The organism is Ancrocorticia sp., assembly GCF_052089425.1.
GTDB lineage: Bacteria > Actinomycetota > Actinomycetes > Actinomycetales > Actinomycetaceae > Ancrocorticia.
Window position 1 is genome coordinate 1 of the sequence record NZ_JBQCZW010000001.1, and the last position, 115,343, is coordinate 115,343.

The 115,343-nt window shown below is 59.5% G+C and carries 97 protein-coding genes, 2 tRNA genes and 1 pseudogene (1 of these 100 running past the window's edge); 34 read left to right on the forward strand and 66 right to left on the reverse strand.

Annotated features, from left to right (window positions below):
- Positions 1 to 207: 207 nt before the first annotated feature.
- From ACTHV6_RS00005 to gatC, 4 genes are all read right to left on the reverse strand, one after another.
- Entirely contained in the window at positions 208 to 1,596 is a 1,389-nt protein-coding gene (locus ACTHV6_RS00005) for an NAD(P)-dependent malic enzyme (protein WP_441385366.1), read from the reverse strand.
- A gap of 221 nt (positions 1,597 to 1,817) precedes the next feature.
- Positions 1,818 to 3,314, reverse strand: a complete 1,497-nt coding sequence (gatB, locus tag ACTHV6_RS00010; RefSeq protein WP_441385367.1) for an Asp-tRNA(Asn)/Glu-tRNA(Gln) amidotransferase subunit GatB — start codon at positions 3,312 to 3,314, stop codon at positions 1,818 to 1,820.
- Positions 3,315 to 3,322: 8 nt separating this feature from the next.
- Positions 3,323 to 4,840 carry an Asp-tRNA(Asn)/Glu-tRNA(Gln) amidotransferase subunit GatA gene (gene gatA, locus ACTHV6_RS00015; RefSeq protein WP_441385202.1) on the reverse strand — a complete coding sequence of 506 codons (1,518 nt, stop codon included), beginning with the start codon at positions 4,838 to 4,840 and terminating at the stop codon, positions 3,323 to 3,325.
- Positions 4,840 to 5,136, reverse strand: coding sequence for an Asp-tRNA(Asn)/Glu-tRNA(Gln) amidotransferase subunit GatC (gene gatC / locus ACTHV6_RS00020; RefSeq protein WP_441385203.1), 297 nt, complete (start codon positions 5,134 to 5,136; stop codon positions 4,840 to 4,842). The genes gatA and gatC overlap by 1 nt, the downstream gene beginning before the upstream one ends.
- A 99-nt stretch (positions 5,137 to 5,235) precedes the next feature.
- On the opposite strand from gatC, the gene ACTHV6_RS00025 reads away from it, so the two are divergent.
- Both ACTHV6_RS00025 and ACTHV6_RS00030 read left to right on the forward strand, forming a co-directional pair.
- On the forward strand, positions 5,236 to 6,495 hold the full coding sequence (locus ACTHV6_RS00025) for a phospholipase D-like domain-containing protein (RefSeq protein ID WP_441385204.1): 1,260 nt from the start codon (positions 5,236 to 5,238) through the stop codon (positions 6,493 to 6,495).
- Positions 6,496 to 6,651: 156 nt separating this feature from the next.
- Positions 6,652 to 7,797, forward strand: coding sequence for an acyl-CoA dehydrogenase family protein (locus ACTHV6_RS00030; RefSeq protein WP_441385205.1), 1,146 nt, complete (start codon positions 6,652 to 6,654; stop codon positions 7,795 to 7,797).
- 12 nt (positions 7,798 to 7,809) lie between these two features.
- Here the strand turns inward: ACTHV6_RS00030 and ligA are convergent, their stop codons facing one another.
- The gene (gene ligA / locus ACTHV6_RS00035; protein ID WP_441385206.1) at positions 7,810 to 10,218 is read right to left on the reverse strand and encodes an NAD-dependent DNA ligase LigA; all 2,409 of its coding nucleotides are present in this window, start codon (positions 10,216 to 10,218) and stop codon (positions 7,810 to 7,812) included.
- A gap of 124 nt (positions 10,219 to 10,342) precedes the next feature.
- On the opposite strand from ligA, the gene ACTHV6_RS00040 reads away from it, so the two are divergent.
- Both ACTHV6_RS00040 and ACTHV6_RS00045 read left to right on the forward strand, forming a co-directional pair.
- On the forward strand, positions 10,343 to 11,038 hold the full coding sequence (locus ACTHV6_RS00040; protein WP_441385207.1) for an SOS response-associated peptidase: 696 nt from the start codon (positions 10,343 to 10,345) through the stop codon (positions 11,036 to 11,038).
- Positions 11,039 to 11,219: 181 nt separating this feature from the next.
- Entirely contained in the window at positions 11,220 to 11,474 is a 255-nt protein-coding gene (locus tag ACTHV6_RS00045) for a WhiB family transcriptional regulator (protein WP_188043839.1), read from the forward strand.
- Positions 11,475 to 11,547: 73 nt separating this feature from the next.
- Here ACTHV6_RS00045 and ACTHV6_RS00050 read toward each other — a convergent pair whose 3' ends face one another.
- Complete coding sequence (locus ACTHV6_RS00050) at positions 11,548 to 12,981, reverse strand: sensor histidine kinase (RefSeq protein WP_441385208.1); 1,434 nt, start codon at positions 12,979 to 12,981, stop codon at positions 11,548 to 11,550.
- A gap of 33 nt (positions 12,982 to 13,014) precedes the next feature.
- On the opposite strand from ACTHV6_RS00050, the gene ACTHV6_RS00055 reads away from it, so the two are divergent.
- From ACTHV6_RS00055 to ACTHV6_RS00070, 4 genes are all read left to right on the forward strand, one after another.
- The gene (locus tag ACTHV6_RS00055) at positions 13,015 to 13,476 is read left to right on the forward strand and encodes a DUF2505 domain-containing protein (protein WP_441385209.1); all 462 of its coding nucleotides are present in this window, start codon (positions 13,015 to 13,017) and stop codon (positions 13,474 to 13,476) included.
- A 139-nt stretch (positions 13,477 to 13,615) separates the two neighbouring features.
- Complete coding sequence (locus tag ACTHV6_RS00060) at positions 13,616 to 14,053, forward strand: Hsp20/alpha crystallin family protein (RefSeq protein WP_441385210.1); 438 nt, start codon at positions 13,616 to 13,618, stop codon at positions 14,051 to 14,053.
- A gap of 134 nt (positions 14,054 to 14,187) precedes the next feature.
- On the forward strand, positions 14,188 to 14,991 hold the full coding sequence (locus ACTHV6_RS00065) for a thymidylate synthase (RefSeq protein WP_441385211.1): 804 nt from the start codon (positions 14,188 to 14,190) through the stop codon (positions 14,989 to 14,991).
- Positions 14,992 to 15,063: 72 nt separating this feature from the next.
- On the forward strand, positions 15,064 to 15,645 hold the full coding sequence (locus tag ACTHV6_RS00070) for a dihydrofolate reductase (protein WP_441385212.1): 582 nt from the start codon (positions 15,064 to 15,066) through the stop codon (positions 15,643 to 15,645).
- 6 nt (positions 15,646 to 15,651) lie between these two features.
- Here ACTHV6_RS00070 and erm read toward each other — a convergent pair whose 3' ends face one another.
- From erm to fumC, 8 genes are all read right to left on the reverse strand, one after another.
- Entirely contained in the window at positions 15,652 to 16,410 is a 759-nt protein-coding gene (erm, locus tag ACTHV6_RS00075; protein WP_441385213.1) for a 23S ribosomal RNA methyltransferase Erm, read from the reverse strand.
- Between the two features lie 233 nt (positions 16,411 to 16,643).
- Positions 16,644 to 16,952 (reverse strand): type II toxin-antitoxin system RelE/ParE family toxin, encoded by a 309-nt coding sequence (locus ACTHV6_RS00080; protein ID WP_441385214.1) that lies wholly within the window; start codon positions 16,950 to 16,952, stop codon positions 16,644 to 16,646.
- Positions 16,949 to 17,197, reverse strand: a complete 249-nt coding sequence (locus ACTHV6_RS00085; RefSeq protein ID WP_441385215.1) for an addiction module protein — start codon at positions 17,195 to 17,197, stop codon at positions 16,949 to 16,951. Before ACTHV6_RS00085 ends, ACTHV6_RS00080 begins: the two co-directional genes overlap by 4 nt.
- A 108-nt stretch (positions 17,198 to 17,305) precedes the next feature.
- Complete coding sequence (locus ACTHV6_RS00090; protein WP_441385216.1) at positions 17,306 to 18,013, reverse strand: CE1759 family FMN reductase; 708 nt, start codon at positions 18,011 to 18,013, stop codon at positions 17,306 to 17,308.
- Complete coding sequence (locus ACTHV6_RS00095; protein WP_441385217.1) at positions 18,010 to 19,284, reverse strand: LLM class flavin-dependent oxidoreductase; 1,275 nt, start codon at positions 19,282 to 19,284, stop codon at positions 18,010 to 18,012. The genes ACTHV6_RS00090 and ACTHV6_RS00095 overlap by 4 nt, the downstream gene beginning before the upstream one ends.
- A gap of 181 nt (positions 19,285 to 19,465) precedes the next feature.
- Positions 19,466 to 21,400 (reverse strand): ABC transporter ATP-binding protein, encoded by a 1,935-nt coding sequence (locus ACTHV6_RS00100; RefSeq protein WP_441385218.1) that lies wholly within the window; start codon positions 21,398 to 21,400, stop codon positions 19,466 to 19,468.
- Complete coding sequence (locus ACTHV6_RS00105; RefSeq protein ID WP_441385219.1) at positions 21,397 to 23,154, reverse strand: ABC transporter ATP-binding protein; 1,758 nt, start codon at positions 23,152 to 23,154, stop codon at positions 21,397 to 21,399. The genes ACTHV6_RS00100 and ACTHV6_RS00105 overlap by 4 nt, the downstream gene beginning before the upstream one ends.
- Positions 23,155 to 23,457: 303 nt before the next feature.
- Entirely contained in the window at positions 23,458 to 24,876 is a 1,419-nt protein-coding gene (gene fumC, locus ACTHV6_RS00110; RefSeq protein ID WP_441385220.1) for a class II fumarate hydratase, read from the reverse strand.
- Between the two features lie 313 nt (positions 24,877 to 25,189).
- Here fumC and ACTHV6_RS00115 point away from each other — a divergent pair, with 313 nt between their 5' ends.
- Together ACTHV6_RS00115 and ACTHV6_RS00120 are read left to right on the forward strand one after the other, a co-directional pair.
- The gene (locus tag ACTHV6_RS00115; RefSeq protein ID WP_441385221.1) at positions 25,190 to 25,369 is read left to right on the forward strand and encodes a hypothetical protein; all 180 of its coding nucleotides are present in this window, start codon (positions 25,190 to 25,192) and stop codon (positions 25,367 to 25,369) included.
- A gap of 53 nt (positions 25,370 to 25,422) precedes the next feature.
- Entirely contained in the window at positions 25,423 to 25,545 is a 123-nt protein-coding gene (locus tag ACTHV6_RS00120) for a hypothetical protein (protein ID WP_441385222.1), read from the forward strand.
- 667 nt (positions 25,546 to 26,212) lie between these two features.
- Here the strand turns inward: ACTHV6_RS00120 and ACTHV6_RS00125 are convergent.
- From ACTHV6_RS00125 to ACTHV6_RS00140, 4 genes are all read right to left on the reverse strand, one after another.
- Positions 26,213 to 29,116 (reverse strand): DUF3427 domain-containing protein, encoded by a 2,904-nt coding sequence (locus tag ACTHV6_RS00125; RefSeq protein ID WP_441385223.1) that lies wholly within the window; start codon positions 29,114 to 29,116, stop codon positions 26,213 to 26,215.
- The gene (locus ACTHV6_RS00130) at positions 29,113 to 29,526 is read right to left on the reverse strand and encodes a (deoxy)nucleoside triphosphate pyrophosphohydrolase (RefSeq protein WP_441385224.1); all 414 of its coding nucleotides are present in this window, start codon (positions 29,524 to 29,526) and stop codon (positions 29,113 to 29,115) included. The genes ACTHV6_RS00125 and ACTHV6_RS00130 overlap by 4 nt, the downstream gene beginning before the upstream one ends.
- A gap of 86 nt (positions 29,527 to 29,612) precedes the next feature.
- Positions 29,613 to 31,406: an amino acid ABC transporter ATP-binding/permease protein gene (locus tag ACTHV6_RS00135; RefSeq protein ID WP_441385226.1), complete on the reverse strand. Its 1,794-nt coding sequence runs from the start codon at positions 31,404 to 31,406 to the stop codon at positions 29,613 to 29,615.
- The gene (locus ACTHV6_RS00140) at positions 31,403 to 33,037 is read right to left on the reverse strand and encodes an ABC transporter ATP-binding protein/permease (RefSeq protein ID WP_441385227.1); all 1,635 of its coding nucleotides are present in this window, start codon (positions 33,035 to 33,037) and stop codon (positions 31,403 to 31,405) included. Before ACTHV6_RS00140 ends, ACTHV6_RS00135 begins: the two co-directional genes overlap by 4 nt.
- Positions 33,038 to 33,082: 45 nt before the next feature.
- On the opposite strand from ACTHV6_RS00140, the gene ACTHV6_RS00145 reads away from it, so the two are divergent.
- Entirely contained in the window at positions 33,083 to 33,502 is a 420-nt protein-coding gene (locus tag ACTHV6_RS00145; RefSeq protein WP_441385228.1) for a CBS domain-containing protein, read from the forward strand.
- A gap of 263 nt (positions 33,503 to 33,765) precedes the next feature.
- Positions 33,766 to 35,256: a DUF1846 domain-containing protein gene (locus ACTHV6_RS00150; RefSeq protein ID WP_441385229.1), complete on the forward strand. Its 1,491-nt coding sequence runs from the start codon at positions 33,766 to 33,768 to the stop codon at positions 35,254 to 35,256.
- 20 nt (positions 35,257 to 35,276) lie between these two features.
- Here ACTHV6_RS00150 and ACTHV6_RS00155 read toward each other — a convergent pair whose 3' ends face one another.
- From ACTHV6_RS00155 to ACTHV6_RS00175, 5 genes and pseudogenes are all read right to left on the reverse strand, one after another.
- Complete coding sequence (locus ACTHV6_RS00155) at positions 35,277 to 36,065, reverse strand: DeoR/GlpR family DNA-binding transcription regulator (protein ID WP_441385230.1); 789 nt, start codon at positions 36,063 to 36,065, stop codon at positions 35,277 to 35,279.
- A 107-nt stretch (positions 36,066 to 36,172) separates the two neighbouring features.
- A complete protein-coding gene (locus ACTHV6_RS00160; RefSeq protein ID WP_441385231.1) occupies positions 36,173 to 36,823 on the reverse strand; it encodes a class II aldolase/adducin family protein in 651 nt (216 codons plus the stop codon).
- A gap of 241 nt (positions 36,824 to 37,064) precedes the next feature.
- On the reverse strand, positions 37,065 to 38,126 hold the full coding sequence (locus ACTHV6_RS00165; RefSeq protein ID WP_441385232.1) for a 2-hydroxyacid dehydrogenase: 1,062 nt from the start codon (positions 38,124 to 38,126) through the stop codon (positions 37,065 to 37,067).
- A 2-nt stretch (positions 38,127 to 38,128) separates the two neighbouring features.
- Positions 38,129 to 38,926 (reverse strand): FGGY-family carbohydrate kinase, encoded by a 798-nt coding sequence (locus ACTHV6_RS00170; RefSeq protein ID WP_441385233.1) that lies wholly within the window; start codon positions 38,924 to 38,926, stop codon positions 38,129 to 38,131.
- Between the two features lie 139 nt (positions 38,927 to 39,065).
- A pseudogene (locus tag ACTHV6_RS00175) lies at positions 39,066 to 39,650 on the reverse strand (FGGY family carbohydrate kinase); the annotation flags it as partial.
- Positions 39,651 to 39,860: 210 nt separating this feature from the next.
- On the opposite strand from ACTHV6_RS00175, the gene ACTHV6_RS00180 reads away from it, so the two are divergent.
- The 3 genes from ACTHV6_RS00180 (at position 39,861) to ACTHV6_RS00190 (ending at position 41,421) form a co-directional block, all read left to right on the forward strand.
- Positions 39,861 to 40,325 (forward strand): DUF2975 domain-containing protein, encoded by a 465-nt coding sequence (locus ACTHV6_RS00180; protein WP_441385234.1) that lies wholly within the window; start codon positions 39,861 to 39,863, stop codon positions 40,323 to 40,325.
- Positions 40,325 to 40,534, forward strand: a complete 210-nt coding sequence (locus ACTHV6_RS00185; RefSeq protein WP_441385235.1) for a helix-turn-helix domain-containing protein — start codon at positions 40,325 to 40,327, stop codon at positions 40,532 to 40,534. The genes ACTHV6_RS00180 and ACTHV6_RS00185 overlap by 1 nt, the downstream gene beginning before the upstream one ends.
- Positions 40,535 to 40,998: 464 nt before the next feature.
- Positions 40,999 to 41,421: a PadR family transcriptional regulator gene (locus tag ACTHV6_RS00190; protein WP_441385236.1), complete on the forward strand. Its 423-nt coding sequence runs from the start codon at positions 40,999 to 41,001 to the stop codon at positions 41,419 to 41,421.
- A gap of 82 nt (positions 41,422 to 41,503) precedes the next feature.
- Here the strand turns inward: ACTHV6_RS00190 and ACTHV6_RS00195 are convergent, their stop codons facing one another.
- The 3 genes from ACTHV6_RS00195 to ACTHV6_RS00205 form a co-directional block, all read right to left on the reverse strand.
- A complete protein-coding gene (locus ACTHV6_RS00195; protein ID WP_441385237.1) occupies positions 41,504 to 42,358 on the reverse strand; it encodes an HAD family hydrolase in 855 nt (284 codons plus the stop codon).
- 827 nt (positions 42,359 to 43,185) lie between these two features.
- Positions 43,186 to 43,259, reverse strand: a tRNA-Met gene (locus tag ACTHV6_RS00200).
- Positions 43,260 to 43,488: 229 nt separating this feature from the next.
- Entirely contained in the window at positions 43,489 to 46,464 is a 2,976-nt protein-coding gene (locus tag ACTHV6_RS00205; RefSeq protein ID WP_441385238.1) for a UPF0182 family membrane protein, read from the reverse strand.
- Between the two features lie 301 nt (positions 46,465 to 46,765).
- Here ACTHV6_RS00205 and ACTHV6_RS00210 point away from each other — a divergent pair, with 301 nt between their 5' ends.
- Positions 46,766 to 47,302: a PPA1309 family protein gene (locus ACTHV6_RS00210; RefSeq protein WP_441385239.1), complete on the forward strand. Its 537-nt coding sequence runs from the start codon at positions 46,766 to 46,768 to the stop codon at positions 47,300 to 47,302.
- A 31-nt stretch (positions 47,303 to 47,333) separates the two neighbouring features.
- Here ACTHV6_RS00210 and ACTHV6_RS00215 read toward each other — a convergent pair whose 3' ends face one another.
- Complete coding sequence (locus ACTHV6_RS00215; RefSeq protein ID WP_441385240.1) at positions 47,334 to 48,440, reverse strand: YlbL family protein; 1,107 nt, start codon at positions 48,438 to 48,440, stop codon at positions 47,334 to 47,336.
- A gap of 185 nt (positions 48,441 to 48,625) precedes the next feature.
- Here ACTHV6_RS00215 and ACTHV6_RS00220 point away from each other — a divergent pair, with 185 nt between their 5' ends.
- Both ACTHV6_RS00220 and ACTHV6_RS00225 read left to right on the forward strand, forming a co-directional pair.
- Positions 48,626 to 50,092 carry a zinc-dependent metalloprotease gene (locus ACTHV6_RS00220; protein ID WP_441385241.1) on the forward strand — a complete coding sequence of 489 codons (1,467 nt, stop codon included), beginning with the start codon at positions 48,626 to 48,628 and terminating at the stop codon, positions 50,090 to 50,092.
- Positions 50,093 to 50,211: 119 nt separating this feature from the next.
- Positions 50,212 to 51,312 carry a hypothetical protein gene (locus tag ACTHV6_RS00225; RefSeq protein ID WP_441385242.1) on the forward strand — a complete coding sequence of 367 codons (1,101 nt, stop codon included), beginning with the start codon at positions 50,212 to 50,214 and terminating at the stop codon, positions 51,310 to 51,312.
- Here ACTHV6_RS00225 and ACTHV6_RS00230 read toward each other — a convergent pair.
- Complete coding sequence (locus ACTHV6_RS00230; protein ID WP_441385243.1) at positions 51,309 to 53,294, reverse strand: ATP-dependent helicase; 1,986 nt, start codon at positions 53,292 to 53,294, stop codon at positions 51,309 to 51,311. The two genes, ACTHV6_RS00225 and ACTHV6_RS00230, sit on opposite strands and share 4 nt — an antisense overlap.
- A 98-nt stretch (positions 53,295 to 53,392) precedes the next feature.
- Between ACTHV6_RS00230 and ACTHV6_RS00235 the strand changes: the two genes are divergently transcribed.
- Positions 53,393 to 53,641 carry a mycoredoxin gene (locus ACTHV6_RS00235; RefSeq protein WP_441385244.1) on the forward strand — a complete coding sequence of 83 codons (249 nt, stop codon included), beginning with the start codon at positions 53,393 to 53,395 and terminating at the stop codon, positions 53,639 to 53,641.
- A 7-nt stretch (positions 53,642 to 53,648) separates the two neighbouring features.
- Here the strand turns inward: ACTHV6_RS00235 and nudC are convergent, their stop codons facing one another.
- Positions 53,649 to 54,599, reverse strand: a complete 951-nt coding sequence (nudC, locus tag ACTHV6_RS00240) for an NAD(+) diphosphatase (RefSeq protein WP_441385245.1) — start codon at positions 54,597 to 54,599, stop codon at positions 53,649 to 53,651.
- Between the two features lie 123 nt (positions 54,600 to 54,722).
- On the opposite strand from nudC, the gene glgX reads away from it, so the two are divergent.
- The 7 genes from glgX to ACTHV6_RS00275 all read left to right on the forward strand — a co-directional run bounded on the left by glgX (position 54,723) and on the right by ACTHV6_RS00275 (position 67,147).
- The gene (glgX, locus tag ACTHV6_RS00245; RefSeq protein WP_441385246.1) at positions 54,723 to 56,960 is read left to right on the forward strand and encodes a glycogen debranching protein GlgX; all 2,238 of its coding nucleotides are present in this window, start codon (positions 54,723 to 54,725) and stop codon (positions 56,958 to 56,960) included.
- Between the two features lie 67 nt (positions 56,961 to 57,027).
- On the forward strand, positions 57,028 to 58,134 hold the full coding sequence (gene trpS / locus ACTHV6_RS00250; protein WP_441385247.1) for a tryptophan--tRNA ligase: 1,107 nt from the start codon (positions 57,028 to 57,030) through the stop codon (positions 58,132 to 58,134).
- A gap of 139 nt (positions 58,135 to 58,273) precedes the next feature.
- On the forward strand, positions 58,274 to 60,328 hold the full coding sequence (locus ACTHV6_RS00255; RefSeq protein ID WP_441385369.1) for an alpha-1,4-glucan--maltose-1-phosphate maltosyltransferase: 2,055 nt from the start codon (positions 58,274 to 58,276) through the stop codon (positions 60,326 to 60,328).
- Between the two features lie 36 nt (positions 60,329 to 60,364).
- Complete coding sequence (treS, locus tag ACTHV6_RS00260) at positions 60,365 to 62,164, forward strand: maltose alpha-D-glucosyltransferase (protein ID WP_441385248.1); 1,800 nt, start codon at positions 60,365 to 60,367, stop codon at positions 62,162 to 62,164.
- Between the two features lie 27 nt (positions 62,165 to 62,191).
- On the forward strand, positions 62,192 to 63,535 hold the full coding sequence (locus ACTHV6_RS00265) for a phosphotransferase (protein ID WP_441385249.1): 1,344 nt from the start codon (positions 62,192 to 62,194) through the stop codon (positions 63,533 to 63,535).
- A 100-nt stretch (positions 63,536 to 63,635) separates the two neighbouring features.
- Positions 63,636 to 65,891: a 1,4-alpha-glucan branching protein GlgB gene (glgB, locus tag ACTHV6_RS00270; RefSeq protein ID WP_441385250.1), complete on the forward strand. Its 2,256-nt coding sequence runs from the start codon at positions 63,636 to 63,638 to the stop codon at positions 65,889 to 65,891.
- A gap of 44 nt (positions 65,892 to 65,935) precedes the next feature.
- Positions 65,936 to 67,147, forward strand: coding sequence for an MFS transporter (locus tag ACTHV6_RS00275; RefSeq protein WP_441385251.1), 1,212 nt, complete (start codon positions 65,936 to 65,938; stop codon positions 67,145 to 67,147).
- A gap of 7 nt (positions 67,148 to 67,154) precedes the next feature.
- Here the strand turns inward: ACTHV6_RS00275 and ACTHV6_RS00280 are convergent, their stop codons facing one another.
- The 3 genes from ACTHV6_RS00280 to ACTHV6_RS00290 form a co-directional block, all read right to left on the reverse strand.
- Positions 67,155 to 68,081 (reverse strand): sugar ABC transporter permease, encoded by a 927-nt coding sequence (locus ACTHV6_RS00280; protein ID WP_441385252.1) that lies wholly within the window; start codon positions 68,079 to 68,081, stop codon positions 67,155 to 67,157.
- A complete protein-coding gene (locus ACTHV6_RS00285; protein ID WP_441385253.1) occupies positions 68,081 to 69,703 on the reverse strand; it encodes an ABC transporter permease subunit in 1,623 nt (540 codons plus the stop codon). The genes ACTHV6_RS00280 and ACTHV6_RS00285 overlap by 1 nt, the downstream gene beginning before the upstream one ends.
- Positions 69,704 to 69,772: 69 nt before the next feature.
- Positions 69,773 to 71,017 carry a sugar ABC transporter substrate-binding protein gene (locus tag ACTHV6_RS00290; RefSeq protein ID WP_441385254.1) on the reverse strand — a complete coding sequence of 415 codons (1,245 nt, stop codon included), beginning with the start codon at positions 71,015 to 71,017 and terminating at the stop codon, positions 69,773 to 69,775.
- Positions 71,018 to 71,370: 353 nt separating this feature from the next.
- Here ACTHV6_RS00290 and ACTHV6_RS00295 point away from each other — a divergent pair, with 353 nt between their 5' ends.
- Positions 71,371 to 72,381, forward strand: a complete 1,011-nt coding sequence (locus tag ACTHV6_RS00295) for a LacI family DNA-binding transcriptional regulator (RefSeq protein WP_441385255.1) — start codon at positions 71,371 to 71,373, stop codon at positions 72,379 to 72,381.
- Here the strand turns inward: ACTHV6_RS00295 and ACTHV6_RS00300 are convergent.
- From ACTHV6_RS00300 to ACTHV6_RS00310, 3 genes are read right to left on the reverse strand one after another with little or no spacing between them, the layout of a single operon-like run.
- Positions 72,378 to 73,298 (reverse strand): tetratricopeptide repeat protein, encoded by a 921-nt coding sequence (locus tag ACTHV6_RS00300; protein ID WP_441385256.1) that lies wholly within the window; start codon positions 73,296 to 73,298, stop codon positions 72,378 to 72,380. The genes ACTHV6_RS00295 and ACTHV6_RS00300 overlap by 4 nt on opposite strands.
- Positions 73,299 to 73,302: 4 nt before the next feature.
- A complete protein-coding gene (locus ACTHV6_RS00305; RefSeq protein ID WP_441385257.1) occupies positions 73,303 to 74,313 on the reverse strand; it encodes a hypothetical protein in 1,011 nt (336 codons plus the stop codon).
- The gene (locus ACTHV6_RS00310) at positions 74,306 to 75,610 is read right to left on the reverse strand and encodes a hypothetical protein (protein ID WP_441385258.1); all 1,305 of its coding nucleotides are present in this window, start codon (positions 75,608 to 75,610) and stop codon (positions 74,306 to 74,308) included. The genes ACTHV6_RS00305 and ACTHV6_RS00310 overlap by 8 nt, the downstream gene beginning before the upstream one ends.
- A gap of 218 nt (positions 75,611 to 75,828) precedes the next feature.
- Between ACTHV6_RS00310 and ACTHV6_RS00315 the strand changes: the two genes are divergently transcribed.
- Positions 75,829 to 77,046: a cell division protein DivIVA gene (locus ACTHV6_RS00315; RefSeq protein ID WP_441385259.1), complete on the forward strand. Its 1,218-nt coding sequence runs from the start codon at positions 75,829 to 75,831 to the stop codon at positions 77,044 to 77,046.
- Between the two features lie 65 nt (positions 77,047 to 77,111).
- Here ACTHV6_RS00315 and ACTHV6_RS00320 read toward each other — a convergent pair whose 3' ends face one another.
- The 22 genes from ACTHV6_RS00320 to ACTHV6_RS00425 all read right to left on the reverse strand — a co-directional run bounded on the left by ACTHV6_RS00320 (position 77,112) and on the right by ACTHV6_RS00425 (position 97,131).
- Entirely contained in the window at positions 77,112 to 77,396 is a 285-nt protein-coding gene (locus ACTHV6_RS00320; RefSeq protein WP_441385260.1) for an ATP/GTP-binding protein, read from the reverse strand.
- Between the two features lie 75 nt (positions 77,397 to 77,471).
- Positions 77,472 to 78,164 (reverse strand): endonuclease NucS, encoded by a 693-nt coding sequence (nucS, locus tag ACTHV6_RS00325; RefSeq protein WP_441385261.1) that lies wholly within the window; start codon positions 78,162 to 78,164, stop codon positions 77,472 to 77,474.
- An 18-nt stretch (positions 78,165 to 78,182) separates the two neighbouring features.
- A complete protein-coding gene (locus tag ACTHV6_RS00330; RefSeq protein ID WP_441385262.1) occupies positions 78,183 to 78,590 on the reverse strand; it encodes a DUF2550 family protein in 408 nt (135 codons plus the stop codon).
- Between the two features lie 15 nt (positions 78,591 to 78,605).
- On the reverse strand, positions 78,606 to 78,896 hold the full coding sequence (gene atpC / locus ACTHV6_RS00335; protein ID WP_441385263.1) for an ATP synthase F1 subunit epsilon: 291 nt from the start codon (positions 78,894 to 78,896) through the stop codon (positions 78,606 to 78,608).
- Entirely contained in the window at positions 78,866 to 80,323 is a 1,458-nt protein-coding gene (atpD, locus tag ACTHV6_RS00340; protein WP_441385264.1) for a F0F1 ATP synthase subunit beta, read from the reverse strand. The genes atpC and atpD overlap by 31 nt, the downstream gene beginning before the upstream one ends.
- 30 nt (positions 80,324 to 80,353) lie before the next feature.
- Complete coding sequence (locus ACTHV6_RS00345) at positions 80,354 to 81,289, reverse strand: F0F1 ATP synthase subunit gamma (RefSeq protein ID WP_441385265.1); 936 nt, start codon at positions 81,287 to 81,289, stop codon at positions 80,354 to 80,356.
- Positions 81,290 to 81,291: 2 nt separating this feature from the next.
- Positions 81,292 to 82,917 (reverse strand): F0F1 ATP synthase subunit alpha, encoded by a 1,626-nt coding sequence (atpA, locus tag ACTHV6_RS00350; RefSeq protein WP_441385266.1) that lies wholly within the window; start codon positions 82,915 to 82,917, stop codon positions 81,292 to 81,294.
- 72 nt (positions 82,918 to 82,989) lie between these two features.
- Complete coding sequence (locus tag ACTHV6_RS00355; RefSeq protein WP_441385267.1) at positions 82,990 to 83,799, reverse strand: F0F1 ATP synthase subunit delta; 810 nt, start codon at positions 83,797 to 83,799, stop codon at positions 82,990 to 82,992.
- Positions 83,799 to 84,365: a F0F1 ATP synthase subunit B gene (atpF, locus tag ACTHV6_RS00360; RefSeq protein ID WP_441385268.1), complete on the reverse strand. Its 567-nt coding sequence runs from the start codon at positions 84,363 to 84,365 to the stop codon at positions 83,799 to 83,801. Before atpF ends, ACTHV6_RS00355 begins: the two co-directional genes overlap by 1 nt.
- Positions 84,362 to 84,571, reverse strand: coding sequence for an ATP synthase F0 subunit C (atpE, locus tag ACTHV6_RS00365; RefSeq protein WP_441385370.1), 210 nt, complete (start codon positions 84,569 to 84,571; stop codon positions 84,362 to 84,364). The genes atpF and atpE overlap by 4 nt, the downstream gene beginning before the upstream one ends.
- Positions 84,572 to 84,612: 41 nt before the next feature.
- Entirely contained in the window at positions 84,613 to 85,491 is an 879-nt protein-coding gene (gene atpB, locus ACTHV6_RS00370; protein ID WP_441385269.1) for a F0F1 ATP synthase subunit A, read from the reverse strand.
- A gap of 156 nt (positions 85,492 to 85,647) precedes the next feature.
- Entirely contained in the window at positions 85,648 to 86,094 is a 447-nt protein-coding gene (locus ACTHV6_RS00375) for a hypothetical protein (protein ID WP_441385270.1), read from the reverse strand.
- Complete coding sequence (locus ACTHV6_RS00380; protein WP_441385271.1) at positions 86,087 to 87,238, reverse strand: MraY family glycosyltransferase; 1,152 nt, start codon at positions 87,236 to 87,238, stop codon at positions 86,087 to 86,089. Before ACTHV6_RS00380 ends, ACTHV6_RS00375 begins: the two co-directional genes overlap by 8 nt.
- A 12-nt stretch (positions 87,239 to 87,250) precedes the next feature.
- Positions 87,251 to 87,874, reverse strand: a complete 624-nt coding sequence (locus ACTHV6_RS00385; RefSeq protein ID WP_441385272.1) for an L-threonylcarbamoyladenylate synthase — start codon at positions 87,872 to 87,874, stop codon at positions 87,251 to 87,253.
- Entirely contained in the window at positions 87,871 to 88,740 is an 870-nt protein-coding gene (locus ACTHV6_RS00390) for a N5-glutamine methyltransferase family protein (protein WP_441385273.1), read from the reverse strand. The genes ACTHV6_RS00385 and ACTHV6_RS00390 overlap by 4 nt, the downstream gene beginning before the upstream one ends.
- Positions 88,740 to 89,840, reverse strand: a complete 1,101-nt coding sequence (gene prfA, locus ACTHV6_RS00395) for a peptide chain release factor 1 (protein WP_441385274.1) — start codon at positions 89,838 to 89,840, stop codon at positions 88,740 to 88,742. The genes ACTHV6_RS00390 and prfA overlap by 1 nt, the downstream gene beginning before the upstream one ends.
- An 83-nt stretch (positions 89,841 to 89,923) precedes the next feature.
- Positions 89,924 to 90,136 carry a 50S ribosomal protein L31 gene (rpmE, locus tag ACTHV6_RS00400; protein ID WP_441385275.1) on the reverse strand — a complete coding sequence of 71 codons (213 nt, stop codon included), beginning with the start codon at positions 90,134 to 90,136 and terminating at the stop codon, positions 89,924 to 89,926.
- Between the two features lie 158 nt (positions 90,137 to 90,294).
- Positions 90,295 to 92,229, reverse strand: a complete 1,935-nt coding sequence (gene rho / locus ACTHV6_RS00405; RefSeq protein WP_441385276.1) for a transcription termination factor Rho — start codon at positions 92,227 to 92,229, stop codon at positions 90,295 to 90,297.
- A gap of 293 nt (positions 92,230 to 92,522) precedes the next feature.
- Positions 92,523 to 93,668 carry a TIGR04053 family radical SAM/SPASM domain-containing protein gene (locus ACTHV6_RS00410; protein WP_441385277.1) on the reverse strand — a complete coding sequence of 382 codons (1,146 nt, stop codon included), beginning with the start codon at positions 93,666 to 93,668 and terminating at the stop codon, positions 92,523 to 92,525.
- A gap of 90 nt (positions 93,669 to 93,758) precedes the next feature.
- Positions 93,759 to 94,724, reverse strand: coding sequence for a homoserine kinase (gene thrB, locus ACTHV6_RS00415; RefSeq protein ID WP_441385278.1), 966 nt, complete (start codon positions 94,722 to 94,724; stop codon positions 93,759 to 93,761).
- Positions 94,724 to 95,824 carry a threonine synthase gene (gene thrC / locus ACTHV6_RS00420; protein ID WP_441385279.1) on the reverse strand — a complete coding sequence of 367 codons (1,101 nt, stop codon included), beginning with the start codon at positions 95,822 to 95,824 and terminating at the stop codon, positions 94,724 to 94,726. The genes thrB and thrC overlap by 1 nt, the downstream gene beginning before the upstream one ends.
- Complete coding sequence (locus ACTHV6_RS00425; protein ID WP_441385280.1) at positions 95,824 to 97,131, reverse strand: homoserine dehydrogenase; 1,308 nt, start codon at positions 97,129 to 97,131, stop codon at positions 95,824 to 95,826. The genes thrC and ACTHV6_RS00425 overlap by 1 nt, the downstream gene beginning before the upstream one ends.
- Positions 97,132 to 97,343: 212 nt before the next feature.
- Here ACTHV6_RS00425 and aroD point away from each other — a divergent pair, with 212 nt between their 5' ends.
- Positions 97,344 to 98,180, forward strand: coding sequence for a type I 3-dehydroquinate dehydratase (aroD, locus tag ACTHV6_RS00430; RefSeq protein WP_441385281.1), 837 nt, complete (start codon positions 97,344 to 97,346; stop codon positions 98,178 to 98,180).
- Positions 98,181 to 98,224: 44 nt separating this feature from the next.
- Here the strand turns inward: aroD and lysA are convergent, their stop codons facing one another.
- Together lysA and argS are read right to left on the reverse strand one after the other, a co-directional pair.
- The gene (gene lysA, locus ACTHV6_RS00435) at positions 98,225 to 99,601 is read right to left on the reverse strand and encodes a diaminopimelate decarboxylase (RefSeq protein WP_441385282.1); all 1,377 of its coding nucleotides are present in this window, start codon (positions 99,599 to 99,601) and stop codon (positions 98,225 to 98,227) included.
- A gap of 47 nt (positions 99,602 to 99,648) precedes the next feature.
- Positions 99,649 to 101,325, reverse strand: coding sequence for an arginine--tRNA ligase (argS, locus tag ACTHV6_RS00440; RefSeq protein ID WP_441385283.1), 1,677 nt, complete (start codon positions 101,323 to 101,325; stop codon positions 99,649 to 99,651).
- A 130-nt stretch (positions 101,326 to 101,455) separates the two neighbouring features.
- Between argS and ACTHV6_RS00445 the strand changes: the two genes are divergently transcribed.
- Positions 101,456 to 101,528, forward strand: a tRNA-Arg gene (locus ACTHV6_RS00445).
- Between the two features lie 11 nt (positions 101,529 to 101,539).
- Here the strand turns inward: ACTHV6_RS00445 and ACTHV6_RS00450 are convergent.
- From ACTHV6_RS00450 to ACTHV6_RS00470, 5 genes are all read right to left on the reverse strand, one after another.
- A complete protein-coding gene (locus tag ACTHV6_RS00450) occupies positions 101,540 to 101,971 on the reverse strand; it encodes a YchJ family protein (RefSeq protein ID WP_441385284.1) in 432 nt (143 codons plus the stop codon).
- A gap of 51 nt (positions 101,972 to 102,022) precedes the next feature.
- A complete protein-coding gene (locus ACTHV6_RS00455) occupies positions 102,023 to 102,796 on the reverse strand; it encodes a glycerophosphodiester phosphodiesterase (RefSeq protein WP_441385285.1) in 774 nt (257 codons plus the stop codon).
- Positions 102,797 to 102,822: 26 nt separating this feature from the next.
- A complete protein-coding gene (locus tag ACTHV6_RS00460) occupies positions 102,823 to 104,160 on the reverse strand; it encodes a peptidoglycan DD-metalloendopeptidase family protein (RefSeq protein WP_441385286.1) in 1,338 nt (445 codons plus the stop codon).
- A gap of 329 nt (positions 104,161 to 104,489) precedes the next feature.
- Positions 104,490 to 105,569, reverse strand: a complete 1,080-nt coding sequence (locus ACTHV6_RS00465; RefSeq protein WP_441385287.1) for a hemolysin family protein — start codon at positions 105,567 to 105,569, stop codon at positions 104,490 to 104,492.
- Complete coding sequence (locus ACTHV6_RS00470; RefSeq protein WP_441385288.1) at positions 105,566 to 106,870, reverse strand: hemolysin family protein; 1,305 nt, start codon at positions 106,868 to 106,870, stop codon at positions 105,566 to 105,568. The genes ACTHV6_RS00465 and ACTHV6_RS00470 overlap by 4 nt, the downstream gene beginning before the upstream one ends.
- A 187-nt stretch (positions 106,871 to 107,057) precedes the next feature.
- Between ACTHV6_RS00470 and ACTHV6_RS00475 the strand changes: the two genes are divergently transcribed.
- The 4 genes from ACTHV6_RS00475 to ACTHV6_RS00490 all read left to right on the forward strand — a co-directional run bounded on the left by ACTHV6_RS00475 (position 107,058) and on the right by ACTHV6_RS00490 (position 114,761).
- On the forward strand, positions 107,058 to 110,819 hold the full coding sequence (locus ACTHV6_RS00475; protein ID WP_441385371.1) for a multifunctional oxoglutarate decarboxylase/oxoglutarate dehydrogenase thiamine pyrophosphate-binding subunit/dihydrolipoyllysine-residue succinyltransferase subunit: 3,762 nt from the start codon (positions 107,058 to 107,060) through the stop codon (positions 110,817 to 110,819).
- 136 nt (positions 110,820 to 110,955) lie between these two features.
- Positions 110,956 to 112,521, forward strand: a complete 1,566-nt coding sequence (locus ACTHV6_RS00480; RefSeq protein ID WP_441385289.1) for an MFS transporter — start codon at positions 110,956 to 110,958, stop codon at positions 112,519 to 112,521.
- A 56-nt stretch (positions 112,522 to 112,577) separates the two neighbouring features.
- Entirely contained in the window at positions 112,578 to 113,174 is a 597-nt protein-coding gene (locus tag ACTHV6_RS00485) for a GDSL-type esterase/lipase family protein (RefSeq protein ID WP_441385290.1), read from the forward strand.
- 141 nt (positions 113,175 to 113,315) lie between these two features.
- Positions 113,316 to 114,761, forward strand: coding sequence for an amino acid permease (locus tag ACTHV6_RS00490; protein ID WP_441385291.1), 1,446 nt, complete (start codon positions 113,316 to 113,318; stop codon positions 114,759 to 114,761).
- An 83-nt stretch (positions 114,762 to 114,844) separates the two neighbouring features.
- Here the strand turns inward: ACTHV6_RS00490 and ACTHV6_RS00495 are convergent, their stop codons facing one another.
- Both ACTHV6_RS00495 and rsrA read right to left on the reverse strand, forming a co-directional pair.
- On the reverse strand, positions 114,845 to 114,919 hold the full coding sequence (locus ACTHV6_RS00495; RefSeq protein ID WP_441385372.1) for a 50S ribosomal protein bL37: 75 nt from the start codon (positions 114,917 to 114,919) through the stop codon (positions 114,845 to 114,847).
- Positions 114,920 to 115,061: 142 nt separating this feature from the next.
- Positions 115,062 to 115,343: the 3' portion of a mycothiol system anti-sigma-R factor gene (gene rsrA, locus ACTHV6_RS00500; RefSeq protein WP_441385292.1), read on the reverse strand. Its footprint extends 33 nt past the window's final position; only the last 282 of its 315 coding nucleotides appear in the window; its start codon lies beyond the right edge, outside the window; the stop codon is at positions 115,062 to 115,064.

A 115,343-nucleotide genomic window follows, 5' to 3' on the forward strand; every position in this document is an offset into this window, starting at 1 on the left:
TGCCGACGCTCTGGACCACTTACGGCGCCCGTTGACAAGGTATAACAGGTCAACAAGCGCCGTAAGTTGTCGAACGCGAAAACGAGGGCTAACGGCCTGGTCCAATGACAGGCCGCGGGGCTTGCGGCCGCGGGACGAGACCCGTAGGGCGCGCGCTGCTGGCCACCTGCCAGATCGAGAACTACCCGTCCAATGCCAGACCGGGAGCTACTGGTTCTCCTTGATGTAGGTGGCAACCGCGGCGGATACGTTATCTGCCACGCGGCTATCAAACACACCGGGGATGATGTAGTTGGGGTTGCGCTGATCATCGCCCACCACGTTGGCAACGGCGATGGCGGCGGCGCGGAGCATCTCATCATCGATCTGTGAGGCGCCCGCCTTGAGCATGCCCTTGAACAGCCCAGGGAACACCAGCACATTGTTGATCTGGTTCGGGTAGTCCGAACGCCCCGTGGCCACGATGGCGGCATGCTTGCCCGCATCGGCGGGATCCACTTCGGGAGTTGGGTTGGACATGGCGAACACGATCGCATCATCGGCCATCGTGGCGATGTCATCACCAGTCAGAATGTTGCCTGAGGAGACGCCAATGAACACGTCAGCTCCTGCCAGCACATCCTTGAGACTGCCTTCCACCCCACGAGGGTTCGTGTTCTGAGCGAGCCAGTTGCGATGCGGGTTAGCTTCCTCCCGGAAGGGCCCGAGTGCTCCGTTACGGCCGCACCCGATGATATCTGTAGCCCCATGGAGTTTAAGCAAACGGATGATGGCCGATCCGGCAGCGCCCACACCAGACAGGACGATCCGCACGTCCTCGATCTTCTTATCCACAACGCGCAGAGCGTTGATCAGTGCCGCCAATGTGACGATAGCTGTTCCGTGTTGATCATCGTGGAACACGGGGATATCTAGCTCATCGCGCAGGCGCTCTTCGATTTCGAAGCAGCGCGGCGCGGAGATGTCCTCAAGGTTGATTCCTCCGTATACCGGCGCAATGGCCTTGACGATGGAGATGATTTCCTCCGTGTCCTTCGTGTCCAAGCACACCGGCCAGGCATCGACGCCGCCGAACTCCTTGAACAGGGCAGCCTTGCCCTCCATCACCGGCAGGGCGGCCTCAGGTCCGATATCGCCCAAGCCCAGCACGGCCGTACCGTCCGTGACCACTGCCACCGTATTCTTCTTGATGGTGTACTGGCGTGCATAGTCCTTATCGCGAGCGATCTTCTTGCACACGCGAGCAACGCCCGGCGTATAGATCCGAGCCAAGTCCTGACGGGTCCGCAGAGGGTTCTTGAGCGAAACCGAAATCTTTCCGCCCTTGTGCGCTTCGAGCGTGGCGTCAGAAATCTCGATAACGCGCGTGCCCACCATCATCTCGATGCGGTCACGTACTTCGTTGACGTGAGGGGTGTTGACGCAATCGCATGTGAGGAGAACAGTGAGCGAGTCCGCTTCGGATTGCAACATGTCAATTCCGGTTACGAGAGCGCTCGCATCAGCAACCGCCTCGACAAGGTGCTGGGTCGCACGCGGGTTTGACGGCACCTGAACCCGCATGGTGACGGTGTAACTCGGGCTTGTCATGGGCATCGGATAACCTCCAAATAGCAAGGGCCAAAGCAGTTGTGGCATGCCGCCACCTTACGGACTGGTCTGACCACTTTCAGATCCGCACATCATGCTACCCCACCGGCTTGCAGGTCCCCGGATTATAGTTCTTTAGTCCCATATTTTGTCTCAAAACCACGTGTTGTTACATGACAAAGCGGGGCCCCGAATCATCGGAGCCCCGCCACGCGGGCGTGCAGCACCTACTGCTGCGCACGCTCCATAATGAGCTCGCGAACACGAGCGGCATCGGCCTTACCACGTGTTGCCTTCATGACTGCACCAACGATGGCGCCGGCAGCCTGCACCTTACCCCCCTTGATCTTCTCCAAGATGTCCGGGTTTGCGGCCAGAGCTTCGTCAACGGCAGATACCAACGCACCATCATCCGATACGATCTCCAGCCCGCGCGCTGCCACCACCTCGCCGGGCGTCCCCTCGCCTGCCAGAACCCCTTCGAGGGCCTGCCGCGCCAGCTTGTCATTGAGTTTGCCCCCGGCAACCAGCTTGTCCAGTTCGGCCACATCGGCCGGGCTGACGGGAGCATCCTCTAGTTCGATCTCAGCGTTCTTGGCGAACCGGGAGATGTCCCCCATCCACCACTTGCGCGCGCCAGCCGGCGTTGCACCCGCCGTGATGGAATCTTCCACCAGATCGATGGCGTTGGCGTTGACCAAATCACGCAGTTCTTCGCCAGAGAGCTTCCATTCCTCCTTGATCCGGCGCCGCCGTGCGATGGGCAGCTCCGGCAGTCCGGCACGAAGCTCCTCAACCCACTCACGATCGGGTGCCACAGGCACCAGATCCGGCTCGGGGAAGTAGCGGTAATCCTCGGAATCGGACTTCACACGGCCGGAGGATGTGCTTCCATCCTCCTCGTGGTAATGCCGCGTCTCCTGAATCACGGTGCCGCCTGAGGTCAAGATCGCGGCCTGGCGCTGGATCTCGTAACGCACAGCGTTTTCGATCCCGCGGAAGGAGTTGACGTTCTTCGTTTCGGTTCGTGTACCCAGCGGCGAATCGGGCGTATCGCGCAAGGACACGTTGACGTCCGCACGAACGTTCCCGCGTTCCATCCGCGCCTCGGACACACCCAGAGCCCGGAAGATGTCCCGCAACGATCGCACGTAGGCCGCAGCAACCTCTGGCGCATGGGCCCCAATACCCGTTGCCGGGTGGGACACGATCTCCACCAATGGCACGCCGGCACGGTTGTAATCCACCAGCGAATACTTCGCGTTTCGGATACGGCCACCATCGCCGCCCACGTGGGTGTTCTTCCCCGCGTCCTCCTCCATGTGAGCTCGCTCGATCGGGAAGCGGTACACGCGGCCATCTTCCAGATCCAGATCTAGATAGCCTTCGGCCGCGATCGGCTCATCGGACTGAGACGTTTGGAACGCCTTCGTCAGATCCGGATAGAAGTAGTTCTTCCTTGCGAACCGACAGCTCTCAGCAATGGAGCAGTTCAGCGCCAGCCCAATCTTGATCGCGTACTCCACGGCCTTCGAGTTGACCACAGGAAGGGACCCCGGAAGCCCGAGGGACACGGGCGTGACGAACGTATTGGGAGCTCCGCCAAACGCGTTGGGCGCACCGTCAAACATCTTGGTGTCCGTCCCCAGCTCCACGTGAACCTCAAGCCCGATCACCGGATCGAAACGCTTGACAGCCTCATCGAAATCCATGAGTTCCGCTATCTTCGCCATTACGCCTGCTCCTCCCACTCGCCAGCCGGGCAGCCCAAAGCAATCGGCTCCCCGATTCCCGCCTCTAGCACCCCAGCGATCTGGTACATGCGCGCGTCCTCGTGGGCCGGCGCCAGAATCTGGAAGCCAACCGGAAGCCCGTCTTCGCTGGCCACCCCGCTCGGCAGGGACAGCCCCGGCACACCAGCCAAGTTGGCGGGAATGGTGGCAATATCGTTGAGATACATAGCCATCGGGTCATCAATCTTATCGCCGAACTTGAAGGCCGTGGTGGGCGCCGTTGGCGATACCAGCACGTCGCACTTGTCAAAGGCCGCAGCGAAATCGCGCTGCACCAAAGTGCGCACCTTCTGAGCGCTGCCATAGTAGGCATCGTAATATCCGGCGCTGAGCACGTGAGTGCCCAGAATGATGCGCCGCTTAACCTCGTCACCGAAGCCCGCCTCACGGGTGGCCGCCATAACGGTTTCGGCCGTGGCCCGCTTATCGGTGGGCTCCACACGAATTCCGTAGCGCATCCCGTCAAATCGCGCCAGATTGGAGGAAGCCTCCGCCGGCATGATGAGGTAGTACGCCGCGAGCGCGTAATCAAAGGACGGGCAGGATACGTGAACGATCTCCGCCCCAAGCCCTTCCAAAATCGCAACAGATTCGTTGAAGGAATCGAGAACACCCTTCTGGTAGCCCTCTCCCTGCAACTCATCCACAACGCCAATGCGCGTGCCGGCCAGCGATTGACCCGCAGCCTGCGCCTGAACCGCAATCTTCTCCAGAGCGGCCACGGGTTCGTTCAGAGAGGTGGAATCGTGGGGATCGTATCCGCCCACAACCTCCTGAAGCGCGGCGGCATCGGCAACGGTGCGAGCCACCGGCCCGATCTGGTCCAGTGAGGATGCCATGGCCACGAGGCCATACCGGGACACGGCGCCATAGGTGGGCTTGACCCCAACGGTGCCCGTGACGGCACCCGGCTGGCGGATGGAACCGCCGGTATCCGATCCCAAAGCGAGCGGCACCATGAAGGAGCCAACCGCGGCGGCGCTTCCGCCACCAGATCCCCCTGGAATTCGCCCCAAATCCCACGGGTTACCCGTGGGGCCATAAGCGGAGTGTTCGGTAGAGGAACCCATGGCGAATTCGTCCATGTTCGTTTTACCCACCATGGGCATGCCTGCCTCGCGCACCTTGAGCGTCACAGTGGCGTCATACGGTGGCTTCCAGCCCTTGAGGATCTTGGAACCGCAGGTGGTTTCCATCCCGCGGGTGACCATGTTGTCCTTGAGAGCTACGGGCACCCCGGCAAGGCGGCCAAGCTTCTCACCGTTTGCCCTGCGCTCATCGATCTCGCGGGCGGTGGCCAGGGCTCCGTCGTCGTCGACAAAAAGGAACGCGTTAACTCGCGGGTTCAACGCGTGAATCCGGTCCAAACACGCCTGAGTCAGCTCCACGGACGTAATCGTTCCGGCGGCCAACAGGTCCGCCAGTTCAAGCGCGGACTTCTTGAGAAGTTCGTTCACTATTCCTCCCCAAGGATCTGTGGAACGAGGAATTTCCCGTCCTCGTCCGCGGGCGCTGATGCCAAGACTTCTTCGCGATCGAGAGTGGGCACCACCGTATCTTCGCGCATCACGTTGGTGAGCGGGATCGGGTGGCTCGTAGCGGGAACATCGGGCGTAGCAACTTCGGACACCTTCGCAACGGAATCCGCAATCACGCCAAGTTCATCCGCCAACCGCTCGACCTCGCTAGGAGTAAGAGCAATTCGTGCGAGGCCGGCCAATCGGGCAACCTCGTCTTCAGAGAATGACGACATGCTGACGATTCTACGTGCTTGTCCCACATATGCCCGAACCGATCCACCAATATCGCGTTGAAATGGCCCCGGATGGGCGCGCCCGCTAGTGTAATACCCATGGCGCGATTCACTCTTCCCACGCGGGACCAAGTAGAAAAAGGTGTGCGTTGGGCGGCCGCCGGCGCGGTTGGAGTACAGCTGGCGGCCATCACCACCGTTATGGCGATTGATGACATGCGCAAGCGCCGCGAACCACAAACCGGCGTGTTTCCTCACCTTCCCCCACAGGACGTCCCCGTGGGAAAGAACCAGTTCAGGATCTATACCTACGGGCAAGATCTTTACGATGACATGCTGAGGGATATCCGCAACGCTCAGGATTCGATCTTCTTCGAATCATTCATTGTGAAATCGGATGAGATGGGCTACACGTTCCGCGAGGCCCTCATCGATGCGGCCCGCCGCGGCGTGGACGTCCATATCATTTTGGACACGTGGGGCAACCTCAATCAGGATCCGCGCTACCGCCATTTCCCGAAGATGTCCAACCTGCACGTCATCAACTTCCCGCTGGTACGCACCGGGATCCTGACCGGCCGCGAACGCGATAAGGGCCGCGACCACCGGAAGATCCTCACCGTGGATTCGGACGTTGCCTACGGCGGCGGGTACAACGTGGGAACGCTGTATGCACGCAAGTGGCGGGATACGCATTTGCGTGTGGAGGGCCCTGCCTCCGGACTGCTCAAGAGTTCGTTCATCACCATGTGGAACTCGTATCACCAGCAGGACGATCCGCGGATGGACCCGATCAATCTGACGGATTGGGAGCCATCGATTCGTACGATCGAGAACGCGCCATCTCGGGCCATTTATCCCATCAGCGCCCTGTATTTGGAGGCCCTGAACCGTGCACATACACGCGCCTGGATCACCATGGGCTACTTCATCCCGGACGAACCGATGATGGAGGCGCTCACCCACGCCGCCCAGCGCGGGGTGGACGTGCGCGTGCTGATTCCCGAGTATTCGAACCACATCTATGCCGATTGGGTGGCCCGCTCCCATTACGAGGAACTCCTGCGTTTGGGAGTGAAGATCTTCCTGTACGAGGAGGCCATGATTCACGCGAAAACCATGACGATTGACGGGCAGTGGTCCACCGTTGGCACCGCGAACATTGACCGGCTATCCCTGCGTGGAAACTTCGAAATCAACATGGAGATTTTCGGAGCCGAGTTTGCCGATGCCATGGAGCGCATCTTCGCGGTGGACGAATCCAATTCGCGCGAGCTCACGATCGATACGTGGGCGCAGCGGTCCGCGGCCGTTCGGGTTCTTGAGCGGATTTTGAAGCCGCTTGCGCCGTTGATGTAGTTGGGTTTGCACGGATTTTTCGACGACGACGGCGCCCTCCCAGCGCTTTCACCTACAGCTGTAGGACTGTTCTGGGCCTTTCGGCACTGGATAGGGTGGTAGTGCCGCATTCGTGGCGGTTTCCCGAACATAGTGCACTATCAAGGAGTATTGGGCGTGGCATTCCTCAGCGAAGAGCTTCTATCCACCATTCATTCGCGCGCGGCGCGGCATGATGCAGAGAACGTGTTCCCCTTCGATGATCTCGAGGATCTCAAGGGCGCCGGCTACCTTGGGGCGTTTGTGCCCACGGAGTTTGGGGGCGGCGGCCTGAACCTTCAGGAGATCGCAGCCGAACAGACTCGGCTGGCCAAGGCCTCCCCCGGCACCGCACTGGGAATCAATATGCACCAGATCATTGTGGGCTTGGGTGCTCACCTTGTGCGGTCAGGGAACGCCCGCGGCGAGGCGATCCTGCGCGATGCCGTGGATGGCCAGCTGTTCGGGTTTGGTATATCGGAACCCGGCAACGATCTGGTGTTGTTCGGTTCCACCTCCAGCGCCGAACCTGACGGGGAGGGTGGCTACTCCTTCACCGGCACCAAGATTTTCAACTCGCTGGCGCCCGCATGGGACAAGCTTCTGACCTTCGGGCGTGACGATTCCGGGCAGGACGGGGTCAAGTCCGTATTTGCGATCCTGGGCCGGGACGGTGGCGGCATCGAGTTCAAGGACGATTGGGACACCCTCGGGATGCGCTCCACGCAGTCCCAAACCTTGCTCTTGGCTGGTGCACGGGCGCCAGAATCCCAGATTCTTACCCGGACCGATCCTGGCCCATCCGCCGATCCGGTGGTGTTTGGCATCTTTGCTCACTTCGAGATCCTTCTGGCCGCCACCTACGCCGGCATTGGCGAACGCGCCATCGAGGTGGCCGTTGAACATGTCAAGACCCGTAAGTCCGTCAAGAACCAGACCGTGTACGCCAACGATCCGGATATTCGCTGGCGCATCGCGAGCGCCGCCCTTGAGATGAACGCCGTGGGCCCTCAGATTCGTGAACTGGCGCACGATGTTGATGCGGGCGTGGATCGCGGGGCCATGTGGATGCCCCAGCTGTCCGCCGCGAAGAACGCGGCTGCTGAGGCCTCGCTACGCACCGTGGAGCAGTGCCTGCGTGCCTGCGGCGGCTCCTCCTACTACTCGAAGCACGAGCTCTCGCGCCTGTACCGCGATGTGGTGGCCGGACTGTTCCAGCCCTCCGATCAGGAATCACTTCACGGTGCCTGGGCCAGCGCCCTGCTGGGGCCCGTGACGGACTAGGGCTGCGGGCGGTTATTCGGGGAGATCGCCGGATTCTAGGAGGGCGTTGAACTGCTCCTCATCCAGAATCGGTACTCCAAGGGTTTCGGCCTTCGTTACCTTGGATCCGGCGTTCTCCCCGGCCACCACGGCCGTTGTTTTCTTGGAGACTGATCCGGCCGCCTTGCCTCCGTGGGAGAGGATGGCTTCCTTCACGGAATCCCGGGTGTAGCCCTCAAGGCTTCCGGTGGCCACGATCGTCATGCCGGCCAGCGTTTGAGGAGTTGTTCCGGGTGCGTCTAGGACCTCATCGGCGAACACCACGCCGGAGGCTTCCCACTGCTCCACGATCTCGCGGTGCCAATCCACATCGAACCACTCGTGGAAGGATTCGGCGATGATCTGGCCAACCCCTTCCACATTGGCGAGTTCCTCGAGGCTGGCCGCGCGCAACTCGTCCAGATTCGGGTGGGCTGCCGCGAGCGCCCTGGCGGCGGTGGGGCCCACGTGGCGAATGGACAGGGCCACCAGCTTGCGCCATAGCTCCTTGCCCCGTGCCTTTTTCAGCTCATCCACGATCTTTTCGATGGCCTTGCCCGGGGCTGACGCCGCCTGAAGCTCGGGCTGGCCCCCGCGCGGGCGCTTCCACTTTGGCTTGGTCCACGCTGCCCGCACGCGCCGGTAATCGCCGGTGAGCGAGCCCTTGGTGCGCACTTCCTTCCAGATCCACACGTCACGCACGTCCTCGGCGGTCAGTGCAAATAGCCCCGCTTCGGTATGGAGCAGTGGTTCTTGTGCCTCGGGTATGCCGAAGCTGCGCTGCAGATCTGCGGGGATGATCTCCTCGCTGTGTAACAGCGCGCCATCGGCGTCCACGACGCCCAGTTCCACCATTGTTTCGTGGCTCACCGAAATCTTGTGGTCCCGGCCTGTGAGTGGATCTTCGATGAGGAGGGTGTGGCCGGTTGCGAGGGCGGTGAGGGCATCGGCCCGTCCGGATTCAGGTTCGGTCAGCCACAAGGCCGTCTGATCGCCCAGCGCTTCGATATCGAGGGCTCCGCGCGAGCCGATATGGCTGACGCGTTCGGTCAGCTGGGCCGGGCAGCTTCGTGTGTTCGGGCAGCGCATGTCTACATCGCCGGCCTTCGCCGGTGCAACGGGCGTGCCGCACGATGGGCATTCTTCGGGCATGTGCCACTCGCGTTCGGTGCCATCACGCAGGGCCAACACCGGGCCAACAACCTCGGGGATCACATCCCCGGCCTTGCGTAGGATCACCGTGTCACCGATCAGCACGCCCTTGCGTGCTACCTCGGTGGGATTGTGCAAGGTGGCCTGAGAAACCGTTGAGCCGGCTACCGTGATGGGCTCCATCACCGCGAACGGGGTGACCCTGCCCGTGCGGCCCACCTGAGTGCGGATGTCCAGAAGCTTTGTTTCTACTTCCTCCGGCGGGTACTTGTAGGCCACGGCCCAGCGCGGCACACGCGATGTGAAGCCCAGCCTGTCTTGAAGGCCCCGATTGTTCACCTTGAACACGGCGCCATCGATCCCGTGAATCAACCCGTAGCGGTCCTCGCCGTACTTCGTGATGAAGGCCTCGACCCCCTGCCACGTCCTGACGATCTCCGTGTAAGGGGAGATCGGGATGCCCCATCGGGCGAAGGCCTCGTACACGCCTTCTTGAGTGCTGAGCTCCGTGCCCGTTTCTTCCGGCACCCCAGTAAGTGCACCGATCCCGTGGGCGATGAAGGCCAGTGGGCGGGCGGCCGTGTTGCGAGAATCCTTCTGCCGCAAGGAACCGGCGGCGGCGTTGCGGGGGTTCGCGTATTCCTTGTGTCCGGCTTCGCGCAGCTTGGCGTTGAATTCCGCGAATTCCTTGAGGGGAAAGAACACCTCTCCGCGCACCTCCATCACCTCGGGCCAGCCGCGCCCCGCAAGGCGAACGGGGATGGCGCCAATCGTTTTCGCGTTGGCTGTCACGTCCTCGCCCGTCACGCCGTCACCGCGGGTGCCCGCAACCGTCAGTTCGCCATTCTCGTAGCGCAGGTTGAGGGCCAACCCATCGATCTTCGCCTCGGCGGTCACCGCGAAATCGGAGGGAAGCTCCGCCTCCATCGTGTTGTACCACCCCTGCAGGTCCTCCATGGTGAACACGTCCTGCAGGGAGAACAGGCGCTCCAGATGCTCAACCGGCGGGAAGCCCGTGGCCGCAGGATCAGCACCCACCGTTTGTGTGGGCGAATCTTGGCTGGACAGCTCGGGGTAGGCGGATTCGATCCTCCGCATCTCGTGAATCAGGTGATCGTAGTGATCGTCCGTGATCTCAGGGGCGGCGCCCGAGTGGTAGGCCACCTGTGCACTTTCTACGAGTGGCGCAAGCTCTTCCCACCGGCTTTTGGCCGCGTCGAGCGTTGATGGAATCGAGTCTGTATTCGTCACGGTGCTATTGTCCCCTACCCCGGGTCAAAGGGCGAGAGGATCGGCAACTCTGAACGATGGCCCAGCGGAGCCGAACATGGAACGGGCGTGGGGATCCGCCGTCGTCGTCAATTAAACTTGCCCTATGTGCGGCCGATACGCCTCTTTCATGGCGTCAAACGATATTCAGCTGGCCTTCGATCTGGATTCTCTGGGCGAAGAGACGGAGGGCTTGGCGCCCTCGTGGAATGTGGCGCCCACCCACAACATCGCGATTATTGTGGAGCGGCTGCTCGATAGCGATGCGGGTGGCGGGATTTCGCGCGAGCTGCACGTGGCACGCTGGGGCTTGGTGCCCCCGTGGGCGAAGGAACCGGCGCGTGGGCCCCAGCTCATCAACGCTCGGATGGAAACCGTGGCAGAAAAGCGCGCCTTTGCCCCATCCCTCAAGAAGCGGCGGTGCATCATTCCGGCCAACGGCTATTTCGAGTGGCAGGCGGCGGCCGATGGGAAGATTCCGTACTACATCCATTTGCCGGATGGCAGGCCGCTCGGTTTCGCGGGGCTGTACGGGTGGTGGAAGAAGCCGGACGGCTCGTGGCTGCTCTCAGCAACGATCATCACCCGGGCCGCAGAGGGACCATTGTCCCAAATTCATGATCGGGCTCCCGTTGTGTTGTGGAGCGAAGATAACGATTCGTGGCTGGATCCCCACCTCACAGATCCGGCCACGGCCCGCGCAATCATCGAACGTCCCAACGAAGAACTCGTGGCGGAAATCGTAGGGAAAAGCGTGGGAAACCCGCGACATAACACCCCGGAGAACATCGTTGCATTGTGAGCTCTGGGCGGTTGTGTACCCATTTGGCGCTCAGATGTGAAGAGACATTCCGCGGGGAAAAGATCACGTTTTTATCTCTTTACGCGCCCAGCAAAAGCTGCAACGCTTAATAACAGTTCAAATGTACCTATCGGGCCGGGCACTTACACGTCCGGCTTCGGCGGTTTAAGGAGTTATTTGCATGGATTGGCGTCACCGGGCAGCGTGTCTTACTGAAGATCCCGAGCTGTTCTTCCCCATTGGGAACTCCGGTCCGGCCATAGCGCAAATCGAACAGGCCAAGCGCGTATGCAACCGCTGTGAAGTGTCCGATGTGTGCCTCAAGTGGGCGTTGGAAAGCGGGCAGGATGCCGGCGTGTGGGGTGGCCTCTCAGAAGATGAGCGCCGTTCCTTGAAGCGCCGCACCGCGCGTGCGCGCCGCTCGAACGTTGGCTGAGCAGAGAGACCCTACATAGTAGAGAAGGATGGGACCACGCCGGTCCCATCCTTCTTGTGTCTAGCCTTAATGGCTATCCATCAATTTCGGCATCAAGGTGCACAAGCGTTCCGCCACCTTCGCGGTCACGCCACCCGATGTTGCCGTGCAGTTCCCCGGCAACCATGGTTTTCACGATGCTGGTGCCCAGCCCAGATCCCGGCTGGTGGCCCTGCAGCCCTTCGCCGTCATCAGCGATCTCAACGGCAAGGTGCCGCCCGTTTCGTTCGGCAGTCACGTCAAGATGCCCGCCGGCAAATACGCCATGCTCCACAGCGTTGGTCACTAGCTCGTTGAGCACCACCGCGAGGGCAGTTGCCTGATTCGCCCCGATTTTCCCGAACTCGCCACTCAACTGTGTGGTCACGTGAGCACCCGTGGCGGCAATATCCGAGGACATGCGCAGAATCGGTGCGAATACCTCGTTGAAATCCACTGTTTCGTTCAGCGTTTGGGAGAGCGTTTGGTGCACCACCGCGATGGTGGAGATGCGGCGTTGAGCAGTTTCCAGCGATTGGCGCGTGACATCATCGTGCGCGCGGCGTGCCTGCATACGCAAAAGGGCTGACACCGTTTGGAGATTGTTTTTCACGCGGTGATTGATTTCCCGAATCGTCGCATCCTTGGTGATGAGCTCCTGCTCGCGCCGCCGCAACTCGGTGATATCGCGGGTCATGACGATCGCACCTAGCCGCTCACCGTGATCGAGCAGGGGAACGGCGCGCATGGACAACACGGCGCCGCTGGTTTCAAGCTCAGTCAGCCACGGGGCGCGCCCCATCACCACCACTGCGAGCGTTTCATCCACACTCGAGTGATCCTCAATCATGTTCGTGACCATCTCAGCCAACGTCTGCCCACGTAATGAGCCCGGGTAGCCCAGCCGATGGAAGCTGGAAACAGCGTTGGGGCTGGCATACAGAATGGTGCCGTCCACATCGATCTGCACGATGCCATCGGTCAGGCGCGGGGTGCCGTGGCGAATGCCGGTTGGTGTGTTCTCGAACGGGAACTCCCCGGTTGACACCATATGGATGAGAGCGTCAGCCACCTGTTCGTAATTGCCTTGAATCTGGGAGGGAACACGATCAGGTTCAAAGGCCTTGACCACGGCTAGTACGCCGATGATCTCTTTGTCCCGGCGCACCCCATGCAAGGTGATAACAAGGTTGCGGAGCTCCCGCTCCCTGCTGCGCCCGTCCTTCATCACATCCGTTGCCGGGTCCACAAGCTGCGGATCGCACCGCACGCCCACCATGTCCTCATCAAAGAGAGTGGCGGCGGTTGCTGGCCTACAGTGCCCTGCGTACATCACCCCACCGCTCGGAGCCGGAACGATGAGCAACAGATCAGCAAAAGCAACGTCTGAGATGACCTGCCAGTCACCCACCAGTTGATGGAGCCATTCGCGGTCCTGATGAGAGATGGTACTCACGCGATTAAGGATGTTCGTTAAGGTCGGCACCACTCAAGAGTAGAGCCAATCGTGCACAATAGTCATATGCATATCACTAGAAGTTTCATGCTCAATGTTCCAGCCGATGAGATTGTCTCCGCTCTACTCTCACCCGAAATGGCCGCCAAGCGGATGGCGCTTCTTGGCGTCACGGAGTTTGATCACAAGGCGGAAGGCAACACCGCCGTCACACGCGCCAAGGTTCCGGCCGATAAGCTCCCGTCCCAAGCACGGGCGTTCGTGAAGAACGGCGTGGACGCCACAGTGACCGCCGTGGCCGCCGGGACAACGGTGGATTACTCGCTGGATCTCAAGGGAGCTCCCGTTGACCTGTCCTGGACGATCACTCTGAACGGCGATACGCCAACGGCTGGGGACGTTGATGGCGAGTTCAAGGTCAAGATCCCGATCATGGGTTCCAAGATCGAGCAGAAGGGCGCCGCTTGGGTTGACCGCCTGCTCGGAGCCGAGGTTCGCAATATCGAGGAAGTTGTTGCCGGAAACTAGCCCACCTACCATCCTCCATCCCTACCTTCACCTTGAGCGAACCAGACTCAACTTTAGTTGCGGAATACTCACTCATAGCTATACGTTCTAGTTAGCAGATCGGGGAAACACCCCGGAGTACATAATGGAGATGATAACGATGGCAACCACATATGATCCTTTCCGCGAACTGGAGCGCCTCTTCAACGGCAACGCACGCGTCCCAGGCTCCACCGCAATGCCGATGGACCTGTACCGCAAGGGTGATACGTTCATCGCCCGCGTTGACCTTCCGGGTGTGAATCCGGATTCGATTGATATCGATATTGATGAGCGGACTCTCACGGTGCGCGCAGAGCGCCCGGCGGAGAGCGGCGAAGATATCAAGTGGCTCTCTCGCGAGCGCCCCGCAGGCACCTTCGCCCGCCAGCTGAACTTGGGTTACGGTTTGGCAGCGGATCGCATTGAAGCCAACTATGCGGACGGCGTCCTCACGCTCACGATGCCCGTTGCCGAAGAAGCCAAGCCCCGCAAGATTTCGGTGGCTCATAAGGATTCTCCGAGCAGCCCGGTAATCGAAGAGGGCCAAGAAGGCTAAGAGGGTTCGGCGCTTCACAACCACAGGCCACAGCCGCCCGCTCCCCACTCATCACACGGGGGTGGGCGGCTTTTGCTGCGCCTAGGCACCGGGCACCCTGCCCACTACTCGATCACTTTCGATAGGATCGCACCATGGAGATTAACCGTGCCTACGAGGACTTGCTGGCAGACATCCTCAACAATGGGACAAAGAAGGCCGACCGCACGGGAACCGGCACGCTTTCGGTGTTTGGCCGCCAGATCCGATATGACCTGTCCAAGGGCTTCCCGCGCCTCACAACGAAGTTTGTGGCCATGAAGCCCGTCAAGGGGGAACTCCTGTGGTTCCTCAAGGGGTCCACCAACATCGAGTGGTTGAAAGAACAAGGCATTACGATCTGGGATGAGTGGGCGGATCCCAGCGGGGAACTTGGCCCCGTATACGGCTACCAGTGGCGTAGCTGGCCAGCTCCAAACGGCGAACACATTGATCAGATCGCTCGGATCATTGATCAGCTGCGCACCACTCCCGATTCGCGACGAATCATCGTATCCGCGTGGAACGTGGCGGATCTTGACAACATGGCGCTCCAGCCATGCCATGCGCTGTTCCAGTTCTATGTGGCCGATGGCAAGCTGTCGTGCCAGCTCTACCAGCGCAGCGCGGACATGTTCTTGGGCGTGCCGTTCAACATTGCCTCCTACGCCCTGCTCACGCACATGGTGGCCCAGCAGGTAGGCCTCGAGGTTGGTGAGTTCGTGTGGACGGGCGGGGATTGCCACATCTACCTCAATCATGTGGATCAGGTTCGCGAACAGATCTCGCGCGAGCCCTTCCCCTTCCCCACGCTGCGCCTACACCAGGCGGATTCGATCTTCGATTACGAGATGTCCGATATTGACGCGTCCGAGGGCTATCAACACCACCCCGGTATCAAGGCTCCGATTTCGGTCTAGTAGTCTCGCGGTAGCGCAGTTCCTTTTTTCGACGACGACGACGATTTCCTCCAGGAGGCACCCTTGCTAGGCATGATTTGGGCACAAGGCCGCGACCGGGCGATCGGCCGCGATGGAACGATGGCCTGGCATGTGCCTGAGGACATGGCGTTTTTCCGCGGCACCACGATGGGGCACCCGGTGATCATGGGCCGCAAAACATGGGAGAGTTTGGGGGCCACGTACCAGCCGCTGAGTGGGCGGGAGAACATCGTGGTGACTCGCGATTCCTCCTACACGGCGGAGGGCGCCCATGTTGTCTCAACTCTCGAAGCGGCCCGCGATCTTGGGGAAGTGTTGGCCGCCGATGCGCCCGGCACGTTGTCATGGGTGATGGGCGGGGCACAAATCTATGAGGCCGCGCTCCCCCTCGCGGACATTCTGGCTGTTACCCATATTGACGTGAATGTGGAGAATCCCGATGCGTTTGCCCCGCGGTTCGGTGAACCCGAGTGGGAGTTCCGGGAGGCGGCGCCCGAGGCTCCGGACTGGAACACCGATGCGAAGTCGGGCCTGTGTTACCGCTTCACCGTGTACACGCGTCAGGGCCTCGGCCTGCCTGAAGGTTTCACCCTCTTCACCGGCGCAACCCCGGAAAGCTCCCAGCAGCTCTGAGGCCATTTACCTCACGGCCTTCCACAGCGCCACCCACTGGGCGGCGTCCAGATCCCGAGGAAGTTTACTTCCCTTGATTTGCGCTGACTGTATAGCCCGCCGAGCATTCTTGGCACTGGTCCGGCCAGCGTTCTGAATGATTTCAGCGAGCGTTCGTCCGCGAGCAGTGAAGGCGGCTCGGACGAATCGCTCATACCCTTCGCGATCAGATTCGCGCAATAACGGCGTATGCCGGCGGTGCACCACAAGAATTCCACCATCAACACTTGGCCGCGGGGTAAAGCCCCATGAGGGAACGCGCCCCTCGAGCCCGAAGGTAAACCACGGTGCAGATTGAGCGGTCATCATCGTGCTGCCACCAACACCAGCGCGTTTGCGCGCCACCTCCCATTGCGTGAGCAGGATGGCATCTTCCCACGATGAGCTCTCCAGCAGGCGCCGCAGGATCGGAGTTGTGAGATGAAATGGAACGTTGCCCACCACCACGGGCTCGTTGAGCGGGCAGGTCAAAGCGTCGCCATGGACGATAGTGACGCTCGGGAACTTCCTGCGAAGTTTGTGAACCCGATGTTCGTCAATTTCTAGCGCAGTGACATCGCGTCCGAGGCGTGAAAGTGGGCGCGTGAGAGCACCGTCTCCCGCACCCAACTCAAGGATCGGTCCGGCAGTGCGTCCCACCAGACTGACCATGAGGTTGATCGTGGGTTTGTGATGAAGGAAATTTTGGCCGAGTTCATGGCGGCCACCACATTGAGAACGAGGCAAGAGCGCGCTCCAAATAACAAGAATGGAACGCCTCGAAGGTATGTGTAGATAGCACAAGCTGTCCCCCGAGGCGCAAATGGCCTGAAGGTAGACGCGCTGAGTAACGTGGTGCGCGCCCTTAGGCTACGCGCTCACGAACTGTGTAGAAGCACGCCAACTGCGGCGTGCAAATCATTACTGCCATGGACGCAAGGCTACCAGAGAATAGGAAGTTACTCTCGCACTGAGTCGTCCTACTCAACTCGCTGTGCAAAGTAGTCAGGATTTCGGCGCTCATGTGCGTAGGCGATAACACGTACTTCATTATCAACTAGGTAATATACGACGTTGATGCGAAACGGCTTAATCTTCCTCCGACGTAGTGTCGGGGGCTCCACCCAGAGTGGCACTTTCGGCCAAGCATCCGGCCCCTCCACCACGTCAGCAACAGCATTCTCAGCATTCTGGATGAGCCTCTCAGCGACCGCCGCTGGAAGGAAGTCAGCCTGATCGAGCAGCTCCGCCCGAGCCTCAGGATGCTCCCACCAGCTCTTATACCTCATACATTGGTTCCTGCTCGGCGCTCGGCTAGTCTCTGACGGGCAAGTCGCATCGTCTCACGCCCATCGACCAGCTCAACCTTACCGTTATCAATGTCGGCAATTCGGCGGCGAAACTCTGCGCGCCACTCTGCGTCAACGGCAGGTTCGGACGCCTCTACGCCTTCTTCCCAAAGCTCGTCGGCAAGAATCAGCTTCTCTTCTGGCGCGAGTTCTCGTGCCGCCTTGATAAGCTCAGTCAGTGTCATGCGTCAAGTTTACGATGTGAGACCTGAGTCTGCCTAGAGTGGTGACCACCTACTCGCTCCGGCATTACCTCCACGAGTGGGCACAATCGAAGTTCGGCCACCAAGCCCCTACTTCAGTAGTTGATCAAACGGGATGAAGTCAGGGAATTCGTCGATCGCCGCTTGTTCGGAACTCTTGCCCGTCGCTGCTAAGCCGGAGTTGTCCGATGATCCTGCTGAGGGGTATTGCGGGACTGCCGGAGGAACAGGTTCCTGTGCGACGGGCGCAAGCCCTCTAACATCTCCGCCAGCGATGGCCGCTAGGTTGGCAAGCTCTTCGCCTTCGCGGCGAATTCGCGCCCCGAGGGTTCGCCCCGCACTGCCCTCGAATCCTTCGCCGTGAGCTCCCCAATCCTCCGTAGCGGCATATACGGCCGTGGTGGGAACTGTGGCGTGCAGATACACGAACATCGGACGCACGGCCTGTTCGATCACCAGACTGTGGCGTGGTGTTCCACCCGTCGCGCCGAGTGCCACGGGCTTGCCCTGAAGTGTGCCTTCTGGAAGCACATCGAAAAACGAAATGAACAGCCCTGAAGGCATAGCGTTGTAGATGGGTGTCACTGCCACAACTGCGTCGGCCGCGGCAACCTGAGCAAACACCTCATCGAGGCGCGCGGATGGGAAACCCATAGTGATGGCATCAGCGATATCGCGTGCATAGGCCTTGAGACCGATGAGTTCGATCTGGCCATCGGTGGCGTCACCGATCTTCTTTGCAAGCCGTGTGCTCGCCGAAGTATCGGATGTTCCTGCAGAAATCGCTAGGACCTTCACTTGGCTTGAGTCTCCTTCAATAGATGATCTGCATGAGCCACGGCCTCATTATCATTTGCCGCCTGCTCGTAGAAGCTTGCGCCGGTCACATCATCAACGGCCTTCGGGTTTTCGCCCACCGGAGCCAGGGTGAAGTCAGCGCCGTGTGCGGGATTGTCCGAGACTTCGACGCCGGGAGTTGGGGCCACCGGATCTTCACCAGCTAGGGCCCGTGCGTAGCGCGGATGCAGCGGAGCCTGCGGCGTGCCCGGCTCGGCCTTAGCCGCAAACTCCTTCTTGAGGACAGGCAGGACATCACTTCCCAACATATCCAACTGGTTGAGCACCGTCTTCAGTGGCAACCCGGCATGGTCAAGGAGGAACAGCTGACGCTGGTAATCGCCCACCATGTCCCGGAAGCCAAGCGTCCGGTCAATGACCTGTTGAGGCGATCCCACAGTCAGCGGTGTCTCCTCGGTGAACTCCTCCAAGCTTGGGCCGTGGCCGTATACCGGCGCAACGTCAAAGTACGGCCGGAATTCGCGCACCGCCTGCTGAGAGTCCTTCGCCATGTAGAACTGGCCACCCAAGCCCACGATTGCATCCTCGGGGCGCCCGTGCCCGTAGTGAGCAAAACGCTGACGATACAGCTGCACCATGCGCTTTGTATGGTAAGCGGGCCAGAAGATGTTGTTGTGGAAGAAACCGTCCCCGTAATAGGCCGCCTGCTCGGCAATTTCTGGCGAGCGAATGGAGCCATGCCACACGAAGGGCGCAACGTTGTCCAAGGGGCGCGGGGTAGAGGTAAATCCACGCAACGGAGTGCGGAACTTACCTTCCCAGTCCACCTCATCGTTATCCCACAACTTGCGTAGCAGGTCGTAGTTCTCCACGGCCAGCGGAATGCCCTGACGGATGTCCTTCCCAAACCATGGGTACACGGGCCCCGTGTTGCCGCGGCCCATCATGAGGTCTACACGCCCGTCCGTCAGGTGCTGCAGCATCGCGTAATCTTCAGCGATCTTGACCGGATCGTTCGTGGTAATCAGAGTGGTGGAGGTGGAGAGAAGGATCCTCTTGGTTTGTGCGCCGATGTAGGCCAAAGTGGTGGTGGGTGAAGAAGAAAAGAAGGGCGGGTTGTGGTGCTCCCCTAGAGCAAACACGTCCAACCCAATATCCTCAGCGTGTTTGGCAATCGTGACAATCGCATCGATACGCTCCTTCTCACTGGGCGTGCGGCCCGTGGTGGGGTCCTGCGTAATGTCCGAGACGCTAAAGATTCCAAACTGCATGTTTCTCCCTTATCGACGCCAGCCTAGCGGGCACCGCGGCAGGCCACCATAGACGGTCATCACAACACATCATCCTGATGTAGTTGAATTCTCAACCACATTGGTTATAACGCGATCCCCGCAAGGGAATTCCCGGTGTGACACACGCCGCCGCGTGAAGAGAAGGCTCCCTAGAACCGCATCACTCAGCCGGATCGAACTGGGAGTTGTACAGATCGGAGTAGAACCCGCCCTTGGCGAGGAGCTCTGTGTGCTTACCCGTCTCCACAATGTCACCATCGCGCATGACGAAGATGATGTCCGCGTCACGAATGGTGGAGAGCCTGTGGGCAATCACGAAGGATGTTCGCCCTGCGGTGAGCGTGTCCAGAGACTTCTGGACAAGCTGCTCCGTGCGCGTATCGATGGAGGACGTTGCCTCATCCAAGATGAGTAGCGGATCGTCGGCAAGCATCGCGCGAGCAATGGTGACAAGCTGCTTCTGGCCGGCTGACAGTGCACCGTCCTCTTCCATGACGGTTTCGTAGCCATCGGGAAGCTGCTTGATGAACTCCTTGAGTCCAACTTCTTCCACGACGGCGTCCAAGCCTTCCTGCGTGACGCCCTCGGTGCGGTACACGAGATTCTCGCGCATCGTCCCCTTGAACATCCACGTATCCTGCAAGACCATGCCGAACAAGGCATCCACGTTCTCACGCCGCATGCTGGAGGTTGGCACACCATCGATGCGGATCTCACCGGAATCGATCTCATAGAATCGCATCAAGAGGTTCACCATCGTGGTTTTCCCGGCACCGGTTGGCCCAACGATCGCCACCTTCTGGCCCGGATATACCTCCGCAGAGAAGTCATGAATGATCGTCTTATCCGGGTCATACCCGAACTTCACATGATCGAAGGACACGTGGCCACGCACCGCCGGGACATCGGCTGGCTTGTCGCTTTCATCCGGCATCTCTTCTTCGTCGATCAGCTCGAACACGCGCGTCCCAGCCGCCGTGGCGTTCTGGAAGCCGGTTGCCGCCTGAGCGATGGAGGTCAGCGGATTCGTGAACATGCGAATATAGATCATAAAGGACACGATCACGCCGATCGGGATGGTCCCGTTGATCACGAGGATTGCGCCCACCACGCACACCACAACATAGCCCAAGTTGCCCACGAACATCATCACGGGATTCATGAGCCCGCCAAGGAAGTCTGCCTTCCACGAGGTGTTATACAGTGCCTCGTTGCGGTTGTGGAACTCGTGCCTAGCCGAACGCTCAGCGTTGTACACGCGCACCACAGAGTGGCCGGAGTAGGTTTCCTCGATCATGCCGTTAAGCGCGCCAAGTTCACGTTGGCGCAACACGAAGTACTTCTGGCTGTGCTTCATAATGAACAGCGAGAGGATGAAGCCCAACGCCGCTGCGAACATGCCAGCAAGCGCCATCCGCCACTCAGTAATGAACATCATGAGCGATGCGCCCAGAAGAGTGGCCACACCGGTGATCACGGAGGAGACGGCACTGTTGAGAGTCTGAGACAACGTATCCACATCGTTCGAGACTCGTGAAAGAGTATCGCCGTGTGACGTCTTATCAAAGTAGGCCAGCGGCATGCCGTCGATCTTCTTGTTTAAGCTGGACCGCAAGTTTTGGGAGGTCTTCTGGGTGGCGTCAACCATCAGGCGCGCCTGCATGTAGGACGCGATAAAGCTGAGCACCAGAATAATGACCGAGATGATGATCAGGCGCCGTACTTCCACCAAATCAATGGTGCTGGCAAGCCCCGCTTCAATCTCATTGGTAATCCGCTCCAAGAAGTGGGGGCCAATCACGGTGAGCGCGGCACCCACTATCGCCAGAAGAACGGCAAGAATCATCTTGTTCCAGAACGGGCGAGCAAAGAGCAACAAGCGCTTCAATATTGCGGCGATGCCTAGGCCACGGTTCGTTGAGCCGTCCTGACCGGCGGGCACATGCGGACCGTCCCCGGGGCCATGCCCCTGACCCGCGCTCCCATCGTCCAGTTCGGTATCACGAATCTCGAGGGCCGATTCGGTTCCAGCGGCGGCCTGAGAAACGGCGCTATCCAGCTGGCCCGGGCGCTCCTCAACGTTCTTTTGGCTCATGCCAGCTCCTCCTCACTCAACTGTGAATATGCAATCTCTTGATACACCGCGTTTGTTGCCATGAGCTCCTCGTGGGTACCTTGGCCAACGATCCGCCCGCGATCCACCACAAGAATCTGATCCGCGCCGCGAACCGTTCCGATTCGTTGGGCAACGATCAGCTTGGTGGCGTCAGCCGCAAACTCATTGAGGTTATCGCGGACCCCACGATCTGTCTTGTAATCCAACGCGGAGAACGAATCATCGAAGATGAGGATCTCGGGATCGCGCGCCACCGCCCGAGCAATGGACAAGCGCTGTTTCTGGCCACCAGAGAAGTTGGCACCGCCACGCACTACCTTGCTGGCGTAGCCATCATCCTTCTGGACGATGAACTCATCCGAATAGGACGTCTTGGCCGCGGCCACAATGTCTCCCGGCGTCACATCATGTGCCGATTCGCCGAAATCGATGTTCGAGGCGATGGTGCCAGTAAACAGCGTGGCCGTTTGAGGCACGTAACCGATCCGATCGCGCAGCGCCGATTGTGTCCACTCGCGCACGTCAACCCCATCCACCAAAACACGGCCTTCCCGCACGTCAAAGTAGCGCGGGATGAGATTGATGATCGATGATTTTCCGGATCCCGTTGAGCCAATGAGAGCCACCGTTTGGCCCGGACTGGCAGTAAAGGAAATGTCATGGAGGGCGTCGTCGTCGGCATCCGGGAATCTAAAGGTGACATTCTCAAACGTAATCGTGCCCGGCGATACTCCCTCGGCTGGGGCCTCCACGGGGCCGTCGTGAATCAAGGGCTCGGTTTCCATCACCTCGCGCAGGCGGCGGTAGGAAACGCGGGCGCGCGGGAAGAAGATGAACACGAACGTCAGGGTCATGAACGCGCCCACCACCTGCATCGCGTAAGCGGAGAACACGATCATCTGGGACATGAGGAGCACGCGCTGTTCGGGCATCGAAGCCGCCTCGATCATCGAGGCACCCAGCGCGTAGATCGCGAGAGAGAGGCCAGACATCAGCACATTGAGCGAAGGCATGAGCAGCGCCATCGCCTTCATGATGTACATGTTGGTGGAGGTCAGCTCATCGTTCGTGTCTTCAAATCGGTTCGTATGGTAGCGCTGCGCCCGGTAGGCGCGGATCACGCGCAGGCCGCCCAGGTGTTCGCGGGTTACGCGGTTCAGATCGTCCGTAATCCGCTGCATACGCATCATACGGGGCATCGCGAGTCCCATAATGATTCCCAGAAGGATAAGTAGGGCGACCACGGCGACCGCCGTAGCCGCCGTCCATGTACCGTTCTGTCCGGCGATCTTGGAGATGGCCCATACGGCCATGATCGGTGAACGCACCAAAGCCTGAAGGCCGATCACCACAAACATCTGGATCTGCTGGATATCGTTGGTGGTGCGCGTGATGAGGGACGGCGCGGTGAACTTGTTGAACTCCGTCATCGAGAAGCTCATGATCTTTTCGAACAACGCCGCGCGCATATGGCGAGCCAGTGTGGAACCGTCCATGGCCACACAGAAAGCCACGAGAATCGTTGCCACCATCGATCCCAGCGCGCAGGCCAGCATAAGCATGCCTTCGTGCAGGACATCGCCCAGCTGCGCATTCGGGCTCACAATGATTTGGGTAATCTGCTGCATGTAATCGGGCACCTTGAGGTCCAGATACACCTGAACCACAATCCCGGCAACCGCCACCAACGCAAGGGCCCAGTCCCTCTTACCCACAAACTGAGTTAGCTTCATTCCACACCGTCTTTTCCTCTGACCTGGCGTTTGCGAGTGTGCCTCGAGAGCTCAAACAGCCGGACTTGCACCACAGAATCTGCGCCGCAAAGTCTTTGCACGGGACACGCTGCTATCAACGCAACTGCGCTGACTGTACCAGCGCTCTCCGACAAATCCGTAGGGGCTGTGGCGGTTTCAATCGTTGGGCGAAAGTGGGAGCCGTGTCACATGGGTGGAGTGGCATGGAAAGGGGGCTAGCAGCTCCACGTGAAGAGATCTCCACACGGTAGCCGCTAGCCCCCTTGGTCCTTTGGCGCGAATTTAGCCAGCGCTCGGATGCGTCATGTCCACCGGCACAACCCACTGATCGAACTCTTCGCTTGTGACGAATCCAAGCTCCAGAGCGGACTCCTTGAGCGAAAGCCCCTTCTTGTGAGCATTCTTCGCGATCTTCGAGGCCTTGTCGTATCCAATGTGGCGGTTCAGGGCCGTGACCTGCATGAGATTGATGTCCAGATTGTGCTGGATCTTCTCGTAGTTTGGCTCGATGCCCACTGCGCAATGCTCGTTGAACATGAGGCAGGAATCAGCCAGAAGCTCGATGCTCTCTAGAACGGACCATGCCATGACGGTCTTGAATACGTTGAGCTGGAAGTTACCCTGCGAGCCAGCGAAGCCCACCGTGGCGTCATTTCCGAACACCTTGGTAGCAACCATCGTCATGGCTTCAGACTGGGTGGGGTTCACCTTGCCGGGCATGATGGACGAACCCGGCTCATTCTCCGGAATGTTCAGCTCACCGATGCCGTTGCGGGGGCCGGAGGCATACCAGCGAACGTCGTTCGCGATCTTCATGAGCGCATCGGCCAGAACGCGCAGCGAACCGGATACCTGCACGAGGGCATCATGCGCGGACAGTGCGGCGAACAGGTTCTCTGCCTGCACGAACTCGATACCCGTCTCCTCGCTGATCTTCTTGGCAGCCAGAGGCCCAAAATCAGGGTGGGAGTTCAGGCCCGTGCCTACTGCGGTGCCGCCAATGGCGAGCTCACGCGCACGCGAATCCGCGTAGCGAACGCCGTCCAGCGCGAAATCGATCTGAGCAACCCAACCGGAGATGACCTGGCCGAGCGTAATGGGCGTTGCATCCTGAAGGTGAGTGCGGCCCACCATCACGATGTCATTGAATTCCTTTGCCTTCGCATCGAACGTATCGCGAAGCTTCTGGACATCCGGGTACAGCTTGTTGTTGAGCTGCTCCACAACCGCGATGTGCATGGCTGTTGGGAATGTGTCATTGGAGGACTGGCCGCGGTTCACATGATCGTTGGGGTGGACCGGAGCCTTGGTCCCCATCTCTCCCCCAGCAATCTCAATCGCGCGGTTGGAGATCACTTCGTTGGCGTTCATGTTGGACTGCGTGCCCGAACCCGTCTGGAACACTACTAGGGGGAAGTCATCGTCTAGATCGCCTGCGATAACCTCATCGCCGGCCTGAGCAATCAGCGCCGCAATGTCCTCTGGAAGTTCCCCGAGCTCACCATTGGCGAGGGCTGCAGACTTCTTCAGCACTCCCAGTGCACGAATCATTGGGCGGTTCCACACGAATGTGGAGCGGCCAATTTCGAAGTTGTGCAGGCTGCGCTCTGTCTGCGCGCCCCAGTGATGGTCAGCAGGAACCTCGATGGAACCCATTGAATCGGACTCTGTACGCGTCTTCGCGTTCGTAGCATTAGACATGTCTCAAGACTACCGAGTGCCAAGTGCCATGCACTACGTAAAAAGTCCCGGTTGGTGATCACACGCACACCAGATAAGATACGCCAACACGGAATAGGACTCTTGTCCCGCACGTTGGGGTAGTGTATGGTTAAACGTCTACTCTTGAGGACTTGGCAACAAGGATCAAGGGAGATAGCGCAACAATATGCGCGTCTGGTTCGGTTCTTCGAACCGGTTGCATGGCGGGGTAACCCGCCACTCTGGCTCACCAGAGAAAAGGAAATAAGGGCGTGGAGCGTACCCGCTCCGCCCACGAGGAGATGATTGATAAATGAATACCAATATGCGCACTGTTCGTCGCGCACAGGCAGAACTGCAATCCGCACAGGCCGAGTTGGCCTCTGTTGGAGTAGGTGCTTCCGCTTCACGCGCCGAACGCGCCGCCTTCCGCGTCTCTGCTGCCGAACAGGCAATGGAGAAGCTGGGACACCAGATGGACCGCGCCGCTTGAAATAACCAGAAGAGTTAAGATTTCTGGCTGCGCCGCTTTAAGGAGGAAACATCATGCGATTCATGCGCAAACTGTTCGCCAAGCGTCCGCACAGGAGTTCACTGGAGATGGTTCTGGGTTACAACCAGAAATCATGGCTCGACGAGGAACAGGGCCGCGCCAACGAAGCTCAGTAAAGAGCTTCACAGCGACCAACCGCGTCAAGCCGCCAGAACTTCTGGGGCAGGCGAGAAGTAAGCCCGTGGGGCTTGCCAACACATCAGTAGCTAACATCAACTGATAGCTGGCAATACCCACCACATGGGCAACGCACTCGCCAGATGCTAACTGAGGGAGGGGTTCTGCTCGGGAAACCGGGCGGGACCCCTCCCTCAGTTTTTTGCTGCCTCCACATCACTGATTCCTTACTAGACGTCTCACAGAATCAGGTGAAGCGGCGTTCCCCATTACGCTTTTACCCAGCCACTTCTCCCCGTTACACGCATCCTTGCCTATAACCGGCACACCTGATTGACCGCTCCTCTTCTCAAGGGACTTCTTCGACGCGGCCACGTCACGCGCGGGGCGCAACGAGAGTTGGCGTGCACGTCGAGAGTTGGCCAGTGCAACAAGAGTGAGTCAATGCCGCGAGAGTTGGGGCCGCACGACATCCCTCGCGGTTTTGTCTATCCCCCAAGGAATTCGCTCACTCTCGTGACTGCCGGGGATCGTGCAGGTGGTTCTCACCCGCCCGGGACTGGTCGTTGAGGGCGCGGACGAGAGCTAGCCAGCGCCGCAACCCATCTTCGAGGAGTCGATCCACGACATGGTGTCCGGCTCAGAGCTTTGGCAAAGGGTCATGTATCAAACAGCCACCGACTGGTGGAAATAGTCGTACAAGCTCGGTTCCAGCGCCTCGTCCAAATCAAGTTTCATCGTTACAACGTCAAGTGCAGAACCGTCATCATTCGGCATCTTCTCTTCAATTGGATCTCGAGGAGCAGCCCTGCCTAGGTAATAGAAGTCGGTTCCTTCAGCGTCATCTTTCTTCGCAAAGAGGAACAGCGGAACTTCTTGGTCAACGATTGCCTTCACTTCTTTGCTCTTAAGTGTCCGTCTACTTCTCGTAAACCATTTAAGCGTTCGAGAATCAAGAAACTCATCCTCATACTTCGTACTTGCAGTTACATCTGCAGCCTTGTGATAGGTGATAAAGATTGGGCAAGTCCCCGAGTCCTTATCAACCTTGTACCCATACATGGTGCTTTCCTCATTCTTCGTCCACCCCAGAAGGCGACAGACATCCTTCCTCGAGTATCGTTCGCCTACGATCAACTCACGGGAAGAAACATACCGGTGCCTCGCAAGATATAGTCCGGTCTCAATAACGTCATGAACCTGATCGTTGAACTCACTGTCTCGATCAAGAAGTTGCTGAACTTTGCCGTTGAGTTGGTATCGTCCATGCTTCAGAACAACCAAAGCGAGCCCTCCATATCGCTCTTGTTCCTTATCCTTGAAAAAGGACAAACTGAGAACGCGTTCTACAGAAGCAACCACTGCACGGCTGTCTAGCATCCCCTGAGTGTGCAAATAAACCTGGAACTCTGCGGGGCTCATATTGTTACCAGCTATGAGTTCTTTCAACAGGATGAGTTCATGAGGCCGCTTCCCGTTCATCAGCTCAGCAGAAAGGAAGTTCAAGACATGACACTCGTCCGCGTTGGGTGCACTATCAACTGCACCCATATATTCCAAGAAACTCCAGTAGTTTCTCTTGAACTTGTTGTTCTGGAGCTGCTTCGTAGCAACGAGCACAGGGTCAGCGGCTTCAAACCGAGCAAAATCTAGCAGCCGGGGAGGTTTGGCAAGCCGCTTCTCAAGATCTCTAAATACTCTCTTGATTTCCGACATACTGTCCAGCTTTGTTTTTGCTAGGGAATCAAGAACTCGTTGCCGGGCTATTTGATCGAAGTTGATACTCGATACACCAGCGATTGTTCCAGATGCATTCGCTTGAATGAGCTTCTTTCGAACAACATCCTTATTAAGTGAGCTGTCTCCAGTCAGCGCAATTGGAATGAGATAGTTGTTGTCATAATTTCCGATGAAATCGAGTACCCGGAGATGATCTTTTCCTCCTGATTTTCGTAGCCCTCGCCCCAGCTGCTGGGTGAAAACAATGCTGGATTTCGTTTGCCGCAGCATAACGATCTGGTTAAGACAAGGGATGTCAATACCCTCGTTGAAGATGTCCACTGTCAAAATATAATCAAGTTCGCCGCGCTCTAAACGGGCAACCGTAGCCTCTCGGAAATGACTCGAGTCTGAGCCAGAGAGCGTTGTCGTTCGTAGCAGATTGCCGTTCACACTCCGCTGGTTGAGCAACCGAGACAGTTCTTTTGCTTCATCAACTCTGCTACAAAACATCAGACCACGGACATTCGAAGGAAAACCGTATGCCTCCATCATTCTGACAAGATGGTCAACTCTCTCTGGCTGAACGAGCTTGGCAAGGTTCGAGACCTCATCGATGGTCGCACCCGCGGCGTCTATGAAATCTGTGACGCCATAGTAGTTGAAGGGAACCAACATGTTGGATTCGAGGGCCTTCTGTAATCGAATCTCATATGCAACGTTGTGATCAAACAATTCAAGGACATCGTAATCATCTGTACGTTCCGGAGTCGCAGTCATCCCCAAAAGGAATCTGGGATCCAGGTGATTGAGCAATGAACGGTAGCTCTCCGCACCAGCTCGATGTACTTCATCCACGATCACGTAGTCGAAGTAGTCCCGAGGCAGTGCGTCGAGGTTCTCGGGTCGAGTCAATGACTGGATGGTTGCAAACACGTACTGCCGATCGAGCTCGCGAGTGCCACCAGAGAACTTCCCGAAGTAGTTTGCTGGACGCCCCAAGACACGTTGGAACTCATGAATCGCTTTGTCGAGAATCTGCTCCCGATGCACAACAAACAACAATCGTTTCGGTAAAGCGGCGCGCACATCAAGTGCTGCAAGAATCGTTTTGCCGGTGCCAGTGGCAGAAATTATTACAGCCCGCTTTTCTCCGGCCTCCCTCAGTTCCGCGATGCGCTCAAGTGCTTCTCCCTGCATCTGGTTGGGCATAATTGAACCGAGCGAATCTTGTTCGAAGTTGTCTACCTGCGCCAGCTGCCGAGCCTTTGCCTCGTATCGCGCCTCATAGCTTTCAATCCATGACTCAGTAAGTGGGAGTGCCAGCTTGGATTGCGCTTCGATTTCGTCAACAAGTTGATCGGTGATATCTCCGCCCGGAAGCGCGGAGAACCTTATGTTCCATTCCTTATTGACGAGGAGAGCACCTCGCGTCAAGTTCGAACTGCCAACAATGGCAGTTGTACTTTCGATTTGCGTGAACACATAACCTTTGGAATGAAAAGCTCCAAGAGTATCTGGATACACGAGTACATCCACATTAGGGAGGTTCATCAGCTCTCGGAACACATCAGGGGAGTTGAATCCCAGGTATGAACCCGTGATGATTCGTCCCTGTCCCTCGAAATCCAAAAGTGCCTGCTTCAAGAGGCCAACAGCACCAGTGCCAACAAACGCGACCGAGAAATCAAATCGACTGGATCTTCGGAGTTCGTCCCGTATGGCCCGCAGCATCGTGTTCTCATCCTCGTTCGAGATGAGCACAGGATTATAAAGCTTCTCGGCCTCAACCGTCTTATCTAAGAATCCAAAGGCCGTGTCACTCTTTACCCGGGCTGACAAGATCCTCATCGCATAAGATCCCGTTGAACGATTTCAACGGCGGGCTGATCAGCTGGTGCCCAATCGAGCGTCCGGAGCTCGGCCGCAGGGACCCAACGAATCTCGGCATGCTCGGTCACGAGCGGCTCAACTTCGCGCATATGACAGTAGAAAGTAGTTAGTGAAACACTTCCAAAATCGTACTCGAACTCGGTGGTCGTGACCTCATCACCAATTTCTACTTCGATCAGAAGTTCCTCTTCAAGCTCTCGCTGCAAAGCCTGCCGCGGAGTCTCCCCCTGTTCGATCTTTCCGCCAGGGAACTCCCATTTTCCGGGGAGGGACATCTTTTCGCTTCGACGTGCGCAAAAGACATTCGATTGGTCAGTGATTACTGCACCAACAACATCAATTTGCTTCTTCTCATGCTGCACCGCCACCGATGTTCCTCTCGCTAGGTCCTGAGTTGCTTTTGCCAGGCTAACTCATTGTCCCGACAACTGGTGCATCATCAGGCCTGCAGCCCCTAACCCGCCCGCGCCATGAGTTCGGCGAATGGCCCGCCTAGCTCAGCAAGATCGGCGGGCGCCCCAGATTCCACGATCTTCCCGCCGTCCACAACGAACACGCGATCCGCCATGACGGCAGTAGCTGGCCGGTGCGCGATGAAGATGAGGGTGCGCTCTGGAGCGAGGGCGCGCAGGCTCGCCGCCACCTCGGCCTCGGTTGCCGGATCCAGATCGGACGTCACCTCGTCCAGCACCAGCACAGGGGCGCCACGCAGCAGCGCCCGAGCCAGCGCGATCCGCTGACGCTGCCCACCAGAGACGCCGCCGCCCAGCTCCCCGATCGCCGTGTCCAGCCCATCAGGCAGGGCTGCGGAGCTCAGGTCAAGTGCCACGGAGGAGCAGGCGCGGATGAGCTCGTCGTCGTCGGCATCGGGCGCCGCCATCAAAAGGTTCTCCCGCACCGTCCCCGAAAACAGGAACGGCCGCTGCGGAACCAGCGTGACCGCGCTGCGCAGCCCGGCCTCGCTCAACTCGCGCACGCCCACGCCCCCGATCCGCACCGTGCCCGCCTGCGGATCCCACAACCGCGCAATCATCGCGCCGATCGTGGACTTGCCGGAGCCGGACACGCCCACGATCGCGACCACTTCTCCGGGATCCACACTCAGGTTGACCCCGTTAAGGACGGGCGACGACGACGGCCGCTCACCTCCGTCCCCACCTCCAGTAGGTCCGGGGTAGGTGAAGGCCACGTTCGTGAGTTCCACGCCTGCAGGGCTGCTCGGCGCCGAAGCGGGGCGCGTTGGTTCGCTGACGATCGATTCGGCCTCGGTCACGTCGGCTACGGCGCGGGCCGCGGCCAGTGCGTCGTCCAGTGCCGCCACGAATTCCTCAACCGCCAGAACGGACGGCATCGTGGCCATCGTGGCCACCACGGCAACAACCAGATCGGTGACGGTGATCCCGTTACCCACGCGCCCAGCCCCGGCAATCAGTACCAGTGCCGGGGTGAGCATTTGCAAGCACGCGTTCAAGCCGCGGCGCAGGCCCGTCCAGTTGGCGTGACCAACAAGGTGCTTGCCGATTTGGAGCTCATAGCCGCGCATCTGATCGAGGCGGCGCCGGGTGATCCCAAAAGTGAGCACCTCTTCGGTGCCCTGAATCGAATCGGTGACGTGGTGGGCCAGTGCTCCGCGCTCATAGCGCAGTTTGCTGGCGCCCCGGGCAGTTGATTTCCCGCCGAGGAACGGGACCACTGCACCAACAACAAGCCACCCGATGAACGCGATGAGGGCTGACAGGGGATCGACAGCCAGCGCCATCCACACGGTAACCGTCACGGGCACCACTACAGCGGCGATCGCCGGTGCGATCGTGTGGGCGAAGAACGTTTCGATGCGATCGATATCCTTGGTGGCGCGGGCCATCAAATCGCCAGATTCGCGGCCCTGTACCGCTGCGGGCGCCTGAGGCTCCAAGCGATCGTAGAAATAGGAGCGAAGGCGAGCCAGTGCCTTGAACGCCACCAAATGGCCCGTGTACTGCTCCAGATAGGCACACAACGCCTTCAGGAGAGCAAGGCCCACAAGGATCCACAGCTGCGCCGCCATGGAACGGGGCGCGCTGCCCAGAAGTGCGGTAACGGCGGAAACTGCGGACACGAGCAGAGCCACGTTCGTCAGGTGCCCGATGATCCTGAAGATCGTTGAGGCCGCGAGTGGTCCAAGGACCGGGCGGGCCACCGTGAGGAGCCACCCGGTGAGTTCACGGCGCGTGGACGGGGTGGGTGTGGTGGCAGCATTCGCGCTCATGCGGACACCTTCCCTTCGTGGATCTCTATCGCGCGGTCGGCCGATTCCACCAGCGCCTCCCTGTGTGCCACCGTGATCACCGTGCGCCCTTCGCAAAGCACCGCGAGCGCCTCGCGGATCGCCATCTCCGAACTGAGATCAACTTGAGACGTCGGTTCATCAAGCAAAAGGATGGGGGCATCGCGCAGGAAGGCTCTCGCGATCGCGATGCGCTGGGCCTGACCTCCTGAAACCTCTAGGCCTCGCTCCCCCACGAGGGTGTGGAGGCCGCCGGACCACTGGAGCGCCTCGCCCAAGTTGGCCTGATCGAGGGCCCGCCACATCTCATCCTCCGTGGCGTCCGGGCGCGCAATGCGCAGGTTCTCTGCCAACGTTCCGGTGAACAGGAAGGCCGATTGGCGCACCATTGCGCACAGGCTCCTACGTTCGGCGGCAGTGGCCGGCGCACCATCCAAAAGAATCTGGCCCTCGCTAGGCTCCGCCAACCCGGCGATCAGACTCAATAGTGTGGATTTACCTCCGCCTGATTCCCCCGTCAGCACTACGTGTTCGCCCGCCGTTACAGAGAAGTCAATGGTGGATAGCGCTTGGGCGCCATCGTCCCACGTGAAGCTGAGGCCTTGGACCGTGATGGGAGTGGCTTCCGTATGAGTATTGGCATCGCGATCCTCCCCAGCTTCATTGGCTGGCTGCTCCGCCGTGTAGGCCTTGAGGGCCTTCGATGCGGCGCGCCCACCCATGCCCACGTAGAAGAACTTGCCGATGTGGTTGAGAGGTTCCATGAGGAGAGGAGCGAGTAGTACGAGTGTGAGTGCCGGGCCTAGCCCGAGCGTGCCCGCCGAATACCCGGTGATGGCTTGCCATACCGCGACGATCAACATGCCAAGAGCGAAGCCTGCATCGGCCACGAGGATGACTAACTGGTTCGCAGCGAGCATCTTCATGACCTGTTGACGCAATGCCTCGGATCCGCGAGCTAGCTTCTTCCCGAACCGCAGCCCCGCCCCGATCAAGCGCAGATCGGTGAGCCCCTGAATGGCCTCTAGGTATTCGTTGGCGAGTTGCGCCGAGGCGGCACGGTGCCGTCCAGAGACGGAAGCGAAGATACGTTGGAATCCACCCACCATGATGGGGATGAGAGGGAGGCCGATCATCAGTATGACGGCCTGCTTCACCCCCACGGCAAACGCCATGACAACTAGCACCACGATCGGGGCGGTCATCTGCGCAATCATGGGCGCGGTGAAGGACGCTCTCATGGCAGCTGTGCGTTCCACCGTATCTGTTGCCAGCGATACGGCCCTTCCTGATTGCCTCGCAGAACGGTCCATACTTCCGCGGTTCCATGCTGTTTGTAGGACAGGGCGGCGAAGCTCTCTCTCAATCTTGGCCTGTTTCGGGCCGTAGGAGCGCGCTTGCCACCACTCGACCGCTCCGATGAGGAGCGGACACACCACCAAGGCCGTAACGGCCAGTGGGTGGAGGTTCTGCATCGCGACAACGCGAGCCACGCTAGTTCCGATTGCAACCACCACTAGTGATCGCAGCAGTGTCGCTAACCAAATACTCGCAATCGAGGGGAAAAATTGCACATGGCAACCGTACGCGTCCCGATCGCCCAAAGCGAGCACGCTACGAGTCTCGGAATCGGGCCCCCGGCGTGGTAACGTTCTTTCATGCGTGTGTCACAGGTCATAAAGAACAAGGGAACCGGCGCCGTCACCGCGCCTCCCACCGCATCCATCCTTGATGCTACCCGTCTACTTGCCGATCACAGGATCGGCGCAATCATCGTGATGGACGGCGAAAAGCTCGCCGGCATCATCTCCGAGCGGGACATCGTGCGATTCGTGCGAGAATCGGGCGATCCCCAAGTGCCGGTCTCGCGAATCATGACGTCCGCCGTCACAACCTGTAGCCCCGACGATGACATTGCCGATCTTGCCATCGTCATGACCAACCGAAAGATCCGGCATCTTCCCGTGGTGAATGATGGCAAGTTGGCCGGAATCGTGTCCATCGGGGATATTGTCAAGGGCCGCTTGGACGAACTGGAAACTGAACGCAACCAGCTTGAGGACTACATTCGCGGCTGATCTGGCCGTTCTCCCACCTTTCACGTCCGTATGCTGTAGCAGCTACCCGCATAGGCACGGCTTACACAGCATACGGACGTGAACGACGTCTGGGGCATTCTCCTCGCGCCACCTGCAGCGCTTCAATTCCGTATGTTGTATCAGCCACCCGTATAGGTACGGCTTACACAGCATACGGACGTGAACGACGGGCAACTACCAACTCTCACACGGTCGCGGACAGCCGCCCGCGCGGCGCCACACAACCGATAGCATGGACTTCCGTGGCACAACTCGGTTTTGATCGCGAAAAGTACCTGACCCTCCAACTTGAGCACATCAAGGAGCGGCGCGCCCAATTCGGCGGCAAGCTCTACCTTGAATTTGGCGGCAAGCTCTTTGACGATATGCACGCCTCCCGCGTGCTCCCGGGCTTTCTCCCGGACAACAAGATTGTCATGCTGGAAGAGATGCGTGATGACGTTGAGATTGTCATGGCCGTCAGCGCCAGAGACATCCAACGGAACAAAGTCCGCGAGGATCTGGGCATCGCCTACGATCAGGACGTTCTGCGCCTCATTGACGCCTTCCGTGAGCGCGACCTGTACGTTGGCTCCGTGGTAATCACTCGGATGAGTGACGATAACCGCCCGGCCAAGAACTTCATGAGGAAGCTACAACGCCTAGGCCTCAAGGTGTACCGCCACGCATCGATCACGGGCTACCCTCACGATGTTGAGCGGGTGGTATCCGAAGCCGGCTACGGCAAGAACGAATACATTGAAACTACGCGCGACGTGGTGGTTGTCACCGCCCCAGGCCCCGGAAGCGGCAAGCTGGCCACATGCCTTTCGCAGGTGTACCACGATCACTTGCGTGGGATCACCTCGGGGTACGCCAAGTATGAGACCTTCCCGATCTGGAACCTTCCGCTGGATCACCCCGTCAACTTGGCTTACGAAGCAGCCACGGCGGATCTCGACGATGTCAACATGATCGATCCCTACCATTTGGCCGCCTACGGCGAACAGACGGTCAACTACAACCGGGACGTGGAAACGTTCCCGATTCTCAATCTGCTGTTCGAGAGGATCATGGGCGCTTCGCCCTATCAGTCCCCAACGGACATGGGTGTGAATATGGCAGGCTTCGCTATGTCCGACGATGCCGTATGCCGCCGTGCCGCCACCCAAGAAATCATCCGAAGGTATGACAAGGCTCGAGTCGCGGAGCGGCGGGACGAACTTGATTCCACGGTGTCCGATCGCATCGCTCTACTCATGGGTAAGGCGGGCGTGACCGAAACAGACCGTCCAGTAGTTGAGCCAGCACTGGCGAAAGCCAAGAAAACAAAGGGGCCGGCCGCCGCCATCGAACTGCCTGATGGCACGATCGTCACGGGCAAAACATCTGATCTCTTGGGAAGCTCCTCTGCCGTTCTTCTCAACGCGCTGAAGGTTCTTGCCGGCATCGATGATTCGGTGGACCTTCTCTCCCCCGCGATGATCGAGCCCATCCAGAACCTCAAGACCCACCACCTAGGTAGTAAGAATCCGCGGCTTCATACGGACGAGGTACTCATCGCCCTAGCCGTTGGCGCCACCACGGATACCAACGCACGAACGGCGTTGGATACCCTGTCCCAGCTGCGCAACTGTGATGTTCACTCGTCTGTCATTCTCGGGCCAGTGGACGAGGGCGTGTTCCGAAATCTTGGTGTGAACGTGACAAGCGAGCCAGTGTTTCAATACAAGAATCTCTACCGGAAGCGCTAATCGCGAACCGTTCCTCGTGCTCACCCGTCAAGCGACGGGGCCACAATCACCGTTTCTACTTCGCCCTCGAGGCGATCGATGGTCTCCTCCGGCGTCTGGGAATCTACAACCACAGTGTCAAAAGCGGAGAGCGGCACCACCTCGTGGAGCGCGCGGCGTGCGAACTTCGTGTGATCGGCCAGTAGGATCTTCCGGGCGGAAACCGCGAGCATGGCACGCTTGGTATCGGCCACAAATTCGTGAGGGTTACACACTGAACTCCCGGTGATGGCGGCATCCGACATCACGCACACATCCGCGCGCATCTTCTTGATGGCTTCAACCGTACTTGGACCGTGGAACGAATCAGTCCATAGCCTGTACCTGCCACCCATCATGAACACCGTGGTTCCCGGGTTGCTTCCCACTTTCTGCACCACGGTCAGCGCATTGGTAATGATGGTCAGAGGGGAAAGATCCGCGACCCGGTCCAGCAAGGGAAGCACCGTGGAAGAATCGTCCACCATCACTGATTCCCCGCGCGTAATGAGGTGAGCTGCGGCAGCCGCGATCTCCGCTTTCTCCCCTGGGTTCAGCTTCGAACGCATATCCGTTGGCATCTCGGACAGGCTGGAGCGCGCGGGAGAAACCTCGCCCTTCGATCGCGTGACCAAGTCAAGCTTTTCCAGCTTCGCAAGATCGCGATACACGGTCACAATCGAGACGGCCAACTTCTGCGCGAGCTCTTCAACCCTCAACGGGCCGCTGGCCGTGACGATATCAACGATTTGGCGGCTGCGGCCGGTGATCTCCGGGCGGTTCGTGCTCATGGACTTCCTTTTACTTGTGATGCGTGGGCGGTGGCTAGCGCAGCTTCTGACCGTGCTGACGAACCAGCACCAGCTGACGCCGCGCCAGCCACCGTAGGCGTGAGCCTCTAGCCCTCGTTTGCCGCGTGGGCCGTGTAGCCCTTGATGCCTGAGGAGGCTTCGGCCACCTGTTCATCGGTCAGGAGCTTGACAGCCCGGCCGGTCCACAGGGCGCGGAGCTCGATATCGCAGATGTACTCCAGGTAGGGCAGCTTATCCAGCGCGGCAGCCAGATCTGGGCCAATCGTGATGGCGCCGTGGTTTGCCATGAGGGCGCCAAGGCGGCCGTTCAGAGCATTCGTCACGTTCTCAGCCAACTCGTCCGTGCCAAACGTTGCGTACGGGGCCACGCGGATGGCGCCGCCGAACATCGTGGAGTAGTAGTGGCTGATCGGGATCTCATCTACAACAAGGCCCATTGCCGTTGAAGCCGGGGCATGGTTGTGGGTGATCGCGCCGGCATCGGTTGCCCTGTATACGCTCAGGTGCAGCGGGCACTCCGATGAGGGCTTGTACTTGCCTTCGAGCTGGTTGCCGTCCATATCTACAACGGCAACGTCCTCGGCTGTCATCGTGTCATAAGGGACGGCCGATGGGGACATAACAACGTGATCGCCCACGCGCACGGACACATTGCCCGCCGTTCCCACTACGAGGTTCTTGGCCACCATTTCTAGGCACGTATCGACTACTTGCTGGCGCTCTGCTTCGTAAAGCATTCTGACTCCTTCGGAGATAGATGAAACTGTTGAGGTTTCTTGGGTTTTCTTCTGGTTTCGAGAATTCTTCTGGTTGCGAAAACTCTTCTGGTTGCGAAAACTCTTCTGGTTTCGAGAATTCTTCTGGTCTTGTGCGGTTTTCTGGGCATTGGGTGACGCGGCTCGCCGTAGCCGGTGTATACCTACGCCACTACGTAACTGAGCGTGACCGTAAGCCCGGCGCTACCGGCCAAAGCCGAGGCTATCGAACCCGCAGGTTATCCGCTTCATACACCTCCGGGTTCATAAGATGCTCGGGGCGCTCGCCCGCCACAAAGCGGGCGATATCTGCCGCGCCAATGCGCCCGGCAAGTTCCGCCGCTTGCTTGGAGGCCCCGCCCAAATGCGGAGTCATCGTGACGCGCGGGGTAGAGAAGAGGCGGTGTCCAGCAGGAAGCGGCTCGGGATCCAACGCATCGAACGCCGCCGCAAATAGCCGCCCGGAATCCAACGCATCAGCCACAGCCTCGTAATCAAGCAGCCCACCGCGAGCGCAGTTCACCACGATCGCCTGATCGGGCAGCTTCGCAATCTGGGCTGCGCCGATCATGTGCTCGGTATCCTTGGTCAGGCGCTGATGCAGCGTGAGAATGCTCGAACGCTCCAGCATAGAATCCAGATCCGAGGCCAGCTCCATACCGGGCTCTAGGGCCGAAGGATCCACCCACGGGTCAAACACGATCACGTGCGCACCCATCGCGGCCAAAACTCGCGCAACCTTACCGCCTACGTTTCCGTAGCCGCACACGCCCACGGTTGACCCAGCAATCTCCGGGCCCACCTGATCGTAGTTGTAGTAATCCGATCGCCAATCGCCGGCCTTGACCTCGCTATCGCGTTGGGCGATCTGGCGGGCCGCCGCCATAATCATCGCCACGGAATGTTCGGCCGAGGCAACAGCGTTGCGCCCTGGAGCATTGGACACCACAACGCCGTGGCGGGTGGCGGCCTCAACATCCACGTTCACCGGGCCACCGCGCGTGATGGTGATGAGCTTGAGGTCAGGGCTCGAGGCGATCACTCGTTCGGAAAACGGGTAGGTGTGGGAAAAGGCGATGTCCGCACCAACCAAGGCTGCAATCAGCTCATCCTCATCTCCGAAGGCTTCCTTCACCCCGGAGAAATCGCTGTATGGGTCGTTCGGCCAGTTGGACTGGATGGCCTCTACCTGAACCTCTGCCTCGCCAAGCCCATCGGCTCCAGCGATGGCACCTTGGAGCACCTTGGTTGTCACAAAGCCGTCTCCAGCTGCAAGGATCTTCATCTTTATGCCTCACTTTCGTGGCGCAACGATCGCATCTGTGGCCACACGGGCTGAATCGCCTTACGTGCCGCCTTAAAGACCTCGTGCGTACGCCGGTAAATTGAATAGTTGTCCGGGTTGGGAAGGAATTCCTCCATGCCGGTCTTCAGCATGTCAGCTGCCTCGCCAATATCGGAGGCGGCGCCAGCCGAAACGAGCGCCAGCACGGCAGCACCGCGCGCCCCTGCTTCGGGCGCTTCTTGGCGCACCACGCGCTGGCCGGTGGCATCCGCCAGAATCTTGCACAGCAGATCGGAACGGAAACCGCCGCCGGACACCACGAGGTCCTCACTCATTTTCAGGGTGTCGATGCATTCGAGGAGCGAGAACGCCACGCCTTCGTATACGGCGCGAAGTATCTGATTGGTTGGCGTGGTCAGGGACATGCCCATCCACGAAGCAGATGCCGCCGTGTCGAGGAACGGCGCACGCTCACCACCCGGGGAGGCATAGGGAAGGTATACAACGCCGCCAGAACCAGCCGGTGCCTGCCGCGCATCCGCTTCGATTTCATCCCAGTCCCGATCTTGGAAGCCAAGAACGTCACGGATCCAATCGAGATTCGGAGTGCCGGTCATCGGCACGAGGAATTCCAGAACCTGTGAGCCGCGGCCGGTGGCCAGAACCATCGAGAGGTTGGACTGGCGATCCTGTGCGGACGGCTGAAGTTTGCCCACAAACCCCGTTGTCCCCAGAATGAGCCAGCCTTCGCCATCTTCTACAGCACGCAGGCCAGCGCCCGTTACGGCCACGTCGATCATGCCAACACCCACGGGAGTGCCAGCGGGAATTCCCGTCACGGCGGTGGCCTCTTCGGTCACCGTTCCACCCCGGGGCGTCCGAGCCCACAGCCGGTGGGAGCAAACGCAGGGCGTCCGGCATGCCCAGAGCGTTCGCCATCGCGCTTGAGTACTCCATGGTGTTGACGTCGAGGAACGTACGTGAAGCCTCCGTGTAATCGGTCAGGCGTTCGCCCGTCAACCGGAAGCGCAGCCAGTCCTTGCAGTACAGATGCGTGGCCGCACTAGCAAGCATCTCCGGCTCATTCGCCGCAAACTCTTCGTACAGCACGGGAAACAGACCGCCGAATATCGTGGTACCGGTGGTCTCCAGCACCGTGTCCGCCTTGCCCTGGTTCGTCCATTCATTCACGCGATCGCTCGCGCGCCCATCCAGCCACGTCGCAGCAGGGCGAACGGGAGTCCCGGCCTCATCCACCAGCCATGCACCGTCGCCTTGGCCGGTTAGCCCGATTGCCACGATATCGTCATCGGGACGCTGGGCCCTCACCTCACGCAAACAGCTGGCAACGCCCTGCCAGATCGCCTCCATGTCCTGCTCGGCCTCGCCGAGTTTGCCGTAATTCACTGGAACAGATTCGTGGTGTGTAGCCAGAATCCCGCCAGAAAGGTCAAACGCCACGGCCTTCACCGCCGTGGTGCCGCCATCCACTCCGATGACGATCTTCTCACCGCTCATACTCATCTCCTTTGTCAAACACAACCGCGTGCAGACTAAGTATATTCACATAAATTTCAGAAATGGTAGTAGTTTTTTCAATTGATTATCACGAACCATAGTCTCCGCTTCTTTTTCGACGACGACGAAACCTCCCCCACAACCCACTTGCCTATCGTTTATCGATATATATATTGTTACTCAATAGATCAATGTAACTGAGCGCGGAGGACCCTCATGAAAACGGGCGTTGTAACATCGTTGAAGTGTCTGATCGGATTGTTTCTCGCAATCTTGCTAGCAACGGCCCTGTGGTGGATGCCGTGGGTGGCCAACGATAGCGCTACCCTCTATCCCGAATTCGCTCACCTGAAAATCCCCCTCCTAGCCCTCGCCGAAGCAGCGCTGGCATTCATCCTCGCATTTCTCGTTGCCATCTGGGCGCTTCTGACCAGAGTTCGTGAAGGGCAAGTCTTTAGCACCTCATCCTTCAAATGGGTGAAGGTCTTGACGCTTACGCCCCTAGGCGTGGCACTCGCCTGCATTGCAGCAGTTCCGCTCACCCCGGGCCCGCCACTCTTGGTCTACGGCGCATTGCTTGCCGCCATTGCCTGCATCGCCATCAGCCTACTCATGGCCGTCATGCGGGGATTGCTTGAGCAAGCATTAGCATTGCAGGGCGAGTTGGACGAGGTGATCTGATGGCAATCATCGTTGATCTCGATCTCATGCTGGCGCGCAGGAAGATGGGCGTGGGAGAGCTGGCTGAACGAGTTGGCATCACGCCGGCAAACATCTCTGTGTTGAAGAACGGACGCGCCAAGGCCATTCGGTTTAGCACGCTGGATGCACTCTGCAGAGAGCTGGCATGCACACCGGCCGATATCCTGCGCTACGAGCCTGACGAGTAATGCGCCAGCACATCCTTTACAGCCGATAGTTACCGATGTATCGTTAAGTATCGTTAGCGATACACCGGTAACAACCGCGTGAAAGCAGCACGACCGTTACATCCACTGCTTTCACATCCATCATAGGAGGTGCCACCATGGCATTACCAGATCCCGATAACACTTTTAATCCCGATGCATTCAGCCCATCCGGGCCCGCACCCTCCGCGCCTACGCCTCCGCCGCCCCCTCCTTCGGCTGCGTCGCCCGCGTCAGCGCCCACTCCGCCGCCTCCACCTCCGTCCGCACCTTCGGCCCCCTCTCCTGAGGATGCCGATCTGTGGGAGGCATTCGATGCAATACGCGACACGTTCCGGCCTCGTGGCCCCCGAGGCCCTCACGGTCCCCATGGCGGCCCACACGGCCGGCATCCGCATGGCCCTCATGGCCGTGGCCGCGGAGGGCCGCGAGCTGGTCGCGGGGATGTGCGGTCAGCAATCCTCTTGCTGCTCTCCGAAGGGGAGATGCATGGGTATCAGATCATCCGCGAAATCGAAGAGCGCTCCAGCGGCACATGGAAGCCAAGCCCTGGTTCCGTTTACCCCACGCTCCAGATGCTGGCAGATGAAGGACTCGTCATCGCTTCGGAAACTGGCGGGCGCAAGACGTACAGCCTGACCAAGGAAGGCAGTACTGCCGCCGCCAAAGCCAAGGAGAATGCCGCTCCATGGCAAACGCCAAGTGCCGAAGCCATGAGCAAGGCGGCCGGTCTGCCACGAGCAGGCGCCGAACTAGCCCAGGCCGTCTCTCAGCTTGTCACCTCGGGCACACCGAAACAGCGTGAAGCTGCGATCAAGATCCTGAAGGATGCACGCCGCCAGATCTACGGCATTCTGGCCGAAGAGTAATCGGTCGCTTCACTGGCTGATGTGACGCCCCCGGCTCTACCTGCATGCGGAGTCGGGGGCGTCCGTCGTCGTCGTTCACTACCTACTCAATCAGGCCGAGCTGCCTAAAGGCCGTAACCAACCCCAACTCGCGTGGACCCGGCACCACGATATCCGCGGCGGCGATAACGTCCGGATTCCCGCCCGCAATCGCCACGCCCGTTCCGGCGCGTTCGACCATCTCCAGATCGTTCAGGCCATCTCCGCACGCAACAACCGCCTCGGGACTAGCTCCGATGTGCGCGAGCACCGCCTCAATGCCGCCAAACTTGTCCACCACGCTCAGCTGGAGTTCGCCAGAAACGGTCCCGAGATCCTCCACGGATCCCGGCATGGCCCTCACCTCGGGGCCAATTTCCGCGGCGACCTCGCGGATGGGACGGTCTGAGAACAGAACCGTAATCTTGCTCGGGCGCACGGTGGCGAGCGAATCAACCACCTTGAGCCTATCGAGCATATCGGTATGCGTCCTGAACAGCTCGCGCAGCCGTGCTTCACCACTCGCTGTGCAACAGACATACTCGGGGTGCTCCAGAATGTAGACCCCCTCGTAGCGGTCCAACACCTCGAGTGCCCGGCGAGTCAGAGCCTCCGAGTAACGCTGATCGCGCAGCACTGTCCCGCCAATCTGGACGTAACCACCAGCGGCGCAGACCAGCCCGTCAAAATTGGCCTGAAGTGCACGCGGGCCCAGCCCGCTCAGCGGACGCCCGGTGCACAGGAACACCTTGTGTCCATTGCGTTGGGCGGCCCCGACGGCGGCAACGTGCTCCGCGGGAACGTGCCCGTCCTCGGCATACGTTCCGTCAAAGTCTAGGAACACGAATTTCACGGCCGTCTCTTCACTACTCCGGTTTAGCAAATTCAGGCGATCCTTCTGGGCGGACAAAGAGTTCACCGCATTCCTTCACAGTTGGCAGGTATCAGTGGCACCATCCTATGCGCTCGACGGAACACAGCCGAGTCAGGCTTCTCGATCCCCTCTCTCGGGCCACCCGTACAGTTCGAACAGGACGCGTGTGTATTCCCGGGCTTGCCTTCCATAAATGATGCGTCCTCTTGGTCGATCCCACTCGTACTGTTCCTTCTCAAACTTCTCAGCCACGGCGTCCCAGTCAGTGCCGTCTCTCATATCGACCATGGTGCTGCGCTCCGCCCCTTCCGTATCGTTAACGTCACATCTATATCGTCGAAAACGTAACCTTGGAGCGTATCACATGGCGCCCTTGTGGGCCCTAGCCATAATCGTTCGATTGGCTGCCCACGAGAGTTAGTTTTTGCGGGCAGAGTTAGCGTGGTGTTCGAACCCTCGCTGCACAGCCTAACAACCGTCGAGGCCACGCATGAGTGAATGAACGAGCGAGAGCCACCAAGCGAGAGTGAGTGGGCGAGAATGGACTGGCGAGAGCGGCGAGAGTGAGCGAATCCCTCCAAAGATGGTCAAAGCCACCAGAGATGTCGTAAAACACCAACTCTCACGACACTCACCCACTCTCGCGGAACTGACTCACTCGCCCGAGAAATCAGGTACAGGCTACCGCTGAAGATGGCCTCTGGACCAGAAAAGGATGGGCCGGACGCCCACAATAACCCCACAACACGCCGCCAAAAACACCACGTTATGGCCTATTGCCCGTTTTGACCTTTAACCCAGCACAGCGCGCCAGTAGACAGAGCAATGGCCCGGTTCCTAGGACTTTTCCTTGGAACCGGGCCATTTATCAGTGGCGGGGGCTAGATTTGAACTAACGACCTCCGGGTTATGAGCCCGGCGAGCTACCGAACTGCTCCACCCCGCGTCGGCTTGTCTAGTCTACAAACCCCTGCGCCCACCGGCAACCCCAGCTCCCGTGCCTCTTCTCACACGGCGAGCCTCCCCTCCTCCAGAGGAAGGTTGCTGCCGCGCCAACACTCAATTTCTCAGGCAGTCAAGGCTTCCCGATATTCAGCCAAACACAACACCCCGTATAGAAAGGAAGGGCCCAACCCCGCAGGATCAAGCCCTTCCTCAGCTACTGACAGCTATGTTTAACCGTTGCCTTCCAGCTCTTCCTTGGCGTCAATGGCGTCAGCGATGGCGGCCTCAAGATCCTCTTGGGCTTGGCCGTAGGCGGCCCAATCGCCGCTAGCCATGGCGTCGTTCGAGGTCTGGATGGCCTCGCCGGCCTTCGCTAGTGCATCGTCAAGGCGCTGCTGGGCATCGCCAGCGGAACCGCCAGTGGGTTCCTCGGTGGGCTCGGCCGTAGGCTCCTCGCTAGGTGCCTCGGTGGGTTCACCGGTCGCCTCATCGTCGGGAGCCTCACCCTCCGTAACGTCTTCCTTCTGCCCTGATACATCGGCATCGCCAGCTTCGGCACCGGAATCGCCGCCGAAGGTCTGATCAAGGGCTTCTTCCAGCGTGGACCCGAATCCAATCGGGTTGCCGTCACCGAAGGAGGTCAGCACGTACTGCAGCAGCGGGTATGTGGTACCCGAGGACGCCGCCACGTAGACGGGCTGGACGTACAGGAGGCCGCCGCCAACGGGAAGCGTCAGCAGGTTACCCATCCGAACGTCGGTTCCGCCCTGCCGCAGAAGGTTGAGTTCTCGCGACACTGTGGAATCAGTCAGGAAGTTGTTCTGTGCCTGACCGGGCCCTGGAACCGTGAGATCTCGCGGCAGCTCCAGCAATCTCAGCTTGCCGTAGCCATCACGTACCTTTCCGGGCTCGTTACCGGCATTCGCATCGGCAGCCAAGAAGCCCGTCATCACGTTTCGTTGAGTTGTACCACCGGGAATGAAGGCGGTGGACAGGGAGAACTCCGCGTTGTCCTGTCCTGGCATCTGCAGCGTCAGGTAGTACGGAGGCTGCTGCTGCGGGTTGGCCGAATCGCCTTCGGTTGGCTCATTCGGAACGTTCCAGAAATCGCCACCGGAATAGAAGGAGGCCGCATCTGTCACGTGGTACTGGGTCAGGAGTGTTCGCTGAACCTTGAACATATCCTCCGGATAACGCACGTGAGACATGAGATCGCCGGCCATATCGGACACTGGCGTCAACATGTTCGGGAAGATCTTGCTCCATGCTTCCAGAACCGGATCATCTTCGTCCCACTGATACAGCGTGACGTCACCAGAATAGGCATCCACAACGGCCTTCACGGAGTTGCGCATGTAATTGACTTCTTCGGGCTGCCCGTAGGCATCCGTCGCACTGGTCATCGAATCGGTTGTTGCACTCTCCAAAGAGGCGCGGGCCGAATACGGGTAGTTGTTGGAGGTGGTGTATGCGTCCACGATCCACACAAGGCGCTTCGGAGTTTCGTCATTCTCATCCGTGTCCACCACGGCGGGGTACGCCTTGGAGTCCACTGTCAGATAGGGAGCAACCTTGGACACGCGCTCCTGAGGATCGCGATCATAGAGAATCTGCGATTCGTCTGTCACACGGTCGGAGAAGAACATATCCGTGGAACGGAACTTGATGGAGAACATCAGCTTCTCGAAGGCGTTGGAGATGGACGGGCCACCATTGCCGTCATAGGTGGTGTACACAACGCCGTTGGGCGCGTCATCATCCGGGTAGTCAATCTCCCACGGATCTATGTCATCGGGAGCGCCAACGATCGAATACTCTGGCAGATTCTGGCCGAAGTACACGCGCGGCTCATAATCCCCGAGTTCCCCAGTGGACGGAATGCCGTATTGGAAGAACTGCGGAGCGCCACGTGTTGTAGATGTGTTGCCGTAGGCAGCTGCCACGCCGTAACCGTGGGTGTAGACCGTATGGTCGTTAACCCACGTGCGCTGCGAATCGTCCAAGCCCGTCAGGTTCAGCTCGCGAACGGCAATCACCGTGTCGCGATCTTCATCGTCAATGTTGTAGCGATCAACGGATAGCTGATCGTTGAACTGGTAGTACTGGCGGTTCTGCTGCAGCTGATTGAATGTGGGCGAAACGATCGTGGGATCGAGCAGGCGGATCTGCGCTGTTGCTTGAGCGTCCTCCTGCAGCTGCCCCTCTTCGGCATCCGTGCGCGCCGAGTAGGTGGTGGTCTCGATATCGTCAAGATCGTAGGCAGCCAGCGTGGCGTCAATGTTGCGCTGAATGTAGGGAGATTCCTTCTCCACGGCGTTCGGTGTGACCTGGAAGTTCTGGACCAACGCGGGGTAGGCCCAAGAGACAACCAGCATGGTCACTACGCCAACGGCGATTCCCGTTCCGGCCAACTTCCATAGGCCCTTGACTGCAGCCAGAATAAACAGCACGCCAACCAAGAGCGCCGCGATAGCCAAGACCATACGGCCAGGGAGCGAGGCGTTAATATCCGTAAACGATGCGCCAGCAAACTTTTCATTGTCTGCCAGAAGCATGTTGTAGCGGCTCAGCCAGAAGTAGGCGGCAACGATCAGGGAGGCAATCGCACCGAGAACGCCGAAATGAATCCGCGCACGGCGCGAGAGGGAAAGCTTCCCGTTATCCTGCCCGATTCCTCCGTACAGGTAATGCATACCAACGGCCGCGATGAGGCTCAAGACGATGAGGGTTGTGGCAAGCGAAAGCAGGGACTGCAAAACCGGCAACGAGAACACGTAGAAGGACACATCGTGCCCGAACTGCGGATCTACCTCAGAGAACGGGGTGCGGAACAGCCACATGACGTAGGTGCGCCATTCCCCAGAAAGCGGGGCTCCGAAGATCACGCCAGCGATTAGCGGCACCACGAACAGCGTCAGCCACGGATGGCTGCTGATCTGATCGCGGTAGCGGTTAGCTCCATCAATACTGGCACTGTCATCCTGCTCGCTGTCCGCCTTCGGACGCGCAAGCCTCAAATTGAGGTAAACGACAAGCCCCACAACAAGGGTGCCAATAACGCCGAGCGCCAGTGCCCAACCCCATTGGGTCCAGAACACGCGAACAGCGTCTAGCTCGTCATACCATTTCACCTCCGTCCACACGTTGGAGAAGATCACGATGGCGAACAAAAGTACCGCCAGCACGATCAGCGTGGGGATGAACACGCTTCCGAAACCGGAGCTTGGGCCCCCCGACCTTGGTGAGCGGCGCGGACTGGGCGCAGTAGATGTAGACAAGCCGTTACCTCATTGGTGTCGTAACTTACAGGGCACAGATCCTGCGCCACCATATACAAACTTAGCGGACGCAGCGTCTAATTCACAGGCAGGTGGACAGAGGATTCCCGTTAGTTCGCCAATTTATGGTGAAATTGCGCGGTTTGGTAGGGCAAGTTCGTGGTTTGTGAGATATGGAGGAACGACGACGACGGCGCACCGCAGCCCCCAACCATGAGAAGATGAGGCGGTGAGTACACGCCAAGAATCCATCAAAGAAGCAGTCCAAGAGATTGAACGCTACGTGTCCGGATACGGCTGGGACGGCCCAATTCGCGTTTTTGCCCTCATTCGCAGCGCCGAGGCTCTGGCTGACCACCCCGAGCTGGCAGAGGAACTACCAGCGGACGTTTCACTCAATGCAGCCGAAAGTGACGAATCCCTGTTCTCAGTAGAGCAGGAAGAGCTCCCACCGGCGGATTCTGTTGAGGGTCTGCTGGATCAACTGGCATGGCCGGAAGGTGTGGCCGGAGCAGCCGTCACATGCGAACGCATTACCCTGCCCCCAGAGGCGGAGGCCGATATCCCGACAGATCCTGCCGAGGCGGAGAAGTTTCTGGCCACGGATGAACGCCGCGAGGACGTCCGGATGGCCGTTGGCGCCATGCGCACAGGTGAGGCGTGGTGTTGCCTACGCATGAAATCGTTCGATGCGGACGATTCGGTGCTGAGCTCAACCGATCTGGTTCCCGAGCTTGTGGAAGCGCTGCGCCGCACCTTCGAGTAGCGGGAGGCCCGGCGGGGCGCCGTCGTCGTCCCTAATCACTCTCCGGGGAATCGTCCGCAACCTGCTCACACGTGGTGAGCGAACTCGTATCCCCCGAACCGATGGCCTCCGTGGCCGCGATCGCATCGTCCAACGTGCGGATGGAAAAGACCTGCATCCCATCCGGCTCGAAACCAACGGTTTCCGAACAGTTCGTGGCCGGGGCAAGGAAATACTCTGCCCCTTCACTCCTAGCGCCCACGAGCTTGTGGCGGATACCGCCAATCGGGCCAACCTCTCCGGCATAGGACATGGTGCCGGTGCCGGCGATCTTCGCATCTGCCCCGAGGGAGCCTTCGGTCAGTTCGTCATAGATCGCGAGCGCAAACATCGTCCCGGCGGATGGACCGCCAATGTTCTCCACGCCGTAGGTCACCTCAAGAGGGAAATCCAGATCGGTGGGGGTCAGGTACACGCCCAGCCGCGAACCCGGCTGGTCCCAGCCGGTGTTATCCGTCTCAAAGGCCTGAGTGGGGAAGGTGGTATCCATCGCGGTGCCGTCGCGGGTGAACCCGATCGTGACGTCCTGACCGGCTGGCAGTTCTCCAAGCACGGCGGATAGGTCCGAGAATGTGGAAATCTCCGTCTTCGTCCCATCGGCGGTGATGCTGGTGAGAACGTCGTTTTCTTCAAGCTTGCCGTAGGCGCCCGAGCCTTCATCCGCGCCGGCAACAATCAAGGTCATCGGAACCTGCAGACCGGCAGCTTCCAGGCCCGCCACGGTTCCCGAATCCTGCGAACTGGTCATCATTTGAGCGTTGCGCTCATCCACCTCATCGGCGGACTCTTCTTCGCCATACAGGGCCCGGACCGGGAGCAGCTCATGTTCGGGCACTGCGAGGGCTCCCAACGCCTGGGCGCCCGAGACTCCAAAATCTGCGTTTCCGTAGGCACTGACGGTGGTCATATACAGCGAGGTGTCCGACGGGTAGGTTTGCGACCCATCGATGGTCACGAGTTCAACCCCGTCAATATCTCCGGTCACGTCAAGGGCAGGGCCAGCCTGTTGGATGAGGAAAGATCCGGGCATCGCGAGGGACACGCACGCGGCCAATCCGAAGATTCCTCCCGAAACGTAGAGGTTACGTCTTTTAAGCACGGTGCCATCATGCCCCACCCGGCTGGGATTCACCAGAGCGCGGCGGGGTTGGCGCGGCGGGGTGTGTCACGGGTGCCCCTCGTGCTGCCCCTCGTGCTGTCCCGGGTACATCACGCCCTCGGCGTAGCGGATGCACGATCGCGGACAAGACCAGTAGGCTAGAGGCCGGAGATGAAGGAGGCCGCATGAGCGAGAACCCAGACCAGTGGGAGCAGATGCTCCGGGCTGTCCTAGGCGATGAAGCTGCGGAACAGATCCTTGGTCAAATGCGCAGTCAGGGCATCGATCCTGGCCCACAAATGCAACAGATGATGAACCCCGCGAACTTCAACCAAGTTGTCTCGCAGGTTCGAGCCATGCTCGGTTCCTCTGGCGAAGGCCCCATCAACTGGAAGATTGCCGAACAGGTTGCCCGCGAAACCATTCAGCGCAACCATTCCGATTCTCTCTCCTCCTCTGAAGGGGATCGCGCACGCACAAGCCTGCAAACCGCGAATCTGTGGCTGGATCCTGCCACGAACGTTGATCCGTGTGGCGGGCCAAGCCAAGCGTGGAGCAGGCTGGACTGGCTGGCACACACCCTTCCCACCTTCCGGCGCCTCGTTGAGCCAGTGGGTGCGAACCTCTCGCGCGCGTTCGTTTCCACCATGGTGGAGCAGATGGAACACGCACCTGACGAGCTAAAGAACATCATGGGCGGCAACCCCGAGCAGATGATGGAATCCATGATCGCGTCCGTTTTGGGCATGCAGTTTGGTGCGGGATTGGCCGAACTTGCCACCAGTTCGTTTGGCACATCCGATGCTGGCCTGCCACTAGTTGAAGGCGAAACGGCCGCATTGGTCCCCTCCAACATCGCCGAATTTGCCGCGGATCTTGATGCCGAGGACGATGAAGTGATCCTGTTCGCCGCGGTGCGCGAGCAAGCAGCAGCCCGGCTGTATTCACGCCTACCGTGGCTGCGGCGCCAAGTGTTGGACTCCGTTGAGGCCTACGCCCGCGAAATCGAAATCGATACGGATTCCATCGAAGAGCAAGTGCGCGGGATGAGCATGAATCCCGAGGAGATGCAGAATCTGGATCTCGGCGCCGTATTTGCCCCGAGCGATACGGATGCTCAGGAGGCCTCACTGGCACGCTTGGAGCATCTGCTTTCACTGGTTGAGGCTTGGGTGAGCACCGTTTCCGCTCAGGCCGTTGCCGCCCAGCTCCCCCACGCTGTCCCGTTAGATGAAATGTTCTCCCGGCGCAGCGCCACGAACTCGCCTGTCAACCTAGTGTTCGGCCAGCTGGTGGGACTTGACCTGAAGCCCCGCAAGGTGCGCGAGGCCGCCGCCTTCTGGCGGATGGCTCTAGAGCGCTTGGGTGTTGAGGGCCGCGATCATCTGTGGTCTCACCCCGATCTTCTTCCCACCGCTGATAACTTGGAGAATCCTCAGTCCTTCTTCGAGGAATCCGAGCCAACGGATGTGGAAGCCGAACTGGATGCTTTCCTTGAATCGCTCCTTGGCGGAAACGATTCGGAGGCGCCGCATGAGCCGGCATACGGGGAAGAAAAAGGCGATGGCAGGCCCGGTAGTCCAGAGGGCTCGGGTAGCCCGGATGACGACGGGCCCAACGGGCCCAGCGAACCTCCGCAGCCCACGATCTAGCGCCTAGCACACGCCGGAACCGCCCGCACGCCCCATGCACAGCTGGGGACAGGCTAGGCGCGGACTATCTGTGGCCGCCTACCCTTCAGATCATCACAGGATGATGTGGAGGCCACCATATGAAGATTCTTCCCGGGTTGGGCGTCTATTGGCGCGATCAGGACACGATTCAGGTGGGCTTGGACCCTCGGGTCGGGGCGATCGTCGAAGGCCTATCGCGTTCAGAGCAGGAATTCGTTTCGCTTCTGACAAAAGAATGGGCGCAGGCTGAGTTAGATCCGGTAGCGCGCGAACATGGGCTGAGCTCATCGCGCCTGACCGAAATTCTCACAACGTTGGGGCGAGCTGGCCTTCTCGAAGGATCCGATGTTCCTAGGTCGCGTGAGGCGGCAAGCCGCGTGCCCGCCGCCCGCGTGCCGGGCAGTCGTGAACCGGGCAGCAGCGAATCCAACACGCGTGCCACCAAGCACGTCCACTTCGATAGCTTGGACTCTCTGAGCACGACGATTGCCCTCAAGCTAGCGGAAAGCGGCATCAACCAGTTGAGCTTTGACGATCGCAGGCCTGTGCAACATGGCGATCATCCACTGATGTGGCCGCGTTGGGACGGCATCGCACGCGCTCAGGCGATGACAACGCTGCTACGCCAGCTCTCCCCACAGGTCGGGGTACTCGATAGCGATCACCCGGATCTCGCTGTGGTGAGTGGTTCACGGCTGGTGTTCCCCACAACCACTGCGCGTTGGATGGAGGAATCGGTCCCCCACCTGCTCGTATGGACAGAAGAAGTGGATACGTGTGTGGGCCCGCTTGTGGAGCCGCATCATTCCACGTGCGCGAACTGCCTGTACGAATACCATGTGGACGGTGACGAAGCGTGGAACCTGCTGGCCGCCCAAGCCCACGCCATCACCAAGCTGGCCCCAACTAGCGAAACACGCGATCTTGCGGCGAGCATCGCCGTTCGTTCAATCCTCGGGCTTTTCGATGGTCACGGTAATTCGCTCCACGATGCCCAATGGCGCGTTCCCCCGTTGCCGAACTTCCCGCACCTATCATCGGCAGGTCCTCACCCGCGCTGCGGCTGTGCATCGTATGCCGCGATGGTTGGCGCGCTGGAGAGTGCACTCCCGTCACCCCCGCCCGCGAAGCGCCCCCATTCTCACCGGGAGCGCCCGCTACGTCCGGTGGCTGAGCCGCCACCCATTCACCGGCTCTAGCTGTTCACCACATCAAGGATCTCTTCGCCCCAAGCCTCTAACTTGGTGGAGCCAACACCCTTGATCCGCCCCAGTTGCTGGATGCCTCCCGGCTTGGACACGGCGATGGCCCGCAGTGTCGTATCGTGAAACACCGTGTAGGCGGGGCGCTCCAGCTGCGCCGCCTTCGCCGCCCTCCACGCCACCAGCTTGTCCAGCATCTCAGTGTCCTCTGGGTGGTCACGAAGGAATTCATCGCGCGCTTGGGCTTTCCGCCGCCGGTAATCGGTGGTGCGCGAAACTTTCTTTTCCGGGGCGGGCCAGATGCCGTTCAAGAAGCGTGTGACCTTGCGGTTGGCACGCGAACCGTTGCCCTTGGCGAAGGACACCTGAAGGTGGCGCTTGGCCCGAGTAATTCCCACATACAGCAGGCGGCGTTCTTCCGCGATCCCTTCTTCTCCCTTTGCCAGAGAAATGGGCATGAGGCCTTCGCTCATCCCCACAAGGAACACGGCCTCCCATTCGAGGCCCTTTGCAGCGTGCAGCGAGGAGAGCGTGACACCTTCCATTTCCGGGGCATTCTGCATCATCGCGCGCTCCTCAAGTTCTTGAACGAACTCAGTGATTCCAGCACCCCGCTTCGTTTCCATCTCTTTCGCAAGGGAGAGCAGGGCGTTCAGCGCATCCCAGCGCTCACGCACAGCCCCGGCCTGATCGGGAGCCTCATCGCGCCAGCCCATCTGGCGTAGGACGGCACGAACGTTGCCGCCCAGGCCGCCTTCCATCCCCGAACGCGCGGCCGAACGCATCGCCACCATGGCTTCGCGGACTTCCCTGCGCGAAAAGAACCGTTCTGATCCCCGGATGGCATAGCCAACGCCCGCCTTGGACAGAGCGGCCTCGAACTGGGCGGACTGCGCGTTGGTGCGGTAAAGGATCGCCATGTCTTGAAGCGGTATGCCCTGCTCCTTCAGGGTGAGGATTTCCCCAACAATCCCGGAGGCTTCCTCCTCATCGTCCGTGTATTCCTTCCACTGCACGGGAACGGACGATGGCAGCTGCGATGCCAAACTGACGGCTCCCTCGGATTGATCGGAGGAAATGACGAGGTTTGCTGCATTGACGATCTGTGGCGTAGATCGGTAATCGCGGTTCAATTCGATGAGTTTGGCCTTCGGGAACTCGCGGGCAAATCTGGCCAGATAGTGCGAGCGCGCACCGGTAAACGAGTAGATGGTTTGGGACACGTCTCCCACAACGCACAGTTCTTTGCGGTCCCCCATCCACAGCTGTAAGAGGCGGTGTTGGAGCGGGGACACGTCCTGATACTCGTCCACCACAAAGTGGCGGTACTGGTCCCGGATCTGGCGCGCAACATCCGGGCGATCAAGCATGATCCCGACAAGCAGAAGCAGCACATCCTCAAAATCGATGACGTGGCGCTCGGTTTTCACTTCTTCATACAACCGCAAAAGTGCGGGGATCTCATGCACAGAATGCCCGGCAACATCCCCGTGGCCGGCAGCCCCTGCGCGCTCCACGTAGTTCTCCGGAGATACGAGGGACACCTTCGCCCATTCAATCTCCGAGGCGAGATCACGGATAGCCACCTTGTCCACGCCCATCCCCAGCTGGCTGGCGGCCTGAGAAACCAAGGCGATCTTATGTTCGGCAATCGGAGGAACCTTGCCACCAACGGCCGTCCCCCAAAAGAAGGAAAGCTGGCGCAGCGCAGCGGCATGGAACGTTTGGGCCGATACCCCGCCAACGTCAAGATCCCGCAACCGCGAGCGCATCTCCCCCGCCGCACGCGAGGTGAACGTCACGGCCAAAACATGGCCAGGGGCGAATGCCCCGGAATGAACACCGTAGGCGATGCGATAGGTGATCGCACGCGTTTTCCCCGTCCCGGCACCAGCCCGAACGCACACCGGCCCGCTGAGGCTTGTAGCCACCTCACGCTGCTCGGGGTCTAGATGCTCCAACAATTCTTCAGCCTTCATCGAACCTCCTCCCCCAAGTCTCCCACGCCTGTCCCACACAATTTCACTACCCGATTACCCATATACCGCCCGCGCCCACCCCGGCATAGACTGACACCATGAGTGATTTCACGCTGTATTCAACAACTTGGTGCTCCTACTGCAAGAACTTGAAGCGCCAGCTGGACAAGGCCGGCATTGCGGACTTTAACGAGGTCAACATTGAGGAGGACCCTCAGGCAGCCGCGCGCGTTGAGGGTTTCAATGGTGGCAATCAGACGGTGCCAACGCTCGAGTTCTCGGACGGTTCGGCACAGACAAACCCGAGCCTCGCCGATGTTAAGGACAAGCTGGCGGCGTTGGCCTAATACTGGCCTAGCCGAACACGCTCGCGGTTCCCGAACCGTCCAGCACATCCGCGAAGGTGGCCCCGAGCCACGTTTGGATCAGGCTGGCGGCAACGGACGTGGGGCTGGGAAGCTGGATCTGCTGGGAGCGGAGGGCGTCCGTCAGTTCCTCGCGCGAAAAGAAGCGGGCATCGGCCATCTCTTTGCCGTCAACGGCGATGTCCGCGGGGCGGGCTTCGGTCCACCCATCGAACGCCAGCATGAGCGAACGCGGGAACGGCCACGGCTGAGAACCGAAGTAGCGCACCTCGCCCACTGCGATATGAGCTTCCTCGTACACTTCGCGGCGAACGGCGGCCTCAAGGGATTCTCCGGCCTCCACGAAGCCTGCCAGTACGGAGTATTTCCCAGGCCCCCACGCGGAGTTACGCCCCAGTAGCAGCCGATCGTCGTGATCGTGGATGGCCATGATCACGGCCGGATCCGTCCGCGGGAACCTCAGGTGGCCGTTGGTGCACACCATTTCCCAGCCACTCGGCGACACGCTGAGTTCGGCCCCGCATTCGGTGCAGAACTTTGCTCTGTGCCGCCACTGAAGGACGGCCACGGCGCCTACCGCCAACGCGGTGTCCAGATCTTCCCATTCGTGGGCCCAGTACCGCAACGGGCGCATCGTGGGGTGATCGGCCGCCTGCACATCGTGTTCGGATACGAGCCCCGTGGCGTCACACGCAAAGTAGGGATGGCCGCCATCCTTGCCCAGATACACGGCGGTTCGGCTCCCCCATCCCGAGGCCTGCTCGCGGGTGAGGAATAGCAGGCGCCCCGGCGATTCGGGATCAATCGCCACGTCCGCACCGGCCACCAGAATGAAGAGGGCATCGGGCGAATTACGCGCCTTCGCAAGAGCGGACGGATTGTTTCTGGTCAACTCGTCACGATCTATGCTGCCTCGCGCGAGATTCAAATCATGTAACACGGCATCCTCCTTGTCCTAGGCTAGCCCGATCGAACCGGCGCGTGGAATTCCACCAGAATGTGGCGCTCGTCAAATGGCGCGTAAATATGTGCCACTTTGGTCCCAAACTGGGATAATGCCAGAGTGACAGATATCGAGATTGACGTCCTTTCTGGTCCGCGCTACTCCGCGGAGCAGCCGGAACCCGCCGGATTGCCCACCCAAGCGCCCGTTCGATTGGGGGCTCACTTAGTATCTGGAGGCGCTGATTTTTTGCTGTTGGCGCCGCACGCTTCCGAGGTCACGTTGTGTTTGTTTTTTGACGACGACGACGGCCTCAGTGAGCACCGCTACAGTATGAATGCTGCAAAGGTTGGCTATTGGTCAGCACGCATTCCGGGCGTGGAGGCTGGCCAACGCTACGGGTACCGCGTAGCCGGGCGCTGGGCTCCCGAACTGGGCCTGTCCCACAATCCCGCGAAACTTCTGCTTGATCCCTATGCGCGCGCCATCACGCAAACCCCGGTGTTGGGGCCCGCCCTTTATGGGCACGTGGTTGATGAGGATCTCAACCCGGTCACGATTCCGCTGGAACAAGATAATCGCGATTCCGCCGAATCCATGGCGCTTGGCGTGGTTGTTGAGGAATCTGCGGACGCAACTGACCATCCCCACACCGCGTGGGAAGATACCGTGATCTATGAGACGCATCTCAAGGGGTTCACGAAGATGCTCCCAGAGGTTCCAGCAGAACTGCGAGGAACCTACGCGGGGATGGGTCACGAGGCCACGATCTCCCAGTTGAAGAGCCTCGGAATCACGGCTGTTGAACTCCTTCCCATCCACGCCTCGATGCCGGAGCCGTTCCTTGAGAAGAAGGGCCTGACGAATTATTGGGGGTACAACACCCTTTCCTTCTTCGCTCCAGAGCCGAGCTATGCCACCGAAGAGGCGCAGGCAAGCGGGCCCGCAGCTGTTGTTGACGAAGTGCGCCAGATGGTGGCCAACCTGCACGCGGCCGGCCTAGAAGTGATTTTGGACGTGGTGTACAACCACACGTGCGAGGGCGGGGCGGACGGCCCGATGGTTTCCCTGCGCGGGCTGGATCAAAGCTCCTATTACCTGCTCGAACAGGATGATCCTTCCCAGTTCTTTGACACCACGGGTTGCGGAAACTCCCTTGACTTCCGGCGCCAGAAGGTTGTGCGGCTCACGCTCGATTCGCTGCGCTACTGGGTCCAGAAGATAGGCGTTGATGGGTTCCGGTTCGATCTGTCCGTCACGCTAGGGCGCAATGGCAAGCATTTCGATTCCCATCATCCCTTCTTCGTAGCTCTGACAACCGATCCTGTGCTGGGCAGCGTCAAGCTGATCAACGAACCATGGGATCTGGGCCCGAACGGCTGGCAAACGGGGCGTTTCATGACTCCCACAGCCGATTGGAACGATCATTTCCGCGATACCGTGCGTGCCTTCTGGGTGGCGCAGCCGCGATCCCTCATCGGAGGAGGCGGCGGCGGGGATCTTCGCGATCTTGCCACACGCCTATCCGGTTCAGCGGATCTGTTCGGGCACGGGCGTATCCCTGGCGGGCGCAGCCCGGCAGCATCCATCAACTTCGTGACAGCTCACGATGGCTTCACGATGCGTGACCTCGTGTCCTACAACAACAAGAACAATCAGGCCAATCTGGAATCCAATCGTGACGGCACAAACGATAACAAATCGTGGGATCACGGACATGCTGAAAACAGTGAGGACGGCCCTACCCCACGATTCGTTCTGGAGCGGCGCCGCCAGACCCTACGCAACCTCATGGGAACCCTCATTCTCTCTGCTGGAACACCGATGATCACCGCCGGTGATGAATTCGGACGTACTCAGGGCGGCAACAACAACTCCTACTGTCAAGACAATGAGATCTCGTGGGTAGATTGGAACCTTGAACCGTGGCAGGAAGATCTGCGCGAGACGGTGTCCTATCTGTTGAAGATTCGGCGTGAACACAAGGTTCTGCGTCCCACTCGCTTCTACATTGAGGGATTGAGTCCGGACGATCAAGTGGGCGATCTCGAATGGTTTGATTGCGAAGGCAACATCATGTCCGAATACCGGTGGTTCGATACGAAGCACCGCGTTGTCCAGATGCTGCGTTCCGGCCACGGCACAGATGGCGATGCCCTGATCGTCATCAACGGCTCGTGGGAACGATCCGATGTTCGCCTGCCCAACGGGCGCGAAACCTCCTTCGAAAAGATCTGGGATTCCAGCTGGCCAACACCGGATTGCTCGCATCCCACCTACATTCCCAATGCGATGACTGCTCTGGAGCCGCTGTCCATCCAGCTGTACATTTCCGAACCGGGCGTCGTGTGGCCCTAGCGGCCTGCAAACAACACTCGGGCTCAGGCCCGCCGGTCCCATTAGATCCACACGTATAGAGGAAATTATGACGCACAACATCGGGGATGCCCTCGAAAACGCAACGAGTGAAGCATCGCTAGCCCACAGCCGCCAGATCAGCCAGAAGATTGAAGAAGGAATCAGGAATGATCCTTCCCAGTTCCGGGCGTTAACCGGGGATCGTCCCACCGGAAACCTACACATTGGCCACTACTTCGGCTCCATGCAGAACCGCCTGCGCCTGCAGCAAGCAGGTGTTGATACGTGGTTGCTCGTGGCTGACTACCAGGTCATCACTGATCGTGACGGCGTTGGCCCCATCAAGGATCGCGTCCTGTCACTCGTGACGGACAACTTGGCGCTCGGTATCGATCCAGATCGCTCCACGATCTTTGCTCACTCGCAGGTTCCTGCGCTCAATCAGCTCATGCTGCCCTTCCTGTCTCTGGTCACGGATGCCGAATTGCGGCGCAACCCCACCGTGAAGTCAGAACTCGAGGCAACGGATGGGCGCCCCATGTCCGGCCTGATGCTCACCTATCCTGTCCATCAGGCCGCGGATATCCTGTTCTGCAAGGCGAATCTGGTGCCGGTTGGCAAGGATCAGCTGCCCCATCTGGAACAGGCACGCGTGATCACCGATCGGTTCGATGCCCGCTATGGCCGCCCTGAGGGAGCCAAGGACCGGGTGTTCCCACGCCCTCAAGGCCTCCTTTCGGAAGCCGAGATGGTGCTGGGATTGGATGGCACCAAGATGAGCAAGTCCAAGGGAAACACGATCGAACTGCGGATGAGCGCTGATGAAACGGCCAAGCTGATCAAGAAAGCCGTGACGGATTCTGACCGCCACATCACCTACGATCCGGTGAATCGTCCCGAGGTAGCCAACCTGCTCACGCTGATCAGCCTGTGCACGGGGCGGGCTCAGGTGGCTATTGCCGAGGAGATCGGTGATGGCGGCGGCGGTACCCTCAAGAAGATGCTGACGGAAGCGCTCAATGAGCATTTGGCATCATTCCGGGCACGCCGCCTCGAACTTGAGGCGGATCAAGGCTATGTGGCAGATGTTCTTCATCGGGGCATTGCGCGAGCCAACGAGGAAGCCAATGCCACGCTGGATCAGGTCCGTTCGGCCATGAACATGGTGTACTAGTTTCTCTTAAAGCGCTATTACGGCTGCACGGGCGGCCTAAATTACATAGGCTGTTCGCGTGAGCACTAACCTGAACGTCCAGCCTCTGTCCAAAGATGGCCGCCCGGCGCCGGCGCCGGTTCCTGCCCCGTTCTCCGAAGTGGGCCGAATACCGATCCGTGATATCGAGCCCTCCGTAGAAAACGGCTCGTGGGCCGCCAAGGGAACGGAGCTTGAGGCATTCCCCGTACGGGCCACCGTATTCCGCGAAGGCCACGATCTGTTCGCCGCTGAGGCTGTTCTGGTAGATCCTCACGGCAACGAGGTCCAGACCGAACCCATGGTGCTTATTCGGCCAGGACTGGGCCGGTACGAGGCGTGGCTGACCCCCACCTACCCCGGGGCATGGACATACTTCGTTCGCTCATACTCAGATCCCATCGCCACATGGGAGCACAACGCTCAGGCACGTATTGGGGCAGATACCGATATTGAGTTGGTGTTCTTGGAGGCCGAGGCGTGGATGAATCGCGCGCTCACAACTCTGGAGGCTGCCGTACAGTCCGGCGCAACCGATGCCGATATGACGGCGCTGAAGGATGCCCTTGATGTGATCCACATGGAGCGCCTGTCCCCCACCGTTCGCTTCGAGGCGGCAACGGCCGCCGGAGTTCGCACCGCACTGGTCCATGCACCCGTGCGCGATATGGTCACTGAATCCAGCCGCTTCCCCGTCAATGTTGATCGTTCCTTGGCTCTCGCCGGTTCGTGGTACGAAATCTTCCCTCGATCCCACGGTTCCTATCAGGATCAGGATGGCACGTGGGTATCCGGCACTCTGGCTACCGCCGCGCAGGATCTGGGCAGGATCGCCGGCATGGGCTTCGATGTTGTGTACCTGACGCCCGTTTCCCCCATCGGTACGACGAACCGCAAAGGCCGCAACAATACGCTGGAGGCGGCCCCCGGGGATCCGGGATCTCCCTACGCGATCGGATCGGCAGATGGTGGCCACGATGCAATCCATCCCGAACTGGGAACGTTCGAGGATTTCGATCAGTTCGTCGCCAGTGCCAAGTCCTACGGCATGGAGGTGGCTCTCGATTTCGCGCTCCAGTGCTCCCCTGACCATCCGTGGCTGACAGAACACCCCGAATGGTTCACCACGCGAGCAGATGGCACCATCGCCTTCGCGGAGAATCCTCCGAAGAAGTATCAAGATATCTACCCCCTGAACTTTGATAATGACCCTGAGGGTATCTATCAGGAGATCGTCCGCGTTCTGGAAGTGTGGATCAGCCACGGCGTCACGATCTTCCGCGTGGACAACCCCCACACCAAGCCCGTGCAGTTCTGGCAGCGCCTCATGGCACAGTTCCGCATCGAGCACCCGGACATCTTGTTCCTTGCCGAAGCCTTCACCGCCCCGCCCATGATGCAAGGGCTGGGCGCCGTTGGTTTCCACCAGTCCTACTGCTACTTCGCGTGGCGCACGGAAAAGGAGGAGATCGAAGAATACCTCCAGGAGCTGGCCACCGAATCAGATCACCTGCTACGCCCGGCCTTCTGGCCCACCACCCACGATATCCTCACGCCGTTCATGCAGGACGGTGGCAAGGCCGCATTCGAACTGCGGGCGGTACTCGCAGCAACCGGCGCACCCACCTATGGGATTTACTCTGGCTACGAGCTGGTGGAAAACGTGGCACGTCCGGGATTCGAGGAACAGATTGACAATGAAAAGTACGAGTTCAAGCCTCGCAACTGGCAGGCGGGAGAACACACGGGCATTCCTCAGCTCCTGACCCAGCTCAACAGGATCCGGCACGCCCATCCCTCCCTCCAGCGCCTGCGTGGCATCCGGATCAATCCCACCAGTAGCGATCAGATCATCTCCTATACGCGGTTTGCGAGACCCGAGGAGGTGGCCGGAAAAGCGGGCGCGATACCGGAGCCGCTAGGCGGGGCGGGTTCGCCGGCCGCCGATGCTGTCATCACGGTGATTAACCTAGACCCGCACAATGGGCACGATGCCGTTCTAGACCTTGACTTGAGCCCGTTCGGCGTCACCCCCGGATGGGCGGGCGAACCGCTCTTTGAGGTGACCGATGAACTGACTGGGCAGACGTTCCTGTGGAACGAACACCCCTATGTGAGCCTGAATCCCGGCTCGAACGTTGCACACGTACTCTCGGTGAGAGTCATATCGGACTAGGCTAGGTCCGATCGCGAATCTGACGAGGTGTATTAGGTGAATCAGACTAGGCTCAATCCGGCAATTGCCAATCCTGCGGTCGCGGAGAACCCCACGTGGCCCGGCTTAAGTGAGGATCCAGATTGGTTCCGCCATGCCGTGTTCTATCAGGTGCTCCTACGCGCTTTCGGTGACACGGACGGCAATGGAACGGGAGATATTCAGGGCCTCATTGCTCACTTGGATTATCTGCAGTGGTTAGGCATTGACTGCCTGTGGATTCCTCCGTTCTACCCATCGCCCATGCGTGATGGCGGCTACGATATCTCCGATTTCAACTCGATCGATCCGCAGTACGGGACGCTTGAGGAATTCGAGGAGCTCATTGAGGCGGCCCACGATCGTGGGATTCGAATCATCATCGATCTGGTGGTCAACCACACCTCCGATCAGCATCCGTGGTTCCAGGCCTCACGCACCAATCCCACAGGACCCTATGGGGACTTCTACGTGTGGGAGGATCACGATCTGAAGTATCGCGATGCCCGCATCATCTTCATCGACACGGAAGAGAGCAACTGGACGTTCGATCCGGTACGCAAGCAGTTCTTCTGGCACCGGTTCTTCTCCCATCAGCCGGATCTCAACTACGAGAACCCAGCCGTGCAAGAAGCGATTCTGGACGTTGCTCGATTCTGGGCCAAGCGCGGGATCGATGGGTTCCGGCTTGACGCGGTGCCCTACCTGTTCGAGGAGGAGGGAACCAACGGGGAGAACCTGCCGCAAACACACAAGTATCTGGCCACAATGCGCGCCATGCTGGACAATGAGTTCCCCGGCACGATCCTGCTTGCTGAGGCGAACCAGTGGCCGGAGGATGTGGTGGCGTACTACGGCACAGAAGATGAGCCCGAATGCCAGATGTGCTTCCATTTCCCCGTCATGCCCCGCATCTACTATGCCCTGCGGGATCAGCGCTCCACGGCCATCCGCGACATTCTCGAATCCACCCCTGACATCCCACCGGGTACCCAGTGGGGCACTTTCTTGCGCAACCACGATGAGCTGACGCTGGAAATGGTCACCACCGAGGAACGCGCTCGAATGTATGGCTGGTACGCCGAGGACCCGCGTATGCGCGCCAACGTGGGTATCAGGCGCCGGCTCGCTTCCCTCGTGGGGAACTCGCGCGCGGAGATCGAACTGGCTCATGCCCTCCTGCTCTCCCTGCCCGGTTCTCCCTGCCTGTACTACGGCGATGAGATCGGGATGGGCGATAACATCTGGCTTCCTGATCGCGACGGGGTACGGACTCCCATGCAGTGGACTCCTGACCGCAACGCAGGCTTCTCCACGGCCGATCCAGGCAAGCTCTACCTGCCGGTGATCGATTCGCTCGTGTACAACTCCCAAGCAGTCAACGTGGAATCTCAGCTGGCCCAACCGGCCTCCCTTCTGCACTGGCTGCACGGGATCTTGGATGTGCGCCGCCATCATCCGGTTCTGGGAGATGGCGATTTCAAGCTCGTGGACGTGGATAATGAGGCCATCTTGGCCTTCACGCGATCCAATGGCGCCGAAACCATGGTGTGCATCATGAACATGGCAAACACGCCCCGTTCCGGCACGGTCAACTTGGCCCCGTACAGCGGATGGCATGCCGCAGATGTTCTGGGAGGCGCTGGCTTCCCGCGGGTCACGGACGATTACGTTGTCACACTGGGAGCCCGCGATTTCTTGTGGCTCTCGATCACCCCTCCCGGCAAGGACATCTCTCCCGCCCCACTAGAGGGCATGCCGGCGGATGCTGACGATACGGTGGTTGATTTCATGACGCTCTCGCGGCCACAACAATAGCCAACACCTACCATCAGGAGGCCCAGCATGATTCTTCCGTCTGCTCAGGATCTGGTAAACGCCATCACGGCATGGGTGGGACCCGTGCGGTGGCACCTTGGTTCGGAAACGAAACTGAGTGCTCGCGGCTACCATATAATCCGCGAGGAAGAAGATTCTGCTGCCCTGTGGCTGGTTCTGCAAGATGGGCACACTGACTACAACGTCCCGCTGGTCCTTTCTTCTGATTCGGCAACAATCGAACCGGTAGGCACCGTGAGCGGCCTCCTCATCTTCGACGCCGCGGAGCATCCCTTCGGCCAAAAGGCTGTGTTCGATCTGCTGACCCGCCGTGCCACGGGCGGGGCTGACTCCCCGTTCACGCTCCGCGGTATGCCGCTTCACCGGCTAGATTCCCCCATCGTGGCCGCCCACAAGCTCACCTCCGAGCAATCCAACACATCGGTGATCTACACGTTTGCCGATGATACGAAGCTGATCCTCAAGATCTTCCGCGTCCTAGCCGCGGGCCACAACCCGGACGTTGAGCTCCAAGAAGCCCTGGATGGTACTGGCACGGTGCCCGGTCAGTACGGTTCGGTCAACCTCACGTGGAACCACGCCGAACTCCAACAGGGTGAGGATCGTGGGCGTGGGCGAGCCGACGTCGTCGTCGTCCAAGAATTCCTCGAAGGCTCCACGGACGCGTGGCAGGTCATGGCGGAACAACTCACCCAAACCAACGGGACCTTGGGGCAAACCGAGGAATCCATACGGGCGCTCGGTGCGCTCACCCGCAGGTTCCATACGGAGCTGGCGAACTCCTTCCCCGTAGCTCCTGCCACCGATGCTGGGCGCGCTACTATCGCAGCGTCATGGCGCGCGCGGGAAGAGGCGGCGCTGGACCTCGTTCCGGAATTACGGGTCCATCAGGGCGCGATAGAGGCCGCCTACGCGAACGCGCTTGCCCAGCCGTGGCCAGATCTTCAGCGCATCCATGGGGACTATCACCTCGGCCAAGTGCTGGAAGTTCCCGGAAGCGGCTGGCGCGCACTGGATTTCGAGGGTGAACCGCTGCGTCCGCTGGCCGAACGCACCCGGTTGGACCTTGCCCTCCGTGACGTAGCCGGGATGCTGCGATCCTTCGATTATGCGGCTGGCTCCGCAGAGCTTTCCGGCGGAGATCCGCAGGTGCTCCACGCGTGGGCAGCCGCGGCCAGCGATGCCTTCCTCGCCGGATACGGGGATTTGGACTCTGCGCAGGACGGCTTGCTTCACGCGCTCATGATTGACAAGGCGCTCTACGAGATCTCATATGAGGCGGCCGAACGCCCTTCGTGGCTCAGCGTTCCGGTAAATGGTGTGGAACGTATCCTACGTCACGTATCCTAGGGTGAACGGTTGGATACGGATGGGGCCTCGGCTCTGATCGCCCACCGGCAATTCAATAAAACTCGATATGTTGGCCACCTCGATATGGAAGAGTAAGGGCATGAACTCTATGGATTACGTACGCGTCAATGAAGACGTACTGAGCGCCGTATCAAACGGCTGGTACCACTCCCCCCATGACATTCTGGGCCCGCATGAGGACTCAGGTGCCGTGACCATCCGCGTAATCCGCCGCTTGGCTGATGCGGTGTATATCGAAACTCCGGACGGGCGCACAGAGGCCGCGCACGAATTCAACGGGATATGGCGCGCCGTACTGCCCACGGCCGAAGTTCCCGATTACCGAGTGATCGCCGTTTATGGCGGAGTGGAGCATCGCGGGGATGATCCCTACCGCTTCCTCCCCACACTGGGTGAAGTGGATATCTACCTGTTCGGGGAGGGCCGCCACGAGCAACTGTGGAACGCCTTGGGCTCCCATATCCTCACCTACCCCAGCGAGCTGGGCGACGTCACGGGAACATCGTTCGCCGTATGGGCCCCCAACGCCAAGTCCGTGCGCGTTGTGGGCGATTTCAACGGCTGGGACGGGTCCTTGGCCGCGATGCGAACCATGGGCGAATCCGGCCTGTGGGAGCTCTTCATTCCCGGCGCCACCGAAGGCTCACGCTACAAGTACGAGATCCAGTACGAGGATCTCTCCTGGCACCAGAAGGCGGACCCGATGGCCCGCCGCTCCGAGGAGCCACCTTCCACGGCCTCCATCGTCACCGAAACCCACTTCGAGTGGGATGACAAAGAGTGGATGGACAGGCGCGCGGCACGAGATCCGCACGCAGGCCCCGTCTCCGTGTACGAACTCCATCTGGGCTCATGGCGCCCCGGCTTAAACTATCGCACCATCGCCAAGCAGCTCATCGGACACATCACCTACTCCGGCTTCACCCACGTGGAGTTCATGCCGCTGGCCGAACACCCCTTCACCCCGTCCTGGGGCTACCAGGTGACCGGCTACTATTCGCCCACCTCCCGCTTTGGATCTCCCGATGATCTTCGCTACCTCATCGATGAACTCCACAAGGCCGGGATTGGCGTGATCATGGATTGGGTTCCCGCCCATTTCCCGAAGGACGAATGGGCGCTTGCCCGCTTCGATGGCACCCCACTGTACGAGGATCCCAATCCCCTGCGCGGGGAGCATCCCGATTGGGGCACGCTCGTGTTCAACTTCGGGCGCCGCGAAGTCCGCAACTTCCTCGTGGCCAATGCCCTGTACTGGCTCAACGAGTTCCACATTGACGGCGTGCGTGTAGATGCCGTGGCCTCAATGCTCTACCTCGATTACTCGCGTAACGATGGCCAGTGGCAGCCCAACATCTACGGTGGGCGCGAAAACCTCGAGGCCATTTCCTTCCTGCAGGAAGCCACGGCAACCGCCTACCGCTCCGCCCCCGGCGTCATGATGATTGCCGAAGAATCCACCTCGTGGCCCGGAGTGACGGGGCTGACCGAGGATGGCGGGCTGGGCTTCGGCCTCAAGTGGAACATGGGGTGGATGAATGACACCCTGCGCTACATCGAGGAAAACCCTGTCAACCGCAAGTGGCACCACGGCGAGCTGACGTTCTCTCTGGTGTACGCCTTCTCCGAACAGTTCCTCCTTCCCATCTCTCATGACGAGGTTGTGCACGGCAAGGGCTCGCTCTACACCAAGATGCCAGGCGACGATTGGCAGAAGCTTGCCGGAATCCGCGAACTGTTCGCCTACCAGTGGTCCCACCCCGGCAAACAGCTGATCTTCATGGGCCAAGAGTTCGGGCAGATTCAGGAATGGAACGAATCGCGTGGCTTGGATTGGTGGCTGACCGAAGATCCCTCCCATGATGGCCTGCTCAGCCTAGTCAAGCGGCTGAACGAGATCTATGTATCCAGCCCGGCACTGTGGTCCGATGATTTTGACGGTAGCGGCTTCGAGTGGATTGACGCCTCGGATGATGCCAACAACGTCATCACCTACCTGCGCAAGAGCAAGGATGGATCAGACGTTATTGCGATTGCCTGCAACTTCTCAGGTGTTCCCCACAACGATTACCGCGTGGGCTTGCCGCGTGGGGGCCGCTGGAAGGAAATCGTCAACACGGACGATCTGTCCTACGGAGGTTCCGGCGTTGGGAACTTCGGAGATCTCGAAGCCGAACGCGTGCCGTGGAACGGGCGGCCCTATTCGGTTGATCTTCAGCTGCCGCCCTTCGGCGTTGTCTACCTTGAACCGGCCGGCCAGCGCGTTGGGAAGCATTTGGCAGAAGATGGCGTGGCCGAGGATGACGGGCCGGATGGGGATCCGCTCGCCCAGTAGGGCCTGCCGGTAGTCCGGTGGCTGTCATGCGTACAATCGTACATATGACAGCCACCCCCACCCGGGCGTATCCCTCGGCACAGATGCGCCACGCGCGCATCGCCACATCAGCGCTCTTCTTCACGAACGGTGCGATCTTCGCCAATCTTGTCCCGCGCTACCCTGAGATCAAGGCCGCGCTTGATATCGACAACACGATGTACGGTTTCGCCGTGGCCGCGTGGCCTGTAGGCGCGATCATCTCGGGGCTTACTGCAGCCGCCCTGATCCGCAGGGCGGGTTCCGCTAGGCTGGCAGTGCTGGGTTCTGTGGGAACGGCGCTGGCGGCCGTTGGCGCTGGGCTGTCCCCCTCATATGCGCTCCTCGTTGCCTGCCTCCTCCTAGGCGGGGCGATGGACGCCATCACGGACGTGAGCCAGAATGCCCAGGCACTGACCGTCCAAAAGCAATACCCGCGATCCATCTTCAATAGCTTTCACGCCACGTGGTCCGTTGGCGCGGCAACCGGCGGCCTCATGTCCGCTGGCGCCATCGCCATCCATCTGCCGATCGGCATTCACCTGACCATCTCGGGTACTGTGTGGGCACTCGTGGCGCTTGCCACCCACAGATTCTGTATTCCAAAGGCCGCAGAACGCGACCTCCAACAAGACTCCGCTAGCGCAGCTGGGGAAAGCAAGATCTCGCTGCGAACCGTTTTCGTGCTTGGCGCATTGGTGATTATCGGGATGGCAGGAGCCGTGGGTGAGGATTCCGGCAGCTCATGGGCTGCGCTCTACCTCAGGACCGAACTGGGCGCCCCAGCATCGCTGGCCGGGCTGGGCTTCACCGCCCTTGTTGCCGCCCAGTTCGTAGGCCGCGCCACCGGCGATCGCCTGAACGATCGATTCGGTGTGCGCACCGTGACACGGGCCGGGGCGCTCCTGACCGCGGTGGGCATGGGGCTCGCACTGATCTTCCCCACCGTTCCCGGCACCCTCATCGGATTCGCCACCATCGGGCTAGGCCAAGCCACGATCATCCCGGCAGCCATGGAACAGGCGGATCGAATCCCCGGCCTGAAAACGGGAACGGGACTCACGATCGTCACATGGCTCCTGCGGCTCGGCTCTCTCGCGGCACCGCCACTGGTGGGAGCCATTGCGGATACCATCGGCATCCGCTACGGCCTCATCATCGTCCCAGCCCTATCAATCTTGGTTGTGACCGTTGCCGGCGTTCTTCCCAAGCGGAGCCTAGCCCACCCTGAAAGCTGAGCTACCCCTATCCCTTGACGGAACCGCCGGTCAATCCCGCCACGATGTACTTCTGTAGGAACAGGAAGAGGCAAAGGATTGGCAGTGAGGCGATAATGGCGCCAGCGGTGAACCAGTCCCAGTGCTTGTCCATGCCGCCCACCCAGCTGTTCATGCCGATGGCCATGGTCCAGTTGTCCTGCCCCGTGAGCACGGTGTTGGCTAGAACGAAATCGTTGAATGCGGTGATGAAGCCCAGCAGCCCCACAACGGCGAGGATCGGGGTCACTAGCGGCAGCACGATGGTCCAGTAGATCTGTGAGTGGCTGGCTCCATCGATCTTCGCGGCCTCGTCAAGTTCCAAGGGAATGGAGTTGAACGTCCCGTACATGAGGAATGTGTTCGCGCCCAGCGCCCCGCCCAGATACACGCATATCAGAGCAAGCTTGGAGTTCAGCCCCAGCACAGGAACAACATCTCCGAGGGCCAGCAGCAGCAGGAAGATGGCAACGAAGGCCAGCAGCTGCGGGAACATCTGGATCACCATGAGGGCAAGCAGCCCGCCGCGCCTGCCGCTGAAGCGGAACCGGGAGAAGGCGTAGGCGGCCGCGGCCCCCATGAGCACCGTGCCGATTGCCGTAATAATGCCGATTTGCAGGGTGTTGCCGAACCACGTCCAGAATCGTGTCTCATTCGCGAGCTCACCGAAGTTCTCCAGCGAGAAGGCAGAGAACATGGAATTGGAGGCGTTCAGCGTGGTGCCGACGTTCGGGTTCAGAGCGGCGGAAATGACGTAAAGGATCGGGAACACGGAGTAGACGATCGCAATAACGCCGATCAGGTGGCGGTAGCCAATCTCTTTGAACCAGCGCCCGAAGGGCATCTTGTTCGCAGTTGTCGCCGCGCCATCTGGGCTGGCCACCTTGGGCGTGGGATCAACGGTGGCAGTGCTCATCAGTTGGCTCCTTCCATGGCCCGGGACCTTCTGAAGCTGTACATGGAGATCGCCCCCACGATGAGGAAGATGAGGATGGACATGGCGGAGGCGAGCCCGTAATTCTTTGCGGCCTGCCCCGACAGTCCGGAGATCTGGTACACCATCGAAATGAGGATGTCCGTATGCCCCACCGGCACTGATGCGTCCGCAAATCTGGGCCCGCCGTTCGTCAACATGTAGATGAGGTTGAAGTTATTGAAGTTAAACGCAAAGGAGGAGATGAGTAGCGGAGTGACCTGAGTCAGCAGCTGCGGCATCGTGATGTAGCGCCACACCTTGAATCCGCTGGCACCGTCCAGCTCCGCAGCTTCGTTGAGATCCGCAGGGATGGATTGGAGGGCGCCGGTACAGATGAGGAACATGTAGGGGAATCCCATCCACAGGTTCACCAGAATCACGGATACTTTCGCGAGCGTTGGATCGGTCAGCCACGGGACTTCCGCGCCCCCAAGAAGCACCTGATTGATGAAGCCATACCGCGGGTTCATCATTCCCGCGAACAGGAAGGCCGTCATGAAGGCCGGGAACGCGTAGGGCAGCAGCATGAACGTGCGGTATACCTTGCGCCCGCGCATCCGTTCGTCATTCATGACCAGCGCAAGGAACATCCCCAAGAGGAAGGTTGTGGCCACCGAAAGGAAGGCGAAGGCGAACGTCCACACCAACACCTTGAGGAACGGGGAAGCGTAGCGATCATCAGCGAACGCCTTCTTGAAGTTATCGAAACCAACATTGACGCGCCAGCCGGTATCAAGAGTTTCGCCATCATCGGCTTGATAGAAGCCCGTATCCGGGTTGGCAACGTAGGTTTTTCCGGTCTTGTCCGAGATCAGCGCGTCCTGATCTTCGTCATAGTGCATGGTGGTTTGGAAGACGAAGCCGGAGGCCCCGGTTTGGGTTCCGATCGCCCCGTCCTCGGGATTCTCCGTGAGCGGCACCTTGAGTTCGGTGACCTCGTTTTGCCGGTTGCCCAGCTGAGAAAGATTCACCAGATCGTAGCCGGGTACGTCCGTGATGGTATTTTCGACGACGACGGCATCCTCCACCTCTTCAAGCGGCTGATCCATCGTGCCGGCGCGTACCACGCCGTCGTCGATAATAGCGAAACCTAATTCGTCGCCGGACTCAATCACGACGAGTGGGTACTGGGGCGAATCCGGAACGCGCTCCACGCTGCGTAGCAGAAGCGTGTTGGTGGCATCGTCCTTGGTGAGCATGTGGCGATCGCCGTAGTTCGTGAAGGCAACGTACCCGGTGTAGGCGATCACAAAGATTTGGAAAACAAGCAGGAACGCTAGGCCCGGAATCAGGTACTTCAACGCGAGTGTGCGTTTGGAGAAATACACGTAATCGGCGGCAAGTAGCAGCCCCAGCATGCCACCGAAAACTATCCATGAGCTAGCGGTGAATGCTGAGAAGAGAACGTACACGCCCAGCGCGTTCACTCCGGCCATCAACACAAGCTTGACGAAGAAACCGGGGCTCCAGCTACGGGCGTGCGAGGTTGAACCAACCTTGCGCTCGATGGGGCGCCCGCCTTCCGTGGTTTCCGCCTCTGCTGCGGTATGCCTACCTGCCATATTCCCTCCCGAAATGCGGGCGTGTGGCGGAATCCGCCACACGCCCTGTTTCAGTTCAACGCTGTCGCGTTACTTCGAAGCGTCAATCGCGCCTTGGATATCGGAGACCATCTTGTCCCATGTGGCAACAGGATCGGCACCGTCAATGATCTGAGCTTCAGTCACTCCCCAGAAGGCCCACACTTCACCCATTTCTGGGATAGCTGGCATAGGTTGGGCCACCTCGGCAACCTCGGCAAAGCCGGCAACGGCCTCATCCTCAGCAGCCTGATCGGCAGCAGCGGTCAGAGCCGGTAGGCGGTTGCCCTCTTGATAAATGGCGTACTGGACTTCTTGGGTTCCCACGTAATCGATGAGGAACTGGGAAGCGAGGAGCTGGTTTTCAGAGGCGGAGGAGATGAAGAATCCCTGAACGCCGGAGAACGGAACGGCCGTCTCACCACCGGCGGACGGAATGGGATCCACCGCTACATCAATGCCCGCATCCTCGAAATCGGCAATCATCCACGGACCACCCAGAATGTAGGGGGATTCGCCGTTCTTGAATGCGTCCACCGCAATGTCGTAATCAATGGCGGTGTCCAGCACTCCGGCTTCACCCTGCTCGGCCAGCCACGTGGCGTAGTTCTCGCCGGCTTCCCCGCCCAAAGCGAGCGTGTCAGAGTAGGAGCCGTCATCATTCTGCTCGAATACGGGGGCGCCAAAGGACGTCTGGAAGGGATAGAAGGTGTAGGGATCGCCATCAGCACTGGTCTGAACCAAGAACGGGTAATCTGTTCCTGCTTCCTTGCCCTTTTCGATCATGGCATCGAACGTCTCAGGGGTTGAATCCGCCAAGGCCGTGTTACGAATGATGGCGGTGTTTTCCACTGCGTATGGCAGGCCATAGACCTGACCATCGTAGGTAAAGGCAGAGATGGACACTTCGGCAAAATCGGCCGAGGCATCACCCAACTCGATCGGGGACACCACACCGTTGGCGGCAAATTCGCCCAGCCAATCGTGGCCACCCAGTGTGATATCTGGGCCTTCGTTGTTCGATACCTGCGAGAGGAAATCTGCGCGAATACCGTCATAATCCTTGACGACAAGCTCAACCTTGTTGCCGGTTTCGGCTTCGTAATTGTCAGCCGCTTCTTGCAAAGCCGGCTCGCGGTTACTATCCGTCCATACCGTGAGCGCTCCTTCGCCCGCTGGTGCGGCAGAAGCGCCCTCAGTTGCCGCCTCTGTGGAATCCGTATCGCTATCTCCGCCACAAGCCGCCAAAGTAAAAGCCATGCTTGCTGCGGCCGCGAGTGCAATGCCCCGTCGCATACAATATTCTCCTGAATGTGGTTATGTGTAATTGAGTAGCTTGCCGCCGCGCCTGCGCTACAGCAACCTGCTGCAAGACTAGCCAGTTACATCACATTTTGCAAGGTTTTGCAGAACCCGGCTTGCATGGAGATTTTTTGCGGACTGAGATATCCCCATATCGCACGGCTATAGCGGTAATTGGGCGGATTGGGAGCTAGATAGGCGCCTTGGCATCATGTAAAGTTTTTCAGTAAAGGGTGTGATACGGCAGTTGTATCGAATCCTCGTACTACGCTCTCTTCAAGTGAGTAGTATTAGTTTCCTTGAGAAGAGCATGTTCACCGTACCGTTCGGAACAAAGAGTTGAGAGAATGACGAATCGAATCCGTCTTGCCGATTTGGCGCAGCAGGCTGGCGTTTCTACAGCAACAGTTTCTCGCGTCCTGAACGGAAAGGACACCGTTGCCCCATCCACGCGCAAGGCTGTCCTCACCGCATTGGATCTTCTGGGCTATGAACGGCCCGAGCGCCTGCGGCCGCGCCCTAGCGGGCTTGTGGGGATGATCGTTCCCGAACTCACCAACCCAATCTTTCCGATCTTCGCTCAGAATCTCGAGTCCACGATGGCCACGGCTGGCTACACGCCCCTGCTCTGTACGCAAACAGCAGGTGGGATCACCGAGGATGATTACGTCCAAATGCTCCTTGATCAACACGTTGCCGGGATCATTTTTGTTTCGGGCCTGCATGCCGATAGCTCGGCATCGCTGGATCGCTACAACCGGCTGGACGAACTAGGCATCCCCGTTGTCACGATCAATGGCAACCAACCTGACATCGCTGCACCAGATTTTTCCACAAATGATGCGGCGGCTATCGCCCAAGGCGTGCGCCATCTAGCTTCGCTGGGCCACACACACATTGGGCTGGCCATGGGCCCCGATCGCTTCATTCCCTCCCAGCAAAAGGCACTGGGGTTCAGCGAAGCGATGGAGAACCTTTTCCCCGGAGAGCCGGCGCCGATCGTTAATACCCTGTACACGGTGGAGGGCGGGCAAGCCGCGGCCGCTCAGCTGATTGCCATGGGTTGCACGGCCATCCTGTGTGGAAGCGACATCATGGCGCTTGGTGCCATCCGGTACTGCGAATCCTCGTACCTGCGGGTGCCGGACGATGTTTCGATCATGGGCTATGACGATTCACCGCTCATGGCCTTCACGAACCCGCCACTGACAACGTTCCGTCAGCCCGTGCGCTCGATGTCCGAGGCCGCACTCACAACCCTCTCCACCCTGATGAACGGTACCGCCGCGTCCCCGCGCTCCCTCACGTTCCAATCGGAACTGATTGTTCGCAAGTCCACGGGGCCCTGCCCCAACTAGGAGAACAACGCCATCGCGAGCGCCTTACGTGCCTGAGAAACCACGGGCTCATCTGCGCCCACAATTTCGAACAGCTCCAAAAGCCTCGTGCGAACCGTCTCGCGATCATCGCCGGAGGTTGCGGAGATCACGTCAATCAAGCGTGCAAAGGCCGAATCTGGGCGGCGGCTGTAGCACTCGATATCTGCTGCCTTGAGCTGGATATCGATATCCTGCAGGCCGGCGCTCATGGACTCTTGCAGGAGCGCCGCGGGATCCTCCACCGCTTGCACTCGCAGAACCAACTCAACCTGAGCGAGTAGAGCCTTGGCCTCCTCATCGCCCGGATTATCCTTCAAAGCCTGAGTAAATTCGGCCTCAGCTAGATCAAGATCCTTTGCGTCAAGCGCTTCCATCCCTGCAGCAACACGCGGGGTATGCTGCGGGGCTGGCGGTTCGGCATCTACTTCGCCGTCTAGAACGCCAGTCACTCCCATCTGGGAGGCAGCCTCCAACACACGGGTAATCAATGGCGCAAGCTCGCCATCATCTATCGTTCCTTGGAACAGCGGAACTGGTTGCCCCTGAAGAACAGCTACAGCCGCCGGAACACCCTGAAGCCCAAAGGCCTGAGCCACCTCGGGGTGGGCCCCCACGTCCACCTTGCCCAGCTGGAAATGCCCCTGAGCCTCATCCGCAAGTTTCTCGAACTGCGTGGCAAGGGTACCGGACACCTCCGATTGCTCGGCGTGGAAGATCAGGATCACCGGCACCCGCCCGGACGTCTCCAAGACTGTCCGAAGGCTATCCGCCGTCACATCGACAATGTAGGGACCCGGAAGGGACCCGTCAGAACCCGCCTGAGCCGGAGAAGCCGCGTTGGCTAATCCAGCTAGGTCCACTGCTCCGTACATTGAGCCGTCCAGAGGCTGCGTCATAAAACTATCCGTTCGTCACCTTGATGAGTACCGGATCGCTGGCGCCAATAGCGGCGATTTCTTCATCCTCAGCGCCATCCGCCGGTATGTGGAGTGCCACCATGACAGTGTAGTTCGCTGTCATGGTCCCATCCACATCGATTTCGCCATCGGCTTCTCCACTTGCCAGTGCTCCGATGGTTGACCCGAGGGTGATGGTTGCATCCTCCTGTGTGACCTCAATTGTGGTGTTGAAGTTCAACTGGCCAACAACAAGTGCACCGCCATCTTCAGTGGCGAAGGAGACGGGATCGGGCCCGCCTGGCTCGTAGGACATGGCCACGGATCCAGCTTCGCCCACGGCCTCCTCATTGGTTTCCTTACCGGCCCACAAGGTGTCGCGCAGCTTATCGGCGCTAAACTTCATACCCTTCGGATTCTTCCCGGACTCAGCGGACTTCGCATAACCGGCCAGAACGTCCTCAGGGCTAGCCACTACCCCTTCTCCATTGCTTGGTTCGATCGCCTGTGCGCTGCCTTCAGAAAGTGAGAGGGACGGGAATGTTGCTCCTGGGAGGATGTCCAGCACGCCCCATAGCTTCCAGTTCTCACGAGCAGTTGGCTGCTGGAAAACTGCGATGGTTTGCAGGTTCGATCCCTGCGGCGCGTCCATGACGGAAATGGCCGAATGGGGGTAATTCTGTGCCCCTGAAATGGCCGTCTGAATAGCAGAGTTGGAGATCTTCTCCAACCCAAAGCTATCGGCCAGAATGCCCTTGAGCTTGTATTCGCCGGTCCGGAGCTTCTTGAACGGCCCTACCGTGCGGTCAGCCAACAGATCTGCATCGGTCTCCGCATCGGCATCCGCAACCGAGGAGAAGATCTCCTGCTGAATCTCCTCGAACGTCTCCGTGGAGGCTGCCGCACGCGTGGCGGCTGGTGCGGGCGTAGGCTCGGGCAGCGTCTCTTGTGAGGCGCATCCGGACAGAACAAGGGAGGCTGCCGCTGCAAGCGCGAAACCACTGTACTTATGCATTTGGATCCTCCTGAGCATCGGTCGCTGATCCATTCGAGGAATCATCCCCGGCCTGCGGATCAGTTGCATCGGTCTCAGGGCGTTCTTCGCCCTGCTCTTGTAAGGTGCCGAGCGACCAGATATGAGAGTCACCCTGATCCGAACTATCTGGTTCTTCTGCCTGCTCGCCCGTAGGCTCTTCGGCTGTATCATTCGCGGAATTCTCGGCGGATTCTTCTGCAGGCGCTTCGTCCGCTGAGGTTGCCTCGTCAGATGGCCCGTCCTCTGCGGATTCGTCCGCCGACGGCTCGCCTTCAAGGGTCTCTTCTTCAGGAGCCTCGCCTTCAGAGGCCTCTTCTTCAAGCGACTCTTCTTCAGCGGGCAGATCGATAATCAGCCTGTCTTCGTCCGCTAGTTCACGGCTACGGAAATCTTCAGCTCGCGAACTAGCCGGAACAATGCCTGCCCCAAACTCATGAGCCGTGCGCTCATCTTGAACATCGCGTGCTTCTTCGGCGATGGAATCATTGCTCTTGAGGAGTTCATCCACATCAACGGCAGAGATCACGCTGGTGGCGGCTGACGATCGTGCGGCGCGGCGTGCGAACTTATCCTCGCGTGCGGCCCGGCGCGCGGCGCGGCGGCGGCCCTCCTGAATGTCAAGGATAAAGAGGAGAATGCCGATGAGAGCAACCAGTGCGCCGATCACGAGAAGCGGCATGGCGAAGGAATTGCTCGCATCGCGATCCCACGAGAGAGTCAAGCTAGGTGCTTGACCGCTGGTGGTTGTTGCCAGCAGGGAGATGGCGCCGGAATCTGCCACCTTGTAGGAGACGTCAACCTTGTTGGCCTCCTGCTCCACCTGAATCCACATGTCAGATCCTGCAAGCAGTTCAGGATCTACCTCTTCAAACTCGGACCCTTCCTCTGATTCGTCGTCGGTTGGCGCGGGCGTGGGGGTCTCGGATGCCACAGGTGCCGGCGTTCCATCGCCGGCCTCGGTCACCTTCAAGGTATCCCAATCGGAGAGCCCGCTCACGCTGGCTACATCGATTCCCTCTGCCCATGCATCAATATCGTCTGATACACCGAAGGCAACGATGACATCAGAATCATCCGGGGCTTCCAAAGAGATCGATACGTCTTCCCCAACCAGATCAATAACCCCTGGCTCGGTCTTGATAAAAGCAGAATCCGGAGCTGCCGCGGTGGCCCGCACGTTGCCATCCGGTGCCCAGAACGTCATGAAACCAATACCAATAATCATGGCGATGATTCCAAGCGTTGCCAGAGCAGTGCTGGCGATTCGTCGCATCATGTCCCTTTCATTAGCCCACAAGCTGTGTTTGGCTCTAAACTTCTACTATCACGTACTCAGATTGAGCGCACGCAGATACCTAGATAACGATTTCATAACGATACCGTGTTCTCTTGTGTTTTCGCGGTTAGCTCAGTCACGGTAGTGTGGAAGACTATCTCACTTTACTATTCTTGTGGAGAGACGGGCTTACCCTAGATTTCCTCGAAAGGCTGATCATGGTGGATGAAAATCCTCAGTTTCCATTGGTGCGGCGCGGGTATGACCGCGCTCAGGTAGACCAACGAGTCCATTCCCTTGAGGGCGCCTTGGAGGAAACCCGATCCCAAGTTGCAGAACTTGATTCGCGTATCCTGCGTATCTCCGGCGAATTGGCCGAAGCACAGGACCGGCTTCGCGAGCAAGACAGGCCCTCCTACGCAACGCTCGGCGCACGGGTGGAACGCCTTCTTCGTTCAACCGAACAACAGGCTCTTGAAGTCATGAGCCGGGCCAACGGCGATGCGAAGGCCATCATTACGAGGGCGCAGCGCAGCGCTGACGAACTCACCAAATCGGCGGAGGCCGAGGCTCAGGACACGCTCGCCAATGCGTATACCGTGACCGAAAAGCTGCGTACCTCTACTGACAATGACGTTCAGACGCTCACGAAGAATTCGCAGCTCGCCGCAGACGAAACGGTGGCAACGGCAAATCGGAAAGCTGAGCGCATCCTCATGGAAGCAAAGTCAGAAGCTTCCTCCTTGCGATCAGCGGCAACCAACGAAACGCAGGAGCTACGCGTGAATGCCGAAAGCGAAATTGCCGAACTGCGCGCACAGGCTGAAGAAGAAGTGGCCAAGCTTCGGTCCGAAGCTGACCGGGAAGTCCAGCGGATCAAGTCAGAGGCCAATGAGGAAGTGGCAGCATTGCGCGCCGCCGCCGATCGGGAGATCTCGCAGAAGCAGAAGGAATCCGCCCAGCATCTTAAGGCAACGGACACGGAGTCCCGCCGCAAGATCGATGAGATGATCGCGGATGCGGATAAGCGTGCCGATTCAGCTGAGGCCCGGTTGGCGGAGGCCATCGAGCGAGCTGAGGCCCTGACAGCATCCTCGCAGGAAGACGCCGCAGAACAGCTCAACACAGCACGCGACGAGGCCGAGCGGACACTCTCCCTTGCCCGCGAAGATGCCCGCCGGATTCGTACCGAGGCCCAAACGGAAGCCGAAGAGCGCACCACGGAAGCTGAGCAGAATCTGGCGCACTTGGAGCATCAGCGCGCTGCGCTCTCCTCCTACGTCGAGGACATGCGCTCACTGCTGTCGGGAAGCGATACTGGCCTCACCCTCTCCTCCATCGTTGACGGGGCGGAGGCCGATGCGGACGAGGCTCAAGAGGCCACTGAAAGTGACCCAGAAGGCGAAGGCACCGAACCTCAGCAAAAGAAGAAGTAGGTTCGACGACGACGGGTGCTTCCGTACGTACGAGGCATCCGTCGTCGTCCCCATACTCCGAAAACTCAGCGCCGCCCGCGATGCCGCCAGCACGTCGTGTGCCAGTGCCTGCGGGAATCCTGCCCGTACTGTGAGCCCCAGATCGTATCTTCGGTCCACGCAACTTCGTGGGCCTCGCCCACAAGGATGATGCCATTGCAGCCCGGGCATACGTACTGTTTGGCGCCGGAGGCGATGTGATGGACCTTGTACTGAGTGCCGTCCGTCCCAGCCTCATAGTGCACCCCACCCATCGCCGCACTCTCATTGAGCGGGCGAACGGGACGTGAGTATTTCTTCGAGCGGCGCACGCATCTAGGGTATCGCTGCGGACGCGGCGCGGTGAAGAATGATCCCTCACACCCTCGTCCAGATCAGCGCAGGGCCTAGAACAACCGATCCTCGGGATGATCAATCCCGCGCATTTCATCGTAATCCAAGGTCACGCATTCGATGCCACGGTCCTCGGCCAGCACACGCGCCTGTGGCTTGATGATCTGGGCGGCAAAGATTCCGCGCAGCGGTTGAAGCAGAGGATCACGGCCAAGGAGATCCAAATATCGGGTCAGTTGCTCCACGCCATCGATCTCCCCGCGGCGCTTGACCTCAACGGCCACATACGTCCCTTCGGGATCGCGGATCATGAGGTCCACCGGTCCAATCGGCGTTGGATATTCGCGGCGTACCAGCGATCCGCCACCTAGGCGATCAACCTGCTGCGCCAAGAGGGCTTGAAGGTGGGCCTCCACACCGTCCTTGACGAGGCCCGGTTCCAGGCCCAGATCGTGGGCGTAATCCGCCAAAACCTCGAACAGGCGGATAACCAGAAGATCATCGGTCTTCTGGTTGGCTACTTCCCACACTTCGCTCACACCGGCTTGCGCTTCCTCGGCATCAGGTTCACGCACACTCATTGCACACGGCGGACTCATCCAGTTCAAGGGCTTGTATGAGCCACCATCGGAATGCACGAGCACCGATCCGTCAGCTTTCACCATGAGAAGGCGATTGGCTAGCTCCAGATGAGCGTCAAGGCGGCCGGAATATTCAACTGAGCACTGGGCAAAGACTGTTCGCACAGCACGCCAGCCTACCAGCTACAGCCCCGTACTGATGATCCCCGGAGGTGCCGAATCGATCCAGGACACTAATCCCGCGAACGAGCTGGTGCCCATCGCCACAACAATCGTGGTATCGCCAGCCATGAGCTTGATAATAGTGGTGTCAGGATCATCTTTGGACGGCCGGTGTGAAACCAAGGTAAAGCTGCCGCGTGCGATGACCCGGCGAGGGACTGGGGAGATCGATCTGGTTCGATACCACTGCAGAGAATCTTGGCCCAAGATCATCACGCCAGTGCGCCATTTGTGATCGGGACGGCGCATCGAACACTGGACCGCACCCGGAACACGAATGAGCAAGATAAAGCGCGCCAGGATCCACAGGAGGGCAGCTAAGAGAAGAACGGCCAGAACGCTCGCAATCCCTATCCAGAGTTCGTTCATGGCCGCCCTTTCCCGCTACTTCGAGTCCTGCTTTTCCGCGGACTCAACCACCACATAAATGTGGTCAGAATCCACGGTCACAAGGCCATCTGACACGGTGTAGCTCAACTCGGCCCCATCGGGACAGTCCACCACAATGGTGCCGGGAACCAGGCCAGCCATGATCGGAGTGTGCCCGGGCAGGATACCCATGCTGCCGTTGGCTGAGGGTAGGCGCACCTGTTGGGCCTCCCCCTGCCACACAATGCCCGTTGGCATCACGATCTCTAGGCGCATCAGCGCTGCTCCGCTTGAATCTTGCTCCACGCGCGTTCTAGATCCTCGATGCCGCCAATATTGAAGAACGCCTGCTCGGGGATATGATCGTACACGCCGTCACAAATCCGCTTGAATGCCTCAACGGTTTCATCAACTGGCACTGTGGATCCCTCCACTCCCGTGAACTTCACGGCCGTGTAGGTGTTCTGTGACAGGTACTGCTGGATGCGACGTGCGCGAGCAACAGTGACCTTGTCTTCTTCGGAGAGCTCGTCTACGCCCAGGATGGAGATGATGTCCTGAAGCTCCTTGTTCTTCTGAAGAATCGCTTTGACGCGGGTTGCCACATCGTAGTGCTCGCGGCCAACGATCTGCGGATCCAAGATTCGCGATGTTGATGCCAGCGGGTCCACCGCTGGGTACAGGCCGCGCGAAGCAATCTCACGCGATAGCTCAGTGGTGGCATCCAAGTGCGCGAAGGTTGTGGCAGGGGCCGGATCAGTGTAATCGTCCGCGGGTACGTAAATCGCCTGAAGCGATGTAATCGAGTGGCCACGTGTGGAGGTGATTCGCTCCTGCAGTGCGCCCATCTCATCGGCCAGCGTGGGCTGGTAACCCACGGCCGATGGCATACGTCCCAGAAGGGTGGATACCTCAGATCCCGCCTGCGTGAAGCGGAAGATGTTATCGATGAACAGCAGCACGTCCTGATTCTGAACATCACGGAAGTACTCCGCCATGGTCAGTCCGGATAGGGCGATGCGCAAGCGCACGCCGGGCGGCTCGTCCATCTGTCCGAAAACGAGGGCCGTCTTCTCAAGAACATCGGCTTCGTCCATCTCGTTGATGAGATCGTTGCCCTCACGGGTACGCTCACCAACACCGGCGAATACCGATACGCCATCGTGGTCCTGTGCTACGCGCTGAATCATTTCCTGAATGAGCACCGTTTTACCCACGCCGGCTCCACCGAACAGGCCGATCTTGCCGCCCTGAACGTATGGGGTCAGCAGATCGATCACCTTGATGCCCGTTTCGAACATACGAGTTTCCGGCTCGAGTTCATCAAAAGCAGGGGCCTTGCGGTGGATGGGCCAGCGCTCCGTGACCTCAAGCTTCTCATCCTCGTCAAGATTCAGGCATTCGCCCAGTACGTTGAACACATGACCCTTGGTCACATCTCCCACCGGTACCGTGATCGCGCTGCCGGTATCCTGAACAATAGATCCGCGGACCAAGCCATCGGTTGGCTTCATGGCAATGCAGCGAACCACGTTATCTCCGAGGTGCTGGGAAACCTCAAGAGTCATCTGGAAACTAGATTCGCCTTCTCCCTGCCCAGCAAGCTCCACCGTGGTGGTCAGAGCATTGTTGATCTCGGGTAGGGCGTCAGCCGGGAACTCAACGTCAACGATGGCACCGAGCACTTGGACGATGCGGCCCTGACTGGTAGTGGTCTCAACAGTGGCACTCATGTTCTTCTCTTCCTTGCGTATTCCGGTGTGCTAGCTGGTCTTGAGCGCGTCTGCACCGGAGACGATCTCAGTGAGCTCAGTTGTGATCTCGGTTTGGCGTGCATTATTGGCCAACCGGGTGTAATCCTCAATAAGCTGCCCGGCATTCTCTGTGGCCGAATGCATGGCTTGTTGGCGCGACGCGAGCTCAGATGCCGCGGCCATCGAAAGTACATTGGAGATCCGTTGGCGCACATACAGTGGCAGGATCTGATCGAAGAGTTCCTTGGCAGAGGGTTCAAACTCGTAGACCGGCTGGGTTGGCACCGGATACTCGCCGAGTTCATCAGGCTCCGCCGAACGATCAGCTACCTCCTCATCGGTATCCACGATCTCCATGGGGAGCATGTGGCGAACCTGCACCACCTGACGCACCATGGATTCGAACCGCGTGAACACCACGTGAAGCTCGGCCACGGGGTGATCATCCTCAGGGGCCAAGAAACGTTCCAACAGGGCGTCAGCAATGTTCCTCGTGAGCTCCGTGCTAGGCCGATCGGATTCGCCAGCCCACGTCCTCTCAAGCTCAACTCCACGGAAACTGTAGTGGGAGATTCCCCTGCGGCCCGTCACAAACAGCACAGGTTCCTTCCCCGATTCGCGCAGCTCATCCATGTAACGGTCCGCCTCGCGCAAAACGGACGCCGAATAGGCACCGGCCATGCCGCGATCGGACGTCACGACAAGCACGGCCACCCGGTTCGTATCGGTGCGTTCGGAGAGGAGTGGATGGTTATCTTCATCAGAATGCCCAGCAACGGTGGCGATCGCTTCGGTGAGAACCCGCGTATACGGATCGTTACCTTGCGCAGTTTCACGCGCCCTAGAGATGCGTGACGCCGCGATGAGCTCCATCGCGCGAAACACCTTCTCAAGGGTTGCTGTGGCCCGGATCTTCTCCTTGTAGGCCCGCTGCTTTCCTGCCACTGTTAGCCCCGCTTACCACGAACGATTTGCTCTTGAGCCTGCTCAGTTTCCACTTCGGCCTCAGATTCTGATAGGAGGCCCTCAGAAACCATGAATCCCTGCTGGAAGGCTTCAACGGCACTGCGAAGTTCGCTCTCAGTTTCATCGGTGAGAAGCCCAGTTTCAGCAATGGTAGCCAGAACGGCGGAATTATGTTCCACATAATCGAGCATGCCAGATTCGAAATCATGGACCTTCTCAACCGGGATCTCATCCAAGTACCCGCCCGTACCGGCCCACACGGACACAACCTGCTGCTCCGCCCTATACGGGGTGTACTGGGGCTGCTTGAGCAACTCCATCAGTCTCTCGCCACGTGCCAGCTGTTGGCGCGTGGTGGCATCCAAATCGGAAGCAAACATGGCGAAGGCAGCCTGCGAGCGATACTGCGCCAAGGTGATCTTGAGTGTTCCCGCTACCTTCTTCATCGCCTTGATCTGGGCGTCTCCGCCAACGCGGGACACGGAAATGCCCACGTCCACGGCCGGGCGCTGATCCGAATTGAACAGATCGGACTGGAGGAAGATCTGCCCATCCGTAATGGAGATAACGTTGGTGGGAATGTAGGCAGAAACGTCATTGGCCTTCGTCTCAATGAGGGGAAGGCCGGTCATTGACCCACCGCCCAGTTCATCGGACAGCTTGGCGCAGCGCTCCAGCAAACGAGAGTGCAAGTAGAACACATCGCCCGGGTACGCCTCGCGCCCCGGCGGGCGGCGAAGCAGAAGGGACACAGCGCGGTAGGCCTCAGCCTGCTTGGACAGATCATCAAACACGATGAGGACGTGCTTGCCGCTGTACATCCAGTGCTGGCCGATGGCCGATCCGGTGTATGGCGAAAGGTACTTGTAGCCCGCAGGGTCAGATGCCGGGGATGCCACGATCGTGGTGTACTCCATCGCACCGAAGCGCTCAAGGGTTGAGCGCACCGAGGCGATCGTTGACCCCTTTTGCCCAATCGCCACATACACGCAGCGCACCTGCTTGTCCGGATCGCCCGAATCCCAGTTTTCTTTCTGGTTCAGGATCGTATCGATCGCTAGGGCAGTCTTACCCGTCTGACGATCTCCAATGATGAGCTGGCGCTGGCCGCGGCCAATCGGGATCATGGCGTCAATCGCCTTGATGCCCGTTTGCAGTGGTTCATTCACGCTCTTACGTGCCATAACGCCCGGAGCCTGAAGTTCCAGAGCGCGCCTGCCATCAAGATCGGTGATATCACCTAGGCCGTCAATGGGATGCCCGAGCGGATCGACTGTGCGCCCAAGGTAACCATCACCCACGGGGACGGACAGAACCTCACCGGTACGGCGAACGTCTTGGCCCTCTTCGATAGCGGAAAAATCTCCAAGAACAACCACGCCGATGTCGCGTTCCTCGAGGTTCATCGCCAAGCCGAGCGTCCCGTCGTCGAACTGCAAAAGCTCGTTCGCCATCGTGCCTCGCAGGCCCTCAACGCGCGCGATACCATCGGCCGTGAGTGTCACGTGGCCAACTTCTTCGCTCGCGGTTTCACTTGGCTTGTACGAGCTCACAAAGCTGTCGAGTGCAGACCTGATCTCCTCGGGCCGGATTGTCAGTTCAGCCATATCTCATTCCTTCGTTTAACGGCTCCGCCGTGAATCAATACCGGCAAAGTACCGGACACTGTCTCCTGCTCGTTATTCCATTGCCTCACGCAATTGATCGAGGCGATGGGCGAGCGTCCCATCTATTACATCTTCACCAACACGAACCCGCACGCCACCGATAACCCTCGAATCAACGTGCACGTGCACGTTGACCGGGCCACCGTAACGTTCAGAGAGAAGCCGTGTCAGCCTCTCTTCTTGGGCCTGGCTGAGCGGTACAGCCACGGTTACTGACGCAACCGACCGTTGGGTACGTTCGGCCGCGGCCTCAGTCATGGCCGCCAGCGTGCGAATAATCGACACGCGTGGGGCAAGCCGAACCGCGTGATCCAACAAGAGCTTCGTATCATCTTCCAAGCCAGTGAACACCGCGGCCGCAAGGGCAGCGCGATCACTTGCCGTCCGCGAGCGATCTCCAAGTGCCACACGCAGATCGCGCTCATCGCGCAGCATGCGCCGCACGCTGTACAGCTCGTGTTCAACGCGTGCGATAAGCCCGGCGCGTCCTGCACCGGACATCACCGATTGCACGCCCAGAGAATCGATCACATCAAGCAGCTCAGCCGGAGACTTCCAACGTGACCGGACCACCCCGGAAAGTAGATCGGATACTGGTCCCGAGACCTTGCCGCCAAATACATCAAGCACGAGCCGCGATCTATCCGCACTAGCGCGCGCTGGATCAGTCAGAGCACGTCCCAGAATGGAGGTGTCCCCAATGACGCCAGCAACTGTAAAAAGCTCCTGAGCGCATTCGCGTTCACCACCGTCGCGTTCCGCAAGGATGGTGTCCCACGTTGTACTCAACCGTGTGAGGGCTGCTTGGCTGCTTGACCGCATCAGTTCTCCTTGGCCTCGGCCTTCGCGAGCTGAGCGTTCTGCGCCTCGAGTTCATCGAGGAAGCGATCGATCACGCTCTGCGAAATCTCAGGATCAAGGGACTGCGCACCAACGATCTTGCCGGCGAGCTCCACAGCAAGGGAGCCCACATCACTCTGTAGCGCCCTCTTGGCCGCTACAGTATCGGCTTCCATCTGGCGTTGAGCATTCGATGTGATGCGCTCTGCCTCAGCCGCTGCGTTCTTCTTAGCAGCCTCCGCGGCATCCTCCGCGTTGGCTTTTGCTTGATTGCGGATCTGGGCGGCCTGACGGTGAGCCTCGTTGACCTCTTCGGTCAGCGCTTCGCGTTCCCCTGCTACCTCTTCTTTGGCAAGCGCGGCGGCGTTCAGGCCGTCCTCGATCTTGGTTTTGCGCTCATCGAGCACATCCATGAACGTGGGCCATGCCAGCTTCCCAATCACCAGAGCCACGATGACAAACGCGATCGTGCCCCAGATCAGATCAGCTGGTGCAGGAAGCAGGAGGTTCTGCTGCTCCGCCGCCGTCATGGTGACAGAAAACATCATGCTCCAAAGACAAGCCCAGCAACGAAGCCGATCAGGCCAAGGGCCTCAACGAACGCTGCTGAAATCAGCATGTTCACGCGTAGGAAGCTCTTGACTTCTGGCTGGCGGGCCGTAGCCTCCTGAGTTTTCGCGGCAAGCAGGCCGATGCCGATGCCAGGTCCAAGCGTCGCAAGGCCATAACCGATGGTTGCGATGTTGCCGACAATCTCCATAATGAATCTTCCTTTGGTTATTGGTTACAGACGGATCAGTGTTCTTCGATGGATAGTGAAATATATACCGCGCTCAGCAGCGCGAAGATGTAAGCCTGAAGGCTCGCAATGAATACCTCGAAGGCTACGAAGACCATTCCAGCTATCAGTGTGAGTGAACCCAACGCGATTCCGGAGGCACCGCCCATACCCAAGTACAGGAAGTTGGTGCCAACGAAGCAGAGCACCAGAATCATGTGGCCGGCCACCATGTTGGCAAGGAGTCGAATGGTCAGGGTGAGAGGCCTGATGATGAACGTGGAGAGGAATTCTATCGGGATCATCAAGATGTACAGGATCTTCGGCATCCCCGGCGGCATCAACTGATTCTTAAAGAAGTGCCCAGCTCCCTGAGCCCTGATACCTGCCACGATGAAGCCCAAGTAGGCAACCACCGCGTACACCAGCGGCATTCCGATCACGGAGGTAGCCGCGATCTGAAGGCCCGGAATTACGCCGGTCAAGTTCATGAAGAGAACGCCGAAGAAGATGGTGGCCAGCATCGGCATATAGCGATCGGCCTTGTCCTCCCCGATAATCTCGTGACCAATTTGCTTGCGCACAAAGTCAAGACCAAATTCCACGGTTGCCTGCGCCCTACCGGGAACGAGCTTCGCGCGGCGAGCGTATAGCCCGAAAATAAGCGCGAGGATCACCACAGCCACGAGCCGCACCAATATGAGGCGGTTCATTTCGAACGGCGTACCCTCAAAAAGGAAGGGCTCCGGGAAGAACTCTTCTAGACCCGGGACGTGCCACAGGTCATCGCCAGCAGCGAGAGTGGTTCCCGAGGTTGCGGCGAGAGAAACCAACAAGCCATCCTCCGTACGTTGAGTGGACGAGGCGCGGCTACGCTCCTCGAGGCACTTGTTCATGATACCCGCCAACGCCAACAAACGTGAACCGAATCCTACGTAACGCCCGTATCAATCGAGCATGACGGCAACGGATGCGCGCGCCCCACACGGCCTTCGCTTTCACCGCTTACCAGCGCCAAATACCCCGTGTTTCGTGACTATTTCGCGGATTATCTATGATTCGTCAATATCCAGCCCGGGACCTTCGGCCCGCATCACCACGGCAACCATGGTCCCCAAAGCAATCATTTCTCCCACTATGAGAGTGACCACAAGGCCGATGTCATCAACACCGGCCATTCGGCCCAGCCATACAACCACGCACGCCGTGATGACAACTTTGACAGCGTAGGCAATCCCGGTTGCCACGCCTCCGCCGCTTCCCACGCGCACAATCACGGCGGTCAAGGCAAAGGACACAATCACGGCCAGCCCAGAAATCACCGCGGCAATCCCCCAATCGCCACGCCCAACGGCAAACGCGATAACGGCCGCAAGCCCGCCAGCTACTCCAACGCTCAGTCCGCACCACAGCGCGATCAGTGTGAAGAGTTGGCCAATGCTCAGGGTCTCGCCCGGCTGACGCCGCCACGGCGCGCGGATGTGGCGCCGCTCAGTCATCTCCCACCACATTTTCATCAGGAATCCGAGTATCGTCATCGGCCTTGATGCGCTCCCCCTTGTGCCATTTCAAGGCTCTCCGCGTCACAACGATCGCCATCACAACGGCTACGGCGGACACGGGAATTACATACTTGCCGGGGAGAATGACCAGAGCAACGCAGGTCAAGGAGGCGATTGCGGCCCAGAGGTACAGCGTAAGGACGGCGCCCTGGTGCGAATGCCCCCGGCGAAGCAGACGGTGATGGAGATGCCCGGCGTCCGCATGGAATGGGGACTGCCCTCTGGCCAGCCGGCGCACAACGGCCCACACAAAATCAATGAGCGGCAACAGAATCACGGCCGCGGGCACCAAGATTGGCATGTAGGCGGGGAACGAATCACCAACGGAGGTGTTCGCGGGATCGATCTGGCCGGTCACGAGAATGCCAGCCCCCGCAATCACCATCCCGAGCATGAGTGCGCCGGAATCCCCCATGAAAATGCTGGCCGGATGGAAGTTGTGGGGAAGGAATCCCACACAGATCCCCACGAGTGCCGCCACCACAACGGAGGATACGGCGGCATAATTATCGGGGCTGGCATCCCTGGCGAGGAAGTAGGAGTAAGCAAAGAACGCAGATCCCGCGATCCCCACGATACCGGCGGCCAGCCCGTCCAATCCGTCCATGAAATTGACCGCATTGGCCACCACAATCACCACCATGACCGTGACGAACAGGGACAGACGCGATGATCCCACAGTGAGCCCCATGAAGGGCACGGAAGCAAGCTGCACACCCTGCCAAGCCATCGCTCCGGCGGCCAGCACTTGCCCGGCCAGTTTGGCGTACCAATCCAGTTGCCAAATGTCATCGATCGCGCCAACCAAGCACATGATTCCCGCACCGATGAGGACGCCCCACACTCCGGATCCCGAGGCGAACACCCAGTGAAGGTAGGGAATCTGGGATGCCACGAGGAGGGCCACAAGTAGCCCGCAGTACATGGCGATTCCGCCAAGCCGCGGGATGGGAACCGTGTGAATATCGCGCGCTCGTACGCCAGTCACCGCGCCAACGGCCAGAGCCATCCGCCGAATCACCGGCACCATGAGGTAGGTGATGGCTGCGGCGAGCACCATAATGAGCAGGTATACGCGCATTGAGTGAGCCTCCTATTGGGCGAGCATACCGAATCGCGCGATCTCAGAATCGGGGATCGCGCCGCGGCGGACAATCGTCAGCTGTTCGCCCACGATCACGATAGTGGAGGGTTCTCCGCCACCGCATTCGCCCCCGTCAAGGTACAGGGATACTTTCTCGCCCAACTGCTGACGGGCCTGAGCGACAGTTGCCGCCGGGTGCTGGGCGGTGAGGTTTGCGGAGGAGACGGCCATTGGCCCTGCGGTAGCCAAAAGGTCCAGTGCGATCGGGTTATCGGGCATACGCAAGGCAACTGTGCCGCCCGTTTCCCCCAGATCCCAGCCGATCTCCTCGCGCGCAGGAAGGATGATCGTGAGCGCTCCGGGCCAGAATTCATCCATGAGAGCGCGCGCCACGTCCGGCACGTGGGTGGTCAGCTTCTCAGCGTCCGCCACAGATGCCACAAGCACGGGCGACGGCTTATCGCGGCCGCGCCCCTTCGCGGTGAGCAGCTTGTCCACAGCGGTGGGCGAAAACGCGTCCGCTCCCACGCCATACACGGTATCCGTTGGGAGTACCACAAGTTCGCCGTGCCCCACGGCACTAGCCGCTTGTGCGATTGCGTCCTGATCCCGTGAACAATCCAAGATTTTCATTCCGCTTCTTCCACTTGTTGGCGGGCCCTTTTTGCCCACAACCATCGGGGCCTGCCCGTGTAATCGCACCCCGTATGCGCTTCTTCGAAGCCACAGTTGCGGGCGTAATCCACAAGGGCTTCTGCTTGGCCTTCAGCGTGTTCCATCACAAGGATGCCGCCGGGGCGAAGGAGGCCAACGGCACGGTCAATGATCCCAATTGGGAGGTCGGTTCCCTCGGGCCCGCCTCCCCACAGCGCCATCGGTGGGTCCGCCTCAACTTCTGGGCTGAGCTCCACTGTGGGAGGAACGTAGGGAGGGTTGGACACGACAACCGCGAACATGCCTTCCATACCAGCCAAAGCATCCCGGGCATCGGCCTGAATCAGTTCCACGGGATTGCCGTAGCGGGCATTGTTCTCGCGTGCGGTTTCCAGTGCCTCCGAGGACAGTTCAACTGCGATCACTCGCGCTGCTGGAATCTCTGTTGCCACGGCCAGCGCGATGTTGCCGCTGCCCGTGCACAGGTCTGCTACGCGGATGACCTCATCGCCAACCGCATCGGCCACCATCTGGGCAGCGGCGTCTATCGCTTCTCCGGCTACCAGCTCAGTTTCGGGACGCACGATGAAGCATCCGGGACGGGACACCAACTCCAGATACCGGAAGTACATGTGCCCCGTGACGTGTTGGAGCGGTACGCGCTCGCCTCTCTGGATCACCATGCGCCGAAAAAGCTCCTGTTGATCTGCCGAAGGATCGCTGGCCGAGTGTAACGAATTCTCAGCGACTACTTCGGCAATTTCACGCGCATCGGAACCCGGTGACTCCAGTCCCTTGGCGGCCAGCCAACCCGTGGCTTGAATCACCACATCATTCCAGCGCATTAATCCTCCGCGTGCGCCATTCGCTCGGCTTCGTCCAAGTGACGCGCAGAATCGATGAGAGGGCCAAGCTCTCCGGCCAGCACATGATCGAGGTTGTATGCCTTGTATCCCGTGCGGTGGTCTGAGACTCGGTTCTCAGGGAAGTTGTAGGTACGGATGCGCTCGGAGCGATCCACCGTACGCACCTGCGAGCGCCGCAGCGCCGCGTTTTCTTCGGCCTGCTGATCAAGTTGAATCTGACGCAAGCGGGAGCGCAGCACACGCATCGCGGCCTCGCGATTCTGAATCTGAGACTTTTCGTCCTGCATAGACACCACAACGCCCGTGGGCAAGTGTGTGATGCGAACCGCCGAATCAGTGGTGTTCACGGACTGTCCACCGGGGCCAGAAGAACGGTATACATCGATCCTCAGATCCGAATCATGGATTTCCACTTCGCCGGGATCATCCACTTCAGCAAACACCAGCACACCAGCCGCAGATGTGTGAACGCGGCCCTGCGATTCGGTGACGGGTACGCGCTGAACCCTGTGCACTCCGCCCTCATACTTCAGATGAGCCCATACGCCATCGGCCGGGTCTTGAAGTGTGCCTTTGGTGCGCACGGCCATCTGGAATTCTTTGTAACCACCCATATCCGTAGTGGTTGCGGACAGAATCTCCACAGCCCAGTTCTCATCTTCCGCGTAACGCTGGTACATCCGCACAAGATCACTGGCAAACAGCGCCGATTCCTCGCCGCCGGCCCCAGCCTTGACCTCAACGATGGCGTCACGCGCATCATCGGGATCTCGAGGAATAAGAACGTCATGAAGTTCTTCTTCTAAAGCATCAAACTTCTTTTTCAACCCTGCAATCTCGGGTTTGAACAGCTCGGCATCCTCGCCGCCGGCCGCCACAATGTCCTTCGCTTCAGCGAGGTCATCGGCCGCCACCCGGTATTCGCGATACACACGAATCACGCGCCCCAGCTCCGCGTAACGGCGGCCAACCGATTTCATTTTTGCCGGAGATTTCAGCACCTCCGGGCTAGACATGCTTGCCTCAACCTGCTCGTAATCCGCGAGCATCTGTTCGGCTAGCTCGACCTTCTTATCCACGGTTCCCTCGATTCAGCTGGCTACACCCTCAATCATGGCAGATGCCGGCACAGCAAGCTGTGCCGGCATCTAGAGCTCTATAACTACTTCTTGCGCTTGCCGTAGCGAGCCTCGAAGCGAGCCACACGGCCGCCGGTATCGAGGATCTTCTGCTTACCCGTGTAGAACGGATGGCACGCATTGCACACGTCAACGCGAAGGTGATCGCCTGCAAAGGTTGAGCTTGTTTCGAACTCGTTCCCACACGTGCAGGTGACCTGGATGGCGTGGTAATCAGGGTGGATTCCCTGCTTCATAGTATTCTCCTTGGATCGTTTTGCGCCCCGGGTCCAACCTGCGGTAGCAGGCCGGTGAACCGAAAGCCGACGAAATATTATGACACGCTCCCCTTCCCTGTGACCAGAGCAGAGAGGCGCTGGTGAGTAACTCCACTAGTGAAGCACTCCGGTGGCACCTACTTATTGCCACCCTGCATTGAACGCATAATGGACACGAGGAATTCCGCGTTGTTTTCCGTCTTGCGCATGCGTCCCAACAGGAAATCGGAAGCGTCATTCACATCGAGCGTTCCCAGTGCCCGGCGCAGATGCCAGATCACCTTGAGTTCCTCTGCGGTGAACAAGAGTTCTTCACGCCGCGTGCCAGATGCATTCACATCGATAGCGGGGTAAATCCGGCGGTCGGCCAACTGACGCGATAGGCGCAGCTCCATGTTGCCGGTTCCCTTGAACTCCTCGAAGATCACTTCGTCCATCTTCGATCCGGTTTCCACAAGAGCCGAAGCAATGATGGTCAGAGATCCACCATTTTCGATATTGCGGGCCGCTCCGAAGAACTTCTTGGGCGGGTACAGGGCACCCGCATCCACGCCACCGGAAAGGATACGTCCGGAAGCCGGCGCAGCCAGATTATAGGCCCGTGACAGGCGAGTGATGGAATCGAGCAGCACCACCACGTCCTGACCGAGTTCCACGAGGCGCTTAGCGCGTTCAATGGTCAGCTCGGCAACGATGGTGTGATCGGAGGCGGGGCGATCGAAGGTAGAGGCGATAACCTCACCCTTGACCAAGCGCTTCATATCCGTCACTTCTTCTGGGCGCTCATCAACAAGCACCACCATGAGATGAACATCAGGATTGTTTGTGGCAATGGCCTTGGCGATCTGTTGCATCACCATGGTCTTACCGGCCTTCGGCGGGGACACAATGAGGCCACGCTGGCCCTTGCCCACCGGGGCTACGAGATCGATGGAACGCGCGGTCAATGCCTTGGAGGTTGTCTCCATTCGCAGCATTTCCTGCGGGTAGAGCGGGGTGAGCTTATTGAACTCGTCCCGGGTTTTCGACAACTCGGGGTCCAAAGAGTTGACGGAATCGATCTGAACCAACGGATTCAGCTTCGAGCCACCGTACTTGCGATGCTGGTTGCGCCCGCGATTCTGATTCTCGCGCTCGCTGCGCTGGCGGACGGATCCAACCAGCGCGTCTCCGCGCCGTAGGCCGTACTGACGAACAATCTGCTGGGAAACCGAGGCATCATTGTTGCCGGGGAGGTATCCGCCGGTCCGCAGGAAAGCTTGGTTACCTTCCATATCCAGAATTCCGGCGACGGGGATAAGCACCTCATCATCGCTGGAATCTTGACGGACGTTATCTTGCCGGCCTGAATCTTGCCGGCCTGAATCTTGCCGTCCGCCATCTTGGCGCCCGCCATTCTGACGGTCCCCTCGCTGGTTATCCGAACGGTCCTGGCGGCCATTATCTTGATTGCGCTGATTATCGCGGCCACGGTTGCGTTCGCGCCGGTTGCGCCGGTTACGACGGTTCGGGGAATCGTCCTCATCGGAATCGCTAGCCTTGCGCTCGGCCGCTTCACCAATGGCGTCTAGTGCTGCGCGACGATCGTCATCAGACATCTCATCGCGGCGTGGGCGCCCTGAACGATCACGCCTGTTCCGGCGGTTACCATCATGGCGATTATCATCGCGACGATTATTGTTATTGTCACGGTTGCCAGATTCACGTCCCGAGCGGTCCGGAAGCACAATGTCCTCAGTGGACAGTGGCTGACTGGTTTGCTTTGGAGCAGCCTTTTCTTGCTGCGGGGCTGCTTGCTGTGGTGCTGCTTGCTTGGGCTCGGATGCCTGAGGTTTGGTTTCCTTAGGCTCAGGAGCCTTCTTTGCTCCCTGTGCTCCTTCGGTTCCCGCTGAAGCCACAGGTGCTTTGGGCGGACGGCCACGCTTGGCCGGCCCCTGCACCGCGCGGATCTCACTAACAAGATCTGCCTTGCGCGCCTTGGGCGAAACGTTGATGCCCAGAGACTGCGCGAGCTCTTTAAGTTCGGGGAGACGCATCGTTGAGATTGCGCCGCTCGTGCGAGTTTCGCTCACGAGTGTCCTTCCTTGCAAAGGGTTGTCATATCCGCTCTGCGATAGCCGGAGGTGCTCCGGCCGTGTTTGTAAGAGGATGGCATCGATACTATTGCGCGAATTGATTCCACGGATTCATCAACCCGAAAAATCTACGATGCCTTACCGAGACACATATGTGTGCATTAGTCGGTACGTGGTCACTTTAGCAGCAAATACAAGCACCGCGCATCAATTTCGCCACGTGAGCTAAGAAACGTCTGACAGGGAGGAATTTGGGAGGCCGTCGTCGTCCCAAAAACCGAACTCATCGCTTACGAAACCGCGTGCGCCGAACGAGGAACCGGAAGGGAATCACGCAAACGCGCCGGAACGTATAGGCACATCGGATCTTCTGCGAGCGGATCACCCGTGACCGCGTAGGCACGCGAACGCCCGCCACCGCACCACTGGTTGTATTCGCATGCCCCACACTTGCCACCGAAGGTTTCAGGATGGCGCATCGAACGCATCAGGGGATCGTCCTGATAGAGGCTGACAATTGACTTTTCCTTGACGTTGCCAACATTCTTCGGCATGAAGCCCGAAGGTGTAACGTTCCCCACATTGGTCACGAACATAATGCCGTTGCCATCACGAACCCCGAAGGAACGGCCAAGCCGCGTTGCCTGAACCTCCTGCGGAGTCATGCCTTCGGCCATCATGCGTTGGGCGGCCACGCGGCGATAGTGCAACGCCTCGGTTGTCCGAACCTCGAACGGTTCGGTGGTGTTCAGTTCATCCGCCCACTCCAGCACCTTTTCGGCCTCCAACGGATCGATCTCCGAGAGCATGAGGCCGCGGCCGGTACGGATCAGGAAGAACAACGTCCACCGCATCACCTCGTGGCGCTCCATGAGCTGGCGGATGCCGTCCAGATCGCCCAGAGTCTGCTCGCTCACGAGCGTGTTGATCTGGAGAGGTATGCCCAATTCACCCGCCCAGTCCATCGCCTCAAGCGTATGATCGAACGTTCCCTCCACCCGGCGAATACCATCGTGGGTTTGGGCAGAAGCGCCATCCAAGCTGAGGGAAATCGCCTGCATACCAGCATCCTTGAGCGTTGCCATCCGCTCGCGGGTCAGAAGGGGCGTTGCCGAAGGAGAGAGGGACACCCCAATCCCCCGCTCCCGGGCCGCGGCCATAATCTCTTCTAAATCATCGCGGCGCAACGGATCCCCACCGGTCAAAATAAGGTGGGGAAGCGGATCGCCAAAATCAAGAATATCGTCAAGGACCCGCTTGCATTCATCCGTGGAAAGTTCTCCCGGCAGGGCTCTGCGCATCGCCTTTGCGCGGCAATGCCTGCACACCAAGTCGCATGCCAATGTCAGTTCCCAATAAACGATCATCGGAGCGCGATCGTAGGCGAAGTTCCTTGGGCGAACCGAACCAATGGGTAGCGGATTCTTAGTGTGCACGGGGGCGGTCCCATCCTTCCAGCAAAGTTTGCTACAGCCGATCGTAGTTCCGGCCGTGGCTCACAGGTAGGACTTTAGGGACACCCCGGCCTACGGGATAAGATACGCGCCTGAGGCAGGCATGCCCCGAACCTCCGAAAACCCAGATGCTGCCATGCGGGCGGACGCTTCATCGTCCAGCTCCCCCAGCACAAGAATGGACGGGCCCGCTCCCGAGATAACTGCGGGAAATCGCCGCATTCTCAGGTAGTCGAGGGCGTTGGCGGAGGCTTGCATGGAGGCCGCCCGGTAGCTCTGGTGGAGCTTCTCTTCGGTTGCTTCATACAGGAAGTTCGGCTCGTGTTCGAGTGCCAAAACCAACAGTGCGGTTCGCGACGCATTGAAGGCAGCATCCCGGTGCGGGACCTGTTCTGGCAACACAGAGCGTGCCGTTTCCGTCAGCAGCTCAGCGTCCGGAATCAGCAAAGTCGTGCGGACATCACCGCGCACGTGGATGGGCAGGGCATGGGCGCCAGCCCCATCGCACCACGCAACCACCGCTCCCCCGTAGATTGCGGGAGCCGCATTGTCCGGGTGGCCCTCGAACTCCGTGGCGAGCTGCAACATGACCTGATCGTTCAGCGCCTCCGGCTCATCAACGAGGCCTCTGGCCAACATCAGGCCGGCCACGACAGCAGAAGCTGAGGATCCCAACCCCCTACCCTGACGAATACCATTGGTGCATGTGAGTTCAAGGCTTGGCTGAGCTACGCCCACATGATCGAGGGCGCGGCGCAGCGCGCGCACCACCAAATGGGAACCATCGCGGGGCAGGTAGTCCGCGCCCTCTCCGTGGATGGTGACGTGGGCTTCGGGGCTCGGGCTGGGGTTCGGCCTGGGGCCGGGGTTAGGGGTGGGCTGGGACGTGGCGTCGTGCACGCCCGATTCGCCCGGCACAACCCGAACTTCTACCTGATCCCAGATATCGTGAGCCATCCCCATGCAATCGAAACCGGGGCCAAGGTTGCCAGAGGTGGCCGGAACAGCCACCTGCGCCCGGTGATGAGCCACACGCATTACAGTCCCAGAGCGGTTGCAGCAGCTTCGAGGGTTGGCGCAATCGGATCGAAATCCAGCTCGCGGCCGCCAAGGGCCGTTGCCGTATCCTTCAGCCCATTGCCCGTCACCGTGCAGACGATCGTGGCACCTTCAGGCACCTTGCCCGCTTCCGCTGCCTTGATCAGACCTGCGATGGAAGCTGCCGAACCCGGTTCGATGAACACACCAACCTCTGCGGCAAGAATCGCCTGAGCCGAAAGAATCTGTTCATCGGTCACGCGATCGATCCAACCATGCGAATCATCGCGGGCGGCTTCGGCAAATTTCCAGGAGGCGGGATTGCCGATGCGAATGGCGGTTGCCACTGTTTCCGGCTTCTCCACGGGGTGGCCCAACACCAGTGGCGCGGCCCCCCACGCTTGAACGCCCCACATTTCGGGGACCTTCGTGGCAACGGGCGGAAGGTGGGTTGCCGTTTCGTCCATGGAAGCGATCGTGGAACGCCCGGCGTATTCGTTGTACCCCATCCAGTAAGCGGAGATGTTGCCAGCATTACCTACGGGAAGCACATGAATATCCGGGGCATCCCCCAAGTAGTCAACCACCTCGAAGGCGGCGGTCTTTTGCCCCTGCAGCCGGTAGGGATTCACGGAGTTGACCAGCGCAACAGGGTAGTGTTCGGTCAATTCGCGGGTCATCGTCAGGCAATCATCGAAGTTACCGTCAACGGCAACAAGATGGGCGCCATGCACAATAGCTTGGGCGAGTTTGCCGGCGGCAATCTTTCCGGCCGGCAGGATCACAGCGCTCTTGAGCCCGGCAGCAACGGCGTAGGCCGCAGCCGAGGCAGAGGTGTTGCCCGTTGAAGCACAGGCCACGATCTTCGTATCCGATTGAAGGACCTTCGAAATCGCGGTTGTCATGCCGCGATCCTTGAACGAACCCGTAGGGTTCATTCCCTCCACCTTCACGTACACGCGAGCGCCCGTGCGCTCATCCAAAGCCCGCGCATGCACGAGTGGAGTGCCACCCTCCCCCAAGCTCACGATTGGGTCAGATTCTCCAAAGGGCAATCGGTCACGGTACTCGGGGATAACTCCCTGCCACTGATGAGCCATCAGGCCTCCTCTACTCGCATGACGCGCCGAATACCGGCCACGTACCGCGATTCTTCCAGCTGAGCGGTTGTCTGTTGTAGCGCGGCGTAGGGTGCCGCGTGCGTTGTGACGGTCAGGTGACACACGGCCCGGCCCGGCAGTCCGTCCTCACCCTGAAGCACCCTCTCGTGCTCCTGCCCCACGGCGCTGATCGACACACCGTTGCGGGCGAAGATTCCGCTTACTTCCGTCAAGACGCCCACGGTATCATCGACGGCCAGTTCCACCTGATACCGCGAAACGCTTTCTTCGATGGGCAAGACGGGAAGGTCAGCGTAGATGAGCTCTCGTGGGGCGTGCCCGCCCTCCACAATGTGGCTTGCCGCCGCCACGGCGTCCGACAACACGGCGGAGGCGGTGGGAGCCCCACCTGCTCCGCGCCCATAGAACATCAGGCGATCTGCTGCTTCCGCTTCGATGACAACCGCGTTAAACGGCCCGTGCACGCTAGCCAACGGGTGTGAATTCGGGATAAGCATCGGGGCAACCGTTGCTTCAATACCCGTTTCCCGGCGTTTGGCCGAAGCGATCAGTTTAATCACGTAGCCGGCCCGTGTGGCCGCGGAAATGTCCTCAGCCGTGACTGAACGGATGCCCTCGACGTGCACCTGATCCATCGCAACGCGAGAATGGAACGCCAGCGAGGCCAAGATTGCGCACTTAGCAGCCGCATCGAAGCCATCCACATCGGCGGTAGGATCTGCCTCCGCAAATCCGAGCCGCTGGGCTTCAGCCAGAACCCCATCGAAGTCCAGGCCCTTGGTTGTCATCTCATCAAGAATGTAATTGGTGGTGCCGTTGACGATCCCCAGAACGGCCGTGATGCGATCGCCCGCAAGAGATTCACGCAGCCCGTAAACCACAGGAACCGCGCCGGCCACCGCCGCCTCATAGTACAAATCCACATCCGCCCGCGCGGCCGCCTCGTACAGTTCGGGGCCGTGGGCCGCTAGGAGTGCCTTGTTTCCTGTAACAACGGAAGCTCCGTGTTCAAAGGCTTCCAAGATATAGCTGCGGGCCGGCTCAATACCGCCGATGAGCTCCACAACAATATTGGCACCAGCTATCAACTCGGATACATCCGTGGTGAGCAGCGTTCGGTCAATTGCTGGATCGCGAGGCGCATCAATATCGCGAACCGCAATACCCGTCAGATGCAGCCACGCACCCGCCCGGGCCGTGAGATCTGCCGCTTGCTCATCCAGCAAGCGAGCTACCTGAGTACCTACAGTGCCACATCCAAGAAGGGCAACTTTCACGTCTTCCACGGATTCTCCTTTCAGATGCCCCAAGCGTACTGGGCACAAGCGATCGGCCGGGAGGATGTCCACCACAAAAAGTGGGAGGATGTCCATGGCAAGCCTCATGGCATCGCACTTTGTCCAATTCGAGCCATCCGGGACCAAAGCACGGTGATAAATGTGGCAAAGGTTATAGATTGGCTGTAAGCAAGCAGCGATTCGACGAGGAGGGGCTGACCATGGCATTTGCAAATCTTGACGGCGTTACTTTAGGTAAAGACCATCCCAAAATCATTACTCCTATCACTCCAAGAACTCTTGAGGACCTTGAGAAGCAAGCCTTGGAGCTAGGCGGCCAGAAGCTCGAGGATCACAAGGGACGCGAACTCGCATGGGAAACCAATGGACTCGAGGGTTCGGCACCTCAGTTCATTTCCGACATCGTGGAATGGCGCATCGATTGTTATGAACACGCATTAGATCCCAGCGCTATTACCCACGCGGCCGCGATCCTTCGCTCCCGCACACCACTACCCATTCTGGCAACATTCCGCACCACCCCAGAGGGCGGCGAAAAGGATCTAGCTACCGGCCAGTACATTCGGCTTCTCACCACGCTGGCGAACTCCGGGTCAGTGGCCGGCATCGATGTGGAGCTCTCGCGTGGGCGTGAAGTGATCGCCACTGTCCGGCATGCCGCGCATTCGGCAGGTACCAGCGTGGTGGCGTCAGCTCATGATTTCTCGGGTACCCCAAGTTCACGCGCGATCGTGGATACGTTAACGTCGATGGAAGATTCCGGGGCTGACATCGCCAAGTTCGTGTGTATGGCCAACAGTGCCGGCGATACGCTCGCCCTGATGCAGGCCACATGGGACGCGAGCCAGAAGCTCCAGATCCCGATCATCACGGCAGCGATGGGCCCGCTAGGCACCATCTCGCGCGTGGCTGGCGGCCTGTTCGGTTCCTCTGCCACGTTTGCGACGGTTGGCCACGCCTCGGCACCCGGTCAGGTTCCCGCCGCACGCCTCAAGCCGGTCATGGCAACCATCGAGGAATGGGCAGAGGGCAAGTAGCCTCCGAGTAAACGGGACTATCGGGGCAAACGGGCGTATCGGACTTACGCGTCCGCATCCAACGCGAGCAAATCGTCAACGCGCTCGCGGCGAATCAGGACCCGTGCATTGCCGTCCTTGACGGCTACCACGGCGGGGCGCGGGAGCATATTGTAGTTCGATCCCATCGAGCGCCCGTACGCTCCCGTTGCCGGGACGGCCAGTAGGTCCCCGGGGCCAAGGCTGGCCGTGAGAGCCACATCCTTGACCACGATGTCACCGCTTTCACAGTGTTTGCCTACAACGCGTGAGCGCACGTTCTCATCAAGCGGTTCGCGGCTAGCCAGTGTGGCGGTGTAATCCGCGCCGTAGAGGGCCGGCCTCACGTTATCGCTCATCCCGCCATCAACGGACACGTAGCGGCGCGAACCGTCATCCAACTCAACGCTCTTGATCGTTCCCACGGTGTAGATGGTGATTCCCGCTGGCCCGGCGATTGAGCGGCCTGGCTCAATCGACACCTTGGGGGCGGCGAGCCCCGTTTCGGTCACGTGAGTTGTCACCGCACCCGCAAGCGCCGCGGCGTACGTGACGGCTGAGGGAGGAACATCATCGAGCACCGTGTACCGAATCGCGTATCCACCACCAAAATCTATCTCTGGCACCGCCACATCGTAGGTGGCTGCGATCTGCGCGCGCAGATCCAAGATTGCCTTAGCCGCCTCCGTGAACGCATCCAGTGTCAGAATCTGTGATCCGATATGCGAATGCAGCCCCACAAGCTCCAGATGCGGAGCTGCGAGCGCCTCCTCGGCAGCACGCAGCGCACCACCGGTTGAAATGGACAGCCCGAATTTCTGATCCTCGTGCGCTGTGGAGATATATTCGTGACCGCCCGCGTGGATTCCCGTGGTGACCCGTAAGACGATAGGGGCAGTTTGATTTCGTTCGCCCGCCACGGCTTCTACGAGTGCGAGTTCGGCAAGGGAATCGACGACGACGTGGCCCACCCCCGCCTCGAGGGCCAGCTCAATCTCCGCCCGGGACTTATTATTCCCGTGCAGTCCGATCTTTGCTCCCGGTACACCGGCCGCGAGCGCCGTGCGCAGTTCTCCTTCGGAACACGTATCGATACATAGCCCAAGTTCGCCCATCCAACGGGCTACGGCAACGCTCAGGAATGCCTTACCGGCGTAGTAAACCTCTCCGCCCGCAAGCTCACCAAAGGATTCATCAATCGCAGCTTTCCACGCGCCTGCCCTCGCCCTCATATCCGCTTCGTCAATCACGTACAGCGGCGAGCCGAATTGGGCAACAAGATCGGAAGCCGTGACACCACCAATCGTCAATTCTCCGTCCACCCGGCGTGCCGTGATTGGCCAGATGCCGGAGAACGATCCATCCGGTGCGGGGGCGGCTAGGTGTTCCAAGGGCAGCGTCATAGGATTTCCTTTCACGAGTGAGCAATCACTTTTCTCGTGTGAACTCACTACATTCTCTCTGGCGCCGATACTCCTAACAAGTCCAGTCCATTGACCAATACTTGCCGGGTGGCATCGTTCAGCCAGAGGCGGGTGCGATGAAGGTTGGTCACGTCCTCGTCAGCGCGCGGGGTAACGCGGGCCTTGCCGTACCACGTGTGGTAGGAGCCAGCGAGTTCCTCGAGGTACCGGGCCACCCGATGCGGCTCGCGGAGGTTGGCAGCCTGCACCGCAATGTCAGGGAAACGTGCCAATGTTCCAAGCAGTTCAGAATCCGCGGCTTCGAGAAGCTCCGGTGTGAAGCCGTCCTCGCGTGACACTCCGTGTTCAGCGGCATTCCTTGCCACTGCGCATGTGCGCGCATGGGCGTACTGGACGTAGTACACGGGGTTCTCACTGGAGTGGGAGGCCACCAGATCCAGATCGATTTCCAACGTGGTGTCAACGGAAGCGCGCACCAGCGAATACCGTGCGGCGTCCACACCAACGGCGTCCACCAGATCATCCATCGTTACAACGGTACCCGCGCGCTTGGACATCCGGACAGCCTCGCCACCACGCACCAAGTTCACAAGCTGACCGATGAGAATTTCCATGTTCTTCCCGGCACCGGATTGGTCACCAAAGGCGCGTGCCATGGCGTACATCCGGCCAATGTAGCCATGGTGGTCAGCCCCCAACATGTACACGCACTGATCCGCGCCGCGCTCGCGCTTGTCCAAGTAGTAGGCGATATCGGCAGCGAAGTAGGCCTTTTCGCCGTTCGATTTGATGATCACCCGATCCTTGTCATCGCCATAATCGGTGGAGCGCAGCCACAGCGCATCGTCCTTTTCCTCCAAAGCACCCTGCTCGCGCAGCCGATCAATGGCGCGATCAACGGCACCCGATTCGTGAAGCGACTGCTCGTGGAAGTACACGTCAAAATCTGAACGGAACTCGTGGAGAGCTTCCTGAATCTCCTGGAACATCAGCTCAACCCCGCGGGCCCGGAATGCCTCCTGAGCCTCGCTATCGGGAAGCGTTCTGGGATCAGGTTCGCCTGCGGCAACAGCCTGCTCAATCACCGTGTTCGCGATGTCAGCGATGTATTGGCCGCCGTATCCATCCTCTGGCACCTCGCGGCCCTGAGCGCGGGCCAGAAGGGAGGAGGAGAAATGATCGATCTGGTTGCCATGATCATTGAAGTAGTATTCGCGAACTACGTGTGCGCCAGAGTAGGCAAGGATTCGAGCGAGTGAATCGCCAACGGCGGCCCAGCGGGCACCACCAATGTGAATCGGGCCCGTGGGATTAGCAGAAACGTATTCCAGATTCACCGTGTGGCCAGCCGCAGATTCTGAGCGTCCGTAGCCGGCACCCTTTGTGAGGATCGTGCGCGCCAGTTCGCCAGCTGCCCCCGCGGACAAGCGGATGTTGAGGAAGCCAGGCCCGGCAACCTCCACCGAGTCCACTCCGGAAATCTCACGCAGGCGCACGGCGAACAGATCAGCGAAATCGCGTGGCTTCATGCCCGCGCGCTTTGCGAGCTGCATTGCAACGTTCGTGGCCCAATCACCGTGCTCTCGCGAGCGCGGGCGCTCAACCTTTACCTCAGGAAGTTCACCGTCAATCGTGAAGGTGCCATCATCTACCGCGGTCTTGAGCGCTGCCGCAATCGCCTTACCAAGTTCTTCAGGAGTCACGCAGCAGATTCTACGTGTTCACGGCCCACCCAACGAATCGTGCCCATCATGATTCGTCGCATATATCACCTCGCGGCTTTCGCGTGAGCGCACAAGCGCTCGCTTCCAAGCTGCTAGGATATTGCGGTACGCCCCGATAGCTCAGTGGATAGAGCGTCTGCCTCCGGAGCAGAAGGTCGCAGGTTCGAATCCTGTTCGGGGTACCGATGCGAGGCTACAGCTGCACGCCCGTGGTGTAGTACCAGCGCCCGTTCTGCCGCATGAAGCTTGAGCGCTCATGCATAATGCCGCGTTCCATCTTTTGACGCCAATGCGCACGAAACTCCACCGTTGCCGTCTCTCCATGATCCACGTATTCGAGGATAACCAGCCTGCGCCATTGAACATCCGGATCAACCTCGAGTTCTGCCGGACGGTACCGAGAATCCCACGTTTCTAGCAGGTGGTCCGGCAGCCCAAGCGCGAAGGCGCTGTACCGTGAGCGCATGAGTGCCTCGGCGTTGGGAGCATGTTCACCGCGATGATAGGGACCGCAGCACGTGGCATATGTCTTTCCACTTTGACACGGACAAAATGAGGCTTCTGGCAACGGTTTAATGTTCACGGCTTGAGCTCCCAGCAGTGGAGATGAGTGGTAGTTTCTCATCGTATCTGCTTGTCACACGGTAAGTGAAAATCTTGGGGCCAGCCACATTCACTAGCTGCCGTATTCGGCCATCCGTTGGCGCACCGCCGTGGGCTCATCCGTGATCAACCCGTCAACGCCCCACTCAAGGAGCGTATCCACATCAGTCACATCGTTGATCGTCCACGCGTGAACTGCGATTCCCCGACCGTGCGCTGCCGCGATAAACCGCTGGGTCAACACGGGGACCTTCCCATAAAAGAGCGGGACCTGAGCCACATCTACCCCAGCATCCGGCCCGGGCAGCGCCCGAAGGAGGCGCGAACCAGACCGCCCAAGCACTCCAGCCGCTACAACGCGGGCGATCGCTGCCATTCCCATGGACGTCGTGACTCCCGGAAGTACGGACCGAATCCTTCCCAACCGCCGCTCATTGAAGCTCGCTAGGCACACCGAGCGCTGGGCCCGGGTACGGCGCACAGCATCCGTTAACGGTTCCACCACACCATCAGATTTTGCATCGATGTTGAACACGATGTCCGGGAACTGATCAAGAACCTCATCAACTCGCATGAGTCTGTTGCCGGACCCGTCCCGGACTGTGGCAAGCTCCGCCCATGTGTAATCGGAGACTCTGCCTGTAGCGTCGGTTGTTCGATCAAGTTTTGGATCATGGGCCAGTACTGCCACTCCATCGGCCGTGGCATGGGCATCTGTTTCGATGAATGTGAAGCCCGCTTTGCGCATCGCTTCAAAACTGGCGATGGAATTCTCGGGGTATTCGTTTGCGCCACCGCGGTGGGCAATCACGAGAGGCTTTTCGCCTATCGGGTACAGCCTAGACACTGCGGGTTACCTTGCCGCCCAATCCGCTACTCGCAGATTTCGTTGATATCAACGGCCCCTTGTTCGGCAAGGAACTGATCGGGACTCACAAGCGAAGATACGCTATCGGCTGTCCCTAAGGCCGGATCGTGAATCTCGAGGTGCAGGTGAGGACCAGTCGAGTTTCCGTTGGAGCCCACGAGGCCGATTTGCTGGCCGGCGCTCACCTTATCGCCCACGTTAACAAGAACTCCGTGATCCCACATGTGCACGTACCACGACTCGTAGATCTTGCCGTTGATCTCATGTTCCACAACGATGGTATTAGGCGAACGGCCCGCGGTGCTGCCGCCGGCGAAGGTGACAGTGCCATCGGCGATCGCATAGATCGGAGTATCTGACGGTGCGGCGTAATCCTGACCGGCATGGTAGGAAGAACCGCCGAGGATAGGATCAACGCGGGGCCCAAAGCCCGACGTGCGATGATAAACACCGGAATCCAGCGGGAACACCACTGAGGAGGAAGAATCCTGCTCCACGAACGCTGCGCGTAAGCCCTGAGCTCCCTCGGGCTCACACTGGGAGGCAGCCGCGTTACCGCTGCTGGCCTGCTCGCTCATCGTGGTGGCTTCAGAACGAATCCCCGCATTGGGAGAACCTGCCAGAGCCTCAGGCATGCTGCCTTGCTGAGTAGTCCCGCCAACAATCGACGCGTTCAGCGGCTGCGCTGCCTGTGCAACGTTGCCACCCGGATTTCCCATGCCGAGGAGCGGAACAGCAATGCCGCCAACAGCAAGAGCCGAAACGGTCATTCCCTGAAGCAGATTCTTACGTCCAGACTTCGAAGGCTTGGTTGATTTCCCTGCGCGGTTACCCGGCCTAGATGAGCCGCGGGCCGCACCTGGTTTGCGCGGGGTGAATGAGGCTTCCTGCTTCGCAGAGGAACGTCCAACGACGTGTCCAGACTCCTCCGCCGATGGAGCAGTTGGAACAGAATCTTGCTCACTCGCACGAGTGAAGCCTTGCGCGTCAGAGCCGGCTGCTGCGGCCACGCGCGCACGCTCACGGCGCCTGCGTTCCACACGAGAAAGCTCTTTGCCTTCTTCGATGGCCTCGGATACGGCATCCTGAGATAGAACGTCGGTTTCTACTGGATCAACAACAGGTGGATCAACAAGAACTGGTGCGACTTCGTGAAGCGATGCTTGTTCCAGATGAGCGAGAGCCGCTTGACGGGCTCTCCTACGAGCCGCCCCTTCACGGATCGCCTTGCGCCGTGCCGATTCTTCAGCCATACGGCGCGCAAACTCAATCTGTTCGGGTGTTCGGTCCGCCAGCAACATCTCATGCCTGCGAGATTCACGAGTCTCGTTAATGACCTTCACACCCTTTCCTTGCTTCTGTCCGGATCAACTATTACAAAATGATAACGGAGGCTACCGAGTTGCGATACATCATTGCGCATCTAGGATCGCCACATCGTCTCAAACCACTGGAATACCAACGTTTTCTCTTATCATTACACCCGTCACATTTTGTAACGTGACCGTTATCTGAATTGCGTCAGGTATCTGCCATGCCTGAAATGCCACGCAATTCCGCGGCTTCGGCCATCTTCCGTGACTGCACGCCGGCACGAACCCCCGACGCACATTACGCGACCAAAGTCCCGCCACCCATCACTCACGGCGTGAGACACGACACGAAGAGCCGCCTATGGATACCTGCGCCCATCACGCTGCATGGAATCGCGGACTTCGCCTACGAGTTCTTCAAGAATGTCCTCCATGAAAACGATGCCGATAATCGCCCCGTCTGACAGGACGCTAGCCACGTGGGTACGCGAGCCCTGCATCGCGGCAAGCACATCCTCCACCTCATCCTCTGGCTTGACGCCCACGAGGCGGCGGATCCGCCAATCGCCCAGCGGTTCATCGCGTTGATTCTCCGGAATGTTGAGGATGTCCTTCATATGTATGTAACCGAGGATCTTCCCGCCGTCGTCGCCCCTCATCCCCGAATCGGACTGGCCCCCATCGCGTACGAGGAACCGAGAAAACCCCGTCACGGCCACGGCCCGCTCGATCTGCCCGGCGCTCACGGGCAACTCGACCCCCGCAACATCCTCAACTGGCACCATCACCTCGCGGGCGTTGTGATCTGAGAACTCGAGCGCTCCGGTAATGAGCCCCTGATCGTCGCGCAGAACACCCGCGGCCTCCGAGGCGGCCACGATGGAGGCAACCTCACTGGCCGTGAAAGCCGAATTGACTTCATCCTTGGGCTGGATGCCAAGTATGCGAACAACGGCGAGCGAACACCAGTTGAGGACGGCGATGATCGGATAGAACACCTTCTCAAATAGGAGCAGCGCTGGTAGCAACTTGAGGGCGGATTTCTCCGGGTGAGTGACCGAGATATTCTTCGGCACCATCTCTCCCAGTACCACGTGTAGTCCCACCACAAGCAGGAGCGCCACAACGAAGGCAATCCCGTGAACAATGGCAGGTGCCAGCCCCACCGCCTCAAGAGGTACCTCGATAAGGCGCGCGATCGCCGGTTCCGCCATCACTCCCAAACCTACAGAGCAGAGCGTGACGCCCAGCTGGGAGGCGGCCAGCATCCGCGACAGGTGCTCGATGGACCACAGCGCCTTTTTAGCCGCACCAGATTCCTTGACAAGAGGTTCGATCCTCGAGCTGCGCGAACCCGTCAGTGCGAACTCGGAGGCCACGAAGAAGGCGTTGAGTGCCAGAAGGAGGACGGTCAGAAGGAGGGCAACGGGTGTACTCATTCGCTTACCCCAGACTCGATGCGTACGCGCTCAATCCGGAGCCCATCCATCGCCTCGACATGTAAGAGCGTGTCCCCAACTACAACCGCATCACCCGGAGCCGGCATCCTATCGAGGCGGTACATGATGAAGCCGCCCAACGTTTCGTAGGGGCCATCCTCGGGAATCTCAGCACCACAGGTTCTGGCAACCTCATCCGGACGGAGCGACCCAGAAACGGTCCAGCTTCCATCCGCACTCCGGAAAGCGGAGGCCGCTCGGGGATCGTGTTCATCGGCCACCTCCCCCACGATTTCTTCCACAACATCTTCGAGGGTCACAATCCCGGAGGTTCCACCGTATTCATCAACAACTAGCGCCATTTGCTGGCCCTGATCACGCAACTCCACAAGGAGTTCGGCAAGCTTCATTGTTTCGGGCACCTGCGGGGCCTGTGACATAAGCGAGGAGCTTGTCACTTGTACTTCACCGCGCCGCTCGAAGGGGATCGCAATGGCGCGGCGTAAATTCGCAATTCCTCGCACGTTATCCGCATTCTCCCCAATAACGGGAAAGCGGGAGTAACCCGTGCTTCGCGCTGCGGCAACAACATCGCCAGCGCTTGCCGTGTCCGCAAGCATCTCCATGCGGACGCGATCAGTCATCACATCCACCGCCGTGAGGTCACCAACGCCGATCGACCGGCTCACAAGCTGTGCTGTATCGGCGTCCAGCGTGCCTGCCTCAGCCGAACGGCGCACGAGGGCACGCAACTCGCTGGCTGATCGTGCTCCCGAGAGTTCGTCCGCCGGCTCTATCCCCACCTTGCGGAGCAGCCAGTTTGCGCAGCCGTTCAACACCACGATGATCGGCTTGAACACCGTAGTGAACAGCCTCAGGGGCGCCGAAACCTTAGCTGCCGCGGCAAGCGGATCAGCGAGAGACATGTTCTTGGGAACCAGTTCCCCAAACAACATGGAGAAGAGATTGACGAAAGTAAAGGCGATGGCAGCGGCCAGCGCAACGGACGCCGCCCGCGCCACACCAGCCGATTCCAGAGGTACCTCGAGCAGGCGCGCCAGCGGATCTTGAGCAACGTAGCCCAGCAGAACCGTGGTGAGGGTGATACCCACTTGGCAGGAGGAGAGTTGCAGAGACAAGTTGTGGAGGGCTCGTTTGACGGAGGCCGCCCGTGAATCCTGTGCCGCCGCCGCGGACACGGCTGCCGGATCTAAAGCTACGAGCGAAAACTCTGCAGCAACGAACACGGCGGTGCCAAATGTGAGCACTACCCCAAGGAGGAGGAGAAATATGTCCATCATCGAAGATAACGTGATGCTAAAGCCATAATGAAGCCATTTTAGTTGCCCGCTTCTGAATGTCCATAAGAATAACCGGCATCACCTTTTACTGCCCCCATAATGCCGAACGGCCCGAGAACCGATGTGACCTCCACCCCGCACCGTCCACGTTCTGCTTTCAACTATGAATGTGGGACGAACGTCACGTATGGTAGTGGTGTTCATCCCACCCGTAGACGAGGCGACAGTGACACAGCAGAAGCCCGAGGATTTCGGCGCAAATCAAGGTTTTATTGAGAATCTGTACAAAGAGTACCTTGCTGATCGAACGAAGGTAGAGCCGCAGTGGCGCGAGCTTTTCCGCCGCTGGGAAGATGAGGGCCACGAGGTCACGGCCACCTCCGCTCAGTCTCCCGCGAAGCCCGATCCGCAAACCACTCAGGCACAAATCAGCGTGCATTCCACGTCTGATTCGCGCCTCGAATCCGCATCGGTTTCCACTGAACGCGCGGACCTTCCGCCAGCACCTCGCGCAGCATCTCAGCCCGCGCTTACCCCCTACGCCAAGCGCTACCAGCAGGCCCCATCAACCGAACCGATCGCCGGGGATGAGACGGAGCGCCTGAAGGGCGTGGCCAAGTCCGTTGCGAAGAACATGGACCAGTCCCTTTCGGTCCCCACGGCCACCTCGTTCCGCAACATCCCAGCGAAGATTATGTTCGATAATCGAGCACTCATCAACGATTACCTGAAGGCCACTCGCGGCGGCAAAGTCTCCTTCACACACCTCGTGGGTTATGCCCTCGTGGAGTCACTGGTGGAGATGCCCGATATGAACAACAGCTACACGCTGGTGGACGGCAAGCCTTCGGTGTTCCACCCCCAGCATGTGAACTTCGGCCTAGCCATCGATGTCAAGAAGCCGGACGGTTCACGTTCGCTCGTGGTTCCCTCCATCAAGGGCGCCGAACTCCAAACGTTTGATCAGTTCCTCGCCTCCTATGAGGATCTTGTGCACCGATCCCGTGACAACAAGCTGACGATTGAGGACTATCAGGGTGCCACCGTGTCTCTGACCAATCCTGGAGGCATCGGCACCACACAATCGGTCCCCCGCTTGATGACTGGGCAGGGCCTGATCGTAGGTGTTGGTTCGATGGTGTACCCCTCAGAATTCGCCGGCTCCTCCGATCGCGCGCTGGCCCGCTTGGGCGTATCGAAAACCGTCACGATCACCTCCACATACGATCACCGCATCATTCAAGGCGCCGCTTCCGGCGAATTCCTGCGCATCATGGAGCAGAAGCTCCTGGGATTAGACGGCTTCTACGAGAGAGTATTTAACTCCCTGCACGTACCGGCTTCCCCTTACGTGTGGGAGCGAGACGTGGAATATGACGTCACGCGCGAGCTGGACCGCCCTGCCCGCATCGCACGGCTCATCCATTCCTACCGTTCGCGCGGCCACCTGATCGCCGATCTGGATCCACTGGCGTTCCGCCCCCTGCGCCACCCCGATCTCACTCTTGCCAGCTACGGCCTCACCGTGTGGGACTTGGACCGCGAGTTTCCCACCGGCGATTTTTCCGAAAGCCATTCGCTGACGCTGCGGGAGATGCTTCGCCGCCTCCAGCGCGCCTATTGTTCCACGGCGGGCTACGAGTACATGCACATCTCCGATCCGGCTCAGCGCCGCTGGTTCCAGCAGCATTTGGAGTTTGATCGCGATCCGATTCGCCCCGAGGAGCAGTACCACATCCTGTCCAAGCTGAATGAGGCCGAAGCCTTCGAGAGCTTCCTGCACACCAAGTTCCTTGGGCAGAAGCGCTTTTCGCTTGAGGGCGGGGAATCGCTTATCCCGGCCCTCGATGAGATTCTGCGCCACGCGGCCGAAGATGGGCTGCCCGATGTGGCCATCTCCATGGCCCACCGCGGCCGCCTCAACGTGCTGACCAATATCGCCGGCAAGTCCTACAAGCAGATCTTTACCGAGTTTGACGGCATCGTGGATCCGCGGACCGTTCAGGGCTCGGGCGATGTGAAGTACCATCTGGGAACCGAGGGAACCTACACCGCCCCGAATGGCGATCAGACCTCCGTATATTTGGCGGCCAACCCCTCCCATCTTGAGGCTGCCGATGGAGTTCTCGAAGGAATCGTCCGCGCCAAACAGGACCGCCAAGATCTGGGGTCCGAAGGATACGCGGTTCTCCCGATTCTCATCCACGGGGACGCGGCCTTCGCCGGGCAAGGGGTGGTGGCCGAAACGCTCAACCTCTCCCAGCTACGCGGCTACAAGACAGGCGGCACGCTCCACATCATCGTCAATAACCAGATCGGTTTCACCACCGCCCCGGTTGCTGGCCGCTCCTCCAACTACGCCACAGATATTGCCAAGGGCCTTCAGCTGCCCATCTTCCACGTGAACGGGGACGATCCGGAGGCCGTGGTACGAGTGGCCAAGCTCGCCTACGAGTACCGCCAAGAGTTCCACAAGGACGTCATTATTGACATGGTGTGCTACCGGCGCCGCGGCCACAATGAGGGCGACGATCCCTCCATGACCCAGCCCGTCATGTACGCCTTGGTCGATTCCAAGCGCACCACCCGCCACCTTTACCGTGAATCCCTGATCGGCCGCCGGCACCTCACGGCGGAGCAGGCAGCCGAATCGGAACGCTCCTATCAGGCGGCCCTAGAAAACGCCTTCACTCAGGTGCGCGAAGCAGAAGCAGAATTGGACAAGGGGAATCAAGAAGCCATCCAAGGCCTCGAACTTCCCGCCTCCCAGCAGGAGGATGCCGGCACTCTCGTGGGCTGGACCTCCGCAACAACAAACCAGATCATCTCCCGCATCGGGCAGGCGCATCTGCAGGTTCCCGCTGGCTTTACCCAGCATCCAAAGATTGCCCAGCTGTTCGAGCGCCGCGCCAAGATGAGCCGCGAAGGCAACATCGATTGGGCGTTCGGGGAACTCTTGGCGTTCGGCTCCCTTCTCATCGAGGGACTGCCGGTTCGCATGTCCGGTCAGGACGTACGCCGCGGAACCTTCGTTCAGCGCCACGCCACCGTGCACGATCACACTACCGGTGAAGAATGGACCCCACTCACCGCGCTGACGGAAGATCAGGCCAAGTTCTGGATCTACGATTCGGCACTGTCCGAGTACTCGGTGATGGCGTTCGAATACGGATACTCCGTGGAGCGCCCTGACGCCCTCGTGGTGTGGGAAGCCCAGTTCGGCGATTTCGCTAACGGCGCCCAAACTGTTATCGATGAGTTCGTCTCCTCCGCGGAACAGAAGTGGGGCCAACGCAGCTCTCTCGTGCTCATGCTTCCGCACGGCTTCGAGGGGCAGGGCCCAGATCATTCCTCGGCCCGAATCGAGCGCTACCTGCAACTGTGCGCCCAGAACAACATGTGGGTGTGCCAGCCGTCCACCCCGGCCAATCACTTCCACATGCTCCGCGTGCAGGCCTATGCCCGGCCGCGCCACCCCCTCGTGGCGCTCACGCCCAAGCAGCTGTTGCGCCGCCGCGGCGCCGTTTCCTCCATCGAGGACTTCACCACGAGAGGCTTCCAGCCCGTCATTACCGAGGTGGATGCCTCCATCGCGAACGTGAACCGCGTTCTCCTGTGCTCTGGGCGCATCTACTACGATCTTCTGGATCAGCGCACGCGCAACGGCGATACCACCACGGCGATCGTGCGCATCGAGCAGCTCTACCCCCATCCCATCGGCGAACTGCGCGAGGCACTGTCGCGCTACCCCGGCGCCGAGATCTACTGGGTTCAGGACGAACCCGAGAATCAGGGTCCGTGGCAGCACCTGTACCTCAACCTATTCCGCAAGCTGGGGATCGATCCCACGCCCGTTTGCCGCGAGCCCGCCGCATCGCCTTCTACTGGCCGCGGTAAGGAACACACCACCCAAAATCAGGAGATCCTTTCGCAAGCGTTCGCTCGTTGACGGCCGTCGTCGTCGTTATTATTTTTTTTCGACGACGACGAATCCCTCCCAACCCCTCCGCAGCCATGAGGTAAATCGCACCGGGTTTCCCTTGGAACAACGCGCCAAACTCGCTAGAGTAATTCGGCTTGATCCAATGCGAAACGATAGAGGTGAGGAAGCGATACAGTCCCGCGTGGCGACGATTCGGAAAACAACGGATGCCGTCAAGGAACCCAGCACAAAACGCCGGTGGGCAGCTCTCGTGGTGCTGATGCTGCCGGTTCTGCTTGTTTCGGTGGACGGTACTGCACTGTCCTTCGCGGTACCCGTGCTATCCACGGCGCTGAACCCCACAGGATCGCAACTTCTGTGGATCGTGGACGTGTATCCGCTGGTTCTCGCGGGGCTTTTGGTGCCCATGGGAAGCTCTGGGGATCGGTTCGGGAGGCGCCGGCTGCTCCTGATCGGAGCCACGGGCTTCACCATCGTGTCAGCAGCGGCAGCCTTTGCCACGAGCCCTGCGCTCCTCATCGCGGCGCGCGCCGTCATGGGCTTCTTCGGCGCGATGCTCATGCCGTCCACTCTTTCCTTGATTCGGAACATCTTCACCGTTCCGCGCGAACGGCGTACCGCCATTGCCGTATGGGCTGCTGGTTTCTCTGGCGGGGCCGCTCTAGGCCCGATCGCCGGTGGTTTCCTTCTTGAGCATTTCTACTGGGGTTCGATCTTCCTGCTCGCGGTTCCCGTGCTGGTGCCCTTCCTGATTCTTGCGCCGCTTCTGGTGCCCGAATCCAAGGATCCCAACCCCGGGCGCATCGATCCCGTCAGTATCGTGTTGGTGCTGGCCACCATGGTGCCGCTCGTGTATTCGATCAAAACGTTCACCCACCACGGGATGTCCGTGCCGCTGACGCTGCTGCTCGCGCTGGCGCTTGTGGCTGGCGGGCTTTTCGTGCGGCGTCAGCTCACCGAATCCATCCCTATGTTGGATGTTCGGCTGTTCACCAACCCGGTGTTTTCCGGGGCTGTCAGTGTGAACCTGCTCAGCATCTTCTCGCAGGCCGGGTTCCTGTACTTCGTGTCCCAACACTTGCAGCTGGTGAGCGGGCTCAGTCCCATGACGGCTGGCATGTACCTCATTCCGGGGCTGATCTTGACGATCGTTTCCGGGCTGGCCATCGTTCCCATCGTCCAGCACATTCGGCCAGGATACGCCGTTGCCATTGGCCTGCTGTGCAACGCTGCGGCGTTCGCGATGGTGGCCTACGCGGGGCCCGCCGGGTGGGATCTTGGGCTTGTCATTGCCTTCGGCGTACTGGGGATCGGCGTTGGGGCGGCAGAGACCATCTCCAACGATCTCATTCTGGGAGCCGTACCCGCCCACAAGGCCGGTGCCGCCTCAGCGATTTCTGAGACGGCGTACGAAACCGGCGCCGTGTTGGGGACCGCCGTACTGGGGTCCATCCTCAACGCGGCCTACCGTTCCCACGTCACCATCCCGGAATCCCTCACCGCCGCTCAGGCAAACACCGCGAAGGAAACACTCGGTGGTGCCACCAAGCTTGCCGAGGGGCTCGATACCGGGACGGCGAACACCCTCCTCGAATCCGCGCATAGCGCCTTCGATTCCGGCGTTCTCATCACCAGCAGCATTGGCGTTGTGTTCATGTTGATCGCATCATTCATTGCATTGAGGACACTGAGAACCGCGCGGGCTTAGTGCGCCATTCCGTCTCGCTTCACACATCCGGCCAGTTTTTCTGCCAAAGTAGTGGTGTGAGTACGCCCGAAATCCGCATCCTGTTCGTTGGGGATGAGCTTGTTGCCGGCCAAGGTGACGCCCGCGCCCTTGGCTGGACCGGCCGCGTCATGGCGAGGACTGCAAGTAAACCCCCTACCCTAGCCATGGAACTCGCGGTGCCCGGAGAAAACACATCCTCTCTGGCACGGCGCTGGCAAGAGGAAGTCCAGCGGCGGATCGATCCGGAAGTGGATTGCCGGCTGGTCATCGGGCTGGGCTCTCACGATCTGGATACTGGGCAAACCTTGGCGCGCGCACGCCTTCACTTGGCCAATCTCCTCGATTCCGCCGAGCGCATGCGGCTGCAAACCTTCGTGGTGGGGCCGCCTCCGCGCCGCGATGTGGCCCCAAAGATCCAAGCCGATCTCTCCAAAGCGTTCTCCGACGTGTGCGAGCGGCGGCTCATCCCCTACGTTGATACGTTCACCCCGCTCATCCAGCACGAGCAGTGGAACACGGACATGACCATTTCCGATGGGTATGCCCCGCGGCAGGCCGGCTATGGGCTCATGGCGTGGCTAGTTCTGCACAATGGGTGGAATCAGTGGCTTGGGGTGCCCGGCGCCTCGTAGGTAGGTTCCGGTCTCACACCGGTCTCACAGAGCGATGGTCCCATGCTCGTGCTCAAGCAGCGAGTTATCTTAGGACTGAGCTGGCTTTGGCGAGCTCCTTTCACCTTGTCCCCTTTGCACCGAAACTGGTAATTCTCCACTATGAGTTCCCGCGAATCGTCCGCCACTAATCAGCAACGTGGCAGCGCCGATGCCCCCACACCTATCGAAAACAAACCAGCCCCGGAAGAATCCGGGCTGGAACGCGGGCTCAAGATGCGGCACATCCGCTTCATTGCTTTGGGATCGGCGATCGGTACCGGGCTCTTCTACGGATCGGCCGCCGCCATTCAAACTGCCGGTCCTATCGTGCTTCTGGCCTACATCCTGTCCGGCGCTGCCGTGTTCTGGGTGATGCGAGCGCTCGGAGAAATGGCGATTCGCCACCCCGTCTCCGGGTCATTCGCCAAGTACGCCACTGATTACCTCGGGCCGTTTGCCGGGTTCATCACCGGCTGGACGTTCGTTTTTGAAATGGTCACCGTTGCCATTGCGGATGTGACGGCGTTTGCCGTGTATATGGGCTTCTGGTTCCCCGGTGCTCCTAAATGGATTTGGGTATGTGCCGTTATCCTGTTTATTGCGGCCATCAATACCCGGCATGTTCGCGTGTTCGGTGAGCTCGAGTTCTGGCTGAGCCTCATCAAGGTGACGGCGATCATCGCCATGATCGCTGGCGGAATTGCGCTGCTTGTCGTGGGGGTGTCCATCTCCGATGGTTCAGCAAGCGGTGTGAGTAACCTCTGGACGAACGGCGGGATAGCTCCCAACGGCATCGCCGGTTTTCTCGCATGCTTCACCGTTGTTGTCTTTTCGTTCGGAGGCGTGGAAACCATCGGGATTACGGCCGGCGAAGCCACCGATCCCAACTCCTCCATACCGAAGGCCATCAACACTGTACCCTTCAGAATCCTTCTGTTCTACGTGGGTACGCTGGCCGTCATCATGATGCTGGCGCCGTGGACTAGCATCACCGGCGATGCGAGCCCGTTCGTGCAAATCTTCGACGCCCTTGGCATTCCCGCCGCCGCTTCCATCCTCAACATCGTGGTGATCACCGCCGCAGTGTCCGCCATCAACGCAGATACGTTCAGCGCCGGGCGAATCCTCTACGGTCTGGCCCGCGATGGTCATGCTCCGAAGGTCTTCACCCGCGTCTCGCGCAACGGCATCCCGTGGATGGCCGTTGCCGTCATGTGTGGTGCCCTCGGTATCGGCGCCGTCCTCAATGCCGTCATGCCCGATGACGTTTTCGCGATTGCCGCCGCCTTGGTCACCTTCGCAACCGTCTGGACCTGGCTCATGATTCTTGCCTCGCACATCGCGATGCGCCGGAAAATGAGCAAGGAAGAAGTCCAAGCCGCCCGTTACCGCGTCCCATGGTGGCCAGTCGGTCCGGCCCTCGCCGTTGCCTTCATGGTGATGGTGATTATCCTGCTGGCGTGGTTCCCATCCTCACGTATCGCCATCACCGTGGGGATCGCATGGCTGGCGATTCTCTCGTTCACCTACCTGATGAAGCTGAAGAGGCCGCAGGCAGCTGTGTAGGGGCAGGGGCGTATGGCCCCCTTCTTTTCCCGCGGCACTCAGTCCAAAAAAAATCGGGCCCGGAATACCGGACCCGATTCGTCTCATGCGTTTGGGCGCTTACCGTGATTGGCGGCCTTGCCGGCACGAGAGCGGCGCTTACGTCCTCGCCTGCTCATGTGTTCCTCCTCTGATAGGTGCCTCCCAATGGAAAGCGACAAAAGTCAAGTGTAGCAACATCAATTCCGAGCTACCTTATCGAACCGATTATTAAGGCCAATCGCACATCATGCACGCATGGAAACCGCTACGAAGTGGTGGTTACGAAGTGGTGGTCCTAAACACGGAAATCTGGCTTGAGATCTTCTCCCGCAGAGTACTGGGGGCTGATTCGCAGCAGGAACGCTTGACGATTTCTCTCACGTGCACTTCGGCTTCGGCCAGCTCGTTGCAGTGCGGGCAGGTTTCGGCATGGGATCGAAGCCGGGCCTCTTGTTCCTTGGGCATCTGCTCATCCAAGAGTTCAAAGAGGTGATCGGATACTTCCGAACACGTACACTCCCCGGTGCCCGCCTCAAGTTTCTCTTCGAGCTCCGTTGCGAG

Bases quoted from the DNA above. Each gene is read 5' to 3' on its own strand.
- ACTHV6_RS00005 (WP_441385366.1), bottom strand. From the start codon at position 1,596: ATGCCCATGACAAGCCCGAGTTACACCGTCACCATGCGGGTTCAGGTG.
- gatC (WP_441385203.1), bottom strand. From the start codon at position 5,136: ATGTCGTCATTCTCTGAAGACGAGGTTGCCCGATTGGCCGGCCTCGCA.
- ACTHV6_RS00025 (WP_441385204.1), top strand. From the start codon at position 5,236: ATGGCGCGATTCACTCTTCCCACGCGGGACCAAGTAGAAAAAGGTGTG.
- ACTHV6_RS00040 (WP_441385207.1), top strand. From the start codon at position 10,343: ATGTGCGGCCGATACGCCTCTTTCATGGCGTCAAACGATATTCAGCTG.
- ACTHV6_RS00045 (WP_188043839.1), top strand. From the start codon at position 11,220: ATGGATTGGCGTCACCGGGCAGCGTGTCTTACTGAAGATCCCGAGCTG.
- ACTHV6_RS00055 (WP_441385209.1), top strand. From the start codon at position 13,015: ATGCATATCACTAGAAGTTTCATGCTCAATGTTCCAGCCGATGAGATT.
- ACTHV6_RS00060 (WP_441385210.1), top strand. From the start codon at position 13,616: ATGGCAACCACATATGATCCTTTCCGCGAACTGGAGCGCCTCTTCAAC.
- ACTHV6_RS00065 (WP_441385211.1), top strand. From the start codon at position 14,188: ATGGAGATTAACCGTGCCTACGAGGACTTGCTGGCAGACATCCTCAAC.
- ACTHV6_RS00070 (WP_441385212.1), top strand. From the start codon at position 15,064: ATGATTTGGGCACAAGGCCGCGACCGGGCGATCGGCCGCGATGGAACG.
- ACTHV6_RS00080 (WP_441385214.1), bottom strand. From the start codon at position 16,952: ATGAGGTATAAGAGCTGGTGGGAGCATCCTGAGGCTCGGGCGGAGCTG.
- ACTHV6_RS00085 (WP_441385215.1), bottom strand. From the start codon at position 17,197: ATGACACTGACTGAGCTTATCAAGGCGGCACGAGAACTCGCGCCAGAA.
- ACTHV6_RS00095 (WP_441385217.1), bottom strand. From the start codon at position 19,284: ATGCAGTTTGGAATCTTTAGCGTCTCGGACATTACGCAGGACCCCACC.
- ACTHV6_RS00100 (WP_441385218.1), bottom strand. From the start codon at position 21,400: ATGAGCCAAAAGAACGTTGAGGAGCGCCCGGGCCAGCTGGATAGCGCC.
- ACTHV6_RS00105 (WP_441385219.1), bottom strand. From the start codon at position 23,154: ATGAAGCTAACTCAGTTTGTGGGTAAGAGGGACTGGGCCCTTGCGTTG.
- fumC (WP_441385220.1), bottom strand. From the start codon at position 24,876: ATGTCTAATGCTACGAACGCGAAGACGCGTACAGAGTCCGATTCAATG.
- ACTHV6_RS00115 (WP_441385221.1), top strand. From the start codon at position 25,190: ATGAATACCAATATGCGCACTGTTCGTCGCGCACAGGCAGAACTGCAA.
- ACTHV6_RS00120 (WP_441385222.1), top strand. From the start codon at position 25,423: ATGCGATTCATGCGCAAACTGTTCGCCAAGCGTCCGCACAGGAGTTCA.
- ACTHV6_RS00125 (WP_441385223.1), bottom strand. From the start codon at position 29,116: ATGAGGATCTTGTCAGCCCGGGTAAAGAGTGACACGGCCTTTGGATTC.
- ACTHV6_RS00135 (WP_441385226.1), bottom strand. From the start codon at position 31,406: ATGAGCGCGAATGCTGCCACCACACCCACCCCGTCCACGCGCCGTGAA.
- ACTHV6_RS00145 (WP_441385228.1), top strand. From the start codon at position 33,083: ATGCGTGTGTCACAGGTCATAAAGAACAAGGGAACCGGCGCCGTCACC.
- ACTHV6_RS00155 (WP_441385230.1), bottom strand. From the start codon at position 36,065: ATGAGCACGAACCGCCCGGAGATCACCGGCCGCAGCCGCCAAATCGTT.
- ACTHV6_RS00160 (WP_441385231.1), bottom strand. From the start codon at position 36,823: ATGCTTTACGAAGCAGAGCGCCAGCAAGTAGTCGATACGTGCCTAGAA.
- ACTHV6_RS00165 (WP_441385232.1), bottom strand. From the start codon at position 38,126: ATGAAGATCCTTGCAGCTGGAGACGGCTTTGTGACAACCAAGGTGCTC.
- ACTHV6_RS00170 (WP_441385233.1), bottom strand. From the start codon at position 38,926: ATGATCGACGTGGCCGTAACGGGCGCTGGCCTGCGTGCTGTAGAAGAT.
- ACTHV6_RS00180 (WP_441385234.1), top strand. From the start codon at position 39,861: ATGAAAACGGGCGTTGTAACATCGTTGAAGTGTCTGATCGGATTGTTT.
- ACTHV6_RS00185 (WP_441385235.1), top strand. From the start codon at position 40,325: ATGGCAATCATCGTTGATCTCGATCTCATGCTGGCGCGCAGGAAGATG.
- ACTHV6_RS00220 (WP_441385241.1), top strand. From the start codon at position 48,626: ATGAGCGAGAACCCAGACCAGTGGGAGCAGATGCTCCGGGCTGTCCTA.
- ACTHV6_RS00225 (WP_441385242.1), top strand. From the start codon at position 50,212: ATGAAGATTCTTCCCGGGTTGGGCGTCTATTGGCGCGATCAGGACACG.
- ACTHV6_RS00230 (WP_441385243.1), bottom strand. From the start codon at position 53,294: ATGAAGGCTGAAGAATTGTTGGAGCATCTAGACCCCGAGCAGCGTGAG.
- ACTHV6_RS00235 (WP_441385244.1), top strand. From the start codon at position 53,393: ATGAGTGATTTCACGCTGTATTCAACAACTTGGTGCTCCTACTGCAAG.
- trpS (WP_441385247.1), top strand. From the start codon at position 57,028: ATGACGCACAACATCGGGGATGCCCTCGAAAACGCAACGAGTGAAGCA.
- ACTHV6_RS00265 (WP_441385249.1), top strand. From the start codon at position 62,192: ATGATTCTTCCGTCTGCTCAGGATCTGGTAAACGCCATCACGGCATGG.
- glgB (WP_441385250.1), top strand. From the start codon at position 63,636: ATGAACTCTATGGATTACGTACGCGTCAATGAAGACGTACTGAGCGCC.
- ACTHV6_RS00275 (WP_441385251.1), top strand. From the start codon at position 65,936: ATGACAGCCACCCCCACCCGGGCGTATCCCTCGGCACAGATGCGCCAC.
- ACTHV6_RS00280 (WP_441385252.1), bottom strand. From the start codon at position 68,081: ATGAGCACTGCCACCGTTGATCCCACGCCCAAGGTGGCCAGCCCAGAT.
- ACTHV6_RS00285 (WP_441385253.1), bottom strand. From the start codon at position 69,703: ATGGCAGGTAGGCATACCGCAGCAGAGGCGGAAACCACGGAAGGCGGG.
- ACTHV6_RS00290 (WP_441385254.1), bottom strand. From the start codon at position 71,017: ATGCGACGGGGCATTGCACTCGCGGCCGCAGCAAGCATGGCTTTTACT.
- ACTHV6_RS00295 (WP_441385255.1), top strand. From the start codon at position 71,371: ATGACGAATCGAATCCGTCTTGCCGATTTGGCGCAGCAGGCTGGCGTT.
- ACTHV6_RS00300 (WP_441385256.1), bottom strand. From the start codon at position 73,298: ATGACGCAGCCTCTGGACGGCTCAATGTACGGAGCAGTGGACCTAGCT.
- ACTHV6_RS00305 (WP_441385257.1), bottom strand. From the start codon at position 74,313: ATGCATAAGTACAGTGGTTTCGCGCTTGCAGCGGCAGCCTCCCTTGTT.
- ACTHV6_RS00310 (WP_441385258.1), bottom strand. From the start codon at position 75,610: ATGATGCGACGAATCGCCAGCACTGCTCTGGCAACGCTTGGAATCATC.
- ACTHV6_RS00315 (WP_441385259.1), top strand. From the start codon at position 75,829: ATGGTGGATGAAAATCCTCAGTTTCCATTGGTGCGGCGCGGGTATGAC.
- ACTHV6_RS00330 (WP_441385262.1), bottom strand. From the start codon at position 78,590: ATGAACGAACTCTGGATAGGGATTGCGAGCGTTCTGGCCGTTCTTCTC.
- atpD (WP_441385264.1), bottom strand. From the start codon at position 80,323: ATGAGTGCCACTGTTGAGACCACTACCAGTCAGGGCCGCATCGTCCAA.
- atpA (WP_441385266.1), bottom strand. From the start codon at position 82,917: ATGGCTGAACTGACAATCCGGCCCGAGGAGATCAGGTCTGCACTCGAC.
- ACTHV6_RS00355 (WP_441385267.1), bottom strand. From the start codon at position 83,799: ATGCGGTCAAGCAGCCAAGCAGCCCTCACACGGTTGAGTACAACGTGG.
- atpF (WP_441385268.1), bottom strand. From the start codon at position 84,365: ATGATGTTTTCTGTCACCATGACGGCGGCGGAGCAGCAGAACCTCCTG.
- atpB (WP_441385269.1), bottom strand. From the start codon at position 85,491: ATGAACAAGTGCCTCGAGGAGCGTAGCCGCGCCTCGTCCACTCAACGT.
- ACTHV6_RS00375 (WP_441385270.1), bottom strand. From the start codon at position 86,094: ATGACTGAGCGGCGCCACATCCGCGCGCCGTGGCGGCGTCAGCCGGGC.
- ACTHV6_RS00380 (WP_441385271.1), bottom strand. From the start codon at position 87,238: ATGCGCGTATACCTGCTCATTATGGTGCTCGCCGCAGCCATCACCTAC.
- ACTHV6_RS00385 (WP_441385272.1), bottom strand. From the start codon at position 87,874: ATGAAAATCTTGGATTGTTCACGGGATCAGGACGCAATCGCACAAGCG.
- ACTHV6_RS00390 (WP_441385273.1), bottom strand. From the start codon at position 88,740: ATGCGCTGGAATGATGTGGTGATTCAAGCCACGGGTTGGCTGGCCGCC.
- rpmE (WP_441385275.1), bottom strand. From the start codon at position 90,136: ATGAAGCAGGGAATCCACCCTGATTACCACGCCATCCAGGTCACCTGC.
- thrB (WP_441385278.1), bottom strand. From the start codon at position 94,724: ATGCGTGTGGCTCATCACCGGGCGCAGGTGGCTGTTCCGGCCACCTCT.
- thrC (WP_441385279.1), bottom strand. From the start codon at position 95,824: ATGGCTCATCAGTGGCAGGGAGTTATCCCCGAGTACCGTGACCGATTG.
- aroD (WP_441385281.1), top strand. From the start codon at position 97,344: ATGGCATTTGCAAATCTTGACGGCGTTACTTTAGGTAAAGACCATCCC.
- lysA (WP_441385282.1), bottom strand. From the start codon at position 99,601: ATGACGCTGCCCTTGGAACACCTAGCCGCCCCCGCACCGGATGGATCG.
- ACTHV6_RS00450 (WP_441385284.1), bottom strand. From the start codon at position 101,971: ATGAGAAACTACCACTCATCTCCACTGCTGGGAGCTCAAGCCGTGAAC.
- ACTHV6_RS00465 (WP_441385287.1), bottom strand. From the start codon at position 105,569: ATGAGTACACCCGTTGCCCTCCTTCTGACCGTCCTCCTTCTGGCACTC.
- ACTHV6_RS00470 (WP_441385288.1), bottom strand. From the start codon at position 106,870: ATGATGGACATATTTCTCCTCCTCCTTGGGGTAGTGCTCACATTTGGC.
- ACTHV6_RS00475 (WP_441385371.1), top strand. From the start codon at position 107,058: ATGGTAGTGGTGTTCATCCCACCCGTAGACGAGGCGACAGTGACACAG.
- ACTHV6_RS00480 (WP_441385289.1), top strand. From the start codon at position 110,956: ATGCGAAACGATAGAGGTGAGGAAGCGATACAGTCCCGCGTGGCGACG.
- ACTHV6_RS00490 (WP_441385291.1), top strand. From the start codon at position 113,316: ATGAGTTCCCGCGAATCGTCCGCCACTAATCAGCAACGTGGCAGCGCC.